At 54.6% G+C, this 112,083-nt stretch carries 115 protein-coding genes, 1 other RNA gene and 1 riboswitch (2 of these 117 only partly in view); of the genes, 81 read left to right on the forward strand and 35 right to left on the reverse strand.

Features of this window, described 5'->3' with window-relative positions; genetic code table 11:
- Both AB1S56_RS09985 and AB1S56_RS09990 read left to right on the forward strand, forming a co-directional pair.
- Positions 1-249 carry the end of a UDP-glucose/GDP-mannose dehydrogenase family protein gene (locus tag AB1S56_RS09985; RefSeq protein ID WP_340870666.1) on the forward strand. Its footprint begins 1,035 nt before the window's first position, so the window shows 249 of its 1,284 coding nt (coding positions 1,036-1,284); the start codon falls outside the window, past its left edge; the stop codon is at positions 247-249.
- Entirely contained in the window at positions 246-1,184 is a 939-nt protein-coding gene (locus tag AB1S56_RS09990; RefSeq protein WP_340870667.1) for an NAD-dependent epimerase/dehydratase family protein, read from the forward strand. The genes AB1S56_RS09985 and AB1S56_RS09990 overlap by 4 nt, the downstream gene beginning before the upstream one ends.
- Positions 1,185-1,189: 5 nt before the next feature.
- Here the strand turns inward: AB1S56_RS09990 and AB1S56_RS09995 are convergent, their stop codons facing one another.
- Positions 1,190-2,032 carry a helix-turn-helix transcriptional regulator gene (locus tag AB1S56_RS09995; protein WP_340870668.1) on the reverse strand — a complete coding sequence of 281 codons (843 nt, stop codon included), beginning with the start codon at positions 2,030-2,032 and terminating at the stop codon, positions 1,190-1,192.
- 123 nt (positions 2,033-2,155) lie between these two features.
- On the opposite strand from AB1S56_RS09995, the gene AB1S56_RS10000 reads away from it, so the two are divergent.
- Both AB1S56_RS10000 and AB1S56_RS10005 read left to right on the forward strand, forming a co-directional pair.
- A complete protein-coding gene (locus tag AB1S56_RS10000; RefSeq protein WP_340870669.1) occupies positions 2,156-3,157 on the forward strand; it encodes a Gfo/Idh/MocA family oxidoreductase in 1,002 nt (333 codons plus the stop codon).
- A 14-nt stretch (positions 3,158-3,171) separates the two neighbouring features.
- On the forward strand, positions 3,172-4,104 hold the full coding sequence (locus tag AB1S56_RS10005; RefSeq protein WP_340870670.1) for an aldo/keto reductase: 933 nt from the start codon (positions 3,172-3,174) through the stop codon (positions 4,102-4,104).
- 7 nt (positions 4,105-4,111) lie between these two features.
- On the opposite strand, the gene AB1S56_RS10010 is transcribed toward AB1S56_RS10005, so the two are convergent.
- The 3 genes from AB1S56_RS10010 to AB1S56_RS10020 form a co-directional block, all read right to left on the reverse strand.
- Positions 4,112-5,050: a ribose-phosphate pyrophosphokinase gene (locus tag AB1S56_RS10010; RefSeq protein WP_340870671.1), complete on the reverse strand. Its 939-nt coding sequence runs from the start codon at positions 5,048-5,050 to the stop codon at positions 4,112-4,114.
- A 96-nt stretch (positions 5,051-5,146) separates the two neighbouring features.
- A complete protein-coding gene (gene fabV / locus AB1S56_RS10015; RefSeq protein ID WP_340870672.1) occupies positions 5,147-6,337 on the reverse strand; it encodes an enoyl-ACP reductase FabV in 1,191 nt (396 codons plus the stop codon).
- Between the two features lie 158 nt (positions 6,338-6,495).
- Positions 6,496-6,708, reverse strand: coding sequence for an alpha/beta-type small acid-soluble spore protein (locus AB1S56_RS10020; RefSeq protein ID WP_340870673.1), 213 nt, complete (start codon positions 6,706-6,708; stop codon positions 6,496-6,498).
- 156 nt (positions 6,709-6,864) lie between these two features.
- Between AB1S56_RS10020 and AB1S56_RS10025 the strand changes: the two genes are divergently transcribed.
- Entirely contained in the window at positions 6,865-7,455 is a 591-nt protein-coding gene (locus AB1S56_RS10025) for a hypothetical protein (protein WP_340870674.1), read from the forward strand.
- 73 nt (positions 7,456-7,528) lie between these two features.
- Here AB1S56_RS10025 and AB1S56_RS10030 read toward each other — a convergent pair whose 3' ends face one another.
- The gene (locus AB1S56_RS10030; protein ID WP_340870675.1) at positions 7,529-8,830 is read right to left on the reverse strand and encodes an alpha-glucosidase/alpha-galactosidase; all 1,302 of its coding nucleotides are present in this window, start codon (positions 8,828-8,830) and stop codon (positions 7,529-7,531) included.
- A gap of 170 nt (positions 8,831-9,000) precedes the next feature.
- Between AB1S56_RS10030 and AB1S56_RS10035 the strand changes: the two genes are divergently transcribed.
- The gene (locus AB1S56_RS10035; RefSeq protein WP_340870676.1) at positions 9,001-9,891 is read left to right on the forward strand and encodes an AraC family transcriptional regulator; all 891 of its coding nucleotides are present in this window, start codon (positions 9,001-9,003) and stop codon (positions 9,889-9,891) included.
- 15 nt (positions 9,892-9,906) lie between these two features.
- Here AB1S56_RS10035 and AB1S56_RS10040 read toward each other — a convergent pair whose 3' ends face one another.
- Positions 9,907-10,929 carry a LacI family DNA-binding transcriptional regulator gene (locus tag AB1S56_RS10040; RefSeq protein ID WP_340870677.1) on the reverse strand — a complete coding sequence of 341 codons (1,023 nt, stop codon included), beginning with the start codon at positions 10,927-10,929 and terminating at the stop codon, positions 9,907-9,909.
- 128 nt (positions 10,930-11,057) lie between these two features.
- On the opposite strand from AB1S56_RS10040, the gene AB1S56_RS10045 reads away from it, so the two are divergent.
- Genes AB1S56_RS10045 through AB1S56_RS10055 form a run of 3 tightly spaced genes read left to right on the forward strand, consistent with a single transcriptional unit; the run spans position 11,058 to position 13,991 of the window.
- On the forward strand, positions 11,058-12,848 hold the full coding sequence (locus AB1S56_RS10045; RefSeq protein WP_340870678.1) for an L-fucose isomerase: 1,791 nt from the start codon (positions 11,058-11,060) through the stop codon (positions 12,846-12,848).
- 24 nt (positions 12,849-12,872) lie between these two features.
- Complete coding sequence (locus AB1S56_RS10050; protein ID WP_340870679.1) at positions 12,873-13,532, forward strand: class II aldolase/adducin family protein; 660 nt, start codon at positions 12,873-12,875, stop codon at positions 13,530-13,532.
- Between the two features lie 21 nt (positions 13,533-13,553).
- Positions 13,554-13,991, forward strand: coding sequence for an RbsD/FucU domain-containing protein (locus AB1S56_RS10055; RefSeq protein WP_340870680.1), 438 nt, complete (start codon positions 13,554-13,556; stop codon positions 13,989-13,991).
- Between the two features lie 82 nt (positions 13,992-14,073).
- Here AB1S56_RS10055 and AB1S56_RS10060 read toward each other — a convergent pair whose 3' ends face one another.
- The 6 genes from AB1S56_RS10060 to AB1S56_RS10085 all read right to left on the reverse strand — a co-directional run bounded on the left by AB1S56_RS10060 (position 14,074) and on the right by AB1S56_RS10085 (position 20,984).
- Positions 14,074-16,191 carry a hypothetical protein gene (locus tag AB1S56_RS10060; protein WP_340870681.1) on the reverse strand — a complete coding sequence of 706 codons (2,118 nt, stop codon included), beginning with the start codon at positions 16,189-16,191 and terminating at the stop codon, positions 14,074-14,076.
- 133 nt (positions 16,192-16,324) lie between these two features.
- The gene (locus AB1S56_RS10065; RefSeq protein WP_340870682.1) at positions 16,325-16,996 is read right to left on the reverse strand and encodes a TetR/AcrR family transcriptional regulator; all 672 of its coding nucleotides are present in this window, start codon (positions 16,994-16,996) and stop codon (positions 16,325-16,327) included.
- 44 nt (positions 16,997-17,040) lie between these two features.
- Positions 17,041-18,060 carry an ABC transporter permease gene (locus AB1S56_RS10070; RefSeq protein ID WP_340870683.1) on the reverse strand — a complete coding sequence of 340 codons (1,020 nt, stop codon included), beginning with the start codon at positions 18,058-18,060 and terminating at the stop codon, positions 17,041-17,043.
- Positions 18,057-18,797 carry an ABC transporter ATP-binding protein gene (locus tag AB1S56_RS10075; RefSeq protein ID WP_340870684.1) on the reverse strand — a complete coding sequence of 247 codons (741 nt, stop codon included), beginning with the start codon at positions 18,795-18,797 and terminating at the stop codon, positions 18,057-18,059. Before AB1S56_RS10075 ends, AB1S56_RS10070 begins: the two co-directional genes overlap by 4 nt.
- A gap of 160 nt (positions 18,798-18,957) precedes the next feature.
- The gene (locus AB1S56_RS10080) at positions 18,958-19,782 is read right to left on the reverse strand and encodes an aldo/keto reductase (RefSeq protein WP_340870685.1); all 825 of its coding nucleotides are present in this window, start codon (positions 19,780-19,782) and stop codon (positions 18,958-18,960) included.
- Positions 19,783-19,817: 35 nt separating this feature from the next.
- Positions 19,818-20,984 carry an iron-containing alcohol dehydrogenase gene (locus tag AB1S56_RS10085; protein ID WP_340870686.1) on the reverse strand — a complete coding sequence of 389 codons (1,167 nt, stop codon included), beginning with the start codon at positions 20,982-20,984 and terminating at the stop codon, positions 19,818-19,820.
- Positions 20,985-21,174: 190 nt separating this feature from the next.
- Between AB1S56_RS10085 and AB1S56_RS10090 the strand changes: the two genes are divergently transcribed.
- The 9 genes from AB1S56_RS10090 to AB1S56_RS10130 all read left to right on the forward strand — a co-directional run bounded on the left by AB1S56_RS10090 (position 21,175) and on the right by AB1S56_RS10130 (position 32,920).
- On the forward strand, positions 21,175-22,080 hold the full coding sequence (locus AB1S56_RS10090; protein ID WP_340870687.1) for an ArsR family transcriptional regulator: 906 nt from the start codon (positions 21,175-21,177) through the stop codon (positions 22,078-22,080).
- Between the two features lie 1,775 nt (positions 22,081-23,855).
- Complete coding sequence (locus AB1S56_RS10095) at positions 23,856-25,925, forward strand: bifunctional aldolase/short-chain dehydrogenase (RefSeq protein WP_340870688.1); 2,070 nt, start codon at positions 23,856-23,858, stop codon at positions 25,923-25,925.
- Positions 25,926-25,937: 12 nt separating this feature from the next.
- Positions 25,938-26,309, forward strand: a complete 372-nt coding sequence (locus AB1S56_RS10100; protein WP_340870689.1) for a sensory rhodopsin transducer — start codon at positions 25,938-25,940, stop codon at positions 26,307-26,309.
- A 44-nt stretch (positions 26,310-26,353) separates the two neighbouring features.
- Positions 26,354-27,574: an L-rhamnose isomerase gene (gene rhaI, locus AB1S56_RS10105; protein ID WP_340870690.1), complete on the forward strand. Its 1,221-nt coding sequence runs from the start codon at positions 26,354-26,356 to the stop codon at positions 27,572-27,574.
- Entirely contained in the window at positions 27,571-29,040 is a 1,470-nt protein-coding gene (locus tag AB1S56_RS10110; protein WP_340870691.1) for a rhamnulokinase family protein, read from the forward strand. The genes rhaI and AB1S56_RS10110 overlap by 4 nt, the downstream gene beginning before the upstream one ends.
- A gap of 16 nt (positions 29,041-29,056) precedes the next feature.
- Complete coding sequence (locus AB1S56_RS10115) at positions 29,057-29,815, forward strand: DeoR/GlpR family DNA-binding transcription regulator (protein ID WP_340870692.1); 759 nt, start codon at positions 29,057-29,059, stop codon at positions 29,813-29,815.
- A 126-nt stretch (positions 29,816-29,941) separates the two neighbouring features.
- Positions 29,942-30,670, forward strand: a complete 729-nt coding sequence (locus AB1S56_RS10120; protein ID WP_340870693.1) for a (Fe-S)-binding protein — start codon at positions 29,942-29,944, stop codon at positions 30,668-30,670.
- Positions 30,667-32,187, forward strand: coding sequence for a LutB/LldF family L-lactate oxidation iron-sulfur protein (locus AB1S56_RS10125; RefSeq protein WP_340870694.1), 1,521 nt, complete (start codon positions 30,667-30,669; stop codon positions 32,185-32,187). Before AB1S56_RS10120 ends, AB1S56_RS10125 begins: the two co-directional genes overlap by 4 nt.
- The gene (locus AB1S56_RS10130) at positions 32,180-32,920 is read left to right on the forward strand and encodes an LUD domain-containing protein (protein WP_340870695.1); all 741 of its coding nucleotides are present in this window, start codon (positions 32,180-32,182) and stop codon (positions 32,918-32,920) included. Before AB1S56_RS10125 ends, AB1S56_RS10130 begins: the two co-directional genes overlap by 8 nt.
- A 99-nt stretch (positions 32,921-33,019) precedes the next feature.
- On the opposite strand, the gene AB1S56_RS10135 is transcribed toward AB1S56_RS10130, so the two are convergent.
- Positions 33,020-33,916 (reverse strand): J domain-containing protein, encoded by an 897-nt coding sequence (locus tag AB1S56_RS10135; protein WP_340870696.1) that lies wholly within the window; start codon positions 33,914-33,916, stop codon positions 33,020-33,022.
- Between the two features lie 174 nt (positions 33,917-34,090).
- On the opposite strand from AB1S56_RS10135, the gene AB1S56_RS10140 reads away from it, so the two are divergent.
- The 8 genes from AB1S56_RS10140 to AB1S56_RS10175 all read left to right on the forward strand — a co-directional run bounded on the left by AB1S56_RS10140 (position 34,091) and on the right by AB1S56_RS10175 (position 39,099).
- A complete protein-coding gene (locus AB1S56_RS10140; RefSeq protein WP_340870697.1) occupies positions 34,091-34,654 on the forward strand; it encodes a hypothetical protein in 564 nt (187 codons plus the stop codon).
- A 92-nt stretch (positions 34,655-34,746) separates the two neighbouring features.
- Positions 34,747-34,790: riboswitch (PreQ1 riboswitch) on the forward strand.
- Positions 34,791-35,013: 223 nt separating this feature from the next.
- Entirely contained in the window at positions 35,014-35,682 is a 669-nt protein-coding gene (gene queC / locus AB1S56_RS10145) for a 7-cyano-7-deazaguanine synthase QueC (protein WP_340870729.1), read from the forward strand.
- Complete coding sequence (locus AB1S56_RS10150) at positions 35,682-36,134, forward strand: 6-pyruvoyl tetrahydropterin synthase family protein (RefSeq protein WP_340870698.1); 453 nt, start codon at positions 35,682-35,684, stop codon at positions 36,132-36,134. Before queC ends, AB1S56_RS10150 begins: the two co-directional genes overlap by 1 nt.
- Positions 36,127-36,858 (forward strand): 7-carboxy-7-deazaguanine synthase QueE, encoded by a 732-nt coding sequence (queE, locus tag AB1S56_RS10155; protein WP_340870699.1) that lies wholly within the window; start codon positions 36,127-36,129, stop codon positions 36,856-36,858. The genes AB1S56_RS10150 and queE overlap by 8 nt, the downstream gene beginning before the upstream one ends.
- A 32-nt stretch (positions 36,859-36,890) precedes the next feature.
- Positions 36,891-37,388 carry a preQ(1) synthase gene (gene queF / locus AB1S56_RS10160; RefSeq protein WP_340870700.1) on the forward strand — a complete coding sequence of 166 codons (498 nt, stop codon included), beginning with the start codon at positions 36,891-36,893 and terminating at the stop codon, positions 37,386-37,388.
- Between the two features lie 47 nt (positions 37,389-37,435).
- Positions 37,436-38,002, forward strand: a complete 567-nt coding sequence (locus AB1S56_RS10165) for a DUF1273 domain-containing protein (protein WP_340870701.1) — start codon at positions 37,436-37,438, stop codon at positions 38,000-38,002.
- Between the two features lie 89 nt (positions 38,003-38,091).
- Positions 38,092-38,487, forward strand: a complete 396-nt coding sequence (locus tag AB1S56_RS10170) for a phage holin family protein (protein ID WP_340870702.1) — start codon at positions 38,092-38,094, stop codon at positions 38,485-38,487.
- A gap of 222 nt (positions 38,488-38,709) precedes the next feature.
- The gene (locus AB1S56_RS10175; protein ID WP_340870703.1) at positions 38,710-39,099 is read left to right on the forward strand and encodes a cytochrome C oxidase subunit II; all 390 of its coding nucleotides are present in this window, start codon (positions 38,710-38,712) and stop codon (positions 39,097-39,099) included.
- Between the two features lie 107 nt (positions 39,100-39,206).
- Here AB1S56_RS10175 and AB1S56_RS10180 read toward each other — a convergent pair whose 3' ends face one another.
- Positions 39,207-39,464 carry a hypothetical protein gene (locus AB1S56_RS10180; protein ID WP_340870704.1) on the reverse strand — a complete coding sequence of 86 codons (258 nt, stop codon included), beginning with the start codon at positions 39,462-39,464 and terminating at the stop codon, positions 39,207-39,209.
- Between the two features lie 131 nt (positions 39,465-39,595).
- Between AB1S56_RS10180 and AB1S56_RS10185 the strand changes: the two genes are divergently transcribed.
- From AB1S56_RS10185 to AB1S56_RS10245, 13 genes are all read left to right on the forward strand, one after another.
- Entirely contained in the window at positions 39,596-39,883 is a 288-nt protein-coding gene (locus AB1S56_RS10185) for a Dabb family protein (protein ID WP_340870705.1), read from the forward strand.
- A gap of 141 nt (positions 39,884-40,024) precedes the next feature.
- Complete coding sequence (locus tag AB1S56_RS10190) at positions 40,025-40,444, forward strand: HepT-like ribonuclease domain-containing protein (protein WP_340870730.1); 420 nt, start codon at positions 40,025-40,027, stop codon at positions 40,442-40,444.
- A gap of 60 nt (positions 40,445-40,504) precedes the next feature.
- Positions 40,505-41,176 (forward strand): HTH domain-containing protein, encoded by a 672-nt coding sequence (locus AB1S56_RS10195; protein WP_340870706.1) that lies wholly within the window; start codon positions 40,505-40,507, stop codon positions 41,174-41,176.
- 157 nt (positions 41,177-41,333) lie between these two features.
- A complete protein-coding gene (locus AB1S56_RS10200) occupies positions 41,334-41,810 on the forward strand; it encodes a DUF948 domain-containing protein (protein WP_340870707.1) in 477 nt (158 codons plus the stop codon).
- Positions 41,811-41,859: 49 nt separating this feature from the next.
- Positions 41,860-42,261 carry a YtxH domain-containing protein gene (locus tag AB1S56_RS10205; protein WP_340870708.1) on the forward strand — a complete coding sequence of 134 codons (402 nt, stop codon included), beginning with the start codon at positions 41,860-41,862 and terminating at the stop codon, positions 42,259-42,261.
- Between the two features lie 185 nt (positions 42,262-42,446).
- Positions 42,447-43,256: a glutamate racemase gene (racE, locus tag AB1S56_RS10210; protein WP_340870709.1), complete on the forward strand. Its 810-nt coding sequence runs from the start codon at positions 42,447-42,449 to the stop codon at positions 43,254-43,256.
- A 126-nt stretch (positions 43,257-43,382) separates the two neighbouring features.
- Positions 43,383-44,264 carry a M14 family metallocarboxypeptidase gene (locus tag AB1S56_RS10215; protein ID WP_340870710.1) on the forward strand — a complete coding sequence of 294 codons (882 nt, stop codon included), beginning with the start codon at positions 43,383-43,385 and terminating at the stop codon, positions 44,262-44,264.
- A gap of 135 nt (positions 44,265-44,399) precedes the next feature.
- A complete protein-coding gene (locus AB1S56_RS10220; RefSeq protein ID WP_340870711.1) occupies positions 44,400-44,633 on the forward strand; it encodes a hypothetical protein in 234 nt (77 codons plus the stop codon).
- A gap of 40 nt (positions 44,634-44,673) precedes the next feature.
- The gene (locus AB1S56_RS10225; RefSeq protein ID WP_340870712.1) at positions 44,674-44,976 is read left to right on the forward strand and encodes an iron-sulfur cluster assembly accessory protein; all 303 of its coding nucleotides are present in this window, start codon (positions 44,674-44,676) and stop codon (positions 44,974-44,976) included.
- On the forward strand, positions 44,976-45,206 hold the full coding sequence (locus tag AB1S56_RS10230; RefSeq protein ID WP_340870713.1) for a DUF1450 domain-containing protein: 231 nt from the start codon (positions 44,976-44,978) through the stop codon (positions 45,204-45,206). Before AB1S56_RS10225 ends, AB1S56_RS10230 begins: the two co-directional genes overlap by 1 nt.
- A gap of 265 nt (positions 45,207-45,471) precedes the next feature.
- Entirely contained in the window at positions 45,472-46,860 is a 1,389-nt protein-coding gene (locus AB1S56_RS10235; protein ID WP_340870714.1) for a PDZ domain-containing protein, read from the forward strand.
- 39 nt (positions 46,861-46,899) lie between these two features.
- Entirely contained in the window at positions 46,900-47,787 is an 888-nt protein-coding gene (locus AB1S56_RS10240; protein WP_340870715.1) for an SMP-30/gluconolactonase/LRE family protein, read from the forward strand.
- Between the two features lie 9 nt (positions 47,788-47,796).
- Positions 47,797-48,288 (forward strand): hypothetical protein, encoded by a 492-nt coding sequence (locus AB1S56_RS10245; RefSeq protein ID WP_367903460.1) that lies wholly within the window; start codon positions 47,797-47,799, stop codon positions 48,286-48,288.
- Here the strand turns inward: AB1S56_RS10245 and AB1S56_RS10250 are convergent.
- A complete protein-coding gene (locus AB1S56_RS10250) occupies positions 48,245-50,275 on the reverse strand; it encodes an LTA synthase family protein (protein WP_340870716.1) in 2,031 nt (676 codons plus the stop codon). The two genes, AB1S56_RS10245 and AB1S56_RS10250, sit on opposite strands and share 44 nt — an antisense overlap.
- Entirely contained in the window at positions 50,268-51,416 is a 1,149-nt protein-coding gene (locus AB1S56_RS10255; protein WP_340870717.1) for a class I SAM-dependent RNA methyltransferase, read from the reverse strand. Before AB1S56_RS10255 ends, AB1S56_RS10250 begins: the two co-directional genes overlap by 8 nt.
- A gap of 138 nt (positions 51,417-51,554) precedes the next feature.
- Here AB1S56_RS10255 and AB1S56_RS10260 point away from each other — a divergent pair, with 138 nt between their 5' ends.
- Positions 51,555-52,187: an O-methyltransferase gene (locus tag AB1S56_RS10260; RefSeq protein ID WP_340870718.1), complete on the forward strand. Its 633-nt coding sequence runs from the start codon at positions 51,555-51,557 to the stop codon at positions 52,185-52,187.
- 65 nt (positions 52,188-52,252) lie between these two features.
- On the opposite strand, the gene AB1S56_RS10265 is transcribed toward AB1S56_RS10260, so the two are convergent.
- Complete coding sequence (locus tag AB1S56_RS10265) at positions 52,253-53,482, reverse strand: MFS transporter (protein ID WP_340870719.1); 1,230 nt, start codon at positions 53,480-53,482, stop codon at positions 52,253-52,255.
- 184 nt (positions 53,483-53,666) lie between these two features.
- Between AB1S56_RS10265 and AB1S56_RS10270 the strand changes: the two genes are divergently transcribed.
- Genes AB1S56_RS10270 through AB1S56_RS10280 form a run of 3 tightly spaced genes read left to right on the forward strand, consistent with a single transcriptional unit; the run spans position 53,667 to position 56,495 of the window.
- Entirely contained in the window at positions 53,667-54,191 is a 525-nt protein-coding gene (locus tag AB1S56_RS10270; RefSeq protein ID WP_340870720.1) for a type II secretion system protein, read from the forward strand.
- Positions 54,175-54,687, forward strand: coding sequence for a prepilin-type N-terminal cleavage/methylation domain-containing protein (locus AB1S56_RS10275; RefSeq protein ID WP_340870721.1), 513 nt, complete (start codon positions 54,175-54,177; stop codon positions 54,685-54,687). The genes AB1S56_RS10270 and AB1S56_RS10275 overlap by 17 nt, the downstream gene beginning before the upstream one ends.
- A 14-nt stretch (positions 54,688-54,701) precedes the next feature.
- Positions 54,702-56,495 carry a hypothetical protein gene (locus tag AB1S56_RS10280; protein WP_340870722.1) on the forward strand — a complete coding sequence of 598 codons (1,794 nt, stop codon included), beginning with the start codon at positions 54,702-54,704 and terminating at the stop codon, positions 56,493-56,495.
- Between the two features lie 51 nt (positions 56,496-56,546).
- On the opposite strand, the gene AB1S56_RS10285 is transcribed toward AB1S56_RS10280, so the two are convergent.
- On the reverse strand, positions 56,547-60,785 hold the full coding sequence (locus AB1S56_RS10285; protein ID WP_340870723.1) for a DUF5057 domain-containing protein: 4,239 nt from the start codon (positions 60,783-60,785) through the stop codon (positions 56,547-56,549).
- Positions 60,786-61,051: 266 nt separating this feature from the next.
- Between AB1S56_RS10285 and gspE the strand changes: the two genes are divergently transcribed.
- The 15 genes from gspE to AB1S56_RS10360 all read left to right on the forward strand — a co-directional run bounded on the left by gspE (position 61,052) and on the right by AB1S56_RS10360 (position 76,687).
- Entirely contained in the window at positions 61,052-62,716 is a 1,665-nt protein-coding gene (gene gspE, locus AB1S56_RS10290) for a type II secretion system ATPase GspE (RefSeq protein WP_340870724.1), read from the forward strand.
- 51 nt (positions 62,717-62,767) lie between these two features.
- Positions 62,768-63,811, forward strand: a complete 1,044-nt coding sequence (locus AB1S56_RS10295) for a type IV pilus twitching motility protein PilT (protein WP_340870725.1) — start codon at positions 62,768-62,770, stop codon at positions 63,809-63,811.
- On the forward strand, positions 63,811-65,019 hold the full coding sequence (locus AB1S56_RS10300) for a type II secretion system F family protein (RefSeq protein WP_340870726.1): 1,209 nt from the start codon (positions 63,811-63,813) through the stop codon (positions 65,017-65,019). The genes AB1S56_RS10295 and AB1S56_RS10300 overlap by 1 nt, the downstream gene beginning before the upstream one ends.
- A 74-nt stretch (positions 65,020-65,093) precedes the next feature.
- Entirely contained in the window at positions 65,094-65,615 is a 522-nt protein-coding gene (locus AB1S56_RS10305; RefSeq protein ID WP_340870727.1) for a type II secretion system protein, read from the forward strand.
- Between the two features lie 76 nt (positions 65,616-65,691).
- Entirely contained in the window at positions 65,692-66,438 is a 747-nt protein-coding gene (locus AB1S56_RS10310) for a prepilin peptidase (protein ID WP_340870728.1), read from the forward strand.
- A gap of 156 nt (positions 66,439-66,594) precedes the next feature.
- Positions 66,595-67,683, forward strand: a complete 1,089-nt coding sequence (tnpB, locus tag AB1S56_RS10315) for an IS200/IS605 family element RNA-guided endonuclease TnpB (protein ID WP_367903461.1) — start codon at positions 66,595-66,597, stop codon at positions 67,681-67,683.
- A gap of 165 nt (positions 67,684-67,848) precedes the next feature.
- Positions 67,849-69,183, forward strand: coding sequence for a pilus assembly protein PilM (pilM, locus tag AB1S56_RS10320; protein WP_340867981.1), 1,335 nt, complete (start codon positions 67,849-67,851; stop codon positions 69,181-69,183).
- Positions 69,183-69,341, forward strand: a complete 159-nt coding sequence (locus tag AB1S56_RS10325; RefSeq protein WP_340867979.1) for a hypothetical protein — start codon at positions 69,183-69,185, stop codon at positions 69,339-69,341. Before pilM ends, AB1S56_RS10325 begins: the two co-directional genes overlap by 1 nt.
- Entirely contained in the window at positions 69,328-69,933 is a 606-nt protein-coding gene (locus tag AB1S56_RS10330; RefSeq protein ID WP_340867977.1) for a hypothetical protein, read from the forward strand. Before AB1S56_RS10325 ends, AB1S56_RS10330 begins: the two co-directional genes overlap by 14 nt.
- Before the next feature lie 226 nt (positions 69,934-70,159).
- Entirely contained in the window at positions 70,160-71,230 is a 1,071-nt protein-coding gene (gene hemE / locus AB1S56_RS10335; RefSeq protein ID WP_340867975.1) for a uroporphyrinogen decarboxylase, read from the forward strand.
- The gene (hemH, locus tag AB1S56_RS10340; RefSeq protein ID WP_340867974.1) at positions 71,223-72,173 is read left to right on the forward strand and encodes a ferrochelatase; all 951 of its coding nucleotides are present in this window, start codon (positions 71,223-71,225) and stop codon (positions 72,171-72,173) included. The genes hemE and hemH overlap by 8 nt, the downstream gene beginning before the upstream one ends.
- 5 nt (positions 72,174-72,178) lie before the next feature.
- Entirely contained in the window at positions 72,179-73,591 is a 1,413-nt protein-coding gene (gene hemG / locus AB1S56_RS10345; protein ID WP_340867973.1) for a protoporphyrinogen oxidase, read from the forward strand.
- A 101-nt stretch (positions 73,592-73,692) separates the two neighbouring features.
- On the forward strand, positions 73,693-74,964 hold the full coding sequence (locus AB1S56_RS10350; protein WP_340867971.1) for a CapA family protein: 1,272 nt from the start codon (positions 73,693-73,695) through the stop codon (positions 74,962-74,964).
- Between the two features lie 33 nt (positions 74,965-74,997).
- On the forward strand, positions 74,998-75,783 hold the full coding sequence (locus tag AB1S56_RS10355; protein ID WP_340867969.1) for a glycerophosphodiester phosphodiesterase family protein: 786 nt from the start codon (positions 74,998-75,000) through the stop codon (positions 75,781-75,783).
- Positions 75,784-75,817: 34 nt separating this feature from the next.
- The gene (locus tag AB1S56_RS10360) at positions 75,818-76,687 is read left to right on the forward strand and encodes a DUF92 domain-containing protein (RefSeq protein WP_340867967.1); all 870 of its coding nucleotides are present in this window, start codon (positions 75,818-75,820) and stop codon (positions 76,685-76,687) included.
- 148 nt (positions 76,688-76,835) lie between these two features.
- On the opposite strand, the gene pepF is transcribed toward AB1S56_RS10360, so the two are convergent.
- From pepF to AB1S56_RS10375, 3 genes are all read right to left on the reverse strand, one after another.
- Complete coding sequence (pepF, locus tag AB1S56_RS10365; RefSeq protein ID WP_340868025.1) at positions 76,836-78,638, reverse strand: oligoendopeptidase F; 1,803 nt, start codon at positions 78,636-78,638, stop codon at positions 76,836-76,838.
- A gap of 219 nt (positions 78,639-78,857) precedes the next feature.
- Complete coding sequence (locus AB1S56_RS10370) at positions 78,858-79,049, reverse strand: hypothetical protein (protein ID WP_340867964.1); 192 nt, start codon at positions 79,047-79,049, stop codon at positions 78,858-78,860.
- 89 nt (positions 79,050-79,138) lie between these two features.
- The gene (locus AB1S56_RS10375) at positions 79,139-79,372 is read right to left on the reverse strand and encodes a hypothetical protein (protein WP_340867963.1); all 234 of its coding nucleotides are present in this window, start codon (positions 79,370-79,372) and stop codon (positions 79,139-79,141) included.
- 138 nt (positions 79,373-79,510) lie between these two features.
- On the opposite strand from AB1S56_RS10375, the gene AB1S56_RS10380 reads away from it, so the two are divergent.
- From AB1S56_RS10380 to AB1S56_RS10390, 3 genes are all read left to right on the forward strand, one after another.
- Positions 79,511-80,209, forward strand: coding sequence for a methyltransferase domain-containing protein (locus AB1S56_RS10380; protein ID WP_340867962.1), 699 nt, complete (start codon positions 79,511-79,513; stop codon positions 80,207-80,209).
- Positions 80,210-80,309: 100 nt separating this feature from the next.
- The gene (locus AB1S56_RS10385) at positions 80,310-80,507 is read left to right on the forward strand and encodes a cold shock domain-containing protein (protein WP_119598848.1); all 198 of its coding nucleotides are present in this window, start codon (positions 80,310-80,312) and stop codon (positions 80,505-80,507) included.
- Positions 80,508-80,744: 237 nt separating this feature from the next.
- Complete coding sequence (locus AB1S56_RS10390) at positions 80,745-81,413, forward strand: hypothetical protein (RefSeq protein ID WP_340867958.1); 669 nt, start codon at positions 80,745-80,747, stop codon at positions 81,411-81,413.
- 480 nt (positions 81,414-81,893) lie between these two features.
- On the opposite strand, the gene AB1S56_RS10395 is transcribed toward AB1S56_RS10390, so the two are convergent.
- Complete coding sequence (locus AB1S56_RS10395) at positions 81,894-83,078, reverse strand: MFS transporter (protein ID WP_340867957.1); 1,185 nt, start codon at positions 83,076-83,078, stop codon at positions 81,894-81,896.
- Positions 83,079-83,194: 116 nt separating this feature from the next.
- Here AB1S56_RS10395 and AB1S56_RS10400 point away from each other — a divergent pair, with 116 nt between their 5' ends.
- The 3 genes from AB1S56_RS10400 (at position 83,195) to pfkA (ending at position 85,621) form a co-directional block, all read left to right on the forward strand.
- A complete protein-coding gene (locus AB1S56_RS10400; protein ID WP_340867955.1) occupies positions 83,195-83,512 on the forward strand; it encodes a hypothetical protein in 318 nt (105 codons plus the stop codon).
- 84 nt (positions 83,513-83,596) lie between these two features.
- Entirely contained in the window at positions 83,597-84,625 is a 1,029-nt protein-coding gene (locus AB1S56_RS10405; protein WP_340868024.1) for a tetraprenyl-beta-curcumene synthase family protein, read from the forward strand.
- A gap of 27 nt (positions 84,626-84,652) precedes the next feature.
- On the forward strand, positions 84,653-85,621 hold the full coding sequence (gene pfkA, locus AB1S56_RS10410) for a 6-phosphofructokinase (protein ID WP_340867953.1): 969 nt from the start codon (positions 84,653-84,655) through the stop codon (positions 85,619-85,621).
- A 77-nt stretch (positions 85,622-85,698) separates the two neighbouring features.
- Here pfkA and AB1S56_RS10415 read toward each other — a convergent pair whose 3' ends face one another.
- The 3 genes from AB1S56_RS10415 to AB1S56_RS10425 all read right to left on the reverse strand — a co-directional run bounded on the left by AB1S56_RS10415 (position 85,699) and on the right by AB1S56_RS10425 (position 88,193).
- Positions 85,699-86,892 (reverse strand): putative glycoside hydrolase, encoded by a 1,194-nt coding sequence (locus AB1S56_RS10415; RefSeq protein ID WP_340867952.1) that lies wholly within the window; start codon positions 86,890-86,892, stop codon positions 85,699-85,701.
- 98 nt (positions 86,893-86,990) lie between these two features.
- Complete coding sequence (locus AB1S56_RS10420) at positions 86,991-87,185, reverse strand: hypothetical protein (protein WP_340867949.1); 195 nt, start codon at positions 87,183-87,185, stop codon at positions 86,991-86,993.
- Positions 87,186-87,350: 165 nt separating this feature from the next.
- Positions 87,351-88,193 carry a YitT family protein gene (locus AB1S56_RS10425; protein WP_340867947.1) on the reverse strand — a complete coding sequence of 281 codons (843 nt, stop codon included), beginning with the start codon at positions 88,191-88,193 and terminating at the stop codon, positions 87,351-87,353.
- Positions 88,194-88,328: 135 nt separating this feature from the next.
- Between AB1S56_RS10425 and AB1S56_RS10430 the strand changes: the two genes are divergently transcribed.
- Complete coding sequence (locus AB1S56_RS10430) at positions 88,329-89,942, forward strand: DEAD/DEAH box helicase (protein WP_340867945.1); 1,614 nt, start codon at positions 88,329-88,331, stop codon at positions 89,940-89,942.
- A 102-nt stretch (positions 89,943-90,044) separates the two neighbouring features.
- Here AB1S56_RS10430 and AB1S56_RS10435 read toward each other — a convergent pair whose 3' ends face one another.
- Positions 90,045-90,146 carry a YjcZ family sporulation protein gene (locus AB1S56_RS10435; RefSeq protein ID WP_340867943.1) on the reverse strand — a complete coding sequence of 34 codons (102 nt, stop codon included), beginning with the start codon at positions 90,144-90,146 and terminating at the stop codon, positions 90,045-90,047.
- 167 nt (positions 90,147-90,313) lie between these two features.
- Between AB1S56_RS10435 and AB1S56_RS10440 the strand changes: the two genes are divergently transcribed.
- From AB1S56_RS10440 to AB1S56_RS10450, 3 genes are all read left to right on the forward strand, one after another.
- Entirely contained in the window at positions 90,314-91,120 is an 807-nt protein-coding gene (locus AB1S56_RS10440) for a DUF624 domain-containing protein (protein ID WP_340867941.1), read from the forward strand.
- A 47-nt stretch (positions 91,121-91,167) separates the two neighbouring features.
- Positions 91,168-91,350, forward strand: a non-coding RNA gene (gene ssrS / locus AB1S56_RS10445) — 6S RNA.
- A 111-nt stretch (positions 91,351-91,461) separates the two neighbouring features.
- On the forward strand, positions 91,462-91,851 hold the full coding sequence (locus AB1S56_RS10450) for a DUF1499 domain-containing protein (RefSeq protein ID WP_340867939.1): 390 nt from the start codon (positions 91,462-91,464) through the stop codon (positions 91,849-91,851).
- Positions 91,852-91,911: 60 nt separating this feature from the next.
- Here the strand turns inward: AB1S56_RS10450 and tpx are convergent, their stop codons facing one another.
- The gene (tpx, locus tag AB1S56_RS10455; protein WP_340867938.1) at positions 91,912-92,430 is read right to left on the reverse strand and encodes a thiol peroxidase; all 519 of its coding nucleotides are present in this window, start codon (positions 92,428-92,430) and stop codon (positions 91,912-91,914) included.
- Positions 92,431-92,563: 133 nt separating this feature from the next.
- On the opposite strand from tpx, the gene AB1S56_RS10460 reads away from it, so the two are divergent.
- Complete coding sequence (locus AB1S56_RS10460; protein ID WP_340867936.1) at positions 92,564-93,463, forward strand: LysR family transcriptional regulator; 900 nt, start codon at positions 92,564-92,566, stop codon at positions 93,461-93,463.
- An 87-nt stretch (positions 93,464-93,550) separates the two neighbouring features.
- On the opposite strand, the gene AB1S56_RS10465 is transcribed toward AB1S56_RS10460, so the two are convergent.
- Positions 93,551-94,219, reverse strand: a complete 669-nt coding sequence (locus tag AB1S56_RS10465; RefSeq protein ID WP_340867935.1) for a zinc metallopeptidase — start codon at positions 94,217-94,219, stop codon at positions 93,551-93,553.
- A 36-nt stretch (positions 94,220-94,255) separates the two neighbouring features.
- On the reverse strand, positions 94,256-94,696 hold the full coding sequence (locus tag AB1S56_RS10470; protein WP_340867934.1) for a MerR family transcriptional regulator: 441 nt from the start codon (positions 94,694-94,696) through the stop codon (positions 94,256-94,258).
- A gap of 358 nt (positions 94,697-95,054) precedes the next feature.
- On the opposite strand from AB1S56_RS10470, the gene AB1S56_RS10475 reads away from it, so the two are divergent.
- From AB1S56_RS10475 to AB1S56_RS10485, 3 genes are read left to right on the forward strand one after another with little or no spacing between them, the layout of a single operon-like run.
- A complete protein-coding gene (locus tag AB1S56_RS10475) occupies positions 95,055-96,416 on the forward strand; it encodes an ammonium transporter (RefSeq protein WP_340867933.1) in 1,362 nt (453 codons plus the stop codon).
- Positions 96,417-96,459: 43 nt separating this feature from the next.
- Positions 96,460-97,530 (forward strand): DUF294 nucleotidyltransferase-like domain-containing protein, encoded by a 1,071-nt coding sequence (locus AB1S56_RS10480; RefSeq protein WP_340867932.1) that lies wholly within the window; start codon positions 96,460-96,462, stop codon positions 97,528-97,530.
- A 20-nt stretch (positions 97,531-97,550) separates the two neighbouring features.
- Positions 97,551-98,285 (forward strand): 3'-5' exonuclease, encoded by a 735-nt coding sequence (locus AB1S56_RS10485; protein WP_340867931.1) that lies wholly within the window; start codon positions 97,551-97,553, stop codon positions 98,283-98,285.
- Here AB1S56_RS10485 and AB1S56_RS10490 read toward each other — a convergent pair.
- On the reverse strand, positions 98,271-98,696 hold the full coding sequence (locus AB1S56_RS10490; protein ID WP_340867930.1) for a M67 family metallopeptidase: 426 nt from the start codon (positions 98,694-98,696) through the stop codon (positions 98,271-98,273). The genes AB1S56_RS10485 and AB1S56_RS10490 overlap by 15 nt on opposite strands.
- Before the next feature lie 197 nt (positions 98,697-98,893).
- On the opposite strand from AB1S56_RS10490, the gene AB1S56_RS10495 reads away from it, so the two are divergent.
- Positions 98,894-99,430 (forward strand): TlpA disulfide reductase family protein, encoded by a 537-nt coding sequence (locus tag AB1S56_RS10495; protein WP_340867928.1) that lies wholly within the window; start codon positions 98,894-98,896, stop codon positions 99,428-99,430.
- 52 nt (positions 99,431-99,482) lie between these two features.
- Here AB1S56_RS10495 and cimA read toward each other — a convergent pair whose 3' ends face one another.
- The gene (gene cimA / locus AB1S56_RS10500; RefSeq protein ID WP_340867927.1) at positions 99,483-101,096 is read right to left on the reverse strand and encodes a citramalate synthase; all 1,614 of its coding nucleotides are present in this window, start codon (positions 101,094-101,096) and stop codon (positions 99,483-99,485) included.
- 198 nt (positions 101,097-101,294) lie between these two features.
- Here cimA and AB1S56_RS10505 point away from each other — a divergent pair, with 198 nt between their 5' ends.
- The 5 genes from AB1S56_RS10505 (at position 101,295) to AB1S56_RS10525 (ending at position 106,687) form a co-directional block, all read left to right on the forward strand.
- Entirely contained in the window at positions 101,295-102,581 is a 1,287-nt protein-coding gene (locus AB1S56_RS10505) for a DNA polymerase IV (protein ID WP_340867926.1), read from the forward strand.
- 65 nt (positions 102,582-102,646) lie between these two features.
- On the forward strand, positions 102,647-102,889 hold the full coding sequence (locus tag AB1S56_RS10510; RefSeq protein ID WP_340867924.1) for a ferredoxin: 243 nt from the start codon (positions 102,647-102,649) through the stop codon (positions 102,887-102,889).
- A 61-nt stretch (positions 102,890-102,950) separates the two neighbouring features.
- Positions 102,951-104,411, forward strand: coding sequence for a L,D-transpeptidase (locus AB1S56_RS10515; protein ID WP_340867923.1), 1,461 nt, complete (start codon positions 102,951-102,953; stop codon positions 104,409-104,411).
- A 354-nt stretch (positions 104,412-104,765) separates the two neighbouring features.
- Entirely contained in the window at positions 104,766-105,863 is a 1,098-nt protein-coding gene (locus AB1S56_RS10520; protein ID WP_340868023.1) for a quinone-dependent dihydroorotate dehydrogenase, read from the forward strand.
- A 17-nt stretch (positions 105,864-105,880) separates the two neighbouring features.
- On the forward strand, positions 105,881-106,687 hold the full coding sequence (locus AB1S56_RS10525) for a GTP pyrophosphokinase family protein (protein WP_340867922.1): 807 nt from the start codon (positions 105,881-105,883) through the stop codon (positions 106,685-106,687).
- Between the two features lie 138 nt (positions 106,688-106,825).
- Here the strand turns inward: AB1S56_RS10525 and AB1S56_RS10530 are convergent, their stop codons facing one another.
- Together AB1S56_RS10530 and AB1S56_RS10535 are read right to left on the reverse strand one after the other, a co-directional pair.
- Entirely contained in the window at positions 106,826-107,365 is a 540-nt protein-coding gene (locus AB1S56_RS10530; protein WP_340868022.1) for a PCYCGC motif-containing (lipo)protein, read from the reverse strand.
- Positions 107,365-107,904, reverse strand: coding sequence for a thioredoxin family protein (locus AB1S56_RS10535; protein WP_340867920.1), 540 nt, complete (start codon positions 107,902-107,904; stop codon positions 107,365-107,367). The genes AB1S56_RS10530 and AB1S56_RS10535 overlap by 1 nt, the downstream gene beginning before the upstream one ends.
- A gap of 120 nt (positions 107,905-108,024) precedes the next feature.
- Here AB1S56_RS10535 and AB1S56_RS10540 point away from each other — a divergent pair, with 120 nt between their 5' ends.
- Genes AB1S56_RS10540 through AB1S56_RS10550 form a run of 3 tightly spaced genes read left to right on the forward strand, consistent with a single transcriptional unit; the run spans position 108,025 to position 111,182 of the window.
- The gene (locus tag AB1S56_RS10540; RefSeq protein ID WP_340867919.1) at positions 108,025-109,554 is read left to right on the forward strand and encodes an RsmB/NOP family class I SAM-dependent RNA methyltransferase; all 1,530 of its coding nucleotides are present in this window, start codon (positions 108,025-108,027) and stop codon (positions 109,552-109,554) included.
- A 1-nt stretch (position 109,555) separates the two neighbouring features.
- The gene (locus AB1S56_RS10545; protein WP_340867918.1) at positions 109,556-110,350 is read left to right on the forward strand and encodes a pseudouridine synthase; all 795 of its coding nucleotides are present in this window, start codon (positions 109,556-109,558) and stop codon (positions 110,348-110,350) included.
- Between the two features lie 34 nt (positions 110,351-110,384).
- The gene (locus AB1S56_RS10550; RefSeq protein ID WP_340867917.1) at positions 110,385-111,182 is read left to right on the forward strand and encodes a Cof-type HAD-IIB family hydrolase; all 798 of its coding nucleotides are present in this window, start codon (positions 110,385-110,387) and stop codon (positions 111,180-111,182) included.
- A gap of 79 nt (positions 111,183-111,261) precedes the next feature.
- Here the strand turns inward: AB1S56_RS10550 and AB1S56_RS10555 are convergent, their stop codons facing one another.
- A complete protein-coding gene (locus tag AB1S56_RS10555; protein ID WP_340867916.1) occupies positions 111,262-111,351 on the reverse strand; it encodes a YjcZ family sporulation protein in 90 nt (29 codons plus the stop codon).
- Positions 111,352-111,544: 193 nt separating this feature from the next.
- Positions 111,545-112,083, reverse strand: partial view of a DEAD/DEAH box helicase gene (locus AB1S56_RS10560; protein ID WP_340867915.1) — the final stretch only. 1,108 nt of this gene lie beyond the right edge of the window; the window shows 539 of its 1,647 coding nt (coding positions 1,109-1,647); the start codon falls outside the window, past its right edge — the gene reads right to left on this strand; it ends in the stop codon at positions 111,545-111,547.

Genomic DNA, 112,083 nt, shown 5'->3' on the forward strand with positions numbered 1-112,083 from the left:
ATCACGGCCTACGATCCCCTTGTTAAGCCTGCCATTGAAGGTGTGGAGTGGATGCCCAGCGCCATTGACGCTGCTGCCGGAGCCGACGCGCTTGTAGTGGCGACGGGCTGGAGCGAGCTTGTGGGGCCAGACTGGAATAAGGTGAAGCGCGCCCTGGCGGGCGATGTGGTGCTGGACGGACGGAACGTGCTTGATCCAGCGAAGCTGGCAAGCGCCGGACTGCGGCATGTAGGAGTGGGACGCACATGAAAATAATCGTAACCGGCGCTGCCGGCTTCGTAGGCTCGCATCTATGCGATAAGCTGCTGCAGAGCGGCCATGAGGTCATTGGGATCGACGCGATGGTGCGGGATGAGCTCCAGGTGATCGGCTTGCGCAATTTGGAATCGGCTATGCGCCATCCAAGCTTTCATTACCGGCCGGATAACCTGCTGGCCATTCCATGGGAGACGGTCCTTCCCGAGGCTGATGTCGTCTATCATCTGGCCGGCATTCCTGGGGTGCGGAGCAGTTGGGGGACGGACTTTGGCCATTACGTCTCCAACAATATTAACGCGACGCAGCGACTGCTGGAGGCTTGTAAGGGAACAGCGCTCAAGAAGCTGGTGTTCGTCTCCACCTCGTCCGTCTACGGAGAGACACTGGGCAAGGTGTCGGAGTCGGCGATGCCGTCGCCGCTTTCGCCCTATGGAGTCTCCAAGCTGACAGGCGAGCAGCTGTGCCGCGTGTATGCGAGAAATGAAGGCATACCGGTCGTTATTCTTCGTTACTTCACCGTCTATGGCCCGCGCCAGCGCTCAGATATGGCTTTCCACCGATTTATCAGGCAAATCCTGCTGAATCGTCCCATTACGATATATGGAGATGGTTATCAGACGCGGGATTTCACCTATGTGGGCGACTGCGCCGAAGCGACGGCGGCCGTCGCCGAAGCTGAGCATGTCATCGGCGAGACCATTAACATCGGAGGCAAGGAGCGTGCGTCTGTACGGGATGTCATCGCGTTGCTTGAGCGTCTAACCGGCAAGCACGCCAAGCTTGTTCGCATCGGCGGCCTAAAGGGTGAGCCGATGCATACCTGGGCGGACATCGCCAAGGCGGAGCGGCTGCTCGGCTATGCGCCGAAGGTGGGGCTGGCGGAGGGCCTGCGCGAGGAAATCGCTTATATGCAAAAGCTACTGTAAGGAGCTTATTCCCCTGCGTCATACAGCTGTCTGTAGGCTGTTGGCGTCATCCCCTCATGCGCCATGAACCTTTTGTTGAAATAGCTGGCGCTTGGATATCCGGCCTCCTTGGCAATCGTGCCAATGGAGGCTTCTTTCCGTTCCAGGAGCCAATGCTTGGCGGTTTGAAGCCGGCAGCGCGTAATAAATTCCATCGGAGTCATCTGCATGACGCCGCGGAACAGCTTGCAGAAATAATGCGGCGTGACGCCGGCCTCCATCGCCCATGCTTCCAGGAGAAATGGCTCGCAGGCCTCCTGCTGCATCTTCGGCAGCAGCTCCAGAATGCGGTGCGCGGACGAGCCCGACCTTGCGTCCTGCATGGGGACTGCCTGCTCGACAAATATGGCCAGCAATTCATAGGTCAGCGCGCTTAAGCGATGAGGCCGCAGCAGCCGGTAGCTCTCCGCCTCGGCTAACAGCGCTTCGTGCGCTGCGATCCACTGCTCGGCCTGCTTGAGGGACCATAGGTGGCTGCGCTGCAGCTGCAGGCGGAGCATATAATCCTGCAGCACGTTGCCGTAGAAGTGAAACCACCGGACATTCCAAGGGTCCTCCTTGTCGCTGTAATAACGCTGCCTCTGATGAGGAAAATATAGAAAAGCGTGCCCGGCCTCCAGCGTCTGCGCCTCACCGTCCAGCTCGACATAGCCTTTGCCGGCAACAATATAATGAATGCTGAAATTGTTCAGCGCGCCAGCGCTTCGATTGACCCCGTGCTCGGGCCAGTCGACATAATGGCCGATGGATTCCGGCATACAGAAATAAGGGTGGCTTGGCAAGGTAAGCAGATGGGTCTGACGCTGCATAAGTAGTCTCCTTGATGACAATATTGTTCTAGCGGGTGTCAATATAATATCATTTTCAAATCGTTTCATCCATCATATAATCGCAATATATTCATAAATCTTTGGCGCAAAGGAGATTAAAAAATGTCGAACAGCAAGCTGCAATGGGGCATTATTGGCTACGCGAAAATCGCGAAGCGTTCTGTTATTCCCGGCATACAAGGGTCACTATACAATGAGGTGGCTGCTATCGCAAGCCGCAATCTGGATAAAGCCAAGGAGGCGGCAGAAGCCCATGGCATTGCCAAAGCTTATGGAAGCTACGAGGAATTGCTGGCTGATGAAGCAATCGACGCCGTCTATATTCCCTTGCCGAATCATATGCACAAGGAATGGGCCATTCGCGCTGCTGAAGCAGGCAAGCATGTGCTCTGCGAGAAGCCAATCGCGCTGAACGCTGAGGAAGCGGCGGAGATGAAGGAGGCTTGCGAGAAGGCAGGCGTGCAGCTGCTGGAGGCATTTATGTATCGCTGCCATCCACGGTACGAGACGATCCGGGAGGTCATCCAATCGGGCGAGATCGGACAGCTGAGGGGCATTCGCAGCGCCTTTACGTTCAATAATGCGGGCGATGCCGCGAATGTAAGGTACCGCAAGGAATGGGGCGGCGGCTCCCTCTATGATGTGGGCTGTTATCCCATCAACGCCGCCAGATTGCTGATGGGACAAGAGCCGGAGGCTGTGACGGTACAAGCCCATTTCTCACCGGAGCACGACGACGTGGACATGATGGCTTCCGGTCTGCTGGAATTCGAGGGCGGTGTGTCGCTGACGTTCGACTGCGGCATGTGGGCCGCATTCCGCAATCCGCTGGAGGTGCTGGGGACGGAGGGTGTCATTGAGGTACCGTCGGCATTCGTCACGCCAGAACCGGGCAGCGGCAACTTCTTCGTGCAGACCAAAGAAGGACGCCGTGAGGTGGAGGTGCCTCATGTTAACGCTTATACGCTGCAGGCGGAGCAGATGCGCAGGGCCATTCTAGGGGAAGAGGCGCTGCCTTATGGTCCACAGGACGCCATTGCTAATATGAAAGTAATCGACGCCTGTCTGAAATCCGCGCGCGAGCGCACTAGAGTGCAATTATAGGGAGGAGAAGCGACATGGATTATATTCAAATCGAGGGCTGCCCGAAGCCGGTGTCCCGTCTTATGAAAGGCACGGATTATTTCTACCATGACAGCTATGAGAAGGCAGCGGCCAATATGGACGCTTACCTGGCGATTGGAGGCAATTCCGTTGATTCGGCGCATATTTATTGCGGCGGGCAAAGCGAGGAAGTGCTTGGCCGATATATGAAGGAGCGGGGCAATCGTGACGAGATCGTCATCTTGACAAAGGGCGCGCACCATGACCAGAACGGTCCACGCGTGTCGAAGGAAGATATCAGGCATGATCTGGAGACGAGCCTGAGCAGGCTGGGTACGGACTATATCGATTTGTACGGCCTGCATCGCGACGATCCTCAGGTTCCGGTACAAGTCATTGTGGATGCGCTCAACGAGCATATAGCTGCGGGGAAGGTACATGCCATTGGTGTATCGAACTGGACGTGGCAGCGTATTCAGGAAGCCAATGATTACGCAACCGCCAACGGCTTGAAGGGCTTCACGTTCAGCAGTCCGAATTTGAGCCTGGCGAAGCCGAATGAGCCTTTCTGGAAGGGCTGCGTCTCCGCAGACGAAGAAACCTGCAATTGGCATGAGCGGACGGGCTTGCCGCTGCTGTCATGGTCTTCGCAGGCGAGAGGCTTCTTCACAGGGCGGTTCACCCCGGAGGTTCGAGATAACGCCGACCTGGTGCGTGTATTCTATAACGACGACAATTGGGAAAGGCTTGAGAGAGCGAAGCGGCTTGCCGAAGAGAAGGGCGCAACCGCAATACAAATCGCATTGGCTTATGTGCTGAATCAGCCATTCCCAACTTGCGCGCTGATTGGAGCCCAGTCTCAGGCGGAGCTGCTGTCCTGCGACGAGGGCTCCCGAATCTCATTGACTCCGGAGGAGATGGATTGGCTTGACCTGAAGAGGCGCTGAGTAGGAGCTAATCCGCTTTGAATAGCGTGGCGATGGAGCCGCCCTCTGTGATGATGCGGATGGCGGTTCCCAGCAGCGGGGCCATCTCCAGCACGGTGAACTTATCCGGACGCGGACGGTTCAGTGCGATGGTATCGGTAATCACGACCTCATGAATGTTGGGGTGATTCAACTTGTCCACCGCGTTGTCGGAGAACAAGCCATGCGTCGCGCATATATAGGCATCCTCCGCGCCGCGCTTCTTGAGCGCCTCCACCACGTTGACAATTGTGCTGCCGGTATCGATCAAATCTTCGATAATAATCGGAGTCATGCCATCCACTTCGCCGATAATATGTGTAATTTCGGATTGATTATGCGCAGGCCTGTTCTTGATCATAATGGCGAACGGACAATCCATCAGACCGGCCAGCTTCTCCGCCATCGTGGCGCGGCCCGCGTCCGGCGAGACCACAACAGGGTTTCTGATGGACTTGGAGCGTAAATAATCGATAATCATATCCAGCGCGGTAAGGTGATCCACCGTAATCTTGAAGAAGCCCTGGATGGGGTCGGCGTGAAGATCGACGGATATGATTCGTGTTGCTCCGGCAGTCGTCAGCACATCTGCAACCATCTTGGCCGAGATGGGCTCGCGCGGCGCGGATTTTCTCTCCTGACGGGCATAGCCGTAATAAGGCATAACGATATTAATGGATTTGGCGGAAGCGCGTTTCGCCGCGTCGACCATGACCAGCAGCTCTACAAGATGCTCATTCACGGGATGGGATAACGATTGTACGATAAATACATGATAGTTGCGAATGGATTCCTCGTACGATACGTGAATTTCACCGCTTTGCTGTCTTGACATGGTTGACTTGCCCAACGGAATTTCGAGCTGCTTGCACACCTTGGCGGCCAGCTCGGGATTCGAGGAGCCTGAGAATACTTTGATCTTGTCCATAAGTCCCTCCAACTTGTCTTGTCCCATTATGCCAAAGCGCTGACGCTCGGGAGCTGCTCCCGCGTCAGCGCTTTGTTCATTTCTTCATTCCTGCGCTTAACGCAGGTTCGGAATGGCGACGTCAGGATTGACGTCCGCTTCGTAATCAATGCCGTCCGTTTCGAAGCCGAACAGCTGGAAGAACTCGCGGCGGTAGCCCTCCAGATCCGACAGCTCGTAGACATTCTCCGTATTCAGCTCGGCCCACAGCTTTGCAACCTGCTCCTGAATTTCCGGACGCATCTCCCAGTCGTCAACGCGAATCAGGCCTTTCTCGTCGACAGCGGTTTCGCCAGCGCTGTACAATCTGTCGGAGAAGAGGCGGTACATCTGCTCGATGCAGCCCTCGTGTATGCCTTGCTCCTTCATCACCTTGTACAAGGCGGAAATATAAAGCGGCACAACAGGAATCGCCGAGCTGGACTGCGTAACCAGAGCCTTGTTGACCGACACATAAGCGCGTCCGCCAGCAGCGGCCAGCTCCTCGTTCAGGCGATGCGCGGTAGCCTCCAGATCGTTTTTGGCGGCGCCAATCGTACCTTCGCGGTATACCGCATGCGTAATTTCCGGACCAATGTAGGAATATGCAACTGTGGTAGCGCCTTCTGCCAGCACGCCAGCCCCACGAAGCTCGTCCATCCACATGCTCCAGTCCTCGCCGCCCATGACGGCAATGGTCTGGCGAAGCTCGTCTTCCGTAGCGGGCTCGATTGTCGCTTGCGTTACCTCGCCGCTGTGGAAGTTGACGGTTTTGTTCGTATACGTGCCGCCAAGCGGCTTGATGACGGAGGAGAATACCTCGCCCGTCTTGGGATGCGTGCGGCGCGGCGAAGCAACGCTGTAGACGACGAGGTCCACTTGGCCCAGCTCAGAGCGGATCAGCTCTATCGTCTTCGATTTGATCTCGTCGGAGAACGCGTCGCCAACAATGCTGTAGGATTTCAGGCCGGCTTCAGAAGCCGCAGACTCGAACGCCGCGGAGTTGTACCAGCCAGCCGATGCGGTACGCGCGCCTTCTGCCGCTTTGTCGAAGTATACGCCGATGGTGTTCGCTCCGGAAGCGAATGCGGAGACGATGCGAGACGCGAGGCCGTAGCCCGTAGAAGCGCCGATGACCAGAACGTTGCGGGGGCCTTCAATAGCTGGCTGAGCCTTTACATAATCAATCTGGCGGCGCACCTGGCTTACGCAGCCCTCGGGGTGAGCCGTGGTGCAGATGAAGCCGCGTGTTTTCGGTTGAATAATCATATAGGGATATTCCTTTCTCTAATGAAATCAGCAATAGATACTATGTATAACGGTGTCCAACAGAACAGTACTATCCCATTTTACCGATTTTTTCTTCCGAATGGAAGGAGAAAAGCAAAAAGAGAGCGCTGATGGCGCTCTCTGTAGGAAGGGAAGGACTAGAAGCGGCCGGCAAGCTGCTGCTCCGCCATTTGAACGAGACGACGAGTTATGTAGCCGCCAATGGAGCCCATGTCGCGTGTGGTCATATTGCCGTAATAGCCGTCTTGCGGAAGCTGGATACCCAGCTCTTGAGCGACTTCGTATTTCATTTGCTCCAGCGCAGCGCGCGCTTGAGGGACAACCAGTTGGTTCGAGCTGTTATTAGCCATTCCATTATCTCTCCTTCATCAACATTTAAGCTGCAATCCCGCTTGAGCCTATTATGCAGCGTCCGTGTAAGGATTATTCGCTAACTGCACCTGTATTTACCGACAGCCAAGGGAATAGATTCGTGTTAAGATGGGAAGACGGAGGAGGACGAGGTTATGTGGACACAGCCTATGCTGTTGACGGAGAGGCTCGATCCGTTCGACGACGACGAGTATTTGTTCGAGCCGCTGGTGGATGGCCAGCGCCTCTTGCTGAAGATGGACGCGGGCAAGGTGCGTCTGCTGTCGAGACATGGCTACGACATTACAAGACAGTACCCGGAGTTACATAACGTGCCGCTGCGGAAGCCGGCGGATGTGGTGCTGGACGGCGAAGTGGCCTGCCTGGACCCCGTGACGGGCAAAGCGGATTTCGGCATGCTGCAGGAGCGCTTCCGGATGAAGAAGACGCCGCGTATTCGAGAGGCGAAAGCTGCGATGCCGGTTGTTTATTTTGTATTTGATATCTTGCATTTTAATGGCGTGGACTTGCGCCGCAAGCCGCTCCTGACTCGGAAACGGCTGCTGGAGGCGGTGCTGGAGGATAACCCGTTTATTCGTAAAATGACTTATATCGAACGTGACGGCGTAGAGCTGTTCAAGGCGGCGGAGCGGTTCGGGCTTGAGGGCATCGCCGGCAAAAGCAAAACAAGCTTGTACAAGGAAGGCAGAAGCGGCGAGTGGCTGAAAATTGCCGTCAAAGCATGAGGAAAAAGCATGAGAAAAGCCAGGCTGTACCGAACCTGCTCGTTCGGTATAGCCTGGCTTATTTTGCAAGATGCTAGCGATATTGAGGCAGCCAGCTGCCATGTGCTTCAATCAGCTCATCGCACAGGGAGACGATATCGTCAAGCGACAGCTCTGCCGATGTATGCGGGTCCAGCATGGCAGCATGATAGATATGCTCGCGCTTGCCAGTGATTGCCGCTTCTACAGTCAGCAGCTGGGTGTTAATATTCGTACGGTTAAGCGCGGCAAGCTGCGGCGGCAGATTGCCGACATGCGTAGGCGTTACGCCGTTGCGGTCGACCAGGCATGCTACCTCGACGCACGCCTCAGACGGGAGGTTTGTAATGAGGCCGGTATTCATGACGTTGCCGTGAATGCGGAACGGCTGATCCGTCTCCATCGCCTCCAGGATGTAAGAAGCGTATTCGTGGCTTCTGGTATGCTGCAGGGACGTATTGTTCACGAGCTCCTCACGCATAGTTGTCCAATCGTTGATCTGAGTCACGCAGCGGCGCGGATACTCGTCGAGCGGGATATTGTATTTGTCGATGAGCTCGGGATACGCGCTTTTAATGAAATAGGGATGATATTCCGCATTATGCTCGGAGGACTCCGTCACATAACGACCGAATTTGAACATCAGCTCGAAACGGACCATGTCGTGATGCTTCTCCGACTGCTGCTTCGCAAGCGCTCTCCGTTTAATCTCCGGATACAGATCCACGCCGTCCTTGCTGATTTCGAGCAGCCACGCCATATGATTGATGCCCGCAATATGCCATTTCACGTCTTTGACGTCCATCTCCAGATGATCAAGCAGCCTAGGCACGCACACCTGCACGCTGTGGCAGAGGCCGACGGTGTTGACGCCGCCGTGTGTAATCATGGCATTCGTCAGCGCTGCCATTGGATTCGTATAGTTGAGGAACAGCGCGTCCGGGCAAACCTCTTGAATGTCGCGGGCGAAGTCCAGCATAACCGGAATCGTGCGCAGATTGCGGAAGATGCCGCCGATGCCGACCGTATCCGCTATGGTTTGGCGCAAGCCGTATTTTTTGGGTATCTCAAAATCTGTAATGGTGCATGGGTCGTAGCCGCCAACTTGGATGGCGTTGACAATATATTTGGCGCCGCGCAGGGCTTCCTTGCGGTCCCGATATGAGCGAATTTCGCAGCTGCTGCCGCTTGTTTGCTTCAGGTTAAGCAGCATTTGCTCCGAATCGCGCAGCCTGGTCTCGTCGATGTCGAACAACGCAATTTCGATGCCTTGCAGGGCTGGGGTTAACATGATGTCGCCTAGTATATTTTTGGCAAAGACGGTGCTTCCTGCTCCGATGAATGTAACTTTGGACATGGTTGGTCCTCCCGTATACGTTTTATTTTGGGCTGCGCGCACAGCGGCGTTTCTTACCTTTAGTATAGGTCTATCCAGTCATTAATCATATGGAAGGTTATCGGGATTATATGGAGGAATGTCGGATTTTGAGGTATGCTGGTTAAAAGGTTAGCGGGAGGAGGAGCGCGATGGCGACGCATTACGAATTGCAGGTGTCGGTTAACCCGGCACCGTTAAAAGGGGAGATGTCCGTGCTGTTCAGCGGACAAGGCAAGCCGATGGAGGGCCATTATATCGGACCGGCCGTCCATGATTATTATTTGCTCCATATTGTGCTGGACGGCGAAGGCACATTCGAGACGCTTGGGGAAGCCTATCGGCTGTCCCAGGGCGACGCCTTTCTTATTTTTCCCGATATGCTAGTCCGATACGAGGCGAGCAGCACCAAGCCATGGTCGTATATGTGGGTCGGGTTTGGCGGAGAGGGGACGGAGCAGGTGCTGAGAAGCATCGGCATCACTCCGGGGCGCCCTGTCGTTCGAGGTTGTGCGCTGGCCAAGCTTCGCAGGGAGGTGCTTCGGCTTCGGGCCTGCTTAACCCGTGGCGAGTCGCCGGCATTGTCCAATCTGGAAGCCTCCGCTAGATTGAGGCTGGTGCTGAGCGAGCTAGGCGGTCCTCTGCTAGCCGCCGAACGGGGCAACCCGGCCGATGATGAGGGAGCGGGAGGCATGGCAACAGGAGGGCGCTCCTTCCACAGCGTTGAGCAGGCGATCCGGCTGTTGACGATGCAATTCGGGCAGCATACGACCGTAGACGGCATCGCCCGGGCGCTGGGCTATCACCGCTCACATCTGACGAAGCTGTTCAAGGAAGCGACTGGCATGTCGCCCATGCAATATTTGACCAAGGTGAGGATGAAAAAAGCGGAGGCGCTGTTGGCCAGCGACTTGACCGTGGCGCAGGTCGCCGCGTCGATTGGCTACAACGACCCGCTCTTCTTCACGAAGCAGTTCCGCAAGTGGAGCGGGCAGTCGCCGACGGCGTTCCGCAAGAAGCTGGCTGGTGGAGGCGGAGGCTGATAGCGGGGAGACCGCCTACTTCGCTTCGTGGATGTCCTTGACGGAGCGGCGCTCCAGAAGCTCGGCCGGAAGGACAACCTTCTTCCATGGCGATGCCGCATCTCGTTCGCTGATGCGTTCGATCAGCATGCCCATGCCCATATAGCCGAATTGATAGGCCTGCTGGGCCGCGACGGTGAGGAAGGGATCTACATCAGCGTATGGACCCAGATCGTCGAAGCATACGATGGAGATATCGTTCGGTACGCTCAGCCCTCGGGCATGCAGCAGCCGCATTACCTCCACGGCCAGCACGTTGTTGCCCGTCAGGATGGCAGTAGGCTGGGGCTCAAGCTTTTCCAGCCATGCCGTCATGTCCGACAGATCGCTTACCTGGCCGAAGCTTGTCTCAAACACGTATTGCCCATGGAACGGCAGCTCGTTCAGCTTCAAGCCTTCCTTGTAGCCCTGCAGTCTGAGACGCGCACTGGAGATGGAGGAGGAGCCGTTCACCATTGCAATATGACGGTGTCCACGCTCGGCCAAATGCTCCACCAGGCGCCTTGCGCCTTCCTTGCTGTCGCCAAGCACAATATCGCAGTCCATGCCCGGCACCTCGCGATCCAGCAGGACGAACGGCACTTGATGCCTGCGCAGCGACTCCAGGTGGGGCAGAGAGGGATCGCCTGCCGGCGCAAGCAGCACGCCGTCCACGCGGGTCGTCAGAATGGTCTTGATGTAATCCGCTTCCTTCTCCAGGCTTTCGTCGCTGTTGCCGAACAGCAGGCGATAGCCATGCTTCTTCGCCGCATCCTCCGCTCCCCGGGCCAGCGTCGTATAGAAGGGGTTCGTAATATCTGTAATAAGCAGGAACAGCAGCTTTGTCTGCTGCAGCACGAGACTGCGAGCCGTTTGATTCGGCACGTAATTCATTTCCTCCATCACGCGCTTGACCTTCGTCCGTGTCTTCTCGCTAATTTTCCCCCTGTTATTGATAACTCTGGATACCGTCATGGCCGATACGCCAGCTTTGGCTGCTATGTCGTAGATTGTTACCATCAGTGTGTGCTCCTTATTGATCTTGCTTGTCTTCTATCATACAAAAAAGAAAGCGTTGACAGCAATATTTTTAGCTGTTACTTTAAGGTTATCGGTAACATTATTTCGACGATGTGGAGGGTTTGGATATGGCAAATACGGATTATCGCTTTCTAGGCGGCTTCCCGAAGATTGGGATTCGCCCTACGATTGACGGCAGAAGGAAGGGCGTTCGCGAGTCACTGGAGGACCAGACCATGAATATGGCGGTGGCTACGGCAGCGCTGCTCTCGGAGTCGCTGCGTTACCCGAACGGCGAGCCGGTGGAGTGCGTCATCGCGGATACAACTATTGGCGGTGTGGCGGAAGCGGCTGCATGCGCGGAGAAATTCGCCAAAGCCGGCGTAGGGGTATCGATAACCGTAACCCCTTGCTGGTGCTACGGAACCGAGACGATGGACATGGACCCCTCCGTGCCCAAAGCGGTCTGGGGCTTCAACGGAACGGAGCGTCCAGGCGCTGTCTATCTGGCGGCCGTGCTCTCAGGCTATGCGCAGAAGGGCCTGCCGGCGTTCGGCATTTATGGCGAGGACGTGCAGGATGCCGGTGATACTACCGTGCCGGAGGATGTTCGCGAGAAGCTGATCGGCTTCGCCCGCGCAGGTCTGGCCGTGGCGATGATGAAGGGCAAGTCCTATCTGTCGATGGGCTCTGTATCAATGGGGATTGCGGGCTCCATTGTCAACGACGCCTTCTTCCAGGAATATCTGGGCATGCGGACGGAATATGTGGACATGACCGAATTTGTGCGCCGGATGAATGAAGGCATCTACGATGGCGAGGAGTACGAGAAGGCGCTTGCTTGGGTGAAGGAGAATTGCCTGGAGGGACCGGACAACAACCCGGCGGATATCCAGACCTCCAGAGAACGCAAGGATCGCGACTGGGAAACCGTCGTGAAGATGACGCAGATCGCACGCGATTTGATGGTGGGCAACCCTCGTCTGGCCGAGCTTGGCTTTGGCGAGGAAGCGCTCGGCCATAACGCTATCGTATCGGGCTTCCAGGGCCAGCGCCATTGGACGGACCACTTCCCGAACGGCGACTTTATGGAAGCGATGCTGAATTCCTCGTTCGACTGGAATGGCATCCGCGCGCCATATATTGTAGCGACGGAGAACGACAGTCTGAACGGAGCGGTCATGCTGTTCGGACACCTGCTGACGAATACGGCGCAAATTTTTGCCGATGTTCGCACGTACTGGAGCCCTGACGCCGTAGAGCGGGTAACGGGCTACAAGCTGGAGGGAGCGGCGCAGAACGGACTGCTCCATCTGATCAATTCCGGTCCTGCAACGCTGGATGGCACAGGCGAGCAAACCAGGGACGGCCAGCCCGCCATGAAGCCGTTCTGGGAAATCACGGAGGAGGAGGCCCAGAAGTGCTTGAAGGCAACCTCATGGCGTCCGGCCTCTGTGGAATATTTCCGCGGCGGCGGCTATTCCTCCGATTACCTGACGCGAGGCGGCATGCCGATGACGATGTCCCGTCTCAATCTGGTCAAGGGCATCGGTCCCGTGCTGCAAATTGCGGAGGGGTATTCCGTGGATCTGCCGGAGCATGTGCATGAGACGCTTGACAAGCGTACAGATCCAACCTGGCCGACTACATGGTTCGCACCGACCCTGACCGGCGAAGGGGCGTTCCGCACCGTATACGACGTGATGGATCAATGGGGCGCGAACCACGGCTCCATCAGCTACGGGCATATCGGCGGCGACCTCATTACGCTGGCGTCGATGCTTCGTATCCCGGTCAATATGCACAACGTGCCCCAGGAGCGTGTATTCCGTCCTCGCGCGTGGGGATTGTTCGGAACGGCCAGCTCGGAGGGGGCGGATTACCGCGCATGCCAGAACTTCGGTCCGCTGTACAAATAAGCCAATATACGGAGGTATCACCATATGAGCAGCATCGCGATTCGCGAGGAATTATGCAAATACGCCCGGAAGACCGTGGCGAATAAGCTTGTTGTGGGCCCGGGAGGCAATATTAGCGCCAGGCACGAGGGCAAGATGTATTTGTCCCCCAGCGGGTTCGCTCTTGACGAGGTGGAGCCGGAGCAATGGGTGGAGGTGGATATCGAGTCGGGAGACATCACCGACATCGGGCTGCGTCCATCGTCCGAGGTGCTGATGCATCTGTACGCGTACCGCGCCAATCCCCATATCGGGGCTATAGTGCACACGCACCCCCCCAATTGCATTGCTTTTACGCTGGTTGAGACCGAGCTTCCTATTATGTTCCCGGATCAGGCGGCGCTTGTTGGCAAGACCGCATATGTGCCTTACGTGCTCCCGACTACGGATCGGCTGGCTGACGCTTATGTCGAGGTCGTCAATGAGGCGAGCTCCGTTCTGCTCGGCAACCACGGGCTTGTGACGTCGGGCCGCAATCTGCGCGAAGCGTATTACCGGACAGAGGTAGTAGAGGAAAGCGCCAAAATCTACTTGATCGCCCAAGCGATTCGCGAGCCGAAGGTGCTCACGAAGGAGGAATTCGAGGAGATCGCTTCCCTGGAGAGCGAAGCGTACCGGATTCAGCTGCTGCAGAAGATGAAATAGGAGAGAAAGGGTGTTATCGTCATGCTAAAAGGCATACCAAGCATTCTGTCGCCGGAGCTGCTGAAGGTGCTGATGGAAATGGGGCACAGCGACGAGCTTGTGCTGGCCGACGGCAACTTCCCGGCCGCCAGCCATGCGGCCAGGCTGATTCGCTGCGACGGGCATGGCATCCCCGAGCTGCTGGACGCGATGCTTCGCCTGTTCCCGCTGGATCAATATGTAGAGAGGCCAGCGGCGCTGATGGCCGTCATGCCGGGCGACAAGGCGGAGACGCCAATATGGGACAGCTATCGGAGCATTGTCGCGGAGCGGACGGGCAGGAGTGACGCGTTCGAGGAAGTGGAGCGGTTCGCATTCTATGAGCGGGCCAAGTCCGCTTACGCGATTGTCGCAACGGGAGAGAGCGCCCTCTACGCCAATCTCATTCTGAAGAAAGGCGTTGTGACAGGGGCGCAGTAACCCTGTCCTGGCGCACGAAGAGCTAATAAGCAAGGGCTGCAAGGCGTACAGTGCCTCGCAGCCCTTGCTTGTATGAGCTTCCTTATCGATTGGAGGCTATTATAAGGGCTCGATGCTCCCACAGCAGGGAGCGGAGATTCGACTTGGAGCCTTGGATGACAAAGTGTGGAATACCATTTGACTTGGCGATATGAATGCCCTCCCAGGTTGCTCTGTGCGAGGTGGAGGTAATCAACAGGAACAGCGCCTGGGATCGCTGCAGCTGAGCCATGACGCGGTCGGGATGGTCGCCTGTGTCATGGGCGAGCTCGGCTCCGCATTCACGAACAACGGATTCGAACCATTTGCGAACGCCGCCGACTATGGTAATGACGCAATTTTGCAGAAAGGGCTCGTTATGAGGCCGGGGCTGCTCTCGTTTGTCCTTGTTGCGTCTGGCTGCAGCCGTGAGCTCAGGCTGCTCCTGGGCAGACTGCCTCTGCTTGGCGCCATCAGGAGGCGTAACTGAACCGGATTGGCGGTACAAGCGGACCAGCCTGGCGATATGGCTCCCATCGGCGACGTTGAATATACAGGGATCTCCAGGCGAAGGCCTCTGGATGTCCACGTCGCGGTGGTGAAGCTGAAATCGGCTCGCGGGATCGTTCATATCGACGCAGAACCAGAGGGGTCCTTCGCCTTTCTCGATATAGCCGTCGAACTGCTGGATCGGGGAGTAGGCGTCGTCGCCCTGGAACAGCAGCTCAAGCTCGTAATAGGTCGGTCTGCCAGGCTGCTGCACAGGTGTACATAGAAGCTCCGCTTCATGCTGGAGCTCGTGCTGCTGCACAAGGGACTCCGTTATGTTGAATGAGTCTCCATTCTCTAGAGTGATGGAGCCGCCATGGTCTCTGCGGGCAAAGGTGCCATACAGGGCTGGCAAGCGAGCTGGCCCGGCGTCAGCCGCTGAAGCGTTCCCAGCATGATGTAGCTGGTCGGCTGCCGCTGTCTGCGCAAGCTGCTGCTCATCAACCTCGACTGCTGCGGGAGAGGGCATGGCAGTTGCGCATGCTAAGCTGATGGCTTGGTACGCTTCCAATGCGTCAAGCAGATCAAGGGTTACTCGCAATCGATTACGGGTTGGGGCTGATGATCCCCCGCTGGCAAGCGCCTGGCCCAGCTCAGCAAGCTTGTGCTGGAGGCTTTGACTGAATGGGGCTGCCCATTCGTCCGCGTCTCGCTGCTGCCGACTGACGTCCTGCAGCTCCTCGTCCAGCAGCGCGATTTCCGCCGCTTGCTCCCGTATCGTATTCTCTTGCGCCTCAAGCGCTCGCTGGAGCTGTACCTGCTGCGCGTTCAGCGAACGCGTATGCTGTATGAACGATTGCCGCTCCTCCAGCCAGTCGGCTTGCTCGCGCTTCCATCTCCGCCCCCGTTCCTCTCGCTGCCTGATTTCCTGATCCCACCGGAATGCTGCGCGCTCGGCTTCCACCCTCATCCGTTCGAGGGCTTCTTCCAGCTGGTGCAGCTCCTTGGCTTTCATGCGAAGCAGCTTGTCCTTCTGGGCGAGCTCGTGCTCCAGGCGCTGTCTGGCCGACAGCTCCTTTTTGTACATATTTTCAAGCAGCTTCAGCTTCTTATCGGGTTTGCCGTTCCCAGGAGATGCGGTGCTCACATCAAGAGCCTGCGCGTCGCTTGAAGGCGCTTGCTGCGCGGCAGGCGCAGAGCGCTCGCGCTCCTCCAGCCGCTTTAATTCGAACAGCCATGTCTCCTGATTCTCGGTCTTGAAGGGGTGGAAATATAATAGCCAATAATAAGCCCAGTAGCCGTAACCAGCGATGAGCTGGTCTCTCTCCTCCAGCATGCACTCGAAGGTTCGGCTCATGCCGCCCTCAAGCGGGAGCAGCTGAAAAATCGCCAGCAGAACTCTGCGTTTCATGGCAAGACTTCGCTGTGCTTGCTGGAAGGCGGTACGCAGCATCTTGACGAACAGCATGTCCGGCCATTTGCGAAGCTCCCGCTTGGCGAACGGGAATTCCAGTGTGAGAGCAATGGAAAGCTTCTCTCTTTCGTTTAAGCCGTCTACATAATGCAACAGGGTATCGTTGGGCAGGGGGAAATGGGTCTCCTGTTCCAGCAGAGAGCGATACATATCCATCTCCTTGGTCCATTCAGCGGGCTCGAACCAACCCGCAAGTCGGGCTTTCGACTTTAAATCCAAGCAGCACACCTCCTTCGCACGTGGCCATTGGCATTTCATTCGACAAGCGCTTGCGAGAATCCTTTCAAGGGTTGGGAAAAATAGACAAACAACCCTTGCTCCAGTGCCGGCGCAGGGGTGTCTTGCTTCTATATTATTCAGAATGGCGTGGAGAAATACCGTGCATCAGCAAGTCAATGACCTTGTCTATTTCGGCGTCCTCGTCAAAGGGCTCATCCGGCATCAGCATGAGCTGGGAGACGGCGAGACCGACAAACAGGCTGGCGGCCGTGCGCATAATAATCCAGGGCTCCTCAGGCTTGATCTGTCCCTTGATCTGGAAATGCGCGATAACCCTCTGAATCCGCTCGGTGACAATGTCCTGGAACAGCGTTTTGGCTTGCTCCAGAAGCTCCGGGTGGAATGGAATCTCGTGCATGAGAATCCGAATGAGCTTCATATTGTTTCTGGCGAATTGCAGCCGATCCTTGGCTACCGCGCGGAAAAAGTCGTCGACTCGCTCGTAGGGCAGCTCCAGCAGCTTGGCGAAGTCGCGCATCAGGAAGGGGGCGACCAGCTTAACCGCGATCGGTCCTACAATCGACAGGAGCAGATCCTTTTTGGTTTTGTAGTGACGGAAGATCGTGCCTTCCGCGACGCCCGCCTTTTGCGCGATTTCACTTGTCGACGCGGCTGCGTAGCCTTTGGCTGCAAAAATATCGACCGCCGCTTCCAATATGCGGGCCTGCTTCTCTGTTTTTTTGCCATCGTCTTCATCCGCAAGCTTCAGCAGCTCTTCCATCCATTGCTCTTTCTGTTGCGACATACCGGTCTATCACCTTCTTCGTTCATGCTGGTGCAACAAGCGTACTATATTTTCCGATGCTTGCGCAACGCCAGCACGTTGGCCGTCATGAAGACGATGGATAACGCGATAAGAATCATAATGTCGGCATAGACCGCGCTCCAGCCTTCGCCTCGGATCATGACGCTTCGCAACGCGTCCGCGCCATACTTCAGCGGCATGAGATGCGACAGCCAGCGGAGGGCGGGCGACATGCTGTCCAGATCGAATAGGCCGGAGAAAAAAACCTGCGGCACAATGACGAGCGGAATGAACTGGATCATCTGGAACTCGGATTTGGCAAATGCGGACAAAAACGTGCCAAAGCTTAGCGCCGTCACAGACAGCAGAAGCGTGATGAGCAGAACGAGCCATAATGAGCCCTCCATCATCAGGCCCAGTCCATGGATCGAATACAGGGCAATGAGCACCGCTTGGATGCCGGTGAATAAGCCAAAGCCGAGGATGTACCCGGCTACGATCTCCCAGCGGCGCAGCGGAGTGGCAAGCAGGCGCTCAAGTGTACCGCTTGTTCGTTCCTTCAGGAAGGAGACCCCCGCAATCAGAAACACGAAGAAAAACGCGAATAGACCAATGAAGACGGGACCAAGACTGTCAAACGATGTCATTTCGGGTCCGCCATGCGCATATTCTATAGGCGGCATGCCGTTGGTTTGCCCGTGGCCAGTCCACTTCGATATGAGGGACAATACGGCGCGGCTTTTGGCAGGATCGCTGCCCTCCAGCTTCAACTGCGGCCCTTCCATGCCATATCTGACATAGGCGTCAATTCTCCTATCTAACAAGGCGGCCTCCGCGGCAGCTTCGTCATTGTATCGGGTGGTCTCCATCCCGAAGCCTGCGGCTTCCTGTGCCATCGTATCGCTGACTCCCACCAGACCAAGCTTCGGCTTATAGGTATCGCCGTTAAAGACAAGGAACATCAGAGAGAGGACGAGGAGGGGAGCAACTACAAGAAGCGCCACCGTACGTTTGTCACTGGCTAGCTGGCGAATAATTCGCAGCGCCAAAGCTCGGATTCTCATGCCTGCGCACCTCCATAGATTAGGAATGCCTCTTCAATCGTCGCGCTTCCCGTTTCCAGCTTCAACGACTCCGGCGGCCCGACGGCAATCAGCCTGCCGTCTCTGATCATGCCAAGCCTGTTGCATTTGTTCGCTTCGTCCATGACGTGAGTCGTCACAATTATCGTTGTGCCGGATCGGCTCAGCGCTTCCAGCTCCGTCCATATAGACCTTCGGAGAAGCGGGTCGATGCCGACTGTCGGCTCGTCGAGAATGAGCACCTCTGGCTCATGGAGCAAGGCAACGGCCAGCGAAAGCCGACGCTTCATGCCGCCGGAATAAGCGGAGACGGTATCGTTGAGCTGCTTCTCCAGTCCAACGAGACTCATGGTGTAACTGATCCGTTCCTTCAAGCGGGCACCCCTCAGTCCGAACAAAGAGCCGAAGAAGCTCAGGTTTTGCTCGCCGGACAGCTCTGTATATAACGCGTCGGATTGGGCCATATATCCGATTCGGCTCATCATTTCAAGCTTGGGCAGCCTCTGCCCAAGCAGCTGAACATTGCCGGTCGAGGCTTCGTCGATACCGGCTATCAGCTTGACTAGCGTCGTTTTGCCGGAGCCGGATGGGCCCAGCAGCCCGAATATTTCTCCGCGTGCTACCTGCAAGGTCATACTGCTCAATACGGTTTTGCTGCCAAATCTTCTGGTAACCTGCTGAATGTCGACGCAGGGTGGCAGCTCTTGAGGGTGCTCCATAATACAGTCTCCTCTCAACATTTAAAGTGAGTAATCACTCATTTTTTTTATCACGATCATAAATCCTAACCATATATGTTGTCAATGGCTGAATCTCACAGCAAAAAAAACCGCCCGAGCATAGCTGCTCAGGCGGTCTTAGGGGTGCTGGATAGGGGGGCTAGAAATTAAAATTGTCCGGGTCGGAGCCGAAACGGCGGTTGCGGTTCAGCGCAGATATTTGTTTCATCTCGTCCTCGGTCAGCTGGAAGTCGAAAATATTGGCGTTTTCCGTAAGGCGCGACGGCGTGGTTGTTTTCGGAATCGTAATAACGCCGTTCTGAATGTCCCAGCGCAATACAACCTGTGCGGGAGATTTGCCGTACTTGGCCCCAATCTCCGCCAGCTCGGGGAGATCGAGATTACCTTGCATAAGGGGACTCCAGGCTGTCAGCTGAATGCCGTTGTCGCGGCAGAATGCCAGCAGCTCCTCCTGCGTCAGAAGCGGATGATATTCCACCTGATTAACCATCGGCACAATTGTTCCGGACGCGAGAACGTCCTTTAGATGATGGATTTGGAAGTTGCTGACGCCGATCGCACGCGCCTTGCCGGATTTATAGATGCTCTCCAGCGCTCTCCAGGTTTCAGTATATTTACCTTTGACTGGCCAATGGACAAGGAGGAGGTCGACATATTCCATGTCTAGCTTATCCAGACTGGCTTGAAAGGCTGCCAATGTGGTGTCATAGCCCTGCTCGGAGTTCCAAATTTTGGTCGTGACAAAAATTTGGTCGCGCGCAATGCCGCTTGCGCGAACGCCTGCGCCAACACCTGCTTCGTTCTTGTAAGCCGCGGCCGTGTCGATATGGCGATAGCCGGCGTCAATAGCTGCCTTGACGATGGATTCCGCTTCTTCATCCACAACCTTAAATACACCAAGGCCTAGAATGGGCATATGGACGCCATTGCTTAATGTTACATTAGTGATGGTTGTTGCTGTCATTTGAAATTCTCCTCTCACATTTGGAATGGTAGGTATTACAGGGACATACGCAAAATTTCGCGGACATCGTTTTTCTCCAGCTTCTTGAACGAGCCAATGGCGCCGTAGCGGACAGCTTCCTCAGCCATGCGGTCCAGCTGCTCCTCGCCGATGTTGAAATCGGCCAGTCGCGATTCCGCTCCGATGCGAGTGAAGAAGTCGCGTGTGGCTTGGATGCCGGCCAGTGCTAGCTCATCCTCTGACTTCCCGGCAGGATCGATTCCCCATACACGAGTTGCATATTGCGCGAATCGTCCAGGACGCTGCTGATAGACATAACGCATCCAGTTCGGGAAGATGATCGCGAGACCCGCGCCGTGCGGTATATCATAGATAGCGCTCACCTCATGCTCAATACCGTGGGATGCCCAGTCATTTGTCATGCCGAGACTGATCTGACCGCCGTTGAGCGCCATTGTGCCGCACCACATCAGATTGGCTCGAGCAGCCGCATCGCTTGGGTTCTCCAGGGCAGGCTCAACATTTTCAATGACCGTCTGAAGCACCGATTCGCAGAATCTTTCCTGCAGCGGCGTGTTTTCCGTGAGGCTAAAATACTGCTCAAATACATGCGACATAATATCGATCGAGCCGTATACCGTTTGGTTACGCGGAACCGAGTAGGTCAGCGACGGGTCAAGAATGGAGAAGCGGGGGAACAGATGCGAGCTGCCTGCCCCTCTCTTCAGCTTCTCCTCCCAGTTGGAAATAACGGTATTGCCGTTCATTTCCGAGCCGGTTGCCGCCAGCGTCAGCACGGTGCCAAGCGGCAATGCTTGCTTGATGACAGCTTTCCCGACAAAGAAATCCCAGACGTCGCCATGATACAAGGAGCCTGCCGCTATGGCTTTGGAAGCGTCGATGACGCTGCCGCCGCCAACGGCGAGAACAAAATCAACGCCATGCTCGCGACAGATGTCGATGCCTTTGTTTACGGTGGAGAGGCGAGGGTTCGGCTCGATATCCGGCAGCTCATAGAACGTAATGCCTGATTCCTTCAGCTGCTTCACAGTGCGATCGTACAGACCGGAGCGCTTGATGCTTCCGCCTCCATATACGAGCAGTACAGTTTGGCCGAAGGATGACGCAAGCTCCCCAATACGATCGGCAGAGCCTTCACCAAAGACGATTCGAGTGGGATTGTGAAACTGGAAGTTGTTCATGTTGCTCCTCCTTTATTTGATTAACTTTGGAGATAACCAATTGTCTATTGAGTTATGTATGCGGGTTTATTTTATTGAATAAACAGGGTCATGTCAAGCGTGATTCCATCCCGAGAATGGAATTGAAACATTAACTTTTTAGTTATATAATGATTAGACGAACAAGTTTAGCTGGAAAAGGGGCTTAAGGATGGAGATTGAAGTCAGCGGTCGCAACATGGGGTTTTTGGAATGCTTCTCATCTCCTACCCGCGTGAAAATGATAGAGCTGCTCGGCGAACGGCCAATGAATATTAAAAGCTTATCGGAGGCGCTGGATATAAAGTCTCCGATCGTCACAAGACATATACATATGCTGGAGGAGGCAGGTATCGTAAGATCCGAGACCGTAGCAGGGAAGCGGGGTATGCAGAAGCTGTGTTACCTTCAGTTAACCCATGCGACCCTTCTGTTCAAGGGAGCGCCTCCCGCTGAGGAGGGCAGCCGTTATTTTGTTTCCTTGCCCGTCGGCACGTATTCCGGCTTCGAGGTTAAGCCGACCTGCGGACTAGCGTCAGCGGAGGGAATGATCGGCATGTGCGATGATCCCCGGTATTTTGCCGATCCGGAGCATGTGCACGCGCGAGTTGTTTGGTTTGGCTCTGGATATGTCGAGTATCGAATTCCGAATTATATGGTGAGCAATGAACGTCCGGACTCGCTGGATATATCGCTGGAGATTTGCTCGGAGACGCCTTGCACGGTCCGCTATTTGCCATCGGATATTGTATTTTCACTAAATGGGACTGAAGTGGGAAAGTGGACGTATCCGGGCGATTTCGGAGGCGCACGTGGTATATATACCCCAACCTGGTGGCACAAAAACATCCAGCACGGCCTGATCAAGACCATTCGCGTTACGCGTCAAGGCTCCTATATTGATGGCGTCAAGGCATCTGATGTAACGATCGAGGAACTGGCCCTGTCCTACGACAAGGAAATATTGTTCCGTATCACAAGCAGCGCTTCAGCCAAAAACTGCGGAGGCGTCACCCTCTTCGGCAAAGGCTTCGGCAACTACAACCAGGACATCGAGGTTACCCTTCGCTGTCTGTAAAAAGCAACCTCATGGAAGCCCGTTCCTCATGATGGATTTGGATCGGGCTCCTTTACGTGCGCGTCAAGCGATATGGTACTGGTCGAGCCATACTCGCTGCAATATGCCTCTTATCTCTTTTCTCTTACCTCAAACCTCAAACCTCAAACCTCAAACCTCAAACCTCAGCTTCAGTATCGCGCCAGCACCACGTTGTTTCATTCTCCCATCGGCTCAGAAGCTAAGCTAAATGCAGCACCTATCTTCGCTATCCCGTCACCCCAGAAGCTAGATGCAGTACCTGGCTTCTCTATCCCATCACCTCAGAAGCACGAAGCAGTACCTAGCTCCACTATCCCGTCATCTCAGTAGCTAGATGCAGTACCTAGTTCCACTAACCGTCATCTCAGGAGCTAGATGCAGTAGCTAGGTCTACTATCCCGTCAGCTCAGGAGCTAGTGCAGTAGCTATCTCCACTATCCCATTATCTCAGAAGCTAGATGAATTACCTGTCTCCACTATCCCAGCACCTCTGTGATGTGAGATTTAGGGAGGTTAATGCAAGAGCCCGTCGGCATTTTGGTGTGGTTCACAGCGCCTCGGCTCATTATCCCATTGTCTCAGTAAAGTGCTTCTACGCCTACTTTAGCGACTTGGCACACATCACCTTGCAATAGTGTTATGCTCCGGTACGTCGGGACGCCAGCACTTATTGGCCTGACGACATTTCTTACATGAAATAGTACTTAGCTACACTATCACATCATCTCAGAATGGTGGGATTCAGTGGGTTGACGCACGATCCCTTCGGCATTATGGTGTGGTTCACAGCGCCTCGGCTCATTATCCCATTGACTCAGTAAAGTGCTTCTACGCCTACGTTAGCGACTTGGCACACATCACCTTGCAATAGTGTCATGCTACGGCACGTCGGGGCACCAGCACTAAGCGGCCTGACGACGTTGCTTACAGGTTACCGTATGCTGTTTACTGCTCACTACTCACTACTCACTACTCACTACTCATTCCTCATTCTTCATTACTTGCTGCTTGCTACTTGCTGTTTACTGAGCTAAAGGGATAGTTAACCGAAGGAGGAATGAGGAGCATTTTGGGGAAGTTCAATGAAAAATTTGGAAACTAAGTAAACCAGAACCGGTTTGGGGGCTTACTGAGCTAAAGGGATAGTTAATCGAAGATGGGAATTTAATCGAGGATGGGAATTTTAATCGAAGAGGGGAATGTGGAGTAAATTCGGAAGTTTGAATGATAAATTTGGAAACTAATAAAACGGATGGAGAGGCTTACTGAGCTAAAGGGATAGTTAACCAATGGAGGAATAAGAGCATATTGGGGAAGTTTAATGTAACATTTGGAAACTGAGAAAAGCGGTTGGGGGGCTTGCTGAGTTAAAGGGATAGTTAATCGAAGATGGGAATTTAATCGAGGATGGGAATTTTAATCCAAGATGGGAATGAGGAATAAGTCCGGAAGAATGAATGAAAAATTTGGAAACTAAATAAAACGGATGGAGATGCTTACTGAGCTAAAGGGATAGTTAACCAAAGGAGGAATGATGAGCATATTGGGGAAGTTTAATGAAAAATCTGGAAACTGAGAAAACCAGAACCGGATGGGGGCTTACTGAGTTATTGGGATAGTAAATCGGAAGAGGGGTGAGGTGTGTATCTTTGTTTATTTTTGAAATTAACAGTATTCAAATAAAAACAAAGATGTTATACTGGGTATAATCAAAAGTAATTATATGATAAACAAACATTATCGGAGGTATGGTCATGGTGCAATCATTGTGGAACAAAGAAGCTGCGGATCAGCTGCAGGGAGGCCTGAACGAGCTTGTATACCGCTCGAATCTAATTGGTACGGATCGCAGAGTGTGCAATTACGGAGGCGGCAATACATCCAGCAAGACGGTTGTACAAGATTTTCGCGGACGCGACGTTGAAGTGATGTATGTGAAAGGCAGCGGCTCCGATCTTGCAACGATGAAAGCGGGCAATTTCACAGGCTTGCGCATGGACGATATTCGCCCGCTATTCGAACGCGGCGAAATGTCAGACGAGGATATGGTTGCTTATCTGGCGAACTGCATGATTGATGCCAAGCATCCTCGCGCCTCCATTGAGACGCTGCTTCACGCGTTTCTGCCGTTCAAGCATGTGGATCATACTCATCCGGATGCCATTATCAGCCTGGCTTGCGCGGATAACGGCCGCCATCTGGCGGAAGAGATTTTTGGCAACCGTTTTGTATGGGTGCCTTATGTTCGTCCGGGCTTTACCTTGTCCAAAATGATTGCGGAAGGCGTACTGGCCAATCCAAATGCTGAGCTTGTTATTATGGAGAAGCACGGTCTCGTGACATGGGGAGACACTTCCGAGGCTTGTTATGCTCAAACCATTAAAATCATTAATGAAGCGGAAGCCTTCATCGAAGCGCGCGTGAATGAAGCGAAGCTGTTCGGCGGCGCTCGTTACGACTCGCTGCCAGCTGAAGTTCGCCGTGCGGTAGCAGCGCAAGTAATGCCGACTGTGCGCGGCGCGGTTAGCGATGCCAAAAAAATGATCCTGTCCTTCGACGACGCCGACGATGTGCTGTCGTTCGTGAATGGCCAAGATTCACCTGCGCTGTCCCAAGTGGGCGCTGCTTGCCCGGATCATCTCGTGCACACGAAGGTTGTTCCGCTCTTCATCGACTGGACACCGAACGCAGACGACGTTGAAGGCTTGAAGTCGGCGTTGAAAGCCGGCATTGCCTCGTACAAAGAGCAATACACGGCTTACTTCGAACGCAATAAAAATGAAGGCGACGTCATGTTCGAGGCCGCTCCTCGCGTCATCCTGATTCCGGGCGTAGGCATGATCAATACAGGCAAGAGCTGGGCGATGTCCCAGGTTAGCGGAGCACTGTACCATCGAGCAATTGCAGTAATGCGCGGCGCAACGGCACTGGGCAGCTTCGTATCCTTGAGCGAAAATGAATCTTATAATGTAGAATATTGGCCGCTTGAGCTTTACAAGCTTTCCCTTGCTCCTGCGGAAGCGGAATTTTCCCGCAAGGTTGCCTTCATTACAGGCGGCGCGGGCGGTATCGGCAGCGAAACGGCTCGCCGCCTCGTATCTGAAGGCGCGCATGTTGTGCTGGCGGATCTTAATCTGGAGGGCGCGCAGAAGGTTGCCGCAGAAATTAACGAGAAGTACGGCGAGAACCGCGCGCTTGCGGTTAAAATGGATGTGACAAGCGAGGAGCAGGTTGCTGCGGCTTACGGGGAGACGGCGCTTGCTTACGGCGGCGTTGATGTCATCGTCAACAATGCGGGTCTTGCCACCTCAAGCCCGTTCGACGAGACGTCGTTAAAAGAATGGAATCTGAACATGAATGTGCTTGGCACAGGATATTTCCTTGTTGCTCGCGAGGCGTTCAAGCTCATGAAGACACAGGGAATTGGCGGCAACATGGTATTCATTGGCTCCAAAAACTCCGTATACGCAGGCAAAAACGCGACGGCTTACAGCGCTGCGAAAGCTCTTGAGGCTCATCTGGCGCGCTGCATCGCAGCTGAAGGCGGCGAATTCGGCATTCGAGTCAATACCATTCTGCCAGACGCGATTCTGCAAGGCTCGGCGATCTGGAACGGAAGCTGGCGTAATGAGCGGGCTGCCGCTTATGGCATCGAGCCGGATCAGCTGGAGGAATATTACCGCAAGCGTACAACGCTGCTTGTGAACATTTATCCGCGCGACATCGCGGAGGGCATTGCGTTTTTTGCATCGTCCAAAGCGGACAAAACAACGGGCTGCATGCTGACAATCGATGGCGGCGTGCCTGCCGCGTTCACTCGCTGACAGGTGGCTGCTATGTACCAGGCTTTGGGAGAGAAGCATTGGGTCATTCCGGACGGGTTCATCCCTCCGGACAGCAGCGGCCAGTATATCAGCCACGAGTCCGTATGCGTGCTCAATACATCCTCGGAGGATGCTATGCTGCTGTTTTCCGTTTTTTTCGAGGATCGCGAGCCGATCGAGGACATGATGTTCGTCGTGCCTGCCAGAAGAACAAAGCATATCCGCACGTCCGCCCTGCACAAGGGCGGAGCGGGCATCCCGGTCGGGACCCCTTACGCAATCGAAGTAAGGAGCGATATACCCGTTGTCGTACAATACAGCAGGCTGGACTCCACACAAGCGGAGAACGCGCTGATGTCTACGATGGCGTATCCGATCAAATAAACTAACGATAGTAGCTGATTACTTTTAGGAGAGGGTGGGCTGGCATGAACGATCGCGCTTACGCGCTGTTCGAGGAGCAGCAGGCAGCAAGGGGTATTAATCTGGAGGAAGTGAAGTCGCGGCTGAAGGAGCTGCGCATCGAGACGCCGTCATGGGGATATGGCGATTCCGGTACCCGGTTCAAGGTATTTCAGAAGGAAGGCGTGCCGCGCAATCCGTTCGAGAAATTCGAGGACGCCGCTCAGGTGCATAAGCTGACGGGACTCGCGCCTTCGGTGGCCATTCATATTCCTTGGGACAAGGTCGACGATTACGGCAAGCTGAGAACACACGCGGAGAATCTGGGCCTTTCCATCGGCGCGGTGAATCCGAACCTGTTCCAGGAGGATGACTACATGCTCGGCAGCGTGACGAATGCGGACGCAGCTATCCGCCGCAAAGCGACGGACCATCTGCTGGAGTGTGTGGATATTGCCAAGGAAACGGGCTCTCGCGACCTCAGCCTATGGTTCGCGGACGGCACGAACTACCCGGGACAAGGCAGCATCCGCAAGCGCAAGGGCTGGATGCAGGACGCTTTGACGGAGATGTATAAGGCGCTTGCCCCCGACATGCGTATGCTGATTGAATACAAATGCTTCGAGCCGGCGTTCTATCATACTGATCTTGCCGATTGGGGCATGGCGTATAATATGGCGCTTAAGCTGGGACCTCAAGCGGAGGTGCTGGTTGATACGGGCCATCATCTGCCCGGCGCGAACATCGAGCATATCGTCGCATACTTGATTGACGAGAAGAGACTCGGCGGCTTCCACTTCAACAGCCGGAAGTACGCAGACGATGATCTGATTGTAGGCTCGGTGAACCCTTATGAGCTGTTTTTGATTTTTTATCAAATATTAAGCGCGGCTTCCGATGCCGACAGTGGCGTTCGTCATTGCGTGGGCAATATCGCTTATATGATCGACCAGTCGCATAACATCGAGCAAAAAATTCCCGCGATGCTGCGTTCCGTGCTGAACGTGCAGACGCAATACGCCAAGGCGCTGCTGGTCAATCATGAAGAGGTTGAGGAAGCAGCGAACCGCCACGACGTGCTTGCGGCAGAGCATGCCGTCCGCAGCGCTTTCGAATTTGATGTCTCGCCTCTGCTGCACGCCCTGCGCGAGGAGCAAGGCTTGCCGCTCGATCCTATGGGGGCGTATCTGTCCAGCGGCTATGGCAACGGGATTCTTGCTCGCGGCAAGGGAGGTGCAAGCTGGTGACCCATGTGCTCGCCTTTGACCTCGGCGCAAGCAGCGGCAGGGCGGTGCTCGGCCGGCTTGTAGACGGCAAGATTGAGATAGAAGAGCTTCACCGGTTTGCCAATGACCCCGTTCAAGCGGGAAGCCGGCTGCACTGGGATATTCTTCGCTTGCTTCATGAGCTGAAGCAGGGCTTGCTGAAGGCGAAGCATCGCGGCATTGCGATCAGCAGTATCGGCATCGACACCTGGGGCGTCGATTTCGGACTGCTCGGCCGGGACGGGGAGCTGCTCGGCAATCCTATTCATTACCGCGATCCGCATACGAACGGGAAGATGGAGAGTGTATTTGCGAAGGTGCCTGCAGAAGAAGTGTTCGCGCGCACCGGCATTCAGTTCATGTCTATTAATACGCTGTATCAGCTGTCTTCGCTGAAGGATGCGGGGTCGTTTCTTCTCCAGGAGGGTCGGGATTTCCTCATGATTCCGGCGCTTCTCCGATATTACCTTACCGGAGAGAAGCATAACGAGTTTTCGTTGGCGACAACCTCGCAGCTGTTTAACCCGTTGACGGGAGCTTGGGACGCCAGACTGCTGGAGGCCATCGGCGTGGATGCATCGCTGTTTGGACCGGTGGTGCAGCCGGGCACGAGGGTTGGCCGACTGAGCGACGCGATATGCGAGGAGCTGGGTATCGACTCCGCGCCGGTTATTGCGGTAGCGGAGCATGACACAGGATCGGCAGTGGCGGCAGTTCCCGCCAAGGATCAGTCGTTCGCTTACCTGAGCTGCGGCACTTGGTCGTTAATCGGCACAGAAGTCAGCGCGCCTGTGTTAACCGAACGGGCACGCGAGCTTAACTTTACGAATGAAGGCGGCGTGTACGGGACCTATCGCCTGCTCAAAAATATAATGGGCTTGTGGATTTTGCAGGAATGCAGAAGAGCATGGGAGCGCGCAGGCCAAAGCTACACGTTCCCCGAGCTGGTGCAGCTGGCGGCAGAGGCGGAACCGTTCGCGGCGTTCATCGACGTCGACGATGAGCTGTTCCTACAGCCAGGCGATATGGCGGCTCAAATTCGCACCTATTGCGTTCGCACAGGGCAGGAGGCGCCTGAGGGACCGGGAGCTTACGTACGCGTCATATTGGAAGGCCTTGCTTTTAAATACCGGAATTCGCTTGAGCAAACCGAGGAGCTCGCAGGCAGCACGTTTGACGGCTTGCATATGGTAGGCGGCGGCATACAAAACACATTGCTGTGCCAGTGGACGGCTAATGCGATCGGCAAGCCTGTATGGGCGGGTCCTATTGAAGGAAGCGCAATCGGCAATATGCTGGTACAATGGATTACAAACGGCGAATTGAAGGATATATGGGAGGCTCGCCGCGTTGTAGCGAATTCATTCCCGTTGGTCGTCTATGAACCAAACGAGCAGGAGCTGTGGCATTCCGCGTACGAAGCATTCAAGGCGAAGACGGGACTTTAAGTGGGGAGAAGAGGCTATGCTGGTAGCAGAGCGGTACGACAAAATTGTAGCATTGGTGAATGAAAGAGGGAGCATTCGCGTAACGGAGCTGAGCGAGCTGTGCGGCGTTACGGAGGAGACCATCCGGCGCGACCTGGATCGTCTGGAGCAGGCTGGACGGCTGCGGCGCTCGCACGGCGGAGCCGTCAGCGTCAAGGACGGCCAGCCGGAGACGCCGTACTTCGAGCGCGAGGTGGCTCACGCCGACGAGAAGCGGCGGATTGCCGAGGAGGCAGTGAAGCTGATCGAGCCGAAGCAGCGCATACTGCTCGACGCCAGCTCAACGGCGTGGTATATGGCGGCATGTATGCCGGATATTCCGCTCACAGTGCTCACGAATTCCATTAAGGTGGCCGTAGAGCTTTCATCCAAGGAGCGGATCGAGGTCATCTCCACCGGGGGCATTGTAGCTGCCCGGAGCTTATCCTATGTCGGACCGCTCGCTGAACGCTCGCTGGACGCGTACCATGTGGACAAGGCTTTCTTCTCCTGCAAGGGCGTTCATCTGGAGCGCGGGGCCAGCGAATCGAACGAGCTGCAGGCGCGCATCAAGCAACGGATGACGGGTATGGCCGATCAGGTCATTCTGCTTGCCGATTCCAGCAAATTCGGCGTTCAAGCCTTCACGCATGTGGCCGATCTGAGTCAGATTCAAGTTATCATTACGGATGACGGATTATCTCGGGAGCATGCGAACGGTCTCCGTGACCGAGGCATCACCCTGATGACCGTATGACGCAAGTTTTTATAGCGCCGGCTTCGGTAATGGGAAGCTCGGCGCTTTTTTGCCTATATGTTCTCGATGCTAAACACGAATGTATTGAACATGAACGGTACTATCTAACAGACTGAGGTGAGGCAAATGAAAGTTTCATTGTTCGTGACTTGCTTGAGCGATAACATCTACCCCCGTGTGACAGAGGCGATGGCTCGTCTCTTGACGCGTCTTGGTGTTGAGGTGAGCTTCCCGCCAGGCCAGACCTGCTGCGGCCAGCCCGCCTATAACAGCGGCTACTGGAAGGAAGCCAGGGACTCCGCGTTGACGATACTGGACGCGTTCGAGGACAGCGACTTTGTCATTTCCCCATCTGGCTCGTGCACGGGCATGATCCATCATTATAACAAGCTGTTCGAGCATGAGCCTGCGCAGCTGGAGAGAACGGAGCGACTCCAGGCCAAAAGCTATGAATTCACACAATTTCTTGTGAATGTGCTTGGCGTTACGGATGTAGGGGCGGCGTTCCCGCGCAAGGTAACCTATCATCCGTCCTGCCACGGCAGCCGGATATTGGGCGTGAAGGGGGAACCGCTCCGCCTGATGGAGGAGGTTCGCGGTCTGGAGCTTGTCCCGCTCCCGTTCGCTGAGGATTGCTGCGGCTTCGGCGGCACCTTCGCCGTGAAGATGGCGGATATTTCGGGCGCGATGGTGACGGAAAAAGCGGCTCATGTGCTGGAGACGGAGGCGGAGGTGCTCGTCGGCCTCGATATGGCTTGTCTCATGAATATTGCGGGCAATCTGAGGTTCCGCGGTGAGAAGGTGCGTGTCATGCATCTGGCGGAGCTGCTGTACGAGGGGGTGCAGGGAGCATGAGCGGTACGGTAAAGGGCGGCCAGACGGTCAAGGCGCGAGCGGAGCTTGCGCTGAACGATGAATTTCTGCGCAAGGCGGTCCGCTTCACGACCGAAAGGCTTCGCAACGGCAAGAAAAAAGCGTCCGAGGAGCATGGCAACTGGGAGGAATGGCGGGAGCGCGGCCGGCAGATCCGGCTGCATACAATCGCTCATCTCGATTATTACCTGAATCTATTCGTCGACAACGCGCGAGCGAACGGTGTGCATGTTCACTTCGCCGATACGGCGGAAGAGGCTGTGCGCTTGACGCTGGATATCGCCAAGCACGCGGGAGCGAGGTCCGTCGTCAAGTCGAAGTCTATGGTAACCGAGGAGCTGCATCTGAATCACGCTCTTGAAGGTATCGACGTAGAAGCGATTGAAACTGATTTGGGCGAATATATTATCCAGCTGGCGGGCGAGATGCCCTCCCATATCGTTATTCCCGCGATTCATAAAAACAGATATCAGATTGCGGAGCTGCTGTCCAAGGAGGCGGGCTACGAACTGCCGCCGGACACAACAGCGCTGGCGGGCTTTGTCCGCAAGAAGCTGCGGGAGAAGTTCCTCGAGGCGGATATTGGCATGACAGGCTGCAACTTCGCCATCGCGGAGACGGGCTCCATGGTGCTGTTCGAGAACGAAGGCAACGCGCGAATGGTCAGCACCGTGCCGAAGACGCAGGTTACGCTGATGGGGATGGAGCGCATCATTCCGTCATGGGCGGATCTTGAAGTGATGGCGACGCTGCTGCCTCGCTCAGCGACGGGACAGAAGCTGACGATGTATATGTCCGGCATAACAGGTCCGCGCCGCAGCGGAGACGCTGACGGTCCGGAGGAGATGCATATCATTATCGTCGATAATGGGCGTTCCCTTCAGCTTGGCGATCCTGAGTTCCAGGAGCTGCTGAATTGCATTCGCTGCGGCGCCTGCCTGAATGCTTGTCCGGTGTACCGTCATATTGGCGGCCACGCCTACGGCAGCACCTACAGCGGCCCCATCGGGGCAGTTCTAACGCCCTCGCTGAACAAAAATATCGCGGAATGGGACGATATCGCCAACGCCTCCAGCTTGTGCGGCGCCTGCTACGAGGCTTGTCCCGTCAAAATACCGCTGCATGACATGCTTGTGTATCTGCGCCGCCGCAAGGTGGAGAGCGGCCATGGCAACAAGCTGGAATCGATCGGCATGCAGGGCTTCGCTGCCGTAATGGGCAGCTCGAAGCGAATGCGGGGCGTAGTGAGGCTTGGCAAGCTTGGACAGAAATTGGTCGCCAAGGACGGCGAAATACGCCTGAAGCTTGGTCCTCTGAAGGGCTGGAACAGCTATCGCGTTACGCCAAGCCTGCCTAAGAAAGCATTCCGCGATCAATGGCCGACGCTGGAGAGCGAGCTGAGAAGCGAGCTTCGGGAGATGAAGCCCGACATGCTGGAGAGGATGAAGCAAGCAGCGGAGAGACAGAAGCAAGGCGGAGGAGGAGGACATCATGGCTAAGCAACAGGAAGAGTCGCACGCAGAGTGGCTGGCGAGGCTGGCGGAATTGTCGAAGGAGAAGCAGGAGTCGTTCATGAACGGAATCGCGAAGCGTCTCGGCCATCCGCGTCTGACATCCGCTCCCAAGCATCCTTACCGCGGCGCGCCTCCGTTCTGGCAGGCCTACGAGTGGACGCTGGAGCAGCGCATACAAGGCTTTACGGACAACTTCCTGTCCGTTGGGGGCCATGTGGCGCGGCTGGAATCCATGGCTGACGCTTCTGCTTTCATTGCGGGCAAAGCGGAGGAGATGAGCGCCCGCTCGGTGCTGCGTCAAGACGAGCCGGCGCTGGAAGCGCTGCAGCTTGAGGAGAAGCTGCCCTCCGGGGCAAGCGTAACCGTCTGGAACAGCGACGACGATACGTCCTGGAAGGCGGTGGCCGCCGGCGCCGACTTCGGCGTCGTACAGGCGGATTACGCCGTCGCCTATACAGGCTCCGTCACCGTGCTGTCCGCGAGCGAAAAGGGCCGCTCCGTCAGCCTGCTGCCTACGGTGCTGTTCATTATCATTCCCGTGGAACGGCTTCGCACGCGCCTGGGCGAGGTGCTGACGACGTTCGACGAGACGGGCCGCGAAGGTCTGCCTGCGGGCATTCATTTCATCTCTGGGCCAAGCCGCTCGTCCGATATCGAGAACGACCTGACGATCGGCGTGCACGGCCCTGGTATCGTGTACGCGCTGCTGGTGGGCTGACTAGCCCGGGCTATCTCCAATGGAGCAGGAGCAAATAAAAGGCAAGTCCGAAGCAGCGTCAGCTGCAAAAGGACTTGCCTTTTCCATTGCTTTGGGACTTTATTGAGGCGATGCCGCCAAATAATGCTGAATGAACTTCACCGCGTTCTCCGGATGAGGCGCGTCAACCCGGATGCCGACGATCATCTCTTTCTTCATAAGCGGTATGTCGTCGAACAGCTCAGAATCGGTAAGATCCATGCCATAAACTCGAGGAGCGGGATCATCCTCCGTCTGATGCTTCACGCCGTTGGCGCCGGCAGCGGCTTCCGCCAGCTCGGGAATGTCCTCCAGGCTCTTCAACGCGCCTTGACCGCCCATCCACTCGAACATAAACTTGTCCATGATATAGATGTCGGGCTTCTCGGACATGACCGTTACGACAGCCTTCTGAAGGTATGCGTATTGACTGCCATCCTCCTGAGGCACATAAATAATGCTCGATTCTACGCGTTTCCAGTCAGGGAAGAGGGGCAGTATGGCTTCGTTGACCGCTTTGATGTCGGTGCCCTCAGGCTCCATGAAGAGGCCCATGAAGCTGACCTCCAGATCGACAGGCGGAAGGCTGGCCAGATAACGCTGATGCTCTCTGTGGTCCATATAGCTGACAATGCCATAAATAATGAGTGCGATGGCCGCAATAGCCCCGAAGGTATGGAGCCTGTAATAGCGCCAGAAATGGTCCACCTTCTGGGCTTGGCCGGCCATGCTCTTGTATTTGCCGTATTCCTGCTCATTGAACGCCTCTGTGAATTTCTTATCCTCATGCGAGAGAATAAGGCGGTAAGCTTCGGTTACCTTCGCGAAATCGCTTTCGCCTTCCTGCGCTTCAGTGCCTTCGGCTTTGGCGCGCGACCTCTCTCTCTTCATCAATGTCGTATATCGTTTCTCAACTTCTTCCTTGGGCGCGAACTCATCCAGGCCCATCGTCTTGTAGGCTTGCTTCAGGTCTTCCACGACTGTCACCTCTGCTTGGAGATCTAGCAATCTGCTAACTAATAGTATACGGAATGATGAGCCCCCAACGCAAACCCGGATAGATGCCCTTAGCCGCTCCAAATGTTACAATATGAAGAACGAAGGAGCAGGCTTGCGGCAGCAGGCTGCGGATTGAGGAAAAGGGGAGTCGCCATGTTTGATCCAACGATATTCGATAATTTGAAGGTTGCTGTTGAAAATGAATGGTACGATCTGGACAATCTGGACGGAATCATTGTCATAACGAATCGGAAGGACCTGCTGGACATGGCGTCGATGTCGCGCGAGTTCTCGCTGTTCTTCCGTCTGGCGAGAGAGGATCGCGTGGAGGCGGAGCTTGTGCTGGACACCTCGCTCCGTGACCTGGCCGCGGAGCTGCTCCACCGGCAAGAGGACCATGCCGCTTGCGGCCTTCGCTTCCGGTTCCGCCTAGAGCTGGGCGCAGACGGAATCCAAGAAGCCTGCCGAGAGGTGGAGCGGCTGGTGGAAGGGATCTGGCAGCCGGAGCATAAGCCGGTGCAGACAATCAGCTCCATATTCGGCCAGGATTCGGAGCGTTGCCTGAATGTGATTGAGCTAAGGTTCGGAAGGCGAATTGGAGAAGCTCAGATGGACGATATTCCAGAGCTGGCCAAGCATGCGGTGAAGACGCTTGAGGCGCTGCGCGGCCTATTGGAGCCGGAGGGTGCCCAGCAATCCGGACATGACGAGGGTTGAAACTTCCTATTCCATATTGCCCTCATGCTGTGCTATAGTACGAGAGTACAACTGAAGACGAAATCCGGTTCGCCCCATTGTTTGTTGGCAAGCCGGGAGAGGTTCGCGAACTCCCTCTATAAAAAACTAAAACGCAGCGGTGGTCTGTCCATTACCGCGTGTTCAAGGCTGGAGCTGTCATTGAACTCGCGCGTCAATCAGGCATCGTCGTTTTTGTGTTCGGCGTCTCGTCGCTCCCTACGGAGCCGCGGACGCCGTTCTTTATTTATACTGAAATGCCCCCTTGCTGAGTTCAGCCCTAAGGGCGGCTGCCTGCGGACTTCCGTCTTCTCAAGCCATGAGAGGAGGAGACAACAATGTTGAAGCAAGAAAAAGCCGTCGTTGTATTCAGCGGCGGCCAAGACAGCACGACCTGCCTGTTCTGGGCCATGCGGCAATTCGCCGAGGTGGAGGCGATCACGTTCAATTACGGCCAGCGCCATAAGGAGGAGCTGACCTGCGCGGCGAATATCGCGGCTGACCTGGGCGTTAAGCACCATGTGCTGGATATGTCCCTGCTGAATCAGCTTGCGCCCAATGCGTTGACGCGCGACGATATTGCCATCGAGCAGAAGGAAGGCGAGCTGCCGACCACGTTCGTGGATGGGCGCAATCTCCTGTTCTTGACCTTCGCCGCCGTGCTGGCCAAAGGCATTGGCGCCAAGCATATTGTTACGGGGGTCTGCGAAACGGATTTCAGCGGCTACCCGGATTGCCGGGATGTTTTTATCAAATCGCTCAATGTTACGCTTAATTTATCTATGGACTACAGCTTTGTCATCGACACGCCGCTCATGTGGCTGAACAAGGCGGACACTTGGGGGCTGGCGGACGAGCTCGGAGCCTTTGATTTCGTTCGGGAGCGCACGCTTACCTGCTATAACGGAGTGATAGCGGATGGATGCGGCGAATGCCCGGCATGCAAGCTGAGGAGCAAAGGGTTACAAGAATACGTCGCTTCTCGCGGCGCGAGGGAGGCGGAGCGCTGATGCTGCAGCAGGTATACCCTTCCGCCCGTCACGATTATTGCTACGAGCTGAACAAGGACTTTCATTTCGCTGCCGCACATTATGTGCCTGCGGAGGAAGCGGGCTCTTGCAGCATGCTGCATGGACACACCTATTACGCCAATGTGACAGTTGCCGGCGACGAGCTGGACGCCACAGGGTTTCTGGTTAATTTCTCAGTGATCAAGAAGCTGATACATGACCGCTTTGATCATACGCTGCTCAACAATGACACGGACAGCTTTGACGAACACAATTCGGAGCGGTTCCCGACGACGGAGGTTGTGGCACGCACCATTGCCGAGCTTGTGCAGCGTTATCTGGATGGTACGCCGAACAAGCCGAGCTGCGTGCAGGTGTTCCTGCGCGAGACGCCGACCAGCTATTGCGTCTATCGGCCGAAGCGGACCGGGAAGGCGGGGGGCCATGAGTAAGGAAAGGCCTATTCCAGTGCTGGAGGTGTTCGGACCGACGGTCCAAGGGGAGGGCATGGTGATTGGCCGCAAAACGATGTTTATTCGTACCGCGGGCTGCGACTACTCCTGCTCGTGGTGCGATTCCGCGTTCACCTGGGACGGAAGCGGCAAGGACGACATCCGCCTGCTGACGGCCGGGGATGTGCTCCAGGAGCTGGACCGGGTGGGAGGCGCCTCCTTCGATCATGTGACGATTTCAGGCGGCAATCCGGCGCTGCTGCCGCAGCTCGGCGGGCTGATCGACGGGCTTCATGAGCGCGGCGTTCAGGTCGCGCTTGAGACGCAGGGCAGCCGCTGGCAGCCCTGGTTCCTCGACATTGACGATATGACGTTGTCCCCCAAGCCGCCGAGCTCGGGCATGTCAACCGACTGGAGCGCGCTTGACGATATCGTCGAACGGATGCGAGGGGGCGGCCGGCGCTTCTGCCTTAAGGTCGTTGTATTCGACGACGAGGATTTGGCGTATGCCAAACGCGTCTATGAGCGTTACCCGGGCATCCCGTTCTACGTCCAGGCCGGCAACGGCAATTTAACGGAAGACGATCCAGCCCTTATGCTGCCATATCTTGTGGAGCGTTATGAGTGGCTCATTGATCGGACGATGGCTGACGAAGACATGCGCGGCATTCATGTGCTGCCGCAGCTCCATACCTGGGTGTGGGGCAACAAGAAGGGCGTCTGACGACGAGAACAAAGTGAAAGGACTGTGACAACATGGAAGGCAGAACATCCCATGAGCTGAATGGCATTACGCTGCTGGGCAACCAAGGCACCTCATATACATTTCATTACAGCCCTGAGGTGCTGGAGACGTTCGATAACAAGCACCAGGGCCGAGACTACTTTGTCAAATTTAACTGTCCGGAATTTACAAGCCTGTGCCCCATAACGGGACAGCCGGACTTTGCGACCATCTATATTTCGTATATTCCCGATATCCGCATGGTGGAGAGCAAGTCGCTGAAGCTGTACCTGTTCAGCTTCCGCAATCATGGCGACTTCCACGAGGATTGTATGAATATCATCATGAACGACCTGATCCAGCTTATGGAGCCGCGCTATATTGAGGTGTGGGGCAAATTTACGCCTCGCGGCGGCATATCCATTGATCCCTATTGCAACTGGGGACGCCCTGGCACCAAATATGAGGCGATGGCGGAGCATCGTCTGATGAATCACGATATGTACCCGGAGAAGGTCGACAACCGTTAGCCCTCCCAGCGGGCTCTTGGAACTTGGAATGAAGGAGGCGGCCAAGGATGAAAAACGTGCTTATTACCGGCTACCGCGCGCACGAGCTGAACATATTCAGCCAGAAGCACAGAGGGATCGGCTTCATCCAGCAGGCGATCGCCAATAAGCTTAGACCGCTTGTCGAGGAAGGTCTGGAGTGGGTCATCACGCCGGGACAATACGGCGTGGACTTGTGGGCGTGCGAGACGGTCATCGCGATGAAGCGGCAATATCCCGGCCTTAAGCTGTCTATATTGACCGCCTTCTCCAATCCGGAGGAGAGCTGGAAGGACGATAAAAAGAATTATTTTCAAAGCCTGCTACCCGGTGTGGATTATTACGCTTCGGTCTCGAAGGGCGCATACGACGGTCCCTGGCAATTCAAGGCGCGAGACGAGCTCCTGCTGCGGAAGACGGACGGCGTCATTCTGGTGTATGACGAGGACGCGGGAGAGGGCAGTCCCAAATATATGAAGGAAATGGCTCGCCGCAAGGAGCAGCAAGGGGAATACCGCATCATCACGATCTCCTCGGAGGACATTCAGAGCATTGCCGACGAAGAGAGCTGGAGAGAGCTGGACGGCGGCGTTTAATCCATTTTTTGCAGTTAGGGACAAGTTAACGGACCGCAGCGAAGCTCCCCGCATATAGTATCGTGTACATGATGCGAGGAGGTGACTTGATGCCGTTAATATGGCTATGTTCCGCCTGTGGAGTGCTTGGCTCCATTGTCACGTTCGCTTTCGGGAGGTGGATGGAGTCGCTGACGTTATTAATGGTTGCAATGGGTATTGACTATGTGACGGGCGTAGCAGCCTCCATTAAGGAAGGCAAAGGGCTAAGCAGTGCAGTCGGTTCCTGGGGACTCGCGCGCAAGGGCTTGGCGCTGCTTGTAATTCTGCTTGCGCACCGGATCGACATTCTGCTCGATACTCATGATGTGACGATGGGCGCGGCCGTTTACTTCTACATCGCGAATGAACTGATCTCCATAACGGAGAATTATGGCAGATTGGGCTTTCCGCTTCCGGACCGGATCAGGAAGCTCATAGAGGTGCTCAAAAGCAAGGGGAGCTGACAAGGGACAAGTCCCGTTGGCTCCCAGCCTCCTCCGGCGCGGCCTGGGGAGGTTTTTTGGTTCATGGGGATCTGCATGGACACCATTGACCGGATTGTTCAAATATCTGTCACAAAATGAGCGAAAACTTTTCCTCTTCATTCAGTTTAAGGTTGAGAAATTCGGACGATCTTATGTAATATATAGTGTAGACATTATGAACGCAAAGGGGAGCACGTAGCAATGCATAAATGGATCATGTTTGTTATCTTCACAGCAGCATCGTTGCTGGGCTTGTATTTGCTCACATTCCAGCTGCCGGAGAAGCCGGTAGACGAGTCGGCCGGTTTGCCTGAAGGCGTCACGCTGATGAAGGTGCAGGCGAGAGGCGATTTCACGTTTAACGAAGAAGTATACACTGCCAAAGTCGGCGATAAAGTCATTATGAAGCTGGAGAATAAGGGCGGCATTCATGGCATCAATATCGACGCTCTGAATGTAGCGCTGACAGTTGATACGCCACAAACCGAGATAGAATTTACCGAGCCGGGCGAATACGAAATTTATTGCTCCATTCCTTGCGGCCAAGGTCACTTGACAATGAAGTCGAAGCTGATCGTTGAGGCTGCTTAAGCACAAGACGAGCTATAACGATATGCGCGGCGGCGGGGTGACACCCGGCAGCGTAGCGCAATAAGGGAAAAGGAGCCGAGAGGCTCCTTTTCTCATGTCTCGCGGCTCTATGCGGGGTTCTGCCTTCTGCTGCGATCTCGGGCAATGATGGCGTCGGCTATGAAGCCGACAGCCGCCCATGTCAGCACGGTCAGGGCATACATCAGCAGCACGCTTACCTCATGGATATCGATGAAGAAATCGACAAACCAAGCGGGCACGCTGAACATGAAGAACACCATATTATGCGGATCATAGCCCGTATAATTGAAGGCGCAGATGGCAAGGGCGATAAGAGTCGCAATCATTGTAAATGTATAACGCATATTCGGGTGATCTCCTTTAACTAAAGATTGCCGTAATGCGATGCCATAGGTTATTATGTGACAAAAGGACGAAACTCATGCCCATGCGCCACAGTGCCGAAGGCATATACGAAACAGAGGAGGACGAATAGATGCTTACGCATATTGTATGCTTCAAGCTGAAGGACAACAGCCCGGAGAGCGTTGCCCGCACAGCGGCAGTGCTTCGCGATATGGAAGGGAAAATCGACGAGCTCAAATACATTGAGGTGGGCACAGACGTGCTCCATTCGGAACGCTCTTATGATATTGCGCTCATTACGAAGTTCGAATCCATGGCGGCGCTTGAGGCTTATCAGGTGCATCCCGTGCATAAAAAAGTTATCGAGCATATTGTGCAAGTGCGCGAAGCGTCCGTCAGCGTCGATTACGAAAGCTAAGGAGTAAGCGGCATGGCAGAGATGAGAGATGTATACGAAATTATGACCTATCTGCTCGTGATCCTATTGAGCAGCGTTATTATGGTGGCTTGGCTGAAGCGGAGAGCGAAACGCAAGAAGTAACGGAAAGCGGGTATGAGTATGTACTATGTCAATCGGGAACAAATTGCAGTCAGGTTGAACGCTATTCCTGCTATTGCGGAAGCGCTGCAGGCTTTGACGCTTAGCTGGAAGGGCGAGCTGCTGCAAGGCTTGGCGCAGGAGCGCGCGCTTCATCTGGCGATCGAGACGGTAACGGATGTCGGAAGCTATCTAATCGACGGGTTTATTATGCGTGACGCCAGCAGCTATGAGGATATTGTAGAGATTACAGGCGGAGAGGGCGTCTTCCCTGCAGAGCTGCAGGAGACGCTCACCGAGCTGGTTAGGCTGCGCAGAGCGATTGCGCAGGAATATTATATTTGGCCGAGAGCGGAGCTTCATCCTATGTCCAGTCGGCTGATCCAAGCGCTTCCGGCATTCAAGGAAGCGGTAGAGCAGTATCTCGAGAAGGAGCTTTAAGTCCGGAGAAGCTGCTGGCAGGCAAGCTAGCGAGAAGCGCAGAGGAGCGGAGGTGGGCGTATGGAGCGGAGCGATAAGAGTAGCGATAAGGATAAGGCAGCTGAAGCGCGAAGGCCAGGCGTCACAACCCGCGAACGTATTCTGGTGCTTCTGAAGACCAAAGGACGGTTAAACGCGGGAGAGCTGTCCTCTCAGCTGGCCCTTACCGAGATGGCAATCAGGAGGCATATGTATGAGCTGGAGCGTGAAGGCGTCATCCGGATCTCCTCCGTTCGGCAGAAGATGGGCAGACCGCTTCACGCGTTTGAGCTGACGGCGAACGCCGATGCTCTTTTCCCCAAAAATTATGACACCCTTGCTCTGGACCTGCTGGCGGAGCTCAATGAAGATCCCGCTACGCAGCCCCTTATCATCGCCATGTTCGAGGGTCGTCGGCGGAAGCTGCATGAACGGTACGCCCCGCGTATGGAAGGCAGAGGGCTGGAGGAGCGCGTCTACGAGCTCGCCCATATTCAGAATGCGGGCGGCTATATGGCCGAGGTGGAGCAGCTGGGTGACGGGGGTTATAAGCTGCATGAATACAATTGCCCCATAACCGGCGTGGCCGGTCAATATGAGCAGGCCTGCAGCTGCGAGCTTTCGCTGTTTCGCGGACTGCTGGAGACCGATGTGCAGCGAACGGAATGCCTGGCCAAAGGCGATTCCCGCTGTACGTATGTTATCGGCAAATAGAAGCTTAGAGGAGTTCGCTGCGGCGGGCTTCTTTTTTTGTCAAAGGTTGCTGTGTCAATACAAGCCCATGCTGCATTTACTGTCATTACGAAGTAGGCATTCGTCTAGTCAGCCGGCTGGGGAGCCCCGGCTGGCGCTCGAGAGGAGGCGTATGGTCATGGCAGAATGGAGCGCGGCAGCAGCTGCAGTCGCATTTGTCGTGTTGACGGCGGGATTGCTGCTTGGACTTCGCGCGATGCTGAAGCGTCTTGATCAGGCGCAGTCATCCGTTCAGGCGGTTCAAGCGGATCTGCAGCGGCTGACCTCGGAAATAAGCGCGGTGCTTCGGCCGCTGGAGGAATCGGTACGGAGCGTTCATCGGGGAATGGAGGCCGCAGATGGGCTTGTGCAGGCGGTCCGTCAGGTGGGCAGCACGGTAGAGAGGACAACAGCCGCAGTGGAGAGGGTAACGGCCTCCCTGTCTGCATCCGCTGTCAAGCATGCAGAGCGGCTTGCAGGCGGGAAGCAGCTGGAAGAGGCAGCCCAGTGGGCAGAGCTGGGTCTGACGGCCTGGCAGCTATGGCAGACCGGTCGAAACGGCAGGCGCAGCCATGAAGCGGAGGTTAACAGCAGGGATTCCCGTCCCGAAAGCTGAATCAACGAGGCAAGACGAAGGGCACTCTAAAGCTGAAAGGAGCGAAAATATGATGTCGACAAGAAACAAGGACACAAAAGGTTTTCTTCTGGGGGCGCTGGCTGGCGGCGTAATTGGATCGGTGGCGGCGCTGTTGTTCGCGCCCAAGACCGGCAAGGCATTGCGTCAGGATATTTCCGCTGGGGCTCAGAAGGTAGGCGACACGACTTTGTACGCTGCCAATAAGGTTGGGGAGACGACGACTCGCATCGCCAAGGAGATCGGCGACCGTACGACCACCATCGCGGGCAGCATCGTAGACAGCGTAAAAGGTATTCGCAGAGGCTCGGATACGGATGGTGTGCTGACTATTTCAGGCACAGCAGCTGGCCAAGGTGATGAATGGTCCGAGGAATCGCTGGAAGCGGCTATTGCGGCGCAGACGGACGATTCCGCTAAGCAGCTTTCCTAATCGCCATTATGGAGTATAGCCAAGAGCCGGCGCGGGCGATGCGTCAGGCTCTCTTTGCATACCTGCTCATCTTGAACCTTGTCCCTATTTGCGTTAAGATGTAGGTACGTTTTCGATGCTGTATTCATATGCTATGTTGTCTCGGAGTCGAATTCATTCATCATGTTCAAGAAAGCGGTGTGTTTGTGCAGCAACCGATTGCGATACTAGATTCCGGCGTAGGCGGCCTCACAGTGGTGAAGGAAGTCATGCGCCAACTGCCGCGCGAAAAAATTATTTATTTCGGGGACACAGCTCGTACCCCGTACGGTCCGAGGTCACCCGAGGAAGTGGTCCGTTTCACGAGGGAAATTGTCGATTATTTGATACAGTTTCAGCCCAAAATGATCGTTATCGCCTGCAATACGGCAACGGCTGTAGCCTTGACCGATATTCGCTCCCGCGTGGCGATACCGGTAGTAGGCGTTATTAATCCTGGCGCAAGAGCGGCGATTGGGAGGACGATGACAGGCTGTGTCGGGGTTATCGGCACGGAAGGCACGATACGGAGCGGTGCTTACGAGCAGGCGCTGCGCGAGCTGTCTCCGCATGTGCAGGTTATCAGCGAGGCGTGCCCTAATTTTGTTCCGCTGGTGGAGCAAGGCAATTTCCGTTCATCCGAAACATTCCGGATCGTGGAGGAATCGCTGGCCCATATGCGGGAATACCCCATGGATTGTTTAATACTTGGATGCACGCATTACCCATTCCTGACGGAGACGATCTCCGAGGTCATGGGCAGCTCGGTTAATCTGATCAGCTCGGCGGATGAGACGGCTAGAGAGATCAGCACGATTCTGCATGACAAGCGGAAGCTCGCGAGAAATGAGCAGGAGCCGATTCATCAGTTTTTTTGCAGCGGCGATCCCCATCTATTCAAGCGAATTGCGCAGCAATGGCTTGGCGAGCAGATTGAGCTTACGCCTGTTGTATGGCAGGTTCCGAATATTAGTTAACGGCGGCCGCCTCCTTCGGGAGGCGGTTTATTTGTTGCGCCCTGGAAGGGGACATATAGGACAAAGCCTAGGCCGCATAGGATGTAGGAGGATCGACATTATGGGCGGGACGGAGGCGAGCGAAGCATGAGCAAGGGATGTAGGTATAACGGGATGCTGGAGCAGTGCAGGAAGCTGGCGGCAGCTTATTCCTTCGTGGAGGTCTACCCCATTGGGAGCAGTGTGCTGGGCAGGCCGATTATGGCGCTTCGTTGCGGGAGAGGGCCGAAGCAGATTCATATGAACGCTTCCTTCCATGCCAATGAATGGATAACATCCGCTTTGCTGATGCGGTTTGTATCCGAGCTTGCGCATAGCTATCGAACGGGAGAAAAGCTGGGTGGTGCAGAGGTAAGCGAGCTATGCTGCGAGACGACGTTATGGGCGGTGCCCATGGTGAACCCGGACGGCGTGGAGCTTGTGCAAGGCGGACTTGACACTGTGCCGCCGCCTTATCAGGCGTCGCTGCTGCGGATGAACGGAGGCTTGGACGACTTCAGCGGGTGGAAGGCCAACATCCGCGGCGTTGATCTGAACGATCAATTCCCTGCCTATTGGGAGGAGGAGCGCAAGAGGCGAGGCGTGGAAGGGCCGGGACCACGCGATTATCCAGGGCTGTACCCGCTCAGCGAGCCGGAGGCGGCGGCGATGGCCGCGCTCACGGAGCGAGTTCGCTTCGAAGCTGTGGTTGCGCTGCATACACAGGGCCGCGAAATCTATTGGAACTACCGCGACTTCGAGCCGCCGCAGTCCGAGGAACTGGCTCGCAGGCTTGGCGCTGTCAGCGGCTATGCCCCCATCAAGCTGAGCGGCAGCGATGCCGGCTACAAGGATTGGTTCATCCAGAATTATCGGCTTCCGGGCTTTACGGTGGAAGCAGGCTATGGGGAGAATCCGCTGCCCATCGCCGCGTTCGAATCCATATACGCGGAGCTTCGCCCGCTTCTTGTTGAATCGCTTCGGCTATAAGCCGAAGCGATCACAAGGCGCTGATGGATTCGGCTATAAGCCGAAGCGATCGCAGGGTGCCGATGGGTTCGGCTAAGCCGAAGCGGTTTTGGCTATGGTATACTAGGGTATATATGCGGCAAAGGAGGGGTTGGCATGCGGAAGCTGCTGTCGCTTAGGCATTGGCGTCATACATTTTCGCTTATTTATCGCATTCTGACGGCAAAGCAGGTGAGGCTGGGGGACAAGCTATTGTTCGCGTTGCCTGTGCTCGTCTATTGGATCATGCCGGACGTGCTGCCGATGATGCCGGTCGATGATATCGCCGTTACGATGATTATCGCAGAATGGTTTGCCCAGAGGATGAGCAGGAAGTATAATATAGGTTAAAGCTTAACAATTGGTGGAGCAGAAGGAGCTGTACGTACACATGAAATGCAAAATTTCCCGCAACGCGGCGAAGATGATAAAGCTTGAGCTTGACAAGCCGGAGAATGAAGGCAAGCTGCTGCGCGTTTATGTCACGCATGCACACGGCGATCACGCTCATTATGGCATGGGCGTCGACACCCCAACCGAGAAGGACGTCGTGGTATCGACAGATAAGGAGATCGATGTCATTCTGGAGAAGGACAACGAGTTCCTGGATGGCGTTCGTATCGACTACTTCTATGTGCCGGAGGAAGGCTTCGCGGTTACTAATCCGTCGAAGGGCAATCACGGGGATCATTAATGGCGGCCAACGATATCAAAATTTGCGAGCAATGCAAGCATATGCGGATGAAAACTTCCTTGGCCAAGCTGAAGAAGCTTGCTCCGGACGCGGATATTAGCACGGTGAACTGCAAGTCGTATTGCGGACCGTGCGCCCGCTACGCTTTTGTATTTATTAATGGCCGATATGTGAAGGGCGCGACTGAAGACGAAGCGATCGAAAAAGCGATGACTCATCTAAAAAAATAATATGACCGAATTCCTGATCGTCATGGATAATGGAGCAGAGCACGTTGGGATGAATGCTTGGCTTGTGAATCGCATGCTGAGGTCGGTCCAAGAAGACAAGGGGGGCGTGAACGGAGAAGGTTCACGGACTTGCTTGTCTTTTTTTGAAATATAAGAAAGTATAAATTGTCTCTATACTGGGCTTATATTTCAACGCGAAACGGATGCTGCTCCGCCAAAGGACGGCACAGCCGTTTACGCTTGCGTAGCAGGAATGGAGGCGTAGATGTTGCAACAGCAAGCCAAGACGGGCAGAAGGCTGTATGTAATGGGGTTTCTTTTATCGATTATAAGCTTGGCGGGGGCTGAGCTGATCTGGCTTCCGGCGCCGGTGCGGACGAGCTGGGGAGCGCAGTGGATTGAGCTGATCGATTGGTTGTATTATTTGATTGTCTTGATCCCCTTGATCTGGGCGGCAGGAGCGGCCTCTGGGCTTCGAGCTCCAAGGAATTCTCCAGCCGTAGTTATAGTTATTCGGGTTATGATTATTGCGGTAAGCCTGCTCCTCGCGGTGGGAGTTCTGATGGATGTCAGCGGTTGGATCACAGCCGCTATTGCTGGAGGCGCTGTTGTTGTTGTGCTGATTATCGCGGATTTGGCGATAACCGAAGTTCGGGCTCGAAGCGGCTTTCCTTGGCGAAGCTCGTTCACCGTTACGGGTATTGCTCTTGCGCTGTGCGCGCTCCTCGTACCAACCGGCTACAATGTGACCTACCCTGGCATGACGCTTAACTTGAATCGTTATGCGCATATAGCGGGGGGGTATGCAGGCGGGGAAATCAACGGCGTGCTTGTGTTCGACCGGCCGGCGGTGCTGGCGGATCGGCTATTCGGCGCGCTGCTTCCGCAGTATCGCTTTTACCCTATTCCTGAGGATGAGCCGCCGCTGTCCGTTACATATGCACAAGTTGTTGCTATGAAGACGGACGCCAATCGTGTGGCAGCGGCAATTGCGATGGAGAAGGCTGGCGCGGGTCAAGGTGTTATAGCGGATGGCGTTCGTATTGTTGCGATTGTGAAGGACAGTCCGGCGGATGGCAAGCTGGAGGCCGGCGATATTGTTGATCAGCTGAACGAAGTGACGGTACGCACCGTAGAGGAAATGATCGGGTATATGTCGACCTCCGTGAAGCCTGGCGAGACGGTAGCTGTTACCTTGCGAAGAGGTGGAGAAGCCGTAACGGTGAACGTTCAGACCAAGGCCGCCCAAGATGCCGCGGACAAAGCAGTGTTTGGCGTGTCGGTGCAGACGGAGCCGAAGCTGGATACGCCACGGTCGATTGTGTACAACGACTACAGGGCGCACGTGGGAGGTCCTTCGCATGGTGCGATGCTTACGCTTGCCTTCATTGACCAATTAGTGGCGGGTGGCGTTACGGGCGGGCTTCGGGTTGCCGGTACGGGCACCATCGAGCTGGACGGCTCCATCGGCATGGTCGGGGGCATACCGCAGAAGGCATACGCTGTCAGCCGGACGGATGTGGATGTGTTTTTTGTGCCAATGGAAGGTGAGAGGGCCGCAAAAGCAGCAGCTCCGAAGCTGAATGTGGTTGGTGTAAGCCATATTGACGAGGTGCTGGCATGGCTGTCGGACAGCGTGACAAGTCAACGTTAACAGGTGCTAATAGGGATTGGAATGGGAGGAGAGGGGCGAATGAATAAAACGGAATGGGTGACTGCTGAGCTGGCGCTGGATACGAAATCGAAGCTTGGTGAAGGACCGCATTGGAACAGAGGCTTAGAGCAGCTCCTGTTTGTGGATATCGTGAAGGGGCTGGTGCATGTATTCCAGCCTGGGACCAAGGAGCATGATATTCATTCGTTGGACGGAATGCCGAGCTCGGTTATTCCTATTGCGGATGGCGGATGGGCCGTCACGATGCAGGATGGCGTGTATCGTTATAACCCTCAGCAGAGAGAGCTTAGCCTCGTGGTCCAGATTGAAGCCGATCTGCCAGGAAATCGTTTTAACGACGCCAAATGCGATCCCTCGGGGCGGCTATGGGCCGGAACGATGGATATTGGCTTTCAAGACTATACGGGAAGCTTATACCTTGTGGAGGCTGACGGGAGAGTGCGCACAATGCTGAGCCAGGTGGGCTGCTCCAACGGCATTGCTTGGGATGAGCGAAAGGGTGCTATGTATTACATTGACACGATGAAGCCTGAGGTGTGCGGTTTTCGATACGATGCCGCTACGGGCGAAATCAGCGAGCGGCGTAAGCTGCTGGAGTGGCCTAGCAATGCCGGATCGCCGGACGGCATGACAATCGATGCCGAGGGTCAGCTGTGGATCGCGCATTGGGGCGGCGGAAGAGTGTCCCGGTGGAATCCGGACACCGGCGAGCTGCTTGGCGAGCTTGCTGTGCCTGCGCCTAATGTTACCTCCTGCGTGTTCGGAGGTGCCGCGCTGGACGAGCTCTATATCACCACCGCGCGGGAAGGACTTTCCGCCAGTGAGCTGGACGCGTACCCCCTCGCAGGCGGCTTGTTCGTAGCAAAGCCTGGCGTCACTGGCACTGCTTCACGCCGCTTTGGCTGAGCCGCTGTAATGCGCCTAAGCAGCCATAACGACACGAGTGTGGCTATAGCGCAGGAAGTCGCTGCTCAGGCAGCCGTAACGACACCACGTGTCGTTATGAGCAAACTAACCCGCTTCAACCCCGCCATAGCCACACGAGAGATCGTTATTGCGCCGAATGAGGGGTTAGAAGATGCGATAGCGACACGACGTGTGGCTATAGCGCTGGAAGTCGCTGCTCAGGCAGCCATAACGACACCACGTGTCGTTATGAGCAAACTAACCCGCTTCAACCCCGCCATAGCCACACGAGAGATCGTTATTGCGCCGAATGAGGGGTTAGAAGATGCGATAGCGACACCACGTGTGGCTATAGCGCTGAATGAGGGGTTAGATAGTACAGCAGCGACACCACGTGTGGCTATAGCGCTGGAAGCCGCTGTAATGCGCCTAAGCAGCCATAACGACACCACTGTCGCTATGGCTGGCCCCCCATCGCTTCCACAGCTTCGTCCCGCTTGAAGGATGGGAGCAGATCGCCGATGACGATGCGGTCTGACATCATCAGCTCTCTATCCGCCTCCGTCGTGATAAGCAGGCACTGCCCTGCGTCCAGAAGCTCCCCGGTTTCGGCGTTGTAGCAGGAGCCGCTCGCTAGTACGCCGTCTGGCGACGGGACAAAGTACAGCTCCCCGTTCGTCCAAGAGCCATTCCGCTGCGTAACCACCCGTGATCCCAGCTCCGACGCGCCGGTTAATAGAGGAGAGCCAAGCCAATAAGGCTCCTTGCTGGATATGCCCAGCAGATGCAGCAGCGTCGGCGCAACGTCAAGCTGGCCCCCAACCGCTTCATAATGACCGGCATAAGCGCCATCCGGGAGATGCAGGAGGAACGGCACGCTTCTGGTCACCTGCTCTCTCTCAATCGGGCTTGAGGTGTCCGACATAAACCGCTCATACAGCTCCCATTGCTGAATGGAGTTGTCATGATCGCCATATATGGCGAATATCGTGTTCTCCCATAAGCCCTCCGCCTGCAGCCGATCCACCAGCTCCCCAAGCGCGGCGTCGGCATAGTGCGCCGCCTGCAAATATTCCCCCATAATCGTACCCTCCAGCTCCTCCACCTGGAGCGCCTTCTGCTCGTCGGGAAGCTTATAGGGATGGTGACTGGTCAGCGTGATCATAAACGCGTGGAAAGGCTTCGGAAGCTCGGTCACAACATCCATAGACTGTCTGTAAAAGGATTTGTCGCCCAGCGCCCATCCCAGCTGTTCGTCCAGCTCATAATGCTTCAGGCTGTAGAACGCGTCATACTCCATCCTGCTGTACATAACATTCCGGTTCCAGAAGCCGCCTTGATAAGGGTGGAAAACGGAGGCGGAATACCCGCTCGCCTTCAACCGCTCCGGCAGGCATACAAAATCATGGGAGGCGTATTGGATAAATACCGATCCGCTCTTTAAGGGCTGCAAGGAGCAGTTGACTGCAAAATCGGCATCGGAGGTGCGACCCTGCGACGTTTGATGATAGAAGCGGGAGAAATATGCGCTGTCCTGAATCAAACGGTTCAGAACCGGCGTTATTTCGCGCCCGCCAATCGACTTGCCGATGATGAAGCTCTGGAGCGCTTCTACCTGCACCAGCAGAACATTGCTCCCCTTGTATGCGCCGAACAGCGGGTCCTGCTCCAGCGACGCTCTGGCGTTCCCACGATCCTTCATCCAGGCCTCCGTCTCATCCAGCTGCTCCGCGGATACGGCCTCCGCGCCGAACCAGTTCAGCTTCGCGTAACGGTAAGCATCGTAGCCATGAAAGCCAAGTCCGCCCGTCACGTTGTAGATGGATAGATTCCACCAGTTTTTTTGGAAGAGGCCCTTGGCCCACGTGTTCGTCGCATGGTTCAGATTGGGTACGAACAAAGAGAAGCCAAGCGCAAATGCGGCCAGGCTGAAGCCGATGCGGGCGGACGGCTTGCGCCAGCGCGTGAGCGGAGCGGCTGAGGAGCGGAGCTCCGAGCGGCCCCGCCAGATCAGATACACCGCGAAGGGTACCAGAACGATGGCGTCAGCGAACAGGAAAAAATCCCAATAACGGATCAAGGTCGCAATGCTGCCGCCAAGCGATTCGACTTGGCCCAGCTGGAGCAGAACGGGTACCGTAATGAGATCCTGAAAATAGCGGTAATAGATAACGTCGGCGAACAGGAGCGCCGACAGCGACAGGTTAAGCCCGATCAAAGCCAGCAGTCTCCCGCGAGCAGGCAGCAGCAGTGCCCAGAAGGCGAGCATTAGCGCGGCACCGGCTTCCATCATCCTGTCTATAAGAGTCATATCCATATAGGGAACGGACAGCAGGCGGTTAAACCAATACAGCTTGAGCTGAATGGCGACGACAAATAACACCATGTCCGCGATAACTAGCCGATTCAGCGCATGCAGGATGAGAGAGAACGAATGCCGCAGCGAATCACGCTGCTTCGCTTGCGGCATCCCCATTCTTCTATTCATGCCGCTTGTCCCGAGGAGGAAGCGGGCCAAAAAACTGATAAAAGTCGGTCTGGATTCGACCGTTGAACAGCTTCCTCTTTTTGTCGGCTTGGCGGCCCATGTAGTGCTCCACCATATCCGAGGGGCTGATCGCGAATACGGACCAGGTCGGATAATGCAAGGTCATCAGCCCGAATTGACGCAAAGCGGCTTCCGCTTCCCGCTCATCGCCAAGCCGCTCGCCATAGGGCGGGTTCGTCATGAATACGCCGTAATCGCCTTGCGGCTTCGCCTTGGCGACTGGCAGCACGCTGACCTTAATCTCCTTGGCGAAGCCCGCGCGCTTGATAGAGGTCTCGGAAATTTCGATCGCGCGGGGGTCGATGTCTGTGCCTGTAATCTGCAGCGGCACATCATCCCTAACGGCGTCGTAGGCTTCCTCGCGGGCGGCGTCCCACAGCTTCGCATCCATCCGCTCCCAGCTCTCGCTGTTGAACTGGCGGCGCAGGCCCGGCGCAATGTTCCAGCCGATCATCGCCGCTTCGACCAGGAAGGTCCCGGAGCCGCAGAAGGGATCGTAGAACGGCCGCTCAGGCCGCCAGCGGCTGAGCAGGATGAGGGCGGCTGCCATCGATTCGCGAATTGGCGCCTCGTTCGACACGAGACGGTAGCCGCGCTTGTGCAGACCCGCGCCGGACGTGTCCAGCGTAAGCAGCGCCTCATCGTTCAGGAGAGACACTTCAATGACGTAACGGCCGCCATCCTCGTCGAACCACTCCGTGCCGTAGCGCTCCTTCATTTTTTCGACGACTGCTTTTTTAACGATTTTTTGGCAGGCCGGCACACTGGAGAGCAGCGACTTATGGGAACGTCCTTCTACGGGGAATTCACCATCCACCGGAATCCAATCGGGCCAATCCAGCGCCTTGGTGCCCTCGAACAGCTCGTCGAAGGTCGTCGCCTTGAATTTGCCCATCCCAATCAGAACGCGGCCCGCCGTGCGCAGCCATAGATTGGTGCGGCATATATCCTCCAGACCGCCGCGGAAGTTGACTCGACCGTTCTCCACCTGAAGGTCGGCATAACCGAGCTCCTTCAGTTCTCTCGCGACAACGGCCTCGAGTCCCATGGGAGAGGTCGCGATTAAATGCAATTGTTCCACTTCACACACTCATTTCTATAACGATAATCAAAAAAATGCTTCGGTTAGGACGTTGTATCCTTTCCCGCAAAAACTTACAATTAAGTATAGGTCAAATGGACACGCTTTTACAAATGAATCATGGCGGGAGAGAAGACGATGTCGATCGATGAACGATATGTGGAAGGATTATACGCCCGAGACGCTGTGCTGGAGCGGGTCAAGGAAGGGATCGCAAGCCATGGCATGCCCAGCATCTCCATTGCGGACGGATACGGACGGCTGCTAACTATGCTGGTTCGCATGTCGGGAGCAAGCAAGCTGCTGGAGATTGGGGCGCTGGGCGGATACAGCGGAATATGTCTGGCGCGCGGACTAGGCGACGGCGGACAGCTGTTATCTCTGGAACTGCTGCCGGCTTACGCGGAGGTGGCGAAGGCACATTTGACAGAGGCCGGACTTGGCGACAAGGTGAGCTACATGACAGGGGATGCCAAAGAAAGCCTGAATCGGCTTAAGCAAGAGGGCCGGACCTTTGATTTCTTTTTTATAGACGCCGACAAAGAGGGTTATCCGGTCTACCTTCAATATGCTCTGGAGCTTGCTGAACCAGGCGCGTTAATCGTCGCGGACAACATCTTGCTGCGTGGAAGAACGACGGATGAAGCGAAGCAAGGACCGGCCGTGCTGGCCGTCCGCGCCTTTAATGAAGGGATCGCGACGGACAATCGGCTGGAGAGTACCATTCTCCCCGGCTACGACGGTTTGGCCATTGCGCGAGTGAAAGGGTAGCATAGAAGAAGCAAGCAAAAAGGACAGGGCCGCCAGTCGGCTCTGTCCTTCTTGCTTGTTGTCTCTTATTCGCCTGCCTGTTGCTGGGATTTGAACCTCTGCGGCCGACGTCGGATCAAGGTCAGCCATACCCAGATGCCATTCAGCAGCATAAGCGCGCCGCATACATAGAACAAGCCTTGAATGCCGATATAGCCGGAGAGAATGCCGCCAGTAATCGGTCCAATCATGTTGCCCAGGCTGAGCGTGCTGGTATTGAAGCTGTACGCCCGGCTCTCCATGCCATCCGGCGTATATTGACGGATAAGCGAGTTGACTGCGGGGATCAACCCGCCCAGGAAGAGACCAAGCCCAAATCGGGCGAGCAGCAGCTGCCAGACGGTATCCGCCAGCGCCTGAGGAATGAAGGCAAGCGCAGCGCCAATTAGTGAGACCGCAAGCACCCGCTCCGCGCCGATACGGTCGCTTAGCCGTCCAAGCAATGGCGCGGCCACCATATTGGACAGGCCTGTTACGGAGCCTACAAAGCCGGCCCAGAACGCTAGATTGGCGGTCGTGCCATGCAGCTCCTGCACGAATAGCGGAATGAGCGTCATGGGGCTCATGCTCGCGAACTGGATCAGCAGGGTTACACCGAACAGCGCCATAAGCTGCGGGATGCGGCTGATAACCTTGAACCCTTGCAGGACGGAGGCCTGTACGCGCCTCGCCGCCTTGGCCAGGTCAAAGGATTCCTTCACGACAAACAACGCCAGCAGCGAAGCGATGAACAGCAGGGCTCCCGTAATATAGAAGATAGGACGAAAGCCAACTGCATCCGCCAGCAGTCCGCCGATGAACGGACCGAGAATGGTGCCCGCAATCGCTCCCGATTGCAGGGAGCCCATGGCGAAGCCCATCCGGTCCTTCGGCGTTGTTGCAGAGACGAGTGCGATAGACGCAGGGTTGAAGCCCGATATGGTGCCGTTCAGCATACGAAGCAGCAGCAGATGCCAAGGGTTGGTCGCAAAGCCCATCAGCACCATAACAATGGCCATGCCGAAGCCGGAGCGGAGCAGCATCATCTTGCGGCCATAACGGTCAGCCAGCTTGCCCCAGATCGGTTGGAAAATAAATGCCGTTACGAAGTTGCCTGCGAATATAACGCCGGCCCATAAGCCGATTTCATGCGGATCGGACAAGCCGAGCTCGAATTGCAGATACAAGGTGAGGAACGGGATAATCATTGTCATGCCCGCCATCACAAGAAATTGCCCGAACCATAAGACGATTAGATTCTTTTTCCACTGTTCCATGTCCTCCAGTATAGCATATCCTGCCTATGAATCTGAAATGGTTCATCCTGCCTATTGCTATAGGTGAAAGGTGTCGTAATAGTGTCGAAATGGATAGATATAAGAGGGTCAATATAGTAGAATAGAAAGAAACAATGGGCGGAATCCGCAAGCATGCGGTTGACGTCGGGGGCAGGTGACATGCATGTGGAAGTTGCATAAGCGGGAGTCGGACCGTGAGAGGGGATTTACGCTTGTCGAAGTGATTGCCGCTTTTTTGATCTTGTCCGTTGTTGCTCTGGCGATGACGACCTTCTTCACCAACGCGATGTCATACGCCAAAGGCAATCAAAGCAAGACGGTTATGATCAATCTGGCGCGCAACGCGTTATTTTATATGGAAAAGCAGGAGTTTGGCCCCATTCGCACCTATTTCGCCAATCCCGTCAACGGTGGAGAAATTTCTTGCACAACGGCAATATGTTCGGGGAGAGTCAGGGGGCTTGTATCCAATGGCGATCAGCTGCCTGAGGTGCTTATGCCGACCGTTAACGGAATCCAATATCAGATTACAATTCAATACCAGCCGGAGCTTATGGCGGAGCTTGGCGCGGAGATGGAGAGCTACCTCATTCCGATTAGCGTAGTGGTGAAGCTGGCGGAGGGAAGCGGCAATGCCCGCGAGGAAACCAGAGTGGAGGGGTATATCACAAATGAAAGAATACGCTAAGAGGCTGCAGTCAGGCGAAAAGGGGTTTACCCTGATTGAGCTTATCGCATCCATGGCGCTTATCTCCATCTTCGGCGGCATTATGTATACAGTCATTACTTTCGGTGTCTCCTCGCATAACAAAATTCAAATTGAAAACGGACTGAGGGACGAAGCGGACCTGTTGATGTCAGCCATCATCAACGAGCTGTATACAATCGCTCCGGACAAGGTGAGAGAGCAGTCCAACGGCATTCAGCTTATCGAGACGGGCGTCGCGGGACTTAACGACATCTATATCGACGGGGGACAGCTCCATATTCGCAACGCCCCTCTTGTAATTAGTTCGACAATCGAAAGCGGCTCCTCCATTAAGCTGGATTGTGAAGGTTATGGGGAGTCCGAGGACGGACCAAGAGAATGTGCGACAGGATTGATCGAAATTGATCTGGTGCTTAGCAAGGCGGTGCAAGGCCAATCGAAGCAGCTTACGCTTAGAAGCAAATTTGGTTTTTAGGGGATGGATAAGCGATGATACGGAACGATGAACGCGGATATGCCTTGATGCTTGTCGTCTTTATGATCCTTCTGTTTACGCTGCTTGGGGTATCCATTCTCGGCGCCAGTCTTGGGGGAGCGGTTCGGACCGAGACGAAGGAAAATGATGTGCAAAGCTTACATTTGGCGGAAAAGGCGCTGAATGAGGCAGTCTCGTATCTGGTCTCTGAATATAATGGACGGCTGGATATTAGCCCGGATGAGCTCCAGTTGTATATGGACAGCCTGCAGCAGAAGGACTCCGATGAGATCGCGTTGCTAACCGGTTCTGCCACCAATACAGAATTGCTGGGGGCTGGGGCTCAAATTACAGATATTGAGGTCGTGAAGGATGAACTGAATGATCTCAGCTATAAGCTTACGTTAACGGCCGAGGCCGAAGTGAACGGCGTAAGGAGAACGCTGGTGCAGGAGGTATATATTGATTCGTATCCTGAGTTTTTACGATATGCGTACGGCTCGGAGCAAAATGTGATTATGAACGGCTCGCCGTATGGGATGGGCAACATATATGCCGGCGGTGAGCTGTTAATTGACAATCGAGCGGAATATACATACAAAGGCCTTGTGCTGCGAGAGCCAACACAATATCCAGAAATTGATGGGGATTTGTTTGTGCAATCACTTGCCTCGATTAAATATCACGATCCATTGGCAGGGGGCTATGTGTCTATACCGACCAATAATCCCAGCAAGCTGAAGGAAATTGCGGGGGTTGGCTATGAAAATGTTCACATTCGTGATTCCAGCAAATTTATATCCATCAATGTAGAGGAATCCTTCCTGGACAAGGCGGCTGAAGCGGCGGGTTCTCCGCCAGGACTTCGGGAAGAGCTTGAGGCAGTATTCTCGGAAGCTAACTTGAATCCTTTTATTCAGAAGCTGGTGGAACATGGAGTTGGTCGAATAACGTACAGGGCTGAGCCCAAGCTTCCTAATTGGGATGACGCCGACGAGGTCCTAGCCTACGAGATAGAGAGAAAGGATTACGAGGACAACTATTTAAGCTTATTTAACAGTCCTCTAACTGGATCGGTCATATTTGATGATGATTTGACGCTGGATGGCATTTCCTACAAGCAGCTGGTATATGGTCTGGATTTGGACGCTGTCGACGCCAAGTCCAAGGGCAAATGGTTTATCGTAAACGGCGATCTCAAGATTGACAACTATAGCGTAGAGGATCTCATCGTGAAGGCCAATATTCTCGTAACGGGAACCGTTGCCATTACGGGTGAGAATATTAAAGTGGACAGCACCATCTTTTGTTTAGGCTTGGGGGAGGCTGACCCCACGACGATTGTACAAGATGCGGAGCTGCAGGGGATTGAAGAGAATGGCGCGGTAAAGCAGCTTGTGCTGATCTCTAAGCCTAAGATATTGTTAAACCGGTTTGAGGCGTTTACCAATTTTGGCCGATTCGAGGACGAAGCGACCATTAGAGCAAACACATTGGATGCGTTTTTTTATACGGATGGCGAGGCGGAGCTGTATGGCGTAGGCTCTATGTTTTGGCTGAACGGAGGTTTTTTTGCCAAAGGCGATTTGACGATTAACGCGGTTCTTGGCCATGTGACCGAGAAACCTGATGAGACAGGCATCGATTTTAATACGATTCAGTCGCTGCCGTCCGTCAATGAATTGGATTCCAGATTTATTATTGATTACAATAAACAAATATTTGAGGATCAAAATACAGGCTTGCCAAGGGTAAAGCAAATTAGCGTGTTGATTGGCAAGCGACAGCTAAAGCATGGAAGCCAATAATTGAACCAAAGAAGAAGCCCCTCGGGAGTTTATTCCCGAGGGGCTTCTTCTTCAGTATTTGCTTTCTCCATCAGGCAATAATGGTGTAATTGGCGGCCGGCTGACGATGACGGTTATGGCTGCAGTGATATTAGTGTCAAAGGCATAACCTACAATAATGGTTGCTGACCCAGGCTGATGGGCGGTAATGACGCCTGTCACGGGGTCGACGCTTACAATGTCGGGATCTGTGCTGGACCAGCTAAGCGATTCCTTAATCATATCCTTGCCTACTGTTGGATTGGAGCTTAGCTCCTCCCATAGGTCGGCTGTCTGCCCAGGATCCATCGTTTTGGTATCCTTGAGCCATAACGTGACGGGTTCGATGAGAATGCTCTCTGCATCAGAAGAATAGATACGGCCGTTCAAGGTTGTCAGCTCCAGGCGAACCGTTACAGTGCCTTCCTTCAGCGCCTTGTAAGTCACTTGGTTCAGTACTGGATCCGAAATGGGCTCGACATGAGAAGCGTTGCTGTCGATGATCCACCTGAACCCGCGAACGGGATCATTCTGGGCTTCTTTCATTTGATCAACCACTACGTTGAAGCTTCCGCCAAGCGGCACTCGGTCAGCGGCCTGGATGATTGGTTTCGGAACGGTTACGTTCACGATGGCATTGGCTGATAAGCCGCTGCCGTCAATCGTGGCAACAGTAATGACAGCCTGACCTACACCTGCGCCGAATACATTGCCATTGGAATCGACACGAACAATATTGCTGTTGCTGGAGCTCCAATTCACGGCTTTGAATGTAGCATCAGCCGGGATGAATACAGGAGTCAGGCGTTTCGATTGTTCGATTTCGAGATCCGTTCCTGTTAAGGTAAGACCCGATAATTTCGAATATACGCTTATTACTTTGGATGTGGAGTAGGTCCGTTTGTTGCCCGTCGCGCTGTCCGTCTGATTGGTTGTAACAGTTAGCGATACGGTTGCGGTACCCGTCCGTGAGCCTGATACCGATGTGGCATTGCTGCCTGTTGACTGCAAGGAAGCATTAGAGCTGCCTTGAGTAATGGACCAGGAATAGGACTCAATAACCTCGTAATCGGCTGTATTCAGACTTGAAGCAAGCGACAGCGTCTCGCCAACGGCAACTCGATCGCCGCCTATAATATTTAAGCCCGGCCGTATGACGTTAACCGTCGCGGTGGCCGATTTGTTGCTGCCGTCCGTCGCCGTAGCCTTGATAACGGCTGTGCCCGGCTTGATGCCCGTCACGATGCCGCTGCTGTTGACCGTCACAATGTCAGGTCTGTCCGACTCCCATTGCAGCTGCTTGATAGTGGGATTCTCTGGAGTGAAGACAGGGATAACCGGTTTTTTGTCGCCTTCCAGAATCGTCATATTGGACAGCTGAATTCTATCAATCATGGTGATGGCTTGCAGGATGTAGGACGGGAACTGCAAGGTTCTTGAAGCTTGTCCTCCCACATCAGAATATTGCAGCGTCGCATTCATAAGAGAATACAAGTCGTCCTTTTTCGGAATAACCGAAATATTGAACAGAATAGGACTAGCTACAAAGGAGTTGCCGGACAGCTGATATGGAATATTCGCCAACTGGCCGGTTACGGTATAGCCTTGCGCCAACGTGCCGGACTTTGTAAATCCGCTTGGCAATGAGCTGATCTCCAGATTGGGTGGGAACGTCTCGGAGAAGCTCAGGTCCTTGATAATCATACGATCCGCTGGCAGTGCAAGCGATTTGTCGATTGCCTTCGGCGTTACGGTGTAAGTAAATACAGCCGTGTCGTTTGTCTTGATTTTGTTGTCGACAACATTGGCGGAAGGGGTACGCTGCAGCGCCAGGTTGGACTCCACCTTGACAACCTTCACCTTAACGTTCTGCACAACCTCCGCACCTTGCGGATCCCAGGCCTTGATCTCAATGGTCAGATCACCGCCCTGCGGAAGCGGATTCGGAACGGACATGTTAATGGTCTCGCCAGTGTACACCTGCTGCTTCGTAATGAGCGGTACCGACTGGTTGTTGTAGATCAGGTTAACGGATGTCGTAAGATCACGATCGTTCAGGTCCAGGTCATAAGCCGAATAGTTAATCAGAATATCGGAATACGACGGGATAAAGTTGTTTTTGGCCGGATCATACTCCACAGGGCTGTTAACCGTAAGCTGCGGCGCGTGATTGGAGCCCATATAAGCCCGATACATCGTATTGACAAATAATTGCTGCTCCCAATCCGGGAATTTGGTATTCGTATGGCCGGAGCCTGAATACGTAACGTTGCCTTTGGAATAGGTGTAATAATGATTCCAGCTGTCCCCTGGCGTACGGCGTGTCGAATCAATCATGTTATACCAAGGAATAACCGTCGGGTCCTCAAGATCCAGCGTGAAATACTGATTATGTGTCGCTGCGACGGATGTTGTGTCGTTCAGCAGGAATGGGTATTGCGTAAGCAGTCCGTCATTCACTTTCTCCGTCTTGTTGGAGCTGACGGGGTTGCCGAAGCCCATATCTGTCTGCGGCTGAATCTGGCCGGATACCGTGCTGAACTTCTCCACCCAGTTCTTGTTGTTGACGTTGCTGTTCAGGAATATGGTGTCATGGGTGAACATAACGCTTTGGCCCGTAGCGATAAAGTCCAGTACAGCAGCCGATGCCGCATCGTTAATTGGCGCATAGTTGTTGTAATAATCGCTGTAGCCAAAAATAATCATATCGTATTTGCCGTTCAGATTCTGGTAATCCGTGAGATTAAACTGCGTGATCGTCTTGGCGTCTACCTTGATCGAGTAGGCGTCCTTCTTGTCTCCGGTTGTGGGAGAGAGATAGGCGCCGTTCAGGTTGGTCGTCGTGTTCAGATTACTGCTTGTGCTGTTGTTCGGCATGACCTGCAGCACGTTAATGTTAATCTTGCGATCCTTGAAGCGGTAGACACCCGTCTTGGCATCGATAAGCGGGCTGTTCAGATCGGCAAGCTCCAGTCTCCAATATTGCACCCCGGTGTAGCCAGGCGGCAATGTATAGGAGATCGAGCCAGTGGAGGTGACAACATTCTCCGTCGCTACAAGCTGCTCCGCGCCGAATGGCAGCGAGCTGTCCATGCCGATGTACAAATTCACATGCATCGATTTCTTGCTTAGGTCGCCTACGTTGCCAACCGCATATCCGAACGTAATGGTGTCGCCCGGCACATAGACGGAGGATTGGTTGCTGGTGTAGTCAACCGGTTGCGCTGTGACCGTCAGCTGAGGGCGCTTGTTGCCCTCCTCCAGCAGATTAATTCGGGCATTGAAAGCCGAAGTGGAAGCTAAATGGGACTCGTTCACAAAAACAACGTTGGAGCGTTTAAATGCATTGGTGTTATATTTGGCGAAATTGCTCTTCAGCAGACCGTCCCGGTTATTGTACTTAGGCTGGTGCTCCACGCCTTGCTTCTTGCCTGCGTCGCTGTAAAAGATAACGGGCAGCCCGGCGTCGATAAACTGGCGGGTGATTTCATTCGCCTTCAGCTGGGTAATATCATTCTGAATGTCTTTGGTGTTATGGGCGTTAATTCTATCGTTTTTGGTTGTCAGCTTGGGAGGCAGCTCAGGGCTGTAGATGCCTCTGCCGATGTAGATCGCGTCGTATTTGTCATTCAGCGTCTCGCGCGAGGCGACGAACTCCTTCATGCTGTAGGTCTTGATGGACAGGAGCGATTTGCCGCCGATCAAGCCGGCCAGATCGGATGCCCCGGTCTGCGTAATCTCCAGCACGTTAACCGTGGCACGCAGATTCCTCGCGGCGGGGGTAAAGCGCTGGGACGTGCTTTCCTTCTCGATGGACAGTGTACCGTTCTGGTTCCGCTCTACAAATCTGTATGTCGAGCTAATCTTCTTGCTGGATTGAAGAGCGAAGCTGCCGTTCTGCATATCCGTCTTTTTGAATTTCTCCGTATCGCCGGCGGAAGTTGCGGTAACGGCGCTTAATGCGTAGCTGTTGGATGAGCTCGCATTTTTGTAGGACAGATAGGTGCCGCCCAGCTTGGATTTGAAGGCGACGATATCGGAGCCGTGCTCCTCCATGACGAACAGCTCGTTGAAGGAATAGACATCAGCCGACGCGGATACGCTGCTCCCGCTTGCTGACACGAACTTCCCTCCGGTGCTTAACGTCACCGCATCCGTTATCGTGGCCGCATCCGCCCGGCTCCGGAAGTCGCCCGCGTATGTAAAGAGCATAGCAGATAAAGTGACGACCAGGATGGCAGAAACTCTCTGCTGAAACTTTGAAAGCTTCATAGCTTACATCCTCCTCCTAAATTAGGAATGTCATATGATACTAATTGCCCAATTACCCTCGAAAGCTGTTGTAATTTGACGCTCATACGATATAATCAGTGTAAGCGACAGGGCGCATAGTTGCAACAAAAACTATGAATTCTTGCGGGCTTAGGCACATTGGAATACAATTTGCAGGTCAGTCGTTTGATTTAGGTCTGAAGAACTAATATTATATCGTTCTCTATATCTATTCTATCATAGAGCGATACACAGGGGTTGGAGCTATGGCTGCCGTCAAAAAAAGGCTGGGCGACCTGCTTGTGGAGAGCATGATTATTTCTGAAGCTCAGCTTCAGGAGGCTCTGCAGGAGCAGAGACAGACCAAGCAGAAGCTGGGCGACCTGCTCATATCACAAGGCTACATAACGGAGCAGCAGCTGATTGAGGTGCTGGAATTCCAGCTCGGCATTCCGCATGTCAGTCTCTATAAATTCCAGATCGATCCCGCCGTCACCCAGATTATTCCGGAGAGCATGGCCAGACGCTATCAGGCTATCCCCCTTCAGAAGGAGGGAGGCCGCTTGATGGTGGCGATGGCGGATCCGCTTGATTATTTCGCCATTGAAGAGCTCCGCATGAGCACCGGCTTCCGAATTGAGCCGGCGATCTCCACAAGGGACGAGCTGCAGCGAGCGATTGCAAGACATTACGGGCTGCAGGACTCCATGAACCAGATGCTGGTGGATTTGTCCGGCTCGGATGACATTCAGGAGAACGAAATATTGGATGAGGATTCGCCGGTTGTGCGCCTCGTCAATCAGATGATCCAGCAGGCCGTTCAGCTCAGGGCGTCGGATATTCATGTCGATCCCAGCGAGCATAACGTAACGATCCGATACCGGATCGACGGCGTCCTCCGCACAGAGCGGTCAGTGCCGAAGCAGATGCAGGGCTTTATTACGGCGAGGCTGAAGATTATGGCGAAGCTGAACATCGCGGAGCGCAGGCTGCCGCAGGACGGCCGCATCAAGATGCATGTCGACTTCAAGGCCGTCGATATCCGTGTATCATCGCTGCCGACCATCCACGGAGAGAAGATTGTGCTTCGGATATTGGATTTAAGCACCGGCGTCAAGTCGATCGACCAGCTTGGCTTCAGCTCGCGCAATCTGACGTTATTCCAGAGCATGATCGACAAGCCTTACGGCATTCTGTTGATTACGGGACCCACGGGCAGCGGCAAGACGACGACGCTGTATTCCGGGCTTCAGCATTTGAACCGGGAAGACACGAACATCATTACCGTCGAGGACCCTGTGGAGTACCAGCTGGAGGGCATCAATCAGGTGCAGGTAAGTCCCAATATCGGACTCACCTTCGCGGCGGGCCTGAGATCGATTCTTCGTCAGGATCCTAACGTCGTGATGGTGGGCGAGATTCGAGACAGTGAAACGGCGGAAATTGCCATTCGCGCCTCCTTGACGGGCCACTTGGTTTTGTCGACGCTGCATACCAATGATTCCGTCAGCACCATTACAAGATTCCGGGATATGGGCATCGAGCCTTATCTGATGGCGTCATCGCTTCTCGGCGTCGTTGCCCAACGGCTGGTGAGACGTGTATGTCCGGATTGCAGACAAGCTCATCCCATCCAAGAGCAGGAGAGAATCTTTCTTCAGCATCGGTATGCTGAGCTCGACAAGCTGTACAAGGGAAGAGGCTGCGGCAGCTGCAACAGCACGGGCTATCGGGGCCGAGTCGCCATTCACGAGGTGCTTATCGTGGACGACAGCATCCGCAAGCTCATTACGGACGGCGCCTCAGTGCTTGAGCTTCGCGAGGCGGCAGCCCGTCAAGGCATGATTCAGCTCATGGACGATGGTCTGGACAAGGTCGCTCGCGGCATTACAACTTTGCAGGAGGTACTGCGCGAGACGGTCGCCCATTAAGTCCGGGCAATCTCTTAGCAAGGGAAGACGCAGTCGCATGGAGGAAGCTATATGTCGTCAATAGAAACGATTATTGGATTATTGCAAGGCGCGAGGGAGCAGAAGGCGTCTGACCTTCATATTTCGGTAGGGTCGCCGCCTTCCTATCGGATTGACGGCGCGTTGAAGTCGGCGGCGGACAACAAGGTTACCGCGGAGGAAGCGGAAGGCTATGCGGCCGCTCTCGTGACGGAGGCTCAGCGTTTGCAGCTGGAGGAGCGGGGAGAGGTAGATTTTTCTTATTCACTTCCGGACTGCAGATTCCGAATGAATATATATAGGCAGCAAGGCTATGTGAGCATCGCCGCAAGGCTGATTGCCCAGAGCATCCCGACGCTGGAGCAGCTGCAGATGCCTGCAGTTATCGCTCCTCTTGCCGATAAGGCGCAAGGGCTTATTCTTGTGACGGGTCCAACAGGCAGCGGGAAGTCTTCCACGCTTGCGGCGTTTATCCATCATATTAACCGCTCGCAGAAGAAGCATATCATTACGCTGGAGGACCCCATCGAGTACGTTCACCGCAGCGAGGCGTCCATTATTGACCAGCGGGAGGTCGGCCAGGATACCAGAAGCTTCTCGAACGGCTTGCGAGCCGCGCTGAGGCAGGATCCCGATGTTATTCTTGTAGGCGAGATGAGGGATCTGGAGACGATTTCTGCCGCTATAACAGCTGCTGAGACGGGGCATCTGGTGCTTGGAACACTGCATACGACCGACGCGCCGCAGACGATCGACCGCATTATTGACGCTTTCCCGGGCCCGCAGCAGGCTCAGGTTCGCGCACAGCTTGCCGCCGTCCTGCTGACCGTTATATCGCAGAGGCTGCTGCCGAGGTCATCCGGACAGGGACGGATTGCCGCAACCGAAATCCTGATGAACACGCCGGCTGCGGCCAACCTGATCCGCTCCGAGAAGGTCCATCAGATCCGAAGTCTTATGCAGACGGGCAAAGCGCTGGGCATGCATACGCTGGATATGTCCATCAAGGAGCTGCTGCAGAAAGGAATCGTGACACCGGCAGCCGCTAAGCCGTATCTGACGGAAGGAGGTCTGTAATGCCGCAATTCACGTATGAAGCGAAGGGCATCGGGGGTCGATTGCTGAAGGGCAAGATGTCAAGCATGGACAAGACCACCGCTGTCGAGGAGCTGAGGAAGCGCGGTCTGGTTGTATTATCCGTTCAGGAGATTCATCATTCCGTCCTGCAGACAGAGCTGTACATCGGCAATCCCGTGAAGGGCATTCATTTCATTATTTTTTGCCGGCAATTCGCTACACTTATTCGGGCAGGCGTTACTTTACTGGATTCCACTCATATCTTGTCGGAGCAGACGGAGAGCAAGCCGCTGAAGAAGGCGCTGGCGGAGGTTCACTCCTCCTTGCTCAAGGGGGTGCCGTTCTCTCAGGCCGCTGGTGAGCATAAACGGATTTTCCCGCCGATGTTCATCAGTATGGTGCGAGCGGGGGAAGAGACTGGCGATCTTGATGGGACGCTGGACAGGCTGGCCGCCTTCTTCGAGAAGGCGCATACGACCAAGGAGAAAATTAAATCCGCAATGACTTATCCCATTGTGGTTGGGTTTATGTCCATCGCAGCGGTCATTTATCTCCTGCAGGCGGTTGTGCCGCAATTTGTATCCATGTTTGATTCCTTTGGTGCCGAGCTTCCGCTTATTACTAGAATCGTGCTGGCGCTCAGTGACAGCATGTCGGAGCAATGGTACTTGTGGGTGCTGGGTGTCATCGTGCTGGTGACGGCCTTCGTCATGATACAGCGGACGGAGCAGGGGAAGCATGCTATTGATTACGCGAAGCTGAAGATTCCCATCTTCGGCAAGTTGAACCAGAAGGGCGCCATCGCCCAGATGAGCCGTACACTGTCGTCGTTATACGCCAGCTCTGTGCCTGTACTAACATCGTTGGCGATAGTGGAGCAGGTTGTGGGCAATCGCGTTATCGGCCAAGTGATCCGGCAGTCCGCAGATTCGCTGCGCCGGGGCAACCCGTTGTCCGATCCGCTCAAAAAATCATGGGTATTCCCGCCTTTGGTCACTCAGATGATTGCTGTTGGCGAGGAGACTGGCGCTCTGGATTCCATGCTGTCCAAGGTGGCGGATTTCTACGAGATGGACGTCGACAACACGGTTGATCGGTTAAAATCATTGATTGAGCCCTTGTTAATTGTATTTCTGGCAGGTGTCGTTGGCCTCATCGTCATGGCGATCCTGCTGCCGATGTTTACGCTGTATTCTACCGTTGGGTAAGCGCGAGGTGTCAAGCCATTGCAGACCTCTGCCGCTATTCATAAATATATTTTTATTTTTAGGAGGAGAAAAACATGCAAGCATTATTAAAGAGATTCAAAAAAGAAGAAAAAGGTTTTACATTGATCGAGCTCCTGGCCGTTATCGTTATATTGGCGGTTATCGCCGTTATTGCGGTTCCTTTGATTGGTAATATTATTAGCAAGACGAAAACGGATTCGGATATTGCTACTGCGAGACAAGTGTATGATGCTGCAAGACTGTATGTTACATCTGAACTTGGCGGTGATTTTACAAGTAAAACCATTTATGTTGTTGGAACAACGACAACTGCTCCTGCATCTGGTGCTGGTACCTCTTCTGATACACGTGGATTACAAAGCATGGGCTACTTAGAGCCGCAAATCTTTCTTCCTAGTTCTAAGGCTGCAATTACTGGTGGTACAGTTGTTTTCACTGCAGCTGGAGCATTACAGTCTGTCACTCTAACTACAGTAACCGGAGGTACACCTGAGGCAGGTGTAACATCAGAATCGACTTCAACTGCAACTACTAAATTTTATACAGGTGATACTGTTTTAAAGAGCGGTAAATAATTATAAGTAAACCATGAGAGAGGTTATTGAGATATTGAATAATCTCTCTCTTACTAACGACAAATATTGGAGAACTATGAACCTACTAATCCCTACCTATATTTTCATCCTTGGCCTTGTTCTTGGCTCCTTCTTCAACGTTGTGGGTCTAAGGGTGCCGATGAAGCTGTCCGTTGTTCATCCGCCGTCAGCGTGTCCGCATTGCGGAGCCAGGCTGAAGGCCAAACAATTAATTCCCGTGATCAGCTGGCTGGTGTCCGGGGGGAAATGCGGTTTCTGCAAAACCTCGATTTCACCCGTCTATCCTTTGGGGGAGCTGGCGACGGGTTTCTTATTTTTATGGGTTTATTTCACCTTTGGCTATTCATGGGAAACATTGGTTGGACTGCTCCTGGTCAGCATGTGCGTCATTATAACCGTTTCCGATTTGAAATATATGCTTATTCCTGATCGTGTTCTACTTACGTTTGCCCCGTTATTCCTCTTGCTTCGGCTGTTATACCCTGTTGACTCCATCTGGGATCATGTATGGGGACTTCTATTCGGCGGCGGCGTGCTGCTGCTGGTCGTTATCGTATCGAAGGGCGGCATGGGGCTTGGGGATGTGAAGCTGTTTGCTCTGCTAGGCTGGGTGGTCGGGCTCCCGAATGCGGTTGTCGCATTCCTGATGGCATTCCTGGCTGGCACAATCATCGGGGGACTGTTGATGCTTGCCGGCGTCGTGAAAAGAAAGCAGCCCATTCCATTTGGGCCGTTCCTGGCGCTAGGCGGTCTGCTTGCGTTTGCTTATGGGTCGGAGTGGATTGCCTTATATTTATCATAGACATCGAGAATACCCCTGCCTCTACCTTACTCACGAAGTGAGAGTGTAGGCAGGAGATGAATCGGGAATTTTGCTCATGGATAGACACGAACATTTGTGCTATAATTGGAATGAGTTAACATTCATCTCTTTTGCAGCGAGGTGACGAATCAGACGATGCTCCAGCATAAAGCCTTCAAATTTCGGATCTATCCTAGTCATGTACAAATCATGCAACTGCGCAAAACGTTGGGTTGCTGCCGTTTTGTGTTCAACCACCTCCTATCAAAATGGAGTCAGATCTATCAGGCTACAGGCAAAGGTTTGTCTTATAACGCCTGTGCATCTCAGCTTCCTGATATGAAGCGCGAGTGGTCTTGGTTGAAAGAAGTGGATAGCATTGCCCTGCAGTCAGCTGTGCGAAACTTGGCTGACGGATATCAGCGCCACTTCAACAAGCAAAATGAACGACCTCGCTTCAAGAGTCGCAAGCATCCCGTACAAAGCTATACGACGCGATATACGAACGGGAACATTGCCGTGAAGGGAAACCGTCTGCAACTTCCCAAGCTAGGCTGGGTACCCTATGCCAAGTCAAGAGAGATCGAAGGCCGGATCCTATCCGCTACCGTACGACTAGCCCCAAGCGGCAAATGGTTTGTATCGTTGGTATGCGAGGTTGACATCCAGCCTCTTCCTTTAACGGACAGCATACTTGGCATTGACGTGGGTATCAAGTATCTTGCCGTGCCTTCGGAAGGTCCTGCAATGGATAATCCAAGATATACATTGCGATATGAACGGCTGCTCACGAAATGGCAGCGCATCCTTGCAAGAAGGAAACAAGGCGGAAGTAACTGGTCTAAAGCGAAAAGAAAAGTCGCCCTCATCCATGAAAGGATTCGAAATAGCCGATTAGACGCGATGCATAAGCAGACTACGAAATGGATCCGTGAAAACCAAACGATCTGTCTCGAGGACTTACGTATTGCAAACATGATGAAACAACGACACCTCGCCAAACACATAGCAGATGCATCCTGGGGCGAAATGAGCCGTCAACTGCATTACAAAGCCAAGTGGTATGGGCGAACGATCAAGGAAACACCGGTATTTGCGCCAACGAGCCAAACCTGTCACGTCTGTGGGTACAAGCAAGCAGAAGTGAGGGATTTGAGCGTGCGGGGGTGGACATGTGTATCTTGCCAAACGCCACATGACCGAGATTGGAATGCGGCACAAAACATAAAGGCCATGGCCCAGTAACGAACAAAATAGGAACTGTGGGAACCACAGGGATCGCTTGGTGTACGATATTTCAAAAAAATATCGCTACGACTTTGCTCCGTGAGGAGCAACAACCCAAGAATCCTCCACCTCTTAGGTGGCGGGAGTGTTCAACCTTATTCAAATAGCAGGATGTGATGAAGCATGTTTGCAAGCGCGGACCGGGTTGGTTTGACAATAGATCAACATGGCATACACTACGCAAAGCTGAAGAAGAAAAAAGAATGGGAAATCGACAAATGCGGCTTTATGCCCTTCGAGCCGGGATGGTATCAAGACGATCAGTTTATTGCTATTGATGAGATCAGGCATCGCTTGTTGGCTTGGGTCAGGAGCGAGAAGCTGACTGGCGCAGCCGTCATCTTAACGGTTCCCACCTCGCAGGTGATTATTCGCAAGCTGACGTTTGAGGCTTCGAACGCCAAAGAATTGAAGCAGCTTGTAGAGCTTGAGGTGGAGACGGCGCTGCATCTTCCGTTTCAAACCCCAGTGTATGATTTTATCCATACGGAAACGATGAATGGGAAGCAGTCGGTGCTGGTGTATGCGTCCCCGCTGAAGTGGATTCAGCAATGCGTATCCTTGCTTGAGGACGCCGGACTGAAAGTGACGGAAGCGGAGCTCGCGTCAACCTCGCTTGCCCGCGCTATTCAGGACAAGCTGGATACGCCGCTGGAAAGCACGATGCTTGTTAACCTCAATCAGACGACCATCGAAATTTATATGTTCCATAAGGGCAATCCCGTATTTATGCGAGTGATGAACGAATACGATCAGCTTGCGATTGGGGAAGAGGGGCTGTCACAGGAGCTGATTGGAAGCATCAACGCGGAAATTTCCAGGCTGCTCAGCTTCTATCAATACAGCATTCATGAGGGCGAGTCGCGTATTACGCATACGATCATTACCGGTGATCTGGGGGGACGCGACCGATTCCAGACGGAGTTCAGCGAGCTTCATCCTGAGATGGAGGTCGGATACGCCGACTTCGCTTATATCGGTCAGTCGATGCCGGATATTCTGGCGGATCCATATCGCATTCCGTTCGGACTTGCCTTAAGAGAGAAAAAAACGACCGCAATCAATCTCCTTCCCGAGCGGACGATTAGCAAAAGGAGAGCGCCCATTCAAATCGTTGTGGCCGGATCGATCTGGATCGCCTGTTTGATTGCGATGGCCTCCCTGATGGCAATGAATCATGCCAGTCTGGAGTCGCATAAGCAGCAAGCCGAGTCGTTAAGGCAGAGCAACGCCCTGCTGGAGCAGGAGCTTGCCAATCTGAATCAGCAGAGCAGAGCGGACGCGGATCCCGAGGCTGTCATCCAGACGATATTGGACAACCGCCAGGATACGGTGGAGGTGCTGGATGATCTCAATGATGAGCTGCCTGCAGGCGCATCTCTCCAGACGCTGGAGTATTCCAAGCCAGGCTCTGTGGCGCTTTTAATAACGATATGCAGGATGTGGCGGATTACTTAATGGCGCTGCGGACGTTCCCTTATTCTGGGGGAGCGCTGCTGCAGGGTTATACAGGAACAGATACGCAATGGACCGCCCGATACGAGATGAAATGGAAGGACCAGTCGGAGCAGGCGGCGGATGGGGAAGGAGGCGCGGCAGCGAATGGCTCAGAATAAAACCCATTCCATCATTATTTTATCTATTATGGTTATGTTTCTGTTGCTGCTTCTGGGCTACTTCGTCATTCTGCAGCCATCCTTCGACAGCCTGAAGGAGCAGAAGGACGAGGTAGCGCGACTGGAGGATCAAGCCAGCTTGCTGCAGAGGGCGCTGGCGAACAAGAAGGACAAGGAGAAGCTGTCCGACGATATTCAGGAGGCGCTGCCGCTGTGGGATAATACGGAGCAGATGATCGCCGGCATGAAGGCATTAAGCGCCCAGACAAGCACGAAGCTGAGCAGCATTTCCTTCAACGTGGTGGACTCGAACAGCATCCATTCCATCATAGGCGCCAAGGAGCCGCTGTTCCCGAATGTGGGCGAGCTGAAGGTGCAGGCGGTGGTGCAAGGGGATTATAATGAAATTAGAAGCTGGCTCGTAGAGCTGCAGAAGCTTCCGCGAGTAGTGGTTGTAGATTCTGTGCGCTTCTCTCTTGCGATTACCGGAGAGACGGCTGCGGAAGTGGCCTTTACGGGCTATTTCGACCCTACGTACGGCTATTTGCTAGAAAATCCGATTGTTCCGGGAGCCGGAGCGTCGAAGCCATAACGGAGCGCAAGCCGGAGATGATGTGCGCGAGAAGCTGCAAGAAGTCATGCAGTTTCTCGTTTTTTTGTTGCGCTGAGCAGACCATATCCCTTCATTCTGTCTTCATGCAAATTCCTGTGCATTGTCATACTATTGTCATAGGAACAACAGCTGGGACGGTTGTTAGGGTCAGGGAAAAAGGGCATAATGGTAAGCAGACGAGATTACATAGAAAAGAGGAACGGGCATGTCTTATAACGACCGTTTCATTCGGGCAAGCCGGAAGGAACAAGTGGATCGCGTACCGGTGTGGTATATGCGCCAAGCGGGAAGATACGATCCGGAATATCGCAAAATTAAAGAAAAATATTCCCTGCTTGAAATATGCAAGCAGCCTGAGCTGGCCGCAGAGGTGACGCTGATGCCGGTTCGGAAGCTGGGCGTGGATGCCGCCATTCTATATTCTGATATTATGAATCCGGTCGCTTCGATCGGCATAGATTTCGATATCGTTGCGAACGTCGGTCCTGTCATTCATAATCCCATTCAATCAGCGGGGGATGTCGAGAGACTGAAGCCTATTGATGTGGAGGGCGATCTGGGACATGTTCTGGAGACGATCCGCATTCTGGACCGCGAGCTGGAGGTACCGCTTATTACATTTGCAGGCGCGCCCTTTACCATTGCCAGCTACTTGATCGAGGGACGTCCGTCCAAAAATTATTTGCGAACCAAAGCGCTGATGTACAGCGAGCCCAAGGTTTGGCATGAGCTGATGCGCAAGCTGGGCGATATGGTCATCGCTTATTTGCGAGCCCACATGGCGAACGGCGGCAAAGCGTTCCAGCTGTTCGACAGCTGGGTCGGCGCGCTGACGCCTGCGGACTTCCGGACGTATGTGCTGCCAACAATCGAACGAATATTTGCGGAGCTGTCGGATTTGCCGCAGCCCAAAATATATTTCCCAGGCGTAAGCTCAGGAGAGCTGCTGCCGGAGCTGCGCGAGCTGCAGGCTGACGTGATTGGCCTGGACTGGCGCGTCTCGATCCAGGAAGGCAGAAGAAGGCTGAACCATCAATACGCGGTGCAGGGCAATCTTGATCCTACCGTGCTGACGGCGCCTATGCCTGTCATTGAGCAGTACGCTGCCCAGATTATCGATCAGGGCGTGTCGGAGCCTGGATTTATTTTCAACCTGGGACACGGCTTGTTCCCGGAGGCATCGCTGGAGAAGCTGGCGGAGCTGACCTCGTTCATTCACACTTATTCGGAGAAAGCGATCGCATCGAAGCGCAAGGAGGAGAAGGAGCATGTCTGATCTGGCGAACAAAACGGGAGTCCTCGTCATGTCGTACGGCACTCCGGAATCGTTGGCTGACGTAGAGGCGTATTATACGCATATTCGACGGGGACAGCCGCCAACGCCGGAGCAGCTGGCGGAGCTGACGGAGCGTTATGAAGCGATTGTCGGCGGCGTATTTCCGCTGCGCGAGAATACGGACGGACAAGTGGCGGGGCTGCAGGATAAGCTGGAGACGCTTGCGCCGGGCCAATATACTTGCTTCCAAGGACTCAAGCATGCGCGTCCTTATATCGAGGACGGAGTCGAAGAGATGGCGAAGGCGGGCATCCGCCGCGCAGTCGGCATTGTGCTTGCGCCTCATTATTCGACTATGAGCGTTGGAAGCTATATCAAGCGGGCGAAGGAAAAGGCCGCGGAGCTGGGCGTGGAGATGGCGTTCGTGGAGCAATACCATCTGCATCCCAAGCTGCTTCAGGCGCTGACGGAGCGTGTCAGTAACGGGCTTGCCTCTATTGCGCAGGCGACATCCCCGGAGATGCCTGTCAAGGTGCTGTTCAGCGCGCACAGCCTGCCTGAGCGGATCCGAGAGATGGGCGACCCTTACGAGAAGCAGCTGCTGGAGACATCTGCGGCGGTTGCCGAAGCGGCAGGCGTTACGGATTGGCAGTTCACCTGGCAGAGCGCGGGCCGCACAAGAGAGCCTTGGCTGGGACCGGATATTCTGGATACGCTGGCGGAGCTGTCGGAGGGTGGCGTAAAGGCTGTGTTGTCGGCGCCCATCGGCTTTGTGTCGGATCACCTGGAGGTGCTGTACGATCTTGATATTGAAGCGAAAGCGGAAGCCGCGAAGCTTGGCATTCATCTGGAGCGAATCGCCATGCTGAACCGTGATCCGCTTTATATGGAGACGTTAGCCGAATCGGTTGTGGCCGAAACGGGAAGGATTGGAAAGGATTGAACGATATGCGGAGAACAGAAGCGATTGATCGAATTGTCATTATTGGCGGAGGGATCAGCGGACTGAGCTCCGCTTTTTATTTGCAGCGGGAAGCGGAGCGACAGGGCAGGACTCTTCAGCTTACAATCGTGGACGGGGCCCCTGCCCTTGGCGGCAAGATCCATACGCTGCAGCGGGATGGCTTTGTCATTGAGAAGGGACCGGATTCCTTCCTGGCGCGGAAGCAGGCGATGATCGACCTGGCGAGAGAGCTTGGGCTGGAGGATGAGCTGACGGCAACCAATCCGGCGGCCAAAAAAACCTACATCCTGCACAACCGAAAGCTGCACGCCATGCCGCCGGGTCTTGTGCTGGGCATACCTACGGAAATTAAGCCGTTTGTCGGGACCAGCCTGCTCTCCTGGGGCGGAAAGCTTAGAGCTCTGCTGGATCTAGTGCTGCCTGCACGGCCTGCGGAGGGGGATGAATCGCTTGGCGGGTTCATCGAGCGCCGGGTAGGCACGCAAATTATGCGAAGAATTGCGGAGCCGCTGCTGGCGGGCATCTATGCCGGAGATCTGAAGAAGCTGAGCCTGAAGGCGACCTTCCCGCAATTCGGAGAATCGGAGTGCAAATATGGCAGCCTGATCCGCGGCATGATGGCCAGCCGCAAGGCGACGGCTGCGGCGGCTTCCGCCAAAGCGCGCAACAGCACGTTTCTTACGTTTAAAGGCGGCCTGTCGACTGTCGTGCGGGGACTGGAGGAGGCCTTGTCTAGTGTGGAGAGGCGTCTGGGGCTCCAGGCTGCGGCTATTGTGAAGGAAGCTGAAGGATATTCTGTCGTGCTGGAGGATGGGGAACGGCTTTCGGCTGACCGAATTGTCGTAACGACGCAGGCGTTCGCCGCCGTCAAGCTGCTGGCGCCGCTGACGGATGTGAAGGAGCTGGAGGCCATTCGATATGTGTCCGTCGCGAATGTCGTCATGGCTTTCGACAGGGAGACGTTCGGCATCGACTTCGACGGCTCGGGATTTGTTGTGCCGCGGTCGGAGGGGCTGCATATTACGGCCTGCACATGGACCTCCAGCAAATGGCTTCATGCAAGCCCGCGGGACAAGGTGCTGCTGCGCTGCTATGTCGGCCATTCTGAGGATCAGGAAAGCGTCAGGCTTCCCGATGAACAGCTGATTGCTGCTGTCCGCAAGGACATTCACACGACGATGGGCATTACGGCTGAGCCTATGTTCACGGAAATTACGAGACTGGACCATTCCATGCCGCAATATCCCGTGGGCCATATCCAGAGCATGAACGCGCTGCGAAGCCGGCTGGAGCGGGAGCTGCCCGGCGTATGGGTGACGGGAGCCGCCTTCGATGGCGTTGGGCTGCCGGACTGTGTCAGACAGGGGAAGGAAGCCGCCGAGAGACTGCTCCGTTAACAACGGAGCAGTCTTCCATCTATCGCAATGCGAGCCGGTAATTGTATAATGAAGGAAGAACAGCGAATCTATCTATTTCCTACAGTCAAAGGAGTCTTCCTATGCCATTATCCAGATCGGAATCGCGTCAGAGAGAGAAGCGGGATCATCGCCGCCGCCGCGCTTTCCAGCTTTCTATGATCGTTGCAGGTTCTATCATTCTATTAACGGGAGTCGGCGTTGCGGTGAATCAGGCCGACGGCTTGCCAGACTGGCTGGGCGGCAATGGCGCGAGCGAGGAGCTTGCCGTCTCGTCGCCAAGCCCGACAAGGGATGCAGCAGGCGGCGTCGCGGCTAGCGCTTCGCCGGATGCCGGGACAGAGACGCCCGCTCCGGAGCCTGCCGAAGACGGAGCCGTTGAGCAGCCAAGCGATGGGGGCGGCGGCACGGACGAGCGTGTGGGCTTATCTTTTGTCGGGGACATGCTCCCAGGTGAATATATTGCGCCCATTATGGCGCAAAATGGCTACGATTTCCCTTATCAGAAGGCGCTTCTCTACTTGAGCGTGCCGGATCTAATGATCGGAAATCTGGAGCTGCCCATTACGACGCGGGGAACGCCGGTGGAGGGCACGCCTTATGTATACAAGGGCTCGCCGGAGGCGCTCTCCGCCATGCGAGACGCCGGCTTCGATATTATGAGCCTGGCTAACAATCATGCGCTGGACCAGGGCGTTGAAGGCATGCGCGATACGATGAGGCATCTGACGGAAGCGGGCATTGGCTATATGGGTGTCGGGGAGAACGACAAGGAGGCCTTTGCCCCCTTGATTCGGGAGGTGAAGGGCATCAAGGTCGCCTTCATTGGCGTCAGCGGGGTCATTCCATTCGTGGAGATGAAGGCTGACAGCCATGTGCCCGGCATTGCCGAGACGTACGAGACAACAAGAGCGACAGCGTCCATTCAGAGCGCGGAGGAGCAGGCGGATATCGTGGTGGTGATGGTGCATTGGGGGAAGGACGGGAAGGATACCCCGGAGAACTATCAGCGAAATATGGCGCGCGCCTATATCGACGCTGGGGCGGATCTCGTCATCGGAAGCCATCCCCATGTGCTTCAAGGCTTCGAAATGTATAAAGGCAAATGGATTGCATACAGTTTAGGGAACTTCGTTTACGCCTCCTATCCGAAAGGTCAGCTTGCGGAGACTGGAGTGCTGGACGCGTTATGCGGCAAAGACGGGGATTGCGAGCTGAAATTCAACCCCATGCTCGTGATTCAGTCCCAGCCGACCCCGCTGGAGGGCGCTTCAGCAGAAGCGCTGCTGAGCCGGCTGTCATCGATCTCTATTGGAGCTGAGGTTGGCAGCGACGGAGCAATAGTCGGGAAATAGGGACAGCAAGCGTGGAGAAAGGCAGGTTAAAGCATGAGAAACCCGTGCGTCGCACACCGGGGGTGGTCAGGCCGCGCACCGGAAAATACGATGTCCGCGTTTCGAATGGCATGGGAGGCGGGGATTCCGTGGATCGAGCTGGATGTGCAGCTGAGCCGAGACGCGGTGCCTGTCGTCATCCACGATTATCAGTTGCGCCGGACGACGAACGGACGGGGCGATGTGCGGCATTGGAGCGCCGCAGAGCTTGCGTCATTGGATGCCGGGAGCTGGTTCTCGCCCGCCTTCAAGGGCGAATCGATTCCGACGCTAGACGAGGTGCTGAGGGAGGGCTCCGGACGTACTCAGTTCAATATCGAGCTGAAGACGGACGGCGTGCGGTATCCCTATATCGAGGAGAAGGCGCTCCAGAAGGTGATGGAGCATGGACTTCAGGAGGATGTGGTGTTCACCTCCTTCCATATGGGCACGCTGCATCGCTTACGCAAGATGTCGGCATCGGTGCGGATCGGACTTATATTGGATGGGTGGAGAGGCACGCTGCTGCAGGAGCTGCGGGAGCTGCAAGCCGATTTTCTCTCCATTGGATACGGAAGGCTGAATCAAGAGCGAGTTCAGCTCTTGAAGGATGCCGGCATACAGACCATGGCATGGACGGCAAATGACAAGCGAGCCCTGCGCAGAATCGCCGATCTGGACCCTGGGCTGCTGATCTGCACAGACTATCCGGAGCGCTGGGGCGAGATTATGGGTATGGACTTTGGCGTGTCGGATGCGGACCCGCGAGGGGGCAGACGCCCCTCTCGCTGGTTCCGATAGCCGCTTCACCCATTGAAAGTGAGGAAATTCAGGAATGGTTGGATACATCGATGAATGGTGGTGGAGGCTGCTCATCGGCCTCAGCTTCAGCGCTTTTGCCGCAGCTTCGGCCTATCGCTCCCGTTCCTTGTCAGGCTCCGGCGCCTTGTCGGCAGTGGCAATGGGGACGGGATTTCTGACGCTTGGGGAGCCGGTATGGTTCGGCGTGCTTGCGGCGTTCTTCCTCTCTTCGACGTTCTGGTCGAAGTGGAAGCGACATACGCGGGCGAAGTCGGAGGCCGAGGCCAAATATCAGAAGACCGGCCGCCGCGACGCCGGTCAGGTATGGGCTAACGGCGGCGCAGGCCTGCTGCTGTGCGCCGCCTATGCGCTATGGCCCCATGAGGGGTGGCTGTACGCGTATATCGGCGTCATGGCCGCCGTCAACGCAGACACCTGGGCCACCGAGATCGGGGCCCTCAGCCGTACGGCGCCGCGATCCATCGTGAGCGGCAAGCCGGTCAGCCCCGGCACGAGCGGCGGCGTTACGCCGCTCGGCAGCGCAGCAGCGCTGGCAGGCGCCGCGTTCATCGGCGCCGTCGCAGCGCTGCTGCTGGCGCTGCCGCAGCCCGCTGGCGCTGCTGCGGGCGCGCTGGGCGGCGGAGCCGCAGCGGCGGCAGGCCTCATCGCCGCTGCGGCCGCCGCCGGCCTGGCCGGTGCCTTCGCCGACTCGCTGCTCGGCGCCACCGGCCAGGCCGTGTTTCGCTGCCAGGTATGCGGCAGCGAAACCGAGCGCGCCGAGCATTGCGGCAGCGCGGCGCGGCATGTGCGCGGCTTCGCCGCGCTGGACAACGACAGGGTGAACCTCCTGTCGTCGCTGGCAGCGGGCCTGCTGGCATGGGCCATCGGCGGGCTGCTGCTCTGACTGTCGGGCGGCCCCTTCGCCCGCCTCCCAACCCAAAACCGCCTTCCGGCCCATTTGCTGGCCAGAAGGCGGTTTTTTGGTTGACTACATCTCAATCCTGTCTATAGTCGCGGTCGTACATCACCGAGAGGCCTGGAGAGAGGTCTACTTATTTAACAGATCCGCTTGTGAGCTCCTCCATCTGTGCAATCAGCTCCTCGAACACGCTCATGGCTTGCTCGATGGGCTCCGGCGTGGACATGTCGACGCCCGCCTTCTTCAGAATGTTGATGGAGAAGTCGCTGCCGCCGCTCTTCAGGAAGCCGAGGTAGCGCTCCACAGCCGGCGCGCCCTCCTCCAAAATTTGCTTGGAGAAGCTGGTCGCGGCGGAGAAGCCGGTCGCGTATTTGTACACATAGAAGCTGTTGTAGAAGTGAGGGATTCGCGCCCACTCCATCTCGATATCCTGGTCGACCACCATGCCGTCGCCGTAATACAGCTTGTTGAGGTCGTAATAAATTTTGCTGAGCTCCTGCGGCGTGAGGGACTCGCCGGCTTCCGCGCGCTCATGTATGATTTTTTCGAATTCCGCGAACATGGTCTGGCGGAATACCGTTGTGCGGAACTGGTCGGCGTAATAGGTGAGCAGGTACATTTTCTCCTTGTTATCCGTCGATTTGCCCAGCAAATAGTCCATCAGCAGCGCCTCGTTCAGCGTCGACGCTACCTCCGCAAGGAATATCGTGTACTGCGCGTCCCGATAGTTCTGCGTGTTGTCGGAATAATACGAATGCAGCGCGTGGCCCATCTCGTGCGTCAGCGTAAACATGCTGTTCAGATTATCCTTGTGGTTCAGCAGCACGTAAGGATGTGTGCCGAACGCGCCCCAGCTGTAAGCGCCGCTGCGCTTGCCTTCGTTCTCGTATACGTCGATCCAGCCTTGATCATAGCCCTCCTGCAGCACCTTCAGGTAATCGTCGCCCAGCGGCTTCAGGCTTTCCTTGATCGTCCCCTTGGCTTCCTCGAAGCTGATCTCCATATCGAATTCATCCACTAACGGTGCAAACAAATCATACATATGAAGCTCATCGACGCCCAGCAGGCGCTTGCGCAGCTCCATGTACCGGTGCATGAGCGGCAGATGCTTGTGTATGGTGTCGATCAGGTTCGTATAGACCTCCTTCGGAATGTTGTCGCCGTAGAGCGACATGCCGAGGACGGAGTCGTATTTGCGAGCCTTCGCGTAAAATACATTTTTGCTGACGTTGGCGTTCAGCGTCGCCGCGAGCGTATTTTTCAGCTTGCCGTATGTATCGTACATCGCTTTGAACGCTTCTTGGCGAACGGTGCGGTTTTTGCTCTCCAGGAATTGAATGTAGCGTCCGTGCGACAGCTCAACCTCCTCGCCTTTTTCGTTCTTCACCTTCGGGAATTTGAGGTCTGCGTTGTTCAGCATGCCGAATATGGTGCTTGGCGCGGAGCTGACATTGCCTACCTGGGCAAGAAGCGCTTCTTCGTTTTTGGATAAAATATGCGCCTTCTCCCGCTTCATCTCCTGGAGCGTATGTCGGAACTTCGCCAGCGACTCGTTGTCGATCATGGCGTTCAGCTCATCATCGGTGAGGCTCAGCACCTCAGGCGTGATGAAAGACAGCGCTTCGCCGGATTCTACGCTCAGCTTCTTCGCTTTGTCGGACAGCGCTTGGTAGCCAGGCTCTGACGTATCCTCATGATGGCGCATATTGGAGTAGACATACAGCCGCTCCACATGCAGCGACAGCTCATCCTCCAGCTCGAAGCAGGCTTTAAGCTGAGCGGGGTCATGAAGCTTGCCTTGGAAATCGGCAAATTTGATGATCAATTGCTTGGCTTCGGTATATTCCTTGTCCCAAGCGGCTTGATTCGGGAATAAATCCTCCAGCTTCCAGCGGTGCTCGGCCGCCGTCTCGGAGCGTTTCGGTAGGGTGCTCATCTTCGTATTCCTCCTTGTATGAGAAGAGATGGATTGCTTGGTTTCGTGTGCTTGCGCTTGTGCTTGATCGCGGCTGCGGATGGGATGTTGATCGGACGTGATGCCTTGCGACAGCGATACCGCGAGCAGCAGGGGCAGCCATTTCATGGTCCTTCACCTCTTAGGTCACAGTTTGTGTCTACTATGACCCGTTGGGGCGAATTTTATCCAGCAATTGGATTAAGCTTTCTCTGCTCCCATTGTAAACAAGGCGTATACAATAAGGAAAAACGCAAAGGCAATCATGGCAATCGAAAATAAGGCAAGCCCTCTGCGCATTTTCTGCGGTATGGCATCGCGCTTCATGATGACGACGGCGCCCAAGCAAAACGCCGCAATAATAAAAATGATGGAAGAAGTCATCGGATCCATGCTGTCTCATCAGCCTCCTATCGTTAACTATGCGTAAAGCCGTCTCACTATGTTCGGTTATGGCAAGGTCTTTCCCTCTTTTCCATGCTCTAAACCTCGCGAAGCGCGTCCATAATGGATTGCCGCTCTTCCTCGCGTCCTACATAATCCTCTGGGCGAAAGCGGTTCTCGGCCCAATGCATGAGCTGCGGACGGCTGACGAACGTATGGCATTCCTCGCCCCATTGATCGCTGATTTCGCGGACGATCAGCGTTTTGCCCTGCACCTCGACGGTCAGCATATTGTATTTGTCAGTCTTATAAATTTGATGTTTTTTGAACATGGTAAATTCCACCTTTTTTATAGCGAATTATGGTATAGTAATCATCATAGCTATTCTGGGTCCGGTAATCAATACAAACGGGGCAGGATGGCCGAAATGAGAAGAGTTGAGATGAGCTGAGCTGAGGAGAGTGCGTGTATGACACTAAAGCATTATGAGCAGGCAGGAGTGGCGATGACTTGCAGAGGCTTCGGGGAATATGAGGCGATGTTCGGCCTGACTGCTGCTGAGCTGGCTGCCGGGGCTATTCTGGATGTGGCGGCTGGGGGATCTTCGTTTGTGGCGGAAGCGCGGGCGAGAGGGTTTGAGGCCTATGCGGTTGACCCCCGATACGGAGAAGCGGCGAGTCGCTGGGCCCAGGAAGCCAAAGCGGAGATTGAGACATCCACAGAGAAGCTGGCCGCGTTGAAGGAGAGCTTCGACTGGAGCTACTACGGCTCAATTGAGCAGCATCGCAAGGGGAGGTTAGCTTCCTTGGCGCAATTTGCCGCTCATGCGGAGACTTCGGATGTCTATAGATATGGCGCGTTGCCGGAGCTGCCATTTCGTGATGACACCTTTGAGCTCATATTGTGCAGCCACTTTTTGTTCCTGTACGCGGAGGCGTTCGGGGAGTCCTTCCATGAGGCTTCGGTGAGGGAGCTTATGCGTGTATGCAAGCCGGGCGGGGTTATCAAAATTTATCCGTTGCTGAGCTTGAAGTGGGAGCCCTATGCAGGCCTGCAGGAGCTGATGGATCTGGTCAGAGCGGAGGGAGGCCAGCCATACCTTCGAGCATCCGGATTGCCGTTTATTCCCGGCTCGACCCATAGGCTGGATATCGTAGCGGGCTCCTAAATTCTGTGCGAATTCACTGGAATTGCATTTTGGGATGTGGATCGGTATAATGATCTCACGTTGTCCCAAGACAGCGGAACATTCTAGGAGGTCATGCACGTTGAAAGGTACAGTGAAATGGTTTAACGCAGAGAAGGGCTACGGATTTATTCAAGTGGAGGACGGAGAAGATGTTTTTGTCCACTACTCTGCTATTCAAGGCGACGGCTTTAAGTCACTGGAGGAAGGCCAGGCGGTTGAGTTCGATATTACCGAAGGCAATCGCGGCGCACAAGCGGCCAACGTCCATAAACTATAGGTTGAACGTTAGTTGACCTTAACGCTACACAAGATCGGAGGCTCCCTTCTGGGGAGCCTTTGCTGTTTTCCGAAGGGTGTGAAAGCGCTATTCATTTTTTTGTTTTGAGATAATCGAATATATGCTAACATGATCCTATAACCCATACTGCGCAAAGCATGCGCTGTTCGTCTTCCATCGACGGACAGCGCTTTTTTGTGTTTATGGGCTTAAGGATTCAACTGGAGGAGGATGGCGATGGTTGTTGATGCCGTATGGGAAAGAGAGTTCAATTTATTTTTGGAGCAGCAGAAGAGGGCGGCAAACGCAAGACGCTTGGAAATGCTGGAGAAGGATTTGCTAGGCACCAAAAAGCTGTTGAAAGAAGTCATTTGGCCCGTGTTTTGCAGCTTTGATGGCTTTGAGCTGGAGTATGAGCTGAAGGGAGTAAACGGCGTCAGTATTTTTCTTGATGTATTTTATACGCCGCTGAGATTGGCCTTTGAATGTGAAGGGTTCAGCGCTCACGCTGAGACCATTACTAGGCGCCGCTTTGACTTTGAGAAGTATCGCGTTCGATTGATGCTGCTTCAAGGCATATGTTATGTGCCTTTCAGTTGGGATGAGCTGGATGATAAAAACCATTTGAATGTGAGCTACCTGCGAGAGCTAATTGGCAAGTGGACCAGTGGTAAAGAAAATGAATTGTCGATATACGAAAGGGAGGTCATACGTGCGTATGGGGGTGTTGAATATGTCTTTAATGCTGCGAATGTATGTGACCTTATTGGCAAGAAAAAATCCTTTAGTCAAAAAGTAATCAAATCTCTCCATGAAAAAGGACTCATAAAGCCTCATCGTCCGGGCTTAAAACGACATCATGATTTTTTGGTGGAAGCGGGCGCACTGCAATCGTTAAGGACCTGATCTGGATGGAAGCAGATGCGAGCAAATAGACGTGCCAGAAACGTCTAAATGTGCCGGGAGAGGCGGATGCGTGCAAATAGACGTGCCAGAAACGTCTAATGTGCCCGGAGAGGCGGATGCGAGCAAATAGACGTGCCAGAAACGTCTAAATGTGCCGGGAGGGGCGGATGCGAGCAAATAGACGTGCCAGAAACGTCTAAATGTGCCGGGAGGGGCGGATGCGAGCAAATAGACGTGCCAGAAACGTCTAAATGTGCTGGGAGGCCCCGATGCGAGCAAATAGACGTGCCAGAAACGTCTAAATGTGCCCGGAGGGGCCGATGCAGGCAAATAGCCGTGCCAGAAACGTCTAAATGTGCCGGGAGGCGTCGATGCAGGCAAATAGACGTGCCAGAAACGTCTAAATGTGCTGGGAGGCCCCGATGCGAGCAAATAGACGTGCCAGAAACGTCTAAATGTGCCGGGAGAGGCGGATCCCCCCTACTTTCTGTGCCGGCTCAGGAAATACAGCAGGAAGCCGATAGCTGCGGCGCCGGCGATGCCGGTTGCGACCATGTAGAACATGGTGCGGCCGAGCTCCTCGTAGACGAGGCCGCCAATTACGCCGCTGACAAGGCCGGCGAGGCCTGTCCATATGACGGTGTAGACCGCCTGGCCGGATGCGCGGTACTCATCGGGAATGAGGTGCGAGATGTAGCGCAGCGCGGTCGAGAAGTAGATGCCGAAGGTGATGCTGTGCATGGCTTGCGTGGCGAGGAACCAGCGGGGATCCTCGATTTGGCCCATAATCCATAAGCGCAGGCCGTACAGCAGCGAAGCCAGCACCAGCAGAGGCAGCTCCTTGAATTTGTGCCCGTATTTGCCCAGCAGGAATAGGATCGGGATTTCACTGGTGGCCGACACGAGGAACGACATGCCGACAAGGGAGTCGCTGGCCCCAAGCTGGCGCATGGTCACGGCAAGAAAGCCCTCGTACATCCGGTGCGAGATGGACACCAGCAGGATCATGAAAAAAAACATCAGCACATGACGCTGCTTCAGCACCTCAAAAAAGCCGCCCAATTCAATCTTGTTCGATTGTCTCTGATAATCCTTCAGATAGATCGTAAGCAGCAGCGAAACGCTGACCGTGCAAATCGCCACAAATATCGTCCATTCCGACCCAATGCCCTTGAGCAGCAGCCCCAGCCCGTACGCGCTGATCGCAAATCCCAACGAGCCGAATATGCGAATGAGCGCATATGGCGTTCCGGTATATTGGCTGGACAACAGAATCAGGCTGTCGCTGAGCGGAATAATGGGCGTCTGGACAAAAGAAAAGGCCATCATGACCACGCATACCATTACAAAGTTTTCAAGCGGGAACAGCAGAGACAGCATGGCGAGCTGTCCCAGCAGCAGTCCGATTAATATTTTGCGTATGGTGCGGTACTTGTCGCTTAGCAGCCCCATCAAGATGTTCGCGAAGATAGACACGAACAGCCCCGAGGAATAGAGAATGCCAATCTGGCTCTCCGAATAGCCCCGCGTCATAAAATATAATGGAATAAAAGAAACGACCAGCGCCTGAGTGGAGAAGGTAGAGAAGTTAAACGCCCTCAGCGCAAGCGTCTCCTGCTTGGCGGTGGATGAAACCGTTCCCCTTGCAATTTGTGTTTCCGACATGATGAAGACTTCACTCCGTTCCCGTTCGATGCTATACAGTATATCACGGCTCGTTGTCGATTTGTGGCTGGATTATTGCTTTGCGAGTATGGTACATTTATGTGTGGAGGTTTACGATGGCGGAATATGGTTTTGTATGGAACGAACGTCTTCTGCTCCTTGTACCCTCTCTCGAGAAGGAATGGGAGGAGCACACCCCGGCGGAGCAGGCTCGATTGATCGAGCGCTGGGAGCTAAGCCGCGGCCGTATTCCGGATCTGATCCTGAACCTGGAGAAGATCATTAACGCTAAGCAGGCGGAGCTGTTCCATGAAGAATGCTTCGAGCGCTGCTGCGCGTTGAATAAGGAGATAGCGGAGTATGCGAGCCGAATTAACGATCTTCAGATCTGGTTCCGTATGAATCAGGACTTGGAAGCGCGCCGGCATTCATAATTAGATTTTTTGCAAGAAGGAGGTGCGTTTGTGAGATTGGCAACCTTATCCGGCAGAGGAATTCCGCAAGGGCCGATTCGTCTGATGCATCGCGTTTACAAATACATACTTCCCTGCGTGGAAGAGGAGCTCGGCAAGCTGCGTGAGATTGCCGAGGCCATTCCGGACCCGGAGTTGCGCACGCAGGCGCTTAGCAGCATGCAAGACAAGAAATTTCATTGTCAAGGCGGGGGCGTGTACGCCGCGGCCAATCTAAGCTACAGGCACATCCTCATTCCTCTGATCGTAGCGCTCCAGACGATCAGCGACTATCTGGATAATCTGTGCGACCGCAGCACCTCGCTGGATCCCGATGATTTCCGGCTGCTGCATCAATCCATGCTGGATGCCGTGAATCCGGGCGCCCAACTGAGGGATTATTACGCGCTGCGCCAGGAACGCGACGACGGCGGCTACCTGCACCATCTTGTTCGGACGTGCCAGGAGCAGGTCAGCAAGCTGCCTTCCTATGGCAGCGTTCAGGCCGACGTAACGGAGCTGGTCAGCTTGTATGGCGATCTGCAGGTGTACAAGCATATTCGCAAGGAGCTGCGGGAGCCGCAGCTGCTGACCTGGTGGGAGGACCATCAGCATAAGTACCCGCACCTGCGGTGGAACGAGTTCGCGGCCGCAACGGGCTCCACGCTAGGCATGTTTATGCTGTTTCTGGCGGCCAGCGAGGCGAGCTTGTCCCATCAGGACGCAAGGTACATACGCCAGCTGTATTTCCCCCATGTGTGCGGACTGCACATCATGCTGGACTATCTGATCGACCAGGAGGAAGACAGACGAGGCGGGGATTTGAACTTTTGCAATTACTACGAAGACAAGGCGCTTCTTGTTGAACGAATCGGGGTTATTGTAGGGCGGGCAAGAGAGGACATCAAGCGGCTTCCGGGATGGCGATTCCATCGCCTGATTATTGAAGGCTTGCTGGCGCTTTACCTGTCAGACCCTAAGGTCCGGCACCAGAAGGAAGTGAAGGAAGTATCGAGGCAGCTGATGAAGAACAGTCCGCTTACGCGTATTTTTTTCCTGATCAACAGCAATTGGATTCGCAGTCAATACACATAAATAAATTATATGGTGGAGGCGTTAATCATGTCTGCAGTAAAATCAATCGCAGTTTTGACAAGCGGAGGAGATTCCCAGGGGATGAATGCGGCCGTTCGTGCCGTAGTCCGCAGCGCGTTATTTCACGGTCTTGAGGTATACGGCGTTCAGCGCGGCTACCAAGGCCTGCTGAACGACGATCTGCGCCCGATGGATCTTCGCAGCGTAGGCGATATTATTCAGCGCGGCGGCACTATTCTTCAGACAGCCCGCTGCAAGGAGTTTATGACGCCTGAAGGCCAACAGCGCGGCGCCGACATTCTTCGCGCACGCGGAATCGACGGCCTGGTCGTAATCGGCGGAGACGGCTCTTATCAAGGTGCGAACAAGCTGAGTAAGCTGGGCATCAAGACGATGGGCCTGCCGGGCACGATCGATAATGACATTCCATTTACTGATTTCACAATCGGCTTTGATACAGCGGTCAGCATCGTAGTGGACGCGATTAACAAAATTCGCGATACGATGTCCTCTCATGAGCGTTCCTCTATTGTGGAAGTTATGGGCCGCCATTGCGGCGATATTGCGCTTCATGCCGGTCTGGCGAGCGGCGCGGAGACGATTCTTGTTCCTGAGGTGCCGTTCGACCTGGCTGAGGTAGCGGAGCGTATGAAGAACAACTTTGCCAAAGGCAAGCGCCACAGTATTATCGTTGTAGCGGAAGGCGCGGCCAAGGGCGAGGATGTGCAGCAAAAAATTACGGAGCTGAGCGGCATTGAGGCGCGTGTCACGGTGCTGGGCCATATTCAGCGCGGCGGCACGCCGACTGCGATTGACCGGATTCTGGCAAGCCGACTGGGCGACTTCGCGGTTAGAGGGCTGATGGCGGGCGACTCCGGCAAGGCTTGCGGCGTTGCCAAAGGCGAGCTCGTGACGACTGATATCGATAAAGTGGTTCATTCCAAAAAGCCGTTCGATATGGAGATGTATGAGCTGGCGGGACGCCTGTCTCAATAATAGATAAGTATGTAACCAAGCATGCAATCAAAATAAAAAACTGGCGGAGCAGCCTGCTCCGCCAGTTTTTTGCGTTGCTATCGATAGTCAACCCCAGGCGAATATTTGTTGCCTGCGTTCCATAACAAATATTCATGTACGCCCTGATCATGCAAGGCTTTAATCTGGGCTTCCACCTCGGCTTTGCCGTATTTGATATAATTGCCCTTGCCCAGCCAGCTTGCCGTAAAATCCTGAATCCATGGCCGAATTATGGGCTTAAGCTCTCCGGTGTCAGCAAGCTTCTTGTGGGTATCCTCCATCGCGCCTGCTATGGTCTCATAGGGACTGCGATCCGGCGCTTTCTGATCGAACCAGCCCGTGCTGTAATGGCTCGGGTAGATCATAGGCGAGATGACGTGCACATCATTCGAGATTTTCACAAAATCCTGGCCAATGCCTTCCGCTGCGGGAACGGACGCAGCATAGCCGAATATATCGACGGATACGCGAACCCCAAGCGGCTCCAGCTGCTCTCTGGCATATTTGACGAAGCCGGCTACTGTATCTACACGGGAATCATCCGTTTTGTTAAAGGTCAAGGAATCGGCGCGGTTCTCGAAGCCCTCCGGGAACCGGACGTAGTCGAACTGGATCTCCTTAAAGCCCAGCTTGGCGGCTTCCTTGGCCAGCGCAATATTGTAATCCCATACCTCTTGGCGGTACGGATTGACGAAGCTTTCGCCGCGGCCGTTCTTCCAGATCGTGCCGTCAGCCTGCAGGAAGCTTAGCTCCGGCTTCTTCACGGACAGCACCGTATCCTTGAATACGACGATGCGCGCGATGGGGTAGATGTCATGCTTCTTCAGCGTTGTCATCAGCTCGTTGATGTCCCCGATAAACTTCTTCGGAGTGCCAAGCTCCAGCAGCTCCGGGGTGGTGGTGGGGTAAGTAATATAGCCGTTATCGTCCTTGATGTCGATTACCATGCTGTTCAGGTCCGTTTCGTCGACCAGCTTCAGCAGGGATTCCATGCGCGAACCGCCTGCGCTGTGCGCCGTCACGTAGATCCCTTTGATCGGAGGTGTATCCGGCTGGGGGTCTTTTTTGACGGGAGTCTCCTCAGGCATTTGACCTGGCTCCGGCATATCGGGGATGCCGGGCTGGATGACCGTCTCCCCTGCGGCGGCATTCAGATAAGCGATGGCAATCTTCCTTGCGCTCTCACTGTCTTCCCCTGCACCTGTCAGCAGGTTATACATTAACATGAAGGCTGTAATGATGATGTCCATTATGCTCTCTCCTCGCAGACTGATTCCGATGAAAATAAAGGCCAGTCGAATTCAAGCCGACTGGCCTTCACAGCGTTCAAAGCTCCCTCAAAAAATTGTCATTGTAACAAAGCTTGTTTCTGACCATTGCAAATACTGTGCTGCACAATCTCCATGGCGTCGGCTGGCTCAAGCACCGCTAATCCGTCACGAAGCACGATATTCAGATCCATCTCGCGCGAGGTGAGAAACGGACTGAGCTCAGGGGCAAGTCTCTCTACAATTTGCGACAATTTGACTGTTTCCATATCCATCTTAGCCTCACCCTTTCGTCCTAATTGTTGGAAAACTAGAAAGCTGCAGGGGATACCTATGGCATGAAACGGTACAACTTTTTGAAACTGCGGGATACCGTCATTATAACAGGAACATTTTCAAAAACATAGAGATTGCATGAAAATTCCATATTTGCGTAGTGTTCAAGACTCGTCCTGCCTGCGAAAATCACCAACAACGCCGACCGTTTCCACTACATTGATAAAAGCCTTGGGATCGATGGTCATGATCGTCTTCGTCAGCTCCGCCAGCTCGAACTTTGTTCTTACGGTCATCAGCATGTCCCGGTCCTGCGACGAAAACGCGCCTCTGGTCTTCACGATTGTAATGCCGCGCGGATGGGTCAGCAGCTTGCACAATATTTCTTCGGTTTGGGTTGTAATGATAAATGCCGTCACCTTCAGATGCTTGATATGGACCAAATCGACGATTTTACCCGCGGCGAATATGGCGAACATGGAGTAAAGCGCCAGATCCCAGTTTTTTGTAAAAAAGATCAATATCGCGATGACAAAGCTGTTCAGCAGGAAGATGATCATGCCTACGGGCAAATCTCTCCTTCGGGTCACGATGGACGCGATAATGTCGAAGCCGCCGGAGGAGCCGCCGTAGCGCAGCGTAAGGCCGCTGCCGAAGCCGACTACAATGCCGCCGAATATTGCTCCGAGCAGGATGTCGTCCGCGATGTGGATAACGGGGATGAGCTGCAGGAAGAGCGTAGACATAAGCACATTGTAGATGCTCCAGAATATAAACCGTCTGCCCAGGCTGAACCAGCCCCAGATCAGAACGGGAATATTAAGAATCAAATAGAGCCAACCGATATTGCCGCCGGTCACATACCCGATCATCATCGCAATGCCGGACAAGCCGCCGCTTAGCAGCTGATGGGGAATAAGCAATAAGTTGAAGCCGGCGGCGACTAGCAGTGAGCCGATCGTCATCATGGGCAAGGACATGAAATAACGTCGTTTGTACGGGTTCATGCTATCGCTCCCAACGGTCAATGTTGTCGGTATAGTATGGATTTGCCGGTTAACTGGTATTCATCTTCTCATTTGTGCTATAATGATTTGGATATTCTATAAGCAGGCTTTAGATAGAAGGAGTATGAGAAAAGTTTGAAAACATTTGCTGAATTTGGCTTGGAACCAAAAGTGTTGCAAGCAATTACCGAACTTGGATTCGAGGAATCCACCCCGATCCAAGACAAGTCTATCCCAGTGGCAATGACTGGCCGCGATCTGATCGGCCAAGCACAGACAGGCACGGGCAAAACAGCGGCATTCGGAATTCCGCTCATTAACAAAATTCCGGTCAGCGAGGAACGTATTGTTGCGCTTGTGATGACGCCAACCCGTGAGCTCGCTATTCAGGTGGCGGATGAAATCGGGAAGCTTACTCGATACAAAGGTCTTCGCTCCCTGCCGATTTACGGCGGTCAGGAAATCGGCCGTCAGATTCGCGCTCTGAAGAAGAAGCCTCAAATTATTATTGGAACGCCAGGCAGGCTGCTCGACCACATCAACCGCAAGACGATCCGTCTCGAGGACGTACAGACCGTCGTGCTGGACGAAGCGGACGAAATGCTGGACATGGGCTTTATGGAGGACATTCAGTCCATCCTGAAGCTGGTTCCAGAGGAGCGCCAAACGATGCTGTTCTCGGCCACAATGCCGATCAACATCCAGAAGCTGGCGCAGCAGTTCCTGAAGGATCCGGAGCATGTTTCGGTTATTCCGAAGCAAGTGACGGCGCCGTCGATCGAGCAATCATACATTGAAGTGCATGAGCGTCAGAAGTTCGAAGCGCTAAGCCGATTGCTGGATATGGAGTCCCCAGAGCTCGCTATTATATTCGGACGCACGAAGCGCCGCGTAGACGAGCTGAGCGAAGCGCTGCAGAAGCGCGGCTACTCCGCTGACGGCCTTCATGGGGACTTGTCGCAGAATCAGCGTGACAATGTAATGCGCAAATTCCGCGACGGCAGCATCGACGTGCTCGTGGCGACTGACGTTGCGGCTCGCGGCCTCGACGTATCCGGCGTGACGCACGTTATCAACTTCGATCTTCCGCAGGACCCGGAGAGCTATGTACACCGTATCGGCCGTACAGGCCGCGCGGGCAAGGAAGGTACGGCGTGGAGTTTCGTTACGCCGCGCGAGATCGATCACCTGCACTTTATTGAGCGTATTACGCGTCAGCGCATGAACCGCAAGCCGCTGCCAAGCATCGCGGAAGCGATCGAAGGCAAGCAGCGCGTAACGGCTGAGCGCCTGCTCGAAATCGTGCAGAACGAGGAGTTCAGCGAATACAAAGCGATCGCCATTCAGTTGCTGGAGCAATACGACTCCGTGCATCTCCTGGCTGCCGCAATGAAGCTGATTACTGGCGAGAAGAAAAACATCGACATCGAATTGACGCCTGAAGAGCCGCTTCGCGCCAAAAAGCGCAGACCGGATATTCGTTCCAACGGTCGTCCATTCAACCGCAGCGGCGGCTCGTCCTACGGCGGGAACCGCAGTGGAGGAAGCAGCGGCGGTGGCGGTTATCGCGGTCGCGACGACAGACGCGGCAGCTACAGCGGCGGCGGCTCGCGCGGCGGCTACGAGGGTCGCAGCGGCGGCAGCAGCTATGAGAACCGTGGCGGCGGCGGATACAAGCGCAGCGGCGAAGGCCGCAGCGGAGAGACTCGCCGTCCTAAGAGCTCCGGTGAAGACTTCGCGAACAATTAAGGCTCAGCAGCCGTACGCGGCTGCCATCGCATGAAGAACAAAAACGGGGAAGTCCGTGATGCCTAGCGGGCATCCGGACCTCCCCGATTTTCTTTGTGAAGGTTAGTAGGAGCAAATGGTTTTTGCGATGATGACCAGAAGGATAAACAATACGAGGATAGCGCCAACCGAGTTGTAACCGTAACCTGCACCAACGTTGCCCATAATAGCAACCTCCTTTTAATCATCTGAATGGTGATTACATTACATCCTATGCAGAGGGGCGAATGTCGCTTAGACTGGGGCCTATCCTGCAAGAAATGGGCGGTCTATTGACTCGGATCGTGGGACAAGCCCCCTTCAATCAACTATTTCACTGGAGGCGTTAGCGTATGGAACCTAGAGGACTTATGGGAGGATTCTATCGAATCTCCGAATGGATCATGAGGCTTTCGGTTATTAATCTATTGTGGATTATTTGTTCGCTGCCGGTAGTCCTGGTCCTCATTATGGGACTAAGCAGCCTCACCACAGCCAATGTAGACCAATACGGCGCGCTTCAAATGCTTATGTTCCCGCTCATTTTGCTGGCCGTTTTAATGCCGTTTACCTTTTTCCCGGCTACAGCCGCTATGTTCACGGTTGCCCGCAAGTGGGTAACGGGAGAGGCGGACGCCGCGCTGCTCAAAACCTTTTTCCGAGGGTATAAGGAAAACTACAAGCAAAGCATGATCGGCGGACTAATCTACACCCTGCTGTTTGCCGTGCTTGTTGTGAACTTTATTTTTTACAGGGAAGAATTTAATATTGTCTCCTATATATTCCTGGCGTTTCTGGCGCTGGCGGGAGCCTCCTTATTCAACTTCTTTTCGATGCTTGTGCATTACCATATGAAAACGTTTCAATTAATTAAAAACGCTTTACTTATTACCATCGGTAAGCCATTCCGCTCGTTGTCGACGGTCATTATGTGCGGCTTGGTCATTTACATCAGCTTCTTCCAGTTTACATTCCTGATTCCGTTTTTTATGGGTAGCATCTGCGCGTATCTCGCGTTCTGGAACTTCAATATTATTTACATGAAGCTGCAGGAGCAGGCGGAGAAGCTGAAGCAAGCGGAAGAGGAAGCCGCTGAAGAGGCGGCGGAGATGGACCGCGAAGACCTGCTGAAGGATGATTATAAGGAATCCAACAAATAACAAAGCGCTGAAGTTTACTTTTCGCCGTGTTCAGTCTATAATAGCAATACATCCTGCGATGTTCGTCACGGCTCTTCGTTGTTTTGAACCAATGGCTGTTTCACGGGAGACCTATATTGCCATGCGGCTGACACGCCCTCGAAAGGGGATCTCAAAAGCATCGCTGCGGACACCCACCTGCGAGAGCGGGTTCAGAAACATGTGAGTCGGACGGCATAGGCGGGTTTTTCTTTGAACGTGAAGAGCTTGAGCCAGCTTTCGTCTGGCTTTGGCTCTTTTTTCATATATGAAAACATGGTATGATAAGAAGTATGCAGATAGCGATAGAGGGGGAATTGTTTTTGTTGAAGCGGACCTTGATCGGGCTGCTGCGCAGTCATGAACTGACAGGCGACAGAGCCAAGGATCCAGTGCTGAAATCGCACATCTACAAGCTTTCCAAGGAGAAGGCTTGGGATGAGGTGGTATCCACTCTGAAGAAGATGCAAGGCTATAAGGTATTACATGAAGTGCCGTCCGTCGGTGAGATCGTCTTGGAGAAGCGTACGATGACGGGAAGGACGATGGATATTACGGTATCCGTCATTGGCGTGAACCCTGTTACCTCGGCTGTTGATATCTACTCTGCTTCTCGTGGGTCCCTCGGCGATCTTGGCTCCAATTATCGCGTAATTATTGATATTTACCGGACTTTGGACAAGAAGCTCGCAGCTGTCAAGGTCAATAGCTGATACATAACAAAGCGAGTGAAGGCTTGCCTTCACTCGCTTTGTTTGCGGTCTATTGTTCCTCTAGATCAAAGCTTTAGCCGCCTCGATCGCTTGCTCGTAGTTCGGATGCTCCGTCATTTCGGCCAGGTATTCAACATATGTAAGCTTGTTGCTGCCGTCGATAACGAATATGGAGCGCATGTCGAGTGCTAATTCCTTGATCAGAACGCCATAAGCTTCTCCGAAGCTGTTGTTCTTGTAATCGGACAGCATGACCACTTTATCGACGCCTGCAGCACCGCACCAGCGCGCTTGCGCGAATGGCGTATCGACGCTGACTGTCAGAATAACAACGTTGTCACCAAGAGCGGCTGCCGCTTCGTTGAATCGACGGGTTTGCGCGTCGCAGACGCCTGTGTCGATGGATGGAATGACACTGATCAGCTTCACCTTGCCGGCGTAATCCTGAAGGGATACGGTTTCGGTCAAAGATTTGTTCAGTGTGAAGTCTGGAGCTTGGTCTCCTGCTTTCAGCTCTGGACCGATGAGTGTGATTGGATTTCCTTTAAGCGTTGCTGCGCCTGTACGTTCTTGTGCCATAATTAACGGTTCCTCCTCGGGATGAAATAGTAATGGTACGAGAACATTATAATCGTTACAAAAGACCATTGTCCAATAAATGGCGTATGTAGTTGCAGTAAAACAGAATGGGTTACGGGAGAGACCGGTACGTATGGAACTTCGACAGCTTTATTATTTCGTAAAAGTCGCAAGGAAAGAACATGTCACACAAGCTGCGGAGGAGCTTCACGTCGCGCAATCTGCCGTCAGCCGTCAAATTCACCAATTGGAGGAGGAGCTTGGGGTCAAGCTGTTCGTCCAGAAGGGGAGAAATCTTCAACTAACGCCAGTGGGATCGCTGTTCTTGAAGCGGGCGGAGGTCATTCTGGCCGATCTGGAGCGCGCTGTCATTGAGATACATGAATTTCTGGACCCTGAGAAGGGGGAGATTCGACTGGGCTTTCCACACAGCCTGGGTATATCGCTAATCCCGCAAGTGGTGGCGTCCTTCCGGAAGCTGCATCCTGATGTGAAATTCCGGTTCAAGCAAGGTATGTATCCTACACTGATCCGGGATTTAATTAAGGGTGATATTGATCTCGCTTTCATTTCCCCCTTCCCCAAGGAGCATGAGCAGGTGTGCGGAGAGGTGCTGCTGACGGAGGAGCTGTATGCCATACTGCCGCCAGGGCATCCATTGTCGGGGGAGCATGCCATCGAGCTTCATCAGCTGCAGGAGGAGACGTTTGTCCTGTTCAGCGAAGGGTATTCGCTTCGTCCTATTGTATGGGACGCTTGTCTGCAGGCAGGCTTCGAGCCGAAGATCGGCTTCGAGGGAGAGGAGACGGATACAATCAGAGGCCTTGTAGCGGCGGGGATGGGCGTCAGTGTGCTGCCTGAGCTTGCGCTGCATCATACTGGACCGCTGCAGCCGGCTAAGGTTCGTATCATCAACCCTGTTGTGACCCGAACAATTGGACTTATACATCGCAGCAATGAGAAGCTGCCGCTGGTAGCTAAGGTGTTCCATAATTTCCTGCTCCGTTATTTCCATAGCGAGAAGGAGCTGTAGCCATCAGCAGCGGCTGCTGGACGGGAAGAGCCCCCTGGATGATCGTCATTGATCAACCAGGGGGCTCTTGGCTGTTGCTGGGCTATTCTATTCTTCCCGGCTCTGTGTGAACATCAGAATATACCGGATGAGCTCCAGCAGGGAGAGAAGGGCGGCAGCGACATATGTTAAAGCGGCTGCGTTAAGCACCTTGGCCACTCCGCGCTCCTCGTCTTGCGTGACAAAGCCTTGCGACAGCATCAGGGCGCGTGCCCGATTGCTTGCGTTAAATTCGACAGGCAGCGTAATGAGTTGGAAGGCTACCGCTGCGGAGAATAATACGATCCCCAGTCCCAGCAGGCTGAACTGCTGCATCAGGATGCCGGCGATAAGCAGGAATGGCGCGATACCGGAAGCGATATTGACGACTGGGAAGATGCGGTGGCGCGCCACCAGGAACGGGTACTTCACGGAATGCTGTATGGCATGGCCAACCTCGTGGCAAGCAACCGAAACGGCTGAAATCGTACTTTCGTAATAAACCGGCTCAGACAGGCGCACAACGCGATGAATGGGGTCGTAATGATCCGTAAGCGTGCCGGGAATCGGTTCAATAGGGACATCATATAGTCCATTATGGTCCAGCATTCTTCTTGCTGCTTGATAGCCGGTTAGTCCGCTGCTGGTCTCCACCTTCGTCCATTTCTTGAATGTGCCTTTGACGCGAAATTGCGCCCACAGCGATAATGCAAAAGCGGCAATAATCATGATGTACATGGTTTCATTCCTCCAAGGGGTTGTGTCAGGACTTTGTTACATGAGAGTGCTCTTGTTCATTAGAAGCATGAGAGCTTCAATACACGCCGCAGTCTGAGGCGTTAGGCTCGTGTACAAGCGATGGGCTTGACGCGGCTTCAACTGCTTGATAACGGGCTCCAGCTCCTTCACTTCCCGTTCCAGCTGGCTTAAGTGCTGCTGGATCTCTGTCAGCTTCAAGGACAGCTGCTCCTCCGGTGTAATCCTGCTCCAAGCGTCCAAGCTCGCTTTGATCTCATCCAACGTATATTTGTCCTTTTTCATTTCCTCAATACGCTGCAGACGCAGTAAAGTTTCATGAGCGTACAATCTGTAGTTTTTGTCGGTGCGCTTGGCAGGTTCGACTAGACCCAGCGAGGTGTAGTAGTCAATGGTTCTTGCGCTGAGCTTGGCAAGCTTCGCTAACTCGCCGATTCGGTACAATGGGGCAGCCTCCATCTCATCACCGCCTTATTATAATAAGTTCTATCATAATTTTAATAGGTATAAACTATACAGTCAAACGTGTGACAGGACTCTGCCATAAGGACTAGGCCGAATACGTGCTGCTCTTCTACTAAACGTAACACTGAAATAGGAGAGAGGAGGTCTAAATGCGAAAGATCAGGGCCATAATGCAACGATTCTTAGGCAAAAATAGTAAAAAGCTTAACGTTCGTGTCAGATTTGATGCCGAACGTTAGATTTTTTTTGTAAAAAGTGAAAAAGTATATTGTCAAATGAGGATCTTCCCTCTATAATGACATTAAGTCTTTCGTCATGTGTTAGGGAACATAACATTAAAGGAGTGGTCGTATTGATTAAGAAGACTTTTCTCGCGTTAGGATTAATGACAATCCTCTTCCCAGTTGTGGCGTTCGCGTCTGATCCAACTGCAACACTGGACATGGGATTGAATTCACTCTGGGTCATGCTGGCATTCATTCTGGTACTATTAATGCAAGGCGGCTTTATCCTTCTGGAAGCAGGCTCAACTCGAATGAAAAATGCTGGCCACGTTGCCGGCAAAACCATCTTCACTGTAGGTCTCGCAGCACTTATCTATTGGGCATTTGGTTACGGCATCGCATTTGGCGGCGACAGCAGCATCGCGCAATTTATTGGCTGGGGCGATTTCTTCTTCGATCCACAGCTGGCAGCTGAAGAAGGCGACAGCTACCCGAACGGCGTATTCTTCCTGTTCCAGCTCGCTTTTGCAGCTATCTCGCTTTCAATTGCATGGGGCGGATTTGCAGAACGTGCGAAATTGTCCTCCTATATCGTCTTTACACTGTTCTTCGTAGGCTTGATCTACCCGACAGTCGCTCACTGGATTTGGGGCGGCGGCTGGCTGGCTGAAGACGGCGCGCAAGACTTCGCCGGCTCCACAGTCGTTCACTTAACAGGCGCGCTCGCTGCATTCGCGGCAACCGTTCTATTGAAGCCGCGTATCGGCAAATTCAACAAGGACGGCTCGGCTAACGAAATTTTGGGCCATAACCAAGTATTTACTGCACTTTCCGTATTGCTTCTGTGGGTTGGCTGGTTCGGCTTCAACGCAGGCTCGACAGTTGCGATCGGCGACGGCTTCTTCACTTATGTCGCATTCACAACGATGCTTGGCGCTGGCGGCGGCGGCGTGGCGGCACTCCTCATCTCTTGGGCTGTCACTGGCAAAGCGGATATTACGACTATGCTTAACGGTACGCTTGCAGGTCTGGTTGCGATCACGGCTTCCTGCGCATTCGTTGATCCATGGGCGGCAGTTGTTATCGGTTTGGTAGCAGGCGTTCTCGTATTCTACAGCGTGAAGATGTTCGAGAAATTTAAAGTGGATGATCCTATCTACGCTCTGTCCGTTCACGGTATGGCAGGTATTTGGGGTACGCTCGCTAATGGTATCTTCGCTACGCAAGAGCTGGCTGACAAGGTTGGTATCGGTACAGGCGGCTTGATCGACACAGGCAGCTGGAAGCAATTGTGGGTTCAATTCGAATCCGTTGTCGTTGTCGGCATCTTCGTACTTGTGGCATCGTTCCTGGTGCTTGGCGTTATGAAGAAGATCATGGGCTTCCGCGTAACGGAAGAGCAAGAAATTATCGGACTCGACCTGAGCGAGCACGGCGCTTATGGATACCCGGAGCAACTGAAGAAGCCGGGCCAAGGCATCCAAGGTTAATCATGAGATGATTAGCGGACTGACCGAAGGGAGAGGGCAGAGCATGACTGATCCGATGAGATCGCAGCTTGCCAAGGGGATCGGCTCGGCTGATCATATTGACGAACTGCGCTGCTTACGCGATCAATTTCACGAGCAGATGATAGCTCTCTTCCCTACGCGGCCGGTTGAACAATTGAATGAACAATTAAACGAGATGCATGACGCCATCATAGCAAGGGCGATTCAGCTCTCGGAAGCGGAAATGGCACGGTTGGGGAAAGGGTCTCCCCCCGTGCCTTACGCGTATCTATTGTTCGGCAGCGGCGGACGGAAGGAGCAAACTTTGTCCAGCGACCAGGATAGCGGCGTGGTGTATCAGGATCCTGAAAGCGGCAAAGAAGAGGCAACCAAGCAATATTTTTTGGCGTTATGCAAGCTGATTGTAAGCAATCTAGTAGCCCTCGGCTACCCGCCTTGTGAAGGAAATGTCATGAGCGACAATGAAGGCTGGTGCAATTCCATCAGCGATTGGGATGCCATCTTGGGCACGTGGTTCCGGGAGCCGGCTTGGGAGACGGTAAGAACGCTGCTCATTATCGCGGACGGCCGATGTGTGTATGGCGACCATAGCCTGGTGGCGCGCCTCAAGGATCTATTTTATTCCGATACGCTCGACCACCCAGTCATCATTAGACGTATGATCGATAATACGATGCGGCACAAGGTGCTCGTCGGCATATTCGGACAGCTGCTCAGAGAGCGCTATGGCGAGGATGCGGGCAGTCTGGATATTAAATACGGCGCGTATATACCGATGGTGAATTCCGTTCGTATGCTTGCGATTCAGTCCGGCATTCGGGAGACCTCCACATTGGATCGGATTCGAAGACTGGTTGAAGCGGGCAAGCTGTCCAAGGAGGACGGCGAGATCTACGAGCAGTCGTTCCGGTTCATATTGCGGCTGCGGCTTATGACGACCGAGCAGATAGAGAATGGCGTCTACGCCAATAACGGCAAGCTGCACAAGGGCAAGATGACCAAGGAAATGACGGATGAGCTGAAGAGCAGCCTCAAGCAGGGCAAGCGGTTGCAGAGATATGTATATAAGCATACCGTTGGCCGGCTGATGTAAGAGTAAGGCGGTGGACTGTAATGAAAGAGCAAAAAGGCGTTGGGCGAATGTGGAGCTTATACAAGATGGGGGGCGTTACGCCTGCCATCGCGTCGGTATTCGGTTCGCAGAACGCTCAGCAAATGGCCTTTATCCGCAATGCGAATCGCGAGCAGCGCAAGCAATCGATTATGGATACTCCTCTTATGGATATGGAAATGGTCGTTTTCGATTTGGAGACGACTGGCTTCAACCCGAACAACGGCGACGAAATTATTTCTTTCGGCGCTGTTGTCGTTCGGGGAGGCCAGTGTGTGGAGGGAGAGTCCTTCTATAGTCTGGTTAATCCGAAGCGCCCCATTCCGAAGTCGATTGAGGAGCTTACAGGCATATCCAATGATATGGTGCAGGACGCTCCGGACTTGATGACGGTGCTGCATGATTTTATGGCGTTTATCGGCAGACGGCTGCTTGTCGCTCACTCTGCAGGCCATGACAAGCAATTTCTGAATGTAGCTCTTTGGAGAACGTCCAAGGTATATTTGAATCATCGAGTGCTGGATACCATGATGATCGCCAAGTGGCTGGAGCCAGGCAGAGACAGCTATGGCCTGGACGAGATGCTGATCAGCGCAGGCATCCCCATTACGGTTAGACATCATGCGCTGGAGGACTCTATCATGACGGCCGAGCTGCTTGGCAAATATTTGAAGCGAATTAAAGAACGTAACATCACAACGCTGGGCGACTTATACGCTTATCTAAGCAAGCATTAATGGAATCGCTTGGAATTGTCCATCCAGCTGGCGATACGGCTGAACGAGCGGCCGCTCCTCGTCCATTAATGAGATCACCCAATAGCTCATGCCTGTCTGAGGCAGGAACCCCCTCTCGTCGCGCGGCGACGGCAGCGGTGCCGAGGCAGGGTGCGAATGAAAGAAGCCGACAAGCTGTTGTCGGTTTTTTTGCATGGAGAAGAAGACGCTGGTCCATTCCACGGGGTCGAAAGCGAACGCGCGCTGCGGCCGAGGATGCGCATTCGTTATCGGGATGATGATATCGATGGCAGCGGAATGGCTGGAGCAGGCCAGAATGCCGCATGCCTCCTGAGGATATGAGGCTGTGCAGACTGTAATTAAGTTATGGTAAGTCGACTGCAGGATCGAGCAATCCCGGTTTAATGACATATCCATCATACACCTCCATTTCATTAGTATAACAGACTTGAGGTATGAATCCGCCGCTTCATACCGAAAATGAGGATGCGGGGATAAACTTGACGGTTTTATGGCTAATGGCCCCGCTGTCTTGAGCTTGTCCCAAACGCATGATACGATGAGTCTGGTTAACACGATATCCGGAATGGAAAGAGGAATCTGGGATTATGAGAAAAGTAGCGGTGGTGTTCATTATCGCGATATTTTTTGCCGGCCTGGCCGTGTATCAATATAATCAGGACGATTCAGCGTCGACGGAGGCGTCGGCCGATGAGTCGTTTAAGCCGAAGGCTGGCTTTGAGGCGGCCAGCTTCACGCTACCGGATCTTGCCGATGAGGAGCATCTCATTGGCGGGAAGAGCGAAAAGCTGCTGTTCGTCAACTTCTGGGCCTCCTGGTGCGGTCCCTGTGAGCTGGAGGCTCCGGATCTGCAGAAGCTGCATGAGCGCTACGGCGACAAGCTGAGCATGTACGGCGTCAACTCCACCAAGTTCGACAAGGAGCGGGCAGCCAGGCAGTTTGTGGAGGACCAGGGCTTCACCTTCCCGATTCTCATGGATCGGCCAGGCGATGTGACCAAGCTGTACAAGGTGAATACCTTCCCCACGAGCTTCCTGATTGACAGCGAAGGCGTCATCCGGGAACGAATCAATGGGGTTATTACCTATGAGGAGTGGGAACGCCTCATCCAGAAGTGGCTGTGAATAACAAAAGCTGCGAATCGCATGGTGTATAGCGATTCGCAGCTTTTTGTGTTTAGTGATTCACGAGGCCGAGGCGCTCGGGCGTATCGGTTGTGCCGCCCGCAACCTTGTCCATGCCCAGAAGGGCATAGCGGATGCTGCCCAGCAGCGCTTCCCAGCTTGCTTCGATGACGTTGCTGGATACGCCGACCGTGCTCCAGGTGTTGTCGAGTCCCGTTGATTCTACAAGCACACGGACCTTGGCAGCGGTCGCGTCCTTCTCGTCGATGACACGAACCTTGTAATCGGACAGATGGAACTGCTCGATCTTGGGATAGAATTGCACTAGCGCCTTGCGAAGCGCGTTATCCAGCGCGTTGACGGGACCATTGCCCTCTGCCGCGGTATAGACCTGCTGGCCGTCCACGTTGATCTTCACAATCGCCTCGGAGATCATACCGGCGCTTGTTTTCTCTACGTGCATCTTGAACGACTCCACCGTAAACATCTCTTTCATGTCGGTGAACGCTTCGCGAAGCAGAAGCTCCAGGGAAGCGTCGGCGCCCTCGAACTGATAGCCTTGATGCTCCAGGTCCTTGATTTGGTCGATGATCTGCTTGGTCTTGTCGTTGTTAGTGTTGACATCCAGGCCCAGCTCCGCCGCTTTGGAAATAATATTGCTCTGGCCAGCCAGCTCCGACACAAGGATTCGCTGCTTGTTGCCGACCAGCTCCGGCTCAATATGCTCATAGGTCTTGGAATCCTTCATAATAGCGGATACATGAATGCCGCCCTTGTGAGCAAACGCGGCGTTGCCTACATAGGCCTGGCCGACCGGCATATGCACATTGGCGATTTCGCTAATGTAACGAGCCGTATTTGTCAGCGTGCGCAGCCTGTCTGCAGGCAGGCAATCGTAGCCCATCTTCAGCTGCAGGTTCGGAATGATGGAGCACAGGTTGGCATTGCCGCAGCGCTCGCCATATCCGTTGATCGTGCCTTGAACCTGTCTCGCACCGGCTTGTACGGCGGCCAGGGAGTTGGCGACGGCCAGCTCGCAGTCGTTGTGGGTATGAATGCCGATTGCTGCAGACAGCTCAGAGCGGACACGCGAGACGATCTCATGAATTTCGCCAGGCAGCGTGCCGCCGTTCGTATCGCACAGCACCAGCCAGTCTGCGCCGGCGTCCTGCGCCTTGCGAAGCGCGGCTAACGCGTATTCCGGGTTGTTCTTGTAGCCGTCGAAGAAGTGCTCCGCGTCATACATCGCCTCCATGCCGCTCCGCTTCAGGAAGGCGAAGGAGTCATAGATCATGGCCAGATTTTCTTCAAGCGTCGTCTGAAGCGCCGTATGGACGTGGAAATCCCACGCTTTACCGACAAGCGTTGCGGCAGGCACGCCGGATTCCACAATACGAAGCAGGCTTGCGTCATGCTCCGCTGCCGAATTTTTGCGGCGGGTGCTGCCGAACGCGGTAATGCGAGCGTTTAACTGGAGTGACTTGACACGTTGGAAAAATTCAATATCCTTGCTGTTGCTGCCAGGATTGCCGCCTTCAATATAATGAACGCCTAAAGCGTCGAGCTTCTGGGCAATTTTGAGCTTGTCGTCAGCGGATAAGCTGATTCCTTCGCCTTGCGTTCCGTCGCGCAGCGTCGTGTCAAAGATTGAGATGTTTGCGGACATATCGGTTGACGCCTCCTTCACTGATGGCCAATTCAAATCATAATTTACTATTATAACACTTTATTTCTTTAAAGTAGAGGGGGCTGAGCAATTTTTCGGAATAGCTTTCATTGACTTGCCGAGCGGAGAGCGATATGCTGAAGGAAATGGGAACGGGCATACGCATTTTGGGGGAACTGGAGGCGCAGCGAGCGAGCCATGAACGACGTAAAGGATCATTATCCGGCCAAAGGAAGAGTCATCATTCATTTGGATATGAACGCATTTTATTGTTCCGTGCATGAAGCGGAGCAGCCGGAATATTATAAGGATAAGCCCACCGCAGTTTCCGGCAGCATGGAGGAGCGCAAGGGCATCATCGTGACATGCTCGTACGCGGCTCGCAGGCTGGGCGTTAAGACCGGCATGCCGGTCAAGCAAGCGCTGAAGCGCTGTCCGGAGCTGCTGCTGATCAAGCCGGACTTCAACCTTTACCGCCAGTATTCCCAAGGTTTTATGTCCATTGCCCGGCAGTTCACCCCAATGGTCGAGCCCGTATCGATTGATGAATGCTACTTGGATATTACAGGCTCCAAGCTGCTGGGGACGCCGCTGGAGATCGCGGAGACGCTTCAGCATCGGATTCGAACGGAATGGGGGCTGCCGTCCTCCATTGGCCTCGCCCCCAATAAGCTGCTTGCCAAGATGGCTTCCGATATGCACAAGCCAATGGGGCTGACGGTGCTTCGCTTGCGGGACGTGCCCAGGCTGCTCTGGGATAAGCCTTGCGGCACACTGTTCGGCATCGGAGGCAAGACGGCGGAGAAGCTCCAGAAGCTGAACATTCATTCCATCGGCCAGCTGGCGGCCGCGGATGAAGCCATGCTGATCAAGCAGTTCGGCGTGATTGGCGCCTGGATGAAATCCGCGGCGCATGGCATCGATCATGCTCCGGTTAACCCTGACCGCGCGAGGAGCAAGTCAATCGGGCATACCACGACGCTTCCGAATGATGTGACGGAGCAGGAGGACGTATTCCGCATTCTGCTGAATTTGTCTGACCAGACGGGCAGGAGGCTGAGAAGACAGAAGCTGGCGGCGTCCACCGTGCAGGTGACCATTCGCAGGCCGGATATGACGACGATAACGAGATCGCATACGCTGGGCACTGCTACACAATCGACAGAGGACATCAATAGGGAGGCTCGCAAGCTGTTTCTGAAGCATTGGAAGGCTGGCGACCCCATCCGGCTGCTTGGCGTTACGCTGCAGAATCTGGCTCCGGTCGAGGATACGGCGTTCCAGCTCGACCTGTTCAGCTACGAGGAGCAGCCGAAGAAGGACGCTCTGACCAAGACGATGGATCAGCTTCGGGATCGGTTCGGCGAGGACGCCGTGCTTACCGCGGGAATGCTGGGCGATGATCCTTCGACACTGATCCGCAACAAACGAATTCGGGGGACATCCTTGCAAAAAGACGATAGTTTGTTATATATTGATGAGTGAAGAAGTCAGTTATTATAGTCAAGTTGAACGGAATGATTCCGTCTATAATAAGGAGGATATGGACCATGGCTAAGTACACATGGGTTGAGAAGGACACTTGTATCGCTTGCGGGGCATGCGGAGCGACAGCGCCTGACATTTACGATTACGACGACGAAGGATTGGCCGAGGTCATCTTCGAAGGCGACGGCAATAAAGGCAATACCGAAATTCCAGAGGATATGTACGACGATTTGCAGGATGCATGCGACGGCTGCCCGACGGACTCCATCAAGATTGCCGATGAGCCGTTCAACGCTGCCGGCTAGTCATCTCATCATTCATAGCGACTCTCTCAGGCTGAGCATATCGGCAGGGGAGAGTTTTTTTGTGCACAAATTTGGAAAAGGTATGAAGGCTTCGCTGAGGATTGCCGATATATGGTCTATCAAGGCAGACCGAGGGGGGAGAAGAATGGATAATCCGGAGGATATCCTTTATTTGAAGAAATTTGTGACCGAGCATCCCGACAACAAGATGGGGTGGTATTTGCTGGGCAAATATTACCGCGAGGAAGGCAAGGAGGCCAAAGCCAATTACTGCTTTATCCAAGCGGGAGATATATATGATGCATTTGAGCAGGAGGCGCATCCGCTTGCTGAAGCGGGACTGGATGGATTAAAGGAGTGGGAGAAGCAGAAGAACAAGCGCAAGCTGCTCCGTAAGGTGACATTGTTGGCCGCGCCGCTGCTGGTGCTTGCGCTCGCCCTGCCTGTCAGCAGCTTTTTCAATCATAAAATAGGGACTGCTGTGACATCATTGGAGCAGGAACCGGGTTTTGGAGTCGTTCTCGTTCCAGAAGGAGAGGAGCAGCCAATCGGATATGCCTTGGGCAAGGTGGCGGCTGCCGGCGATGCCGGGCCCGGACAAGTGATCGCGGCGCGCCTCGAGGAGCGGGACGGATGGAGCCAATGGAGCGGCCAATCCATCTTGCTGGCGGATATTGCGAGGAGGGGCGGCGGAAGCGAGCTCGCCGCGTCCATGCTGGACCGCGACACCTGCTGGTGCGAGCCGGCAGATGCCGAGGGCGCCCGCCGACAGTGGCGGGAATGGCAGTCGAGACAGGAAATGCACTGGACGCTTGCAAGCGCCATCCATCACTATAAGGCTATAAACGGAAGATGGCCGCAGAAGCTGGACGAGCTGATACAGCCTTATCCCAACAACATCTTGGCTGGCGAGGGAGACGGCATGCGAGAGGCGTTCCCAGCCGTGCTGATGAAGCTCAGAGAGCAGAACGGGACTGGAGCGGAGCGACCAACAGCTGACAAGTCCGGCGCCGGCAAGGAATCTGGCAGGGGGCAGAGCGAACTGGTAGGGTCCAATGGCCTGCTGGACGAAGCGTGGAGCAAGCCGCTTGAGATTGTGGTGGATCCGTCGAAGCATCAATTAGCCGTCGTGCAAGGGAATACGATTATTCGCAGCTATCCCGTAGGTCTTGGCGGAGACCGGACGCCGGAGGGCGAGTTCCGTATTAGCGAGAAGGTCAGGAATCCGAACGGGAGGGACGACGGCGTCTTCGGCAGCCGGGGCATGACGCTGTCGGACACGCTGTATGCGATTCATGGCACGGATGATCCTGGCAGCATCGGGGGAGACGAATCGCTGGGCTGTGTCCGGATGGGCAAATCCGATGTGGAGGAGCTGTACGACATGGTGCCGCTTGGCACGAAGGTAAGCATAAAAAAAGGGAGTCTTCCAACCAGCCCTGCGCCAGCCCCGGAGCGATTCCGGATGAAGCCCAAGGAGGACGAAAGCAATCCCCATAAGGTGTATGAATGGTTGACTTAGAGCCCGCTGCGAGGCTGTTGCTCTAAGAAGTGAAAATTAACAACGCCGCTATGACAACGAAGATGACGCCGACAATGGAGCCGATCCAGACAAGTGCTTTCTTATTGACCTCTTCCTTCGGTTTCACTTTCATTGTAGCAGGCTTTCGTTTTGGTGCGCCCATGGATTCATCAACCTTTCCGTATACATTATCCTTCAGTACAAGTCTATGCCCTTATTGTAATCGTTTTCTCGCAACGTCGCAATACAGCCGTCACATTCAGAGCCCGCGCTGCCCTCGCGAGCTCTTTTCTTTTTGCCGCAAAAGGGATAAACTGTTCGATAGAGCATAATTATCGGAACGGAGTGAACATGTTGCTTTATACTTCTTTGTTAAAACCGCTATTATTCAAAATGGATGCGGAAAAGGCTCATCATCTGGTCATAGACGGATTGGCATCAGGAAGCCGGTTTCCTGGTATAACGGAGATTCTGAACACGATGTATGGCGTTCCCGAGTCGCCCGAGCTGCGCATGGAGGTGCTTGGCCTTCGCTTCCCGCACCCTGTCGGCCTGGCCGCGGGCCTGGACAAAAACGGGAAGGCGCCGGATGGCTTCTCCAGCATCGGCCTTGGCTTTGCGGAGGTTGGTACGGTCACGCCGAAGGGACAAGCGGGCAACGAGCTTCCAAGGCTGTTCAGACTGCCGCCGGACGAGGCGCTTATTAACCGGATGGGCTTCAACAATGAAGGAGCAGAAGCGATGGCGGCGTCGCTTGCGCAGCGCAAGATACATAGCATTCCTATCGCCGTTAATATCGGCAAAAATAAAACAACCCCAAATGAGCTGGCGCACGAGGACTACCAGGCATGCATTCGCATATTGTATGATTACGGAGACTTCTTTGTCGTCAATATCAGCTCCCCGAACACGCAGGGACTGCGCGATCTCCAGCACGGAGACGAGCTTCGCAAGCTGCTGGGAGCCGTCAAGGAGGAAGTGGATCGGCAGGCGGCCGCTCGCCAGGCGAAGCCCAAGCATGTGCTGGTCAAAATCGCGCCGGATATGTCGGATGATCAGCTGGAGCATACCGTGTCTACCATTATGGAGAGTGGCATTGCGGGCATAATCGCGACGAACACAACGCTGTCGCGCGAGGGCCTGACTCATGCTCATGCGGGAGAGATGGGCGGCTTAAGCGGCAAGCCGCTGCGCGAGCGGTCCACGGAGGTCATAAGAGCCGTATACCGGCAGACGGGCGGGCAGCTGCCAATCATTGGCTCTGGCGGCATTTTTACCGCGCAAGACGCATACGATAAAATTCGCGCGGGGGCAACGCTTGTTGAGGTGTATACCGCGCTTATCTACAAGGGACCCGAGCTGCTGAAGGAATTAACGAGCGGGCTGAAGGAGTGTTTGCGCAAGGACGGCTACCGACACATCGCTGAAGCAGTGGGTGCAGATCATCGTTAGAAACAGGAGGCGGCCGGATGGACGGACGAGACTGGGGACTTTTTTTGCAGCCGTATGAACAAGCGGTTGAAGAATTGAAGGTAAAATTCAAAACCATGCGCGTTGAGCTGAAGCTGAGGGAAGCCTACGCGCCCATTGAATTCGTTACAGGCAGGGTCAAGCGCATCTCCAGCATATTGGAGAAGGCGAAGCGGCTTGGCGTTGCATCGGATCAGCTGGACACAGGCATAGAGGATATTGCGGGCATCCGGATCATGTGCCAGTTCGTCGACGATATTCACCGCGTGGCGGGGTTGATACGCAGCCGCAAGGATCTGACGCTGGTCTACGAAAAGGATTATATTACGAACTACAAGGATAGCGGGTATCGGAGCTACCATATCATCGTCAAATATCCCGTGCAGACGGCACTCGGGTATACGGAGGTGCTGGCCGAAATTCAAATTCGCACGCTCGCGATGAATTTCTGGGCGACGATCGAGCATTCTTTAAATTATAAATTCAAGGAAAGCCTGCCGGAGGAAGTGAGGCTTCGGCTGAAGAAGGCGGCGGAAGCGGCGTTCCTGCTCGACAACGAGATGACCAGCATCCGGAAGGAAATTTTGGATGCCCAGACGGATTTCGAGGAGCAGTCCAATGTGGTATCCCGCGTGCTGAACGGCATTCAAGACTTGTATTTCCACCACCGGGTACGCGAAGCGGCGCAATTCCAGATGAAGTTCAACGAGCTGTTCGAGGTGGAGGATTATCCCGGCTTAAACGCATTGTCCAGCGATATCGCCGCATCCATCGCCAAGATGAGAAAGGGGCCGGCAAGCGACTAATGACGCCTTCCCGGTTCAACGGCTTCAAGCATGTGCCATATGAAAGGGCAAACCTCCGGCTGACCGCATCACTGCGGCTCACCGGAGGTTTGTTGTCCTGTTATGAGGTTATGAGGATGTCCCCATCGGGGCAGACGATTAGCTGCTGGGCAGGTTCGGCTTGTAATTCTCATTAATATAAGCCACGATTTGCTCTAGCGTCTTCCCTTGCTTGCTTAAGGCGATAACTTCCTCCAGCTCTTTCTTGCAGATGCCGCAGCCTGTGCTGTGATCCGTCCACATGATGCTGCCGTCAGCGTCCGGCAGCTCCGCCCAATAGCAGCGAAGGAGAGAGTCGTGGGGCTCGTCGATTTCGGTGCCCGCCATGCAGCCGCAATAACAGGGAATTTCGCTCAGCAGATGGGCGTGAGCATGCACTTCCGCGTACAAGTCGCTTGTCAGCCGTGTGTGATTGTCCAGGAAGGCGGGAAGGTCAGCCTCTGACGCCGTCTTCTCCCAGGTCTCCGAGCCGTGCAGATGCGAGGTGGATGTATCGTCGCCTGCCATGCCGCAGGCGGCCAAGAGCGTAATGATGGCAAACGCGAGCAGCATACCGTACATGATCGTTCTGGCGCCCCTGCCCGTATGCTGCTCCTCATGAGAGCTGGCAGCCTTAGAGGTGGCTTCGCTTTTCTTCATCACTTGGCATCAGCTCCATTGTGTTCCTCCAGAAACTCACGGAATTGTTGTACCGTGTTGCCTTGGGTCATGCCTTCCTTCCGAATGCCGCCCACGAGACGATCCGCCTCGACGCCGTCCTGAATGTAGAGGAGTGTGGGTGTGGAATCGATGTTCAGCTTGGCATTGTAAGCCGGGAATTCAAGCAGGTTGAACATGGGCAAATCGATATCCAGCTCCTCGGCCAGAGGGATCAGATGCGGCGTTGTATCCTTGCAATAAGAGCAGCTGGCGGAGAACATATAGACGAAAAAATCATCCTGGTCCTTCATCTTCTTATCTAATTCATCCGGCAATATGATATTCTGATATAGCGGGTCATCCAGCAAGATGCGGGTCGCAGGATTTAATTCCGAGGCTGGCATCTCGTAGAGCTTGTTCACGTTCATCTTGCCCAGGGCGAAGATGGCGCCGAACACGATGACAATGATGCCGATATACAGGAAGGGCATATACGATTTTTTCTTTTTGCGAGACGACGTTTGTTTTTTGTTATTCATCAACACTGTACCTCCGCTTGGATTAATGAGAGCAAGTCGCTTACTTTTTATTATATACCATAGGGGAGTAGGTTTGTACATGCGTGGCCAGCAAGCCGGCAGGAACAGCAGGAGGATAAGATGACCCAATTACCAGCCCTTTTTCTGCGGAAAATGGAAGAGCTGCTGCAGACGGAATTCCAAGCGTTTCTGGATTCCTATGCAGCGCCAAGAGTATACGGATTACGGGTTAATCCGCTCAAATTAAGTGCAAAGGACTGGCTGGCGCTTACGCCAATGGAGGAGCGAGTCAGGCCCATTCCGTGGGCGCCAAGCGGCTATTATTATACGGAGGAGGAGCGTCCCGGCAGGCATCCGCATTACCATGCCGGACTGTATTACATACAGGAGCCGAGCGCCATGCTGCCCGTGGAGCTGCTGGATGTGCAGCCCGGGCATCGAGTGCTTGACCTGTGCGCCGCTCCCGGCGGCAAGTCGACGCAAATCGCCGGCAAGCTGGGTGGACAAGGCATCCTGGTCAGCAATGACAACGCGTTCGAGCGCACCAAGCCGCTGGCCAAAAACATCGAGCTGCAGGGCGTCCGCAACGCGGTTGTTCTGAATGAGGAGCCTGGTTCGATCGCCCGTGTATTCCCGGCTTGGTTCGACCGGATTCTGGTGGATGCGCCATGCTCCGGCGAGGGGATGTTCCGCAAGGACGACAGTATGGCGGCCAGCTGGGAGAGCTATTCTGTGGAGCGCTGCGCGGCGATGCAAAGGGATATACTGGCGCAGGCGGCGACCATGCTGAAGCCGGGCGGACTGCTCGTCTATTCGACCTGTACGTTCAGTCCAGAGGAGAACGAAATGCAGATTGCAGACTTTCTGGCGAAGCGTCGCGATTTCTATATCGAGCCTGTCAGCCATACCGCTGGCGTCAGCGCCGGGCAGCCGGATTGGGTGGATGAAGCAACGGCGTATCAATTGGGTGCGGAGGGAACTGCCAGTCTGGCGGGGACCGTTCGATTATGGCCGCACAAGCTGGAGGGGGAAGGGCATTTCATTGCCGCTCTTCGGCGGAGCGGCGAGTCGACGCCCGAGACAGTGGCTGTTCGGTCCTCGCAGGAGCAGGAGCCGCCGCGAATGGCCAAGCTGAAGGGCGGCAAGCCTCGGGGGCCGGAGAAGCCGATGCGCGGAGGCAAACAAGCCGCTGCTGCCTTGCAGGAGCCGCCTGAAGCCACTTGGAAGCGGTTTGCGGAGCAGGAGCTTCGCTTGGGGCTGGAGGAGGAGTCGCAGCCCCTTGCCTTCGGCCATGCCGTCTATTTGCAGCCGAAGGGTGTGCCGCCGCTGGACGGCTTGAAGGTAATCAGAGCGGGCTGGCTCGCGGGAGAAGTGCGGAACGGGCGGTTCCAGCCCGCCCAGTCGCTTGCTCTTGGCCTGAAGCGGGAGGAAGCAGCGCGCAGCATCAGCTGGGGTGCCGATGCAGAGGAGACGGCACGATACTTGAAGGGCGAGACGTTATTCGTCCAGCCGGAGGAGCTGAAGCTTGCGGAGGGGGCTGCCGCCAAAGGCTATGTGCTGATCTGCGTGGACGGCTTTCCTGTAGGGTGGAGCAAATTTGTGGACGGCATGCTCAAAAACGAGCTTGCTGCAGGCTGGAGGCGTGTATAGGATGGCGGAGAGGATGCGAGTCGACAAGCTGCTGGCCCATATGGGCTTCGGCACGCGAAGTGAAATCAAAAAAGCGGTGAAGGGCGGCAAGGTAACCGTAGAAGGCAAGGTGGTGAAGGACAGCGGGTTCATTGTGGATCCATTCCTTCATACTGTCGCCTTCGATGGCGAGAGGGTTGTCTATCGCAACTTCATTTATCTGATGCTGAACAAGCCGCAGGGTGTCATATCCGCGACGGAGGATGGACGGGAGAGGACCGTTGTTGATTTGCTGAAGGCGGAGGACCGTCTGCTTCAGCCCTTCCCGGTAGGAAGGCTGGATAAGGATACCGTGGGCCTGCTGCTGCTGACGAATGACGGGCAGCTTGCGCATGAATTGCTGTCGCCCCGCATGCACGTGGATAAGACTTACGAGGCGTGGGTGCTTGGCAACGTTGGCCAAGCCGACGCTGAGGCGTTTGCCCAAGGCGTTCGCCTGGATGACGGCTATGTCACCATGCCTGCAGAGCTGACGGTATTAGAGAAGAGAACCGCAGAGGGAACGTCTTCGGATCCTGTCCTGCACGTAGAGGAGAAATCTTCGCTGTCGCTTATTCAACTGACGATTCGTGAAGGCAAGTTTCATCAGGTGAAGCGGATGTTCGAGTCGGTCGGCAAGAGGGTGCTTACGCTGAAGCGGCTCGCTATGGGCCCATTGGTGCTGGATGAGGGGCTGGGATTGGGTCAATATCGGGAGCTTACCCATGAAGAGGTAGAGCTGCTGCGGGGCCACAGAGGCAAGTCAAAGGCAGAATAGAGAGAAGGACAACTGGGGATAGGATGGTGCCATAATGAAGCTGAAATATGAACTGATTGCGCTGGATGTGGATGGAACGCTGCTGACGGACGAGCACAAGCTGCCTGCAGAAGTGAAGGAGGCGGTAAGGGAGGCAGCCGAGGCCGGGGCCCGGATTGTGCTCTGCACGGGCAGGGGACCGATGGGGGCGCTTCCTGTGCTTGATGAGCTGGGACTGGGCGGCGTGCTTATTGCGCATAACGGAGCAGTGACCGTCCGCTCGGAGACCAAGGAGGTTCTGTTCCAATACGATATTGACAAGGACAAGCTTGGCGAATTTATCGCTTATTGCAGGGAGCAAGGCGTGCATTATGACGTTAACACCGCCTTTGACATGCTCATTGAGCGAGTGACGGATGAAGCTAAAGCGATGTATGCCCACCATAAGGTTGTGCCGCTGGAGGCGAACTTCGATGAGGGGCTGCCGGATGGCCTGGTCAAATTTACGCTGTTCGGCTCCAAGGAGCAGATGGACTTCGTCCAGTCCCATTGGGAGAAGCGTCCTGCCCTGCTGCAGCTCATTCGCAGCGGCGATCTGTTCATCGACGTGCAGCATCCAGATGCCAGCAAAGGCACGGCGCTGAAGCAGCTGGCTGCCGAGCTGGGTGTCGAGCGGGAGCGTATTCTGGCCATCGGCAATTATTATAATGATATATCGATGCTGGAGTTCGCGGGGCTCGGGATCGCAATGAGCAACTCGCCTGACGCCGTCAAGCGCGCGGCTGACATACTGGCAGGCTCCAACAATGAAGGCGGCGTAGCGGAAGCGCTGCGAGAGCACGCCTGGGCGTAATATGTCGCACAATTATAAGAGGACAGAGAGGGCGCGCGGCCCCATCTGTCCTGTTCGTCATGGTGTAGGGTTTCGTTTATTACCAGAAAGTCTTCAGAATGATGACCAAAAGAATAAACAGAACCAGGATTACACCTGTCGTCGTGTAGCCTCCATGTACACCGGACATGCCAATTCCTCCTAGACTGTAATTTGCCGAAAGCGGGCCTGCAGGCCTTTGAGAGCTCCCCCGCCAATCGGTATACTCTATCTTATGTCAGCTGTCCCAAACGGTATGGACGCCTGCCCGATGAAGGGGGAATTGGGCGTCAAGAGGCCCGGCAAACCATTTGCCGGGCCTCTTGTTATATACATAGCTGCCGTTATTTGCTCCGGCCTTTGGAGCGGGGAGCCCCGCCTCCGGGCCGGCCGCCGCCACGCGCGCTGCCGCCGCCTGATCCGCCGGTATTGCGCGGGCCGCTGGTGCTGCGCGAGCTGCTTGCACTGCGCGGTCCGCCGGTCCCGCGTCCTCCGCCTTGGGAAGCGCCGCGCCCTTGTCCCGCCATTCGCGATTTCCCGGGACTCGCGTCATTGCGCTTGCCTGAGCGATCCGAGTCCTTGCCGCCTCCGCTTGTATATTTGTTGGCGAACATCAAATCCTCTTCGCTAATCTCCCACGGGTTGGACGATTTTTTCTTAGGCGCAGATGGTCCCTTAGCAGGCGCCTGTGCGCCGCGTCTGGAGCCTGGTCGCGCGGAGGCTGCTGCAGCCTGGTCCTGTCCTCTGCGTCCCGCAGCCTGGCTGCCGCCCCGGCTATTGGATTTGCCGCCTCGTGCAGCGCCGTCTCTGCCCCCTGAAGAACTGCGGCTGGAGGAGGCGGAAGAGCCCTTGCGTGTCCCGGATGAAAGTCCGCCTTCGCGGT

Origin of the sequence: Paenibacillus sp. PL2-23, assembly GCF_040834005.1 — a bacterium.
In the GTDB taxonomy this organism is placed as follows: domain Bacteria; phylum Bacillota; class Bacilli; order Paenibacillales; family Paenibacillaceae; genus Pristimantibacillus.

Excerpts from the sequence above, each read along its gene's own strand:
- AB1S56_RS10170 (WP_340870702.1), top strand. The coding sequence starts at position 38,092 with ATGCCGTTAATATGGCTATGTTCCGCCTGTGGAGTGCTTGGCTCCATT.
- AB1S56_RS10085 (WP_340870686.1), bottom strand. The coding sequence starts at position 20,984 with ATGAACAACTTCCAGTTTCACAATCCCACTCGAATCGTCTTTGGTGAA.
- cimA (WP_340867927.1), bottom strand. The coding sequence starts at position 101,096 with ATGTCCGCAAACATCTCAATCTTTGACACGACGCTGCGCGACGGAACG.
- AB1S56_RS10390 (WP_340867958.1), top strand. The coding sequence starts at position 80,745 with ATGGTTGTTGATGCCGTATGGGAAAGAGAGTTCAATTTATTTTTGGAG.
- AB1S56_RS10545 (WP_340867918.1), top strand. The coding sequence starts at position 109,556 with ATGGCGGAGAGGATGCGAGTCGACAAGCTGCTGGCCCATATGGGCTTC.
- AB1S56_RS10405 (WP_340868024.1), top strand. The coding sequence starts at position 83,597 with ATGCATCGCGTTTACAAATACATACTTCCCTGCGTGGAAGAGGAGCTC.
- AB1S56_RS10275 (WP_340870721.1), top strand. The coding sequence starts at position 54,175 with ATGAAAGAATACGCTAAGAGGCTGCAGTCAGGCGAAAAGGGGTTTACC.
- AB1S56_RS10180 (WP_340870704.1), bottom strand. The coding sequence starts at position 39,464 with ATGCGTTATACATTTACAATGATTGCGACTCTTATCGCCCTTGCCATC.
- AB1S56_RS10420 (WP_340867949.1), bottom strand. The coding sequence starts at position 87,185 with ATGGATATGGAAACAGTCAAATTGTCGCAAATTGTAGAGAGACTTGCC.
- AB1S56_RS10370 (WP_340867964.1), bottom strand. The coding sequence starts at position 79,049 with ATGGATCCGATGACTTCTTCCATCATTTTTATTATTGCGGCGTTTTGC.
- AB1S56_RS10465 (WP_340867935.1), bottom strand. The coding sequence starts at position 94,219 with ATGTACATCATGATTATTGCCGCTTTTGCATTATCGCTGTGGGCGCAA.
- gspE (WP_340870724.1), top strand. The coding sequence starts at position 61,052 with ATGGCTGCCGTCAAAAAAAGGCTGGGCGACCTGCTTGTGGAGAGCATG.
- AB1S56_RS10350 (WP_340867971.1), top strand. The coding sequence starts at position 73,693 with ATGCCATTATCCAGATCGGAATCGCGTCAGAGAGAGAAGCGGGATCAT.
- AB1S56_RS10125 (WP_340870694.1), top strand. The coding sequence starts at position 30,667 with ATGAGCGGTACGGTAAAGGGCGGCCAGACGGTCAAGGCGCGAGCGGAG.
- hemH (WP_340867974.1), top strand. The coding sequence starts at position 71,223 with ATGTCTGATCTGGCGAACAAAACGGGAGTCCTCGTCATGTCGTACGGC.
- AB1S56_RS10485 (WP_340867931.1), top strand. The coding sequence starts at position 97,551 with ATGAAAGAGCAAAAAGGCGTTGGGCGAATGTGGAGCTTATACAAGATG.
- hemG (WP_340867973.1), top strand. The coding sequence starts at position 72,179 with ATGCGGAGAACAGAAGCGATTGATCGAATTGTCATTATTGGCGGAGGG.
- AB1S56_RS10225 (WP_340870712.1), top strand. The coding sequence starts at position 44,674 with ATGAAATGCAAAATTTCCCGCAACGCGGCGAAGATGATAAAGCTTGAG.
- queF (WP_340870700.1), top strand. The coding sequence starts at position 36,891 with ATGGAAGGCAGAACATCCCATGAGCTGAATGGCATTACGCTGCTGGGC.
- AB1S56_RS10080 (WP_340870685.1), bottom strand. The coding sequence starts at position 19,782 with ATGACAGCAACAACCATCACTAATGTAACATTAAGCAATGGCGTCCAT.
- AB1S56_RS10000 (WP_340870669.1), top strand. The coding sequence starts at position 2,156 with ATGTCGAACAGCAAGCTGCAATGGGGCATTATTGGCTACGCGAAAATC.
- AB1S56_RS09990 (WP_340870667.1), top strand. The coding sequence starts at position 246 with ATGAAAATAATCGTAACCGGCGCTGCCGGCTTCGTAGGCTCGCATCTA.
- AB1S56_RS10030 (WP_340870675.1), bottom strand. The coding sequence starts at position 8,830 with ATGTCCAAAGTTACATTCATCGGAGCAGGAAGCACCGTCTTTGCCAAA.
- AB1S56_RS10010 (WP_340870671.1), bottom strand. The coding sequence starts at position 5,050 with ATGGACAAGATCAAAGTATTCTCAGGCTCCTCGAATCCCGAGCTGGCC.
- AB1S56_RS10075 (WP_340870684.1), bottom strand. The coding sequence starts at position 18,797 with ATGGAGCACCCTCAAGAGCTGCCACCCTGCGTCGACATTCAGCAGGTT.
- AB1S56_RS10260 (WP_340870718.1), top strand. The coding sequence starts at position 51,555 with ATGTCGATCGATGAACGATATGTGGAAGGATTATACGCCCGAGACGCT.
- AB1S56_RS10510 (WP_340867924.1), top strand. The coding sequence starts at position 102,647 with ATGGCTAAGTACACATGGGTTGAGAAGGACACTTGTATCGCTTGCGGG.
- AB1S56_RS10065 (WP_340870682.1), bottom strand. The coding sequence starts at position 16,996 with ATGTCGCAACAGAAAGAGCAATGGATGGAAGAGCTGCTGAAGCTTGCG.
- AB1S56_RS10530 (WP_340868022.1), bottom strand. The coding sequence starts at position 107,365 with ATGAAGAAAAGCGAAGCCACCTCTAAGGCTGCCAGCTCTCATGAGGAG.
- AB1S56_RS10355 (WP_340867969.1), top strand. The coding sequence starts at position 74,998 with ATGAGAAACCCGTGCGTCGCACACCGGGGGTGGTCAGGCCGCGCACCG.
- AB1S56_RS10440 (WP_340867941.1), top strand. The coding sequence starts at position 90,314 with ATGGAACCTAGAGGACTTATGGGAGGATTCTATCGAATCTCCGAATGG.
- pepF (WP_340868025.1), bottom strand. The coding sequence starts at position 78,638 with ATGAGCACCCTACCGAAACGCTCCGAGACGGCGGCCGAGCACCGCTGG.
- AB1S56_RS10040 (WP_340870677.1), bottom strand. The coding sequence starts at position 10,929 with ATGGTAACAATCTACGACATAGCAGCCAAAGCTGGCGTATCGGCCATG.
- AB1S56_RS10395 (WP_340867957.1), bottom strand. The coding sequence starts at position 83,078 with ATGTCGGAAACACAAATTGCAAGGGGAACGGTTTCATCCACCGCCAAG.
- AB1S56_RS10460 (WP_340867936.1), top strand. The coding sequence starts at position 92,564 with ATGGAACTTCGACAGCTTTATTATTTCGTAAAAGTCGCAAGGAAAGAA.
- AB1S56_RS10265 (WP_340870719.1), bottom strand. The coding sequence starts at position 53,482 with ATGGAACAGTGGAAAAAGAATCTAATCGTCTTATGGTTCGGGCAATTT.
- AB1S56_RS10050 (WP_340870679.1), top strand. The coding sequence starts at position 12,873 with ATGAGCAGCATCGCGATTCGCGAGGAATTATGCAAATACGCCCGGAAG.
- AB1S56_RS10375 (WP_340867963.1), bottom strand. The coding sequence starts at position 79,372 with ATGTTCAAAAAACATCAAATTTATAAGACTGACAAATACAATATGCTG.
- AB1S56_RS10205 (WP_340870708.1), top strand. The coding sequence starts at position 41,860 with ATGATGTCGACAAGAAACAAGGACACAAAAGGTTTTCTTCTGGGGGCG.
- AB1S56_RS10120 (WP_340870693.1), top strand. The coding sequence starts at position 29,942 with ATGAAAGTTTCATTGTTCGTGACTTGCTTGAGCGATAACATCTACCCC.
- AB1S56_RS10215 (WP_340870710.1), top strand. The coding sequence starts at position 43,383 with ATGAGCAAGGGATGTAGGTATAACGGGATGCTGGAGCAGTGCAGGAAG.
- AB1S56_RS10400 (WP_340867955.1), top strand. The coding sequence starts at position 83,195 with ATGGCGGAATATGGTTTTGTATGGAACGAACGTCTTCTGCTCCTTGTA.
- AB1S56_RS10100 (WP_340870689.1), top strand. The coding sequence starts at position 25,938 with ATGTACCAGGCTTTGGGAGAGAAGCATTGGGTCATTCCGGACGGGTTC.
- AB1S56_RS10295 (WP_340870725.1), top strand. The coding sequence starts at position 62,768 with ATGTCGTCAATAGAAACGATTATTGGATTATTGCAAGGCGCGAGGGAG.
- AB1S56_RS10250 (WP_340870716.1), bottom strand. The coding sequence starts at position 50,275 with ATGAATAGAAGAATGGGGATGCCGCAAGCGAAGCAGCGTGATTCGCTG.
- AB1S56_RS10425 (WP_340867947.1), bottom strand. The coding sequence starts at position 88,193 with ATGAACCCGTACAAACGACGTTATTTCATGTCCTTGCCCATGATGACG.
- AB1S56_RS10130 (WP_340870695.1), top strand. The coding sequence starts at position 32,180 with ATGGCTAAGCAACAGGAAGAGTCGCACGCAGAGTGGCTGGCGAGGCTG.
- AB1S56_RS10090 (WP_340870687.1), top strand. The coding sequence starts at position 21,175 with ATGGAGATTGAAGTCAGCGGTCGCAACATGGGGTTTTTGGAATGCTTC.
- pilM (WP_340867981.1), top strand. The coding sequence starts at position 67,849 with ATGTTTGCAAGCGCGGACCGGGTTGGTTTGACAATAGATCAACATGGC.
- AB1S56_RS10025 (WP_340870674.1), top strand. The coding sequence starts at position 6,865 with ATGTGGACACAGCCTATGCTGTTGACGGAGAGGCTCGATCCGTTCGAC.
- AB1S56_RS10165 (WP_340870701.1), top strand. The coding sequence starts at position 37,436 with ATGAAAAACGTGCTTATTACCGGCTACCGCGCGCACGAGCTGAACATA.
- AB1S56_RS10220 (WP_340870711.1), top strand. The coding sequence starts at position 44,400 with ATGCGGAAGCTGCTGTCGCTTAGGCATTGGCGTCATACATTTTCGCTT.
- AB1S56_RS10325 (WP_340867979.1), top strand. The coding sequence starts at position 69,183 with ATGGCGCTGCGGACGTTCCCTTATTCTGGGGGAGCGCTGCTGCAGGGT.
- AB1S56_RS10285 (WP_340870723.1), bottom strand. The coding sequence starts at position 60,785 with ATGAAGCTTTCAAAGTTTCAGCAGAGAGTTTCTGCCATCCTGGTCGTC.
- pfkA (WP_340867953.1), top strand. The coding sequence starts at position 84,653 with ATGTCTGCAGTAAAATCAATCGCAGTTTTGACAAGCGGAGGAGATTCC.
- AB1S56_RS10550 (WP_340867917.1), top strand. The coding sequence starts at position 110,385 with ATGAAGCTGAAATATGAACTGATTGCGCTGGATGTGGATGGAACGCTG.
- AB1S56_RS10280 (WP_340870722.1), top strand. The coding sequence starts at position 54,702 with ATGATACGGAACGATGAACGCGGATATGCCTTGATGCTTGTCGTCTTT.
- AB1S56_RS10270 (WP_340870720.1), top strand. The coding sequence starts at position 53,667 with ATGTGGAAGTTGCATAAGCGGGAGTCGGACCGTGAGAGGGGATTTACG.
- rhaI (WP_340870690.1), top strand. The coding sequence starts at position 26,354 with ATGAACGATCGCGCTTACGCGCTGTTCGAGGAGCAGCAGGCAGCAAGG.
- AB1S56_RS10490 (WP_340867930.1), bottom strand. The coding sequence starts at position 98,696 with ATGTCATTAAACCGGGATTGCTCGATCCTGCAGTCGACTTACCATAAC.
- AB1S56_RS10555 (WP_340867916.1), bottom strand. The coding sequence starts at position 111,351 with ATGTCCGGTGTACATGGAGGCTACACGACGACAGGTGTAATCCTGGTT.
- AB1S56_RS09995 (WP_340870668.1), bottom strand. The coding sequence starts at position 2,032 with ATGCAGCGTCAGACCCATCTGCTTACCTTGCCAAGCCACCCTTATTTC.
- AB1S56_RS10495 (WP_340867928.1), top strand. The coding sequence starts at position 98,894 with ATGAGAAAAGTAGCGGTGGTGTTCATTATCGCGATATTTTTTGCCGGC.
- AB1S56_RS10505 (WP_340867926.1), top strand. The coding sequence starts at position 101,295 with ATGAACGACGTAAAGGATCATTATCCGGCCAAAGGAAGAGTCATCATT.
- AB1S56_RS10380 (WP_340867962.1), top strand. The coding sequence starts at position 79,511 with ATGACACTAAAGCATTATGAGCAGGCAGGAGTGGCGATGACTTGCAGA.
- AB1S56_RS10190 (WP_340870730.1), top strand. The coding sequence starts at position 40,025 with ATGTACTATGTCAATCGGGAACAAATTGCAGTCAGGTTGAACGCTATT.
- AB1S56_RS10525 (WP_340867922.1), top strand. The coding sequence starts at position 105,881 with ATGGACGGACGAGACTGGGGACTTTTTTTGCAGCCGTATGAACAAGCG.
- tnpB (WP_367903461.1), top strand. The coding sequence starts at position 66,595 with ATGCTCCAGCATAAAGCCTTCAAATTTCGGATCTATCCTAGTCATGTA.
- fabV (WP_340870672.1), bottom strand. The coding sequence starts at position 6,337 with ATGATTATTCAACCGAAAACACGCGGCTTCATCTGCACCACGGCTCAC.
- AB1S56_RS10245 (WP_367903460.1), top strand. The coding sequence starts at position 47,797 with ATGCGCCTAAGCAGCCATAACGACACGAGTGTGGCTATAGCGCAGGAA.
- AB1S56_RS10175 (WP_340870703.1), top strand. The coding sequence starts at position 38,710 with ATGCATAAATGGATCATGTTTGTTATCTTCACAGCAGCATCGTTGCTG.
- AB1S56_RS10005 (WP_340870670.1), top strand. The coding sequence starts at position 3,172 with ATGGATTATATTCAAATCGAGGGCTGCCCGAAGCCGGTGTCCCGTCTT.
- AB1S56_RS10185 (WP_340870705.1), top strand. The coding sequence starts at position 39,596 with ATGCTTACGCATATTGTATGCTTCAAGCTGAAGGACAACAGCCCGGAG.
- AB1S56_RS10480 (WP_340867932.1), top strand. The coding sequence starts at position 96,460 with ATGACTGATCCGATGAGATCGCAGCTTGCCAAGGGGATCGGCTCGGCT.
- AB1S56_RS10540 (WP_340867919.1), top strand. The coding sequence starts at position 108,025 with ATGACCCAATTACCAGCCCTTTTTCTGCGGAAAATGGAAGAGCTGCTG.
- hemE (WP_340867975.1), top strand. The coding sequence starts at position 70,160 with ATGTCTTATAACGACCGTTTCATTCGGGCAAGCCGGAAGGAACAAGTG.
- AB1S56_RS10305 (WP_340870727.1), top strand. The coding sequence starts at position 65,094 with ATGCAAGCATTATTAAAGAGATTCAAAAAAGAAGAAAAAGGTTTTACA.
- AB1S56_RS10415 (WP_340867952.1), bottom strand. The coding sequence starts at position 86,892 with ATGGACATCATCATTACAGCCTTCATGTTAATGTATAACCTGCTGACA.
- AB1S56_RS10200 (WP_340870707.1), top strand. The coding sequence starts at position 41,334 with ATGGCAGAATGGAGCGCGGCAGCAGCTGCAGTCGCATTTGTCGTGTTG.
- AB1S56_RS10055 (WP_340870680.1), top strand. The coding sequence starts at position 13,554 with ATGCTAAAAGGCATACCAAGCATTCTGTCGCCGGAGCTGCTGAAGGTG.
- AB1S56_RS10235 (WP_340870714.1), top strand. The coding sequence starts at position 45,472 with ATGTTGCAACAGCAAGCCAAGACGGGCAGAAGGCTGTATGTAATGGGG.
- AB1S56_RS10535 (WP_340867920.1), bottom strand. The coding sequence starts at position 107,904 with ATGAATAACAAAAAACAAACGTCGTCTCGCAAAAAGAAAAAATCGTAT.
- AB1S56_RS10095 (WP_340870688.1), top strand. The coding sequence starts at position 23,856 with ATGGTGCAATCATTGTGGAACAAAGAAGCTGCGGATCAGCTGCAGGGA.
- AB1S56_RS10470 (WP_340867934.1), bottom strand. The coding sequence starts at position 94,696 with ATGGAGGCTGCCCCATTGTACCGAATCGGCGAGTTAGCGAAGCTTGCC.
- AB1S56_RS10035 (WP_340870676.1), top strand. The coding sequence starts at position 9,001 with ATGGCGACGCATTACGAATTGCAGGTGTCGGTTAACCCGGCACCGTTA.
- AB1S56_RS10195 (WP_340870706.1), top strand. The coding sequence starts at position 40,505 with ATGGAGCGGAGCGATAAGAGTAGCGATAAGGATAAGGCAGCTGAAGCG.
- AB1S56_RS10140 (WP_340870697.1), top strand. The coding sequence starts at position 34,091 with ATGTTTGATCCAACGATATTCGATAATTTGAAGGTTGCTGTTGAAAAT.
- tpx (WP_340867938.1), bottom strand. The coding sequence starts at position 92,430 with ATGGCACAAGAACGTACAGGCGCAGCAACGCTTAAAGGAAATCCAATC.
- queE (WP_340870699.1), top strand. The coding sequence starts at position 36,127 with ATGAGTAAGGAAAGGCCTATTCCAGTGCTGGAGGTGTTCGGACCGACG.
- AB1S56_RS10330 (WP_340867977.1), top strand. The coding sequence starts at position 69,328 with ATGGCTCAGAATAAAACCCATTCCATCATTATTTTATCTATTATGGTT.
- AB1S56_RS10435 (WP_340867943.1), bottom strand. The coding sequence starts at position 90,146 with ATGGGCAACGTTGGTGCAGGTTACGGTTACAACTCGGTTGGCGCTATC.
- AB1S56_RS10240 (WP_340870715.1), top strand. The coding sequence starts at position 46,900 with ATGAATAAAACGGAATGGGTGACTGCTGAGCTGGCGCTGGATACGAAA.
- AB1S56_RS10230 (WP_340870713.1), top strand. The coding sequence starts at position 44,976 with ATGGCGGCCAACGATATCAAAATTTGCGAGCAATGCAAGCATATGCGG.
- AB1S56_RS10300 (WP_340870726.1), top strand. The coding sequence starts at position 63,811 with ATGCCGCAATTCACGTATGAAGCGAAGGGCATCGGGGGTCGATTGCTG.
- AB1S56_RS10020 (WP_340870673.1), bottom strand. The coding sequence starts at position 6,708 with ATGGCTAATAACAGCTCGAACCAACTGGTTGTCCCTCAAGCGCGCGCT.
- AB1S56_RS10150 (WP_340870698.1), top strand. The coding sequence starts at position 35,682 with ATGCTGCAGCAGGTATACCCTTCCGCCCGTCACGATTATTGCTACGAG.
- AB1S56_RS10070 (WP_340870683.1), bottom strand. The coding sequence starts at position 18,060 with ATGAGAATCCGAGCTTTGGCGCTGCGAATTATTCGCCAGCTAGCCAGT.
- AB1S56_RS10045 (WP_340870678.1), top strand. The coding sequence starts at position 11,058 with ATGGCAAATACGGATTATCGCTTTCTAGGCGGCTTCCCGAAGATTGGG.
- AB1S56_RS10310 (WP_340870728.1), top strand. The coding sequence starts at position 65,692 with ATGAACCTACTAATCCCTACCTATATTTTCATCCTTGGCCTTGTTCTT.
- AB1S56_RS10360 (WP_340867967.1), top strand. The coding sequence starts at position 75,818 with ATGGTTGGATACATCGATGAATGGTGGTGGAGGCTGCTCATCGGCCTC.
- AB1S56_RS10115 (WP_340870692.1), top strand. The coding sequence starts at position 29,057 with ATGCTGGTAGCAGAGCGGTACGACAAAATTGTAGCATTGGTGAATGAA.